The sequence below is a fragment of the Geobacillus sp. GHH01 genome (assembly GCF_000336445.1).
Classification (GTDB): Bacteria; Bacillota; Bacilli; order Bacillales; family Anoxybacillaceae; genus Geobacillus; species Geobacillus zalihae.
Genome location: NC_020210.1, coordinates 906255 through 1021597, shown reverse-complemented (window position 1 = coordinate 1021597; position 115343 = coordinate 906255). Strand labels below are relative to the sequence as shown.

Here is a 115343-nt window from a genome sequence, read left to right as displayed (position 1 = left end):
GTTTTCCGGTCAAAATGGAAACGGTGCAAATATTGCAAAAACCGATCTTCACCAAGCTTTTCTTTCACTAAAATCGAAAAGGCGACGTTTGAAGAGCGCTGCACCCCTTCATTAAACGTGATCGTCCCCCAGCCGACATCGTTATGGTCGCGGATCGTGTTCGGCCCCACTTTGTAGGAACCGGAGCGATACGTTTCGTTGCCGTTATACACTCCTTCGTTGATGGCCGCCGCGAGCGTGAACACTTTCATCGTCGATCCCGGCTCATACGGATAGGAAATGGCGTCATTTAAAAAGTTCGTAATATCACGCTTGTTTGGGTCAAAGCTCGGACGCGTCGCCATCGCCAAAATTTTCCCTGTTTTTGGATCAGCGACGATGGCGATCATTTTTTTCGGCTTGTATTGCTTCTCGACGCTGTTCATCGCATCTTCCAAAAACGATTGAATCTTTCCGTCGATCGTCAAATAGACGTTTGCCCCATTGTCCGGCTTGACAATGCGCTCTTTCCCCCCGGGGAGGCGGAAGCCGTTTATGTCGCCGGCAAACGACACATAGCCGTCTTCTTCACGCAAATACCGGTCAAGCTCTTTTTCCACTCCCATTTTGCCGACCGTTTCGTTGGCTGCATTTTTTTGCGCATAGCCGATGACGTGCGACGCAAACATGCCGTTCGGATAAAACCGGCTCGTGTCGCGGATGAAAGCGATGCCTGGCAAATGGAGCGCTTCGATTTTTCGCTTCAGCTCAAAACTGATGTTGCGGCCGTAGGCCCCAAACTCGACTTGCTTCGCTTTTTTGGTCAAAATGCGTTCCATCGCCTCGACGTCCATGCCAAGCAACGGGGCGAGTTGTTCCGCTGTTTTTTTCGGATCGACCACATGGTGCGGATGATCCGGATCGGTTGTCATCTTCGGATCCAAAATGGCCACAACCGTATACGACGGTACATCTTCAGCCAAAATGGCGCCGTTGCGGTCGAAAATCGTTCCGCGCTTCGCCTTGATCGTCCGCGTTTGTTGATGCTGCCGCTCCGCGATCACAGCCAGCGTTTGGCCGTCCGCTTTGCCGGTCCATTCAAGCTGCACAAAGCGGGCGAACAACAGAGAAAAGAGAAAGCCGAACAGGCAAAACAGGATGAACGCTCCCTGATGGGTGTTGCGATGCTTTCTTGCCTCCATCACCGATCATTCCTGCACAACTTTCACATGGTTTTCGTTGAGCGACAAACCGAGCTCTTTTGCCTTTTGCAAAATGCGTTCGTACGCGCTCAGCCGTTGCACCTCGACATATAGGTCATTGTTCTCCTTTTTCTGCTCGTCAATCGACGCCTCGAGCTTTTGCACCCCTTTGTTCAATTCGTAAATGCGCACTTGGTTCGAGACGATATGAACCGCCGCATAGAAGACAAACAAGAAAAACAACACAAATAGCATCTTTTCAGCCAGCGACAGGCGAAAGCGCTGCTTCCGCCGCGTCTTCGGGCTTGGCGGTGCCGCCGGATGTCGTTGTTCACGCGCGACTTTGACTGCTGCATCGTTCACATTTTTCCCCTCCTGTTTCTCCATGCATTCGTTTTTCGCCGCAATGGGCGGCGCCCGCATTGAAATTGGTTGTGTTTCCCCGCTATTTTCGTCATCTACAGCTTTTCGGCAATGCGGAGTTTGGCCGAACGGGCGCGGTGGTTTCGTTCGAGCTCTTCCTCGGAAGGAACGATCGGTTTTTTTGTAATGATTTTCAGCACGGGGCGGTAGTCGTCGGGGAGAACCGGAAGCCCCGGAGGCAATGGCGGACTTTCGCTCGCCTTTTTAAACGTTTCTTTGCAAATGCGATCTTCAAGCGAATGAAACGTAATGACGCTCACCCGTCCACCGGGTGCAAGCAGTTCGATCGCCTGCTCGAGCGCCTCGCGAAACGCCTCAAGTTCGTCGTTGACCGCGATGCGGAGCGCCTGAAAAATGCGTTTGGCCGGGTGTCCGCCGCTGCGGCGAGCCGGGGCGGGAATCGCCGCCTTGATCACATCAACGAGCTCCCCCGTCGTTTTAATCGGCCTCGTGCGGCGCACTTCCTCGATTTTGCGCGCCACTTGCTTCGAAAACCTCTCTTCGCCGTAACGGAAAAAGATGCGGACGAGCTCCTCGTATGGCCAGCAGTTGACAATCTCCGCCGCCGTCAGCCGCTGCTTGCGGTTCATCCGCATATCAAGCGGCGCATCGTGCTGATAACTGAAGCCGCGCTCGGGTTCGTCAAGCTGCGGTGAAGAAACACCCAAATCAAACAAGACGCCGTCGACGGACTTGACGCCAAGCGCCGAAAGCTCCTCTTGCAAAAACCGGAAGTTCCGGTGCACAAACTGCACTTGCCGGCCGTAGCGGGCGAGCCGTTCGCGCGCATGCATGATGGCGGCTTCGTCTTGGTCAAAGGCAAACAGCTTCCCACGTGCCGACAAACGGGAGAGCAAATATTCGCTATGGCCGCCGCTGCCCAGCGTACAATCGACGTAAATGCCGTCAGGGCGGATGTTCAGCCCATCGACTGCCTCTTTCAGCAACACTGTTGTATGTTGAAACACATGTCCACCACCTTCGTTGCGTAAAGCCACACTCACATCGGCCAGTGGCCGCCTCCTTATTATATCGCAAAGATGGACAAAATTTTAGCTTTTTTTGTAAAAAAACGTCCTTTTTTGTTTCTTTTTGTCGGACGGGCCAATCACAGCCATCCTGGCGGCTTCACCCCTTTACTTTTATTTCCATTTAATGAATGTTGTTTTTTTACAATTCATTTCACAAAAAAGAAAATCCTGCTCAAAGCAGGATGTTTCTTTTCGACTTTTTCTTTGAAAAAGCCTCACATATATACAATTTTATGCATTCCATTGCCAGGACTGCGAATGGCCAAAAGTTTTTCTACAAAATCAAATCCGTAGCGGTTGATGTAATAAAACACGTTCCAAACCCGCTCCTGGAGCGCGCCGTTCGGCCGAAGCGACGTCTCGATGCGCCAAAATTTCCGCCACTCCGTCTCATGTTTGCGCAACAGCGCCCGCTCGAGCGCGTGCTGAAGAAACTCGATTTGCGCCTGAAGGATGGCGGCATTTTTCGCCACCAATCCCTCCAATCCGCGGTCAATCGCCACCCCAAGCTCACGAAGCGGCCGGTGCGCCGCGTCAATGTCCGCCTTCGCTTTGGCAAACGCCGAAGCAAGCGGCGCTTGAGCGGTCGCCTCCCGCCACTCCCGCTTTGCTTCATCGAGCCGCCCAGTCAATACATCAGCCACCTCAAGACCGATATCGGACAGGTCGGTTTGCAGCGAACGGCTGACAATCGTCGCCTGCAGACGCGGCACGACTGGAGGCATTTCTAGGTCGAAAAGCGGGAACGCCTCTTTCAATTCCGCCCAATAAGCGATCTCCCCCGGTCCGGCAACGAAAGCGAGCGTCGGCAGCAAATGCTCTTGCATGAGCGGACGGGTGACGACATTGTTGCTTAAACGGGCCGGATTCGTTTCGGCAAGCTCAAGCAGCTCTTCTCTTGTCCAAACGAGAGTTCCCGCTTTATTGTGAAACAGGCCGCGTTCCTCATCATACTGCAAAAGCGAACGTTCACGGCCGTCGTAATAAAACAAGTTGGCCGCGTCACGACCGATTTCAATCAGCGGCGCATATCCGAGCGTGCGCAACGCCTCTTGCTGAGCGAGCACCGCGGCCGTCACATCGCGATGGCGTTCAATGAGCGCAGCGAAAAAGCGGCGCTCAAGCGGCCGCACCGCCGCATCGCCAGCGTTCAAAACAACTAAACCGTGATCAGCGAACAACCGGAGCACAATGGCGGCAAAAAAGTCGACAAACGTGCGCGCCTCATCAAGACACGATGACAAAAAGAAGAGCAGCTCATTCGTCACGTCCGTTTCCCCATATGTTTTGACGACGCGCTCGATCCACTCTTTCGCAGCCATCCGGTCCAGCAGCACATCGGCGGCCATCCGTTTTTCGTTCGTTTTGTGTGGGTACGCTGCTTTTTTTACTTCTCCTTCCTCAACGACATAGACATGATCGATTTCCGCGATGTCATGATCTTCGCCGGCGATCCAAAACAGCGGCACGACCGGCACGCCCAATTTTCGTTCCTGCTCTTTGGCAAGCTGGATGATGGTGATGATCTTATAAATCGTATACAGCGGCCCAGTCAACAGCCCGGCTTGCTGCCCGCCGACAATGACGACGCTTCGCTCATTGCGCAGTTTCTCAATGTTTGCCATCGTAGCCACACTCGCCGAGAAGCGCCGGTGATAAGCACGCAAATAGTCGGCAAGCCCTTCTCGGTCATAGGTTCTTCCTTGCAAATAGGCCAACCGCCGACAAAACGCTTCATCGTCCGCCTGGGCATAAGCGAAGCCGCTCTCTGCTGGAAACGCGCCGGTTATGTAATCAGCCGCCAATTTCGTCGCTGCTGGCAACGGAATTTCGCGAACTTCCATGGCTAAAAACTCCCTTTCTTATGTATTCTTTCATGAGTATAGCACGTTTATTGCCAAGAGAAAAAAGGCTTGCTCGGCCACACTAAAGGCTCATCGCAACGCGAATGGCCATTCCGTATACAAGCAGCCCGGCATAAAGGGAGGCAAAAATGAGAAAACTCGCCCGCCAAAAGACGCGGAACACCGTCCGCAACCGAAAGTCCGCCTTTTTCCGCCAATAGCCAAGCGCGATCGCCGCGTGCAGACCAAACAAAAAGAGAAGAAGAGGAACGAAGTACGATTTCCCAAACAGCACTGTCAGCAAAAAATAGACAGCGGCGATGAAAAAAACAGTCGCAGCGTTGACCGCGGCGTAAAACGCTGCCCGCCTCCGCCTGCCGACCAAGCGTGCTCCGAAGTAGACGAGCAAAAACAGCAGAAGCGGCGCGGTCACAAACGTCGCCAGCGTTGAAGCGAGCCAATCACCCATCCGTCTCTCTCCCTTCCTTCCCTTTCACCGCGCAAAAGACAAAGCGGACGACCGGCAGCATAGCGCCGCGCGCCTCCCCTTGTTTCAACACATAGCCCAAAATGGCGTCAATCTCCGTCCGGCGCCCGTTCGCCAAGTCCATATACATCGACGAATAGTTGTCCGCTGTTTTTTGGCATATGCGGACGACGCGCTCCCACGCCCGATTGGCGTCTTCAAGCGGCAGCACGTTCCGCACCTCATCAAACAGCTGCCTCATCATATCGCGGTACGGAGCCGTTTCTAGCAGCGCCCCGTTTTTCACTTGCAATAGAGCGGTGAGCGGATTGATGACGGCGTTGACGACAAGCTTGTCCACAAGAATGCGCTCCCAATCATCGGCCCATTCGATCGGAAAGCCGCGCTCCCCTTCCCGAAGCTCCCGGGCGTCGCCAAGTGAACCGTAGCGGGAAGCAAGTGTCAGCTTTCCGGCGCCCGTATGCGCCACCGTCCGGTCATCTAGCTTCATTGCGCCATGCTCCACGACGCCGACGAGGACATTTTTGTCGGCAAACATCGTCAACTGCTCGAGATGTCCCATGCCGTTTTGCAAAAAAACGAGCGTGCGAACGCGGCGAAACGCGTCGATTTGCGCACAGACGGAAGCGAGATCGTACTGTTTGACGGTCACAAACACGAGCGGCTCGTCCAGCTCCGCTCCAGCAAACGGCTGCGCGCGCACCGCCACGACCGATGTCTCGCCATCTTTTTTTAGCGCCACACCATGCTCGGCAAGCTGCCTTGCTTGGGACGGACGCCTCGTATAGACCGTCACCCCATGGCGCCGCCCAAGATAAGCGGCGAGCAGCAATCCGACTGCTCCGCCGCCGACAATCCCAATGTTCAATCCTTCTCCCCCGCTTTCTTGCAACATGGCGTTAGCCTTATTTTAGCAGAGATCTTCTTCTTCCGTTAAGAAAAAAAGCCGGCGAAAAGCCAGCCTTTACCCTTCGTCGACGCCTTCAGCCACTGCATTCGGCGCCGGTTTCCCGCTGTCTGTCACCATTTTGCGCGCCCGCTCCATAATGGAAAGCAGCGTTTTATACTCCTCCTGGATCGCAGCTAGTTGTTTTTGCAGCGATTCTTTTTCCATTTGCAACTTCGTTACCATTTGCTGCAGCTGCTCCATATCGTTTTTGAGCGCCCGGTTTTCATCGGCCGTCCGTCGAGCGTCGCGCGCCTTTTGCTCCTCAGCTTGCAAAAAGGCCAGCACTTCCGCCCATGACAAATGGCTTTTGACTGCCGCTTCCACCTTCTCCTGCCCCTCGCTTTCCTTTGTTGATGGGGTTTCTTTTTTTCGCATCTTCCGTTCTTGCTTGGCTTGCTCGATCTCCTCCTTGTACTGCTTGCGAACGCACGAATTCCAGCGAAATCCGCACGCTGCCGCCGTCCGCGACAAGCGCCGCCCGACTTCGGCAAACGCCTCCAGCTGGGTGCCGCCTTCGCGAATATACTGAAGCACAACATTCGCCAACAACTCATCCTCTTCTTTCGTCCATGCATCTTGACGTACTCCCGTCATCCCCTTCCCCCCTTATCGCCGCTTTGTCATTATATGTATGCGGCTAGTAGAAACGGTAGAAGGAAAAAATTACTTCTTACACAAAAAAGGACGCAATGCCTGTTCATGTTCAGCCGACCCCCACAGCTCGGCGCAACGGGCGATCTCGGCGAAAAACCGCTCTCGAAACCAAGCTGTTCGCCATTTTTCGCCGGCTGCGGCCTTATATGCCTGCAAGACGGAAAGCGACCGCTCCGCATAAGGCGCCAGCCGTTCACGCCATTGTTCGCGCCAATGTTCGGCTGGCAGGATGGCGTCAACCCAACCGCACGCTTCCATCGCCTCCGCCGTCATCGGCTCGGCGCGCAGCAATAAGTCAAGCGCCCGCCCGTACGGAAGTTTGGCAAACAGCATCGACGCTCCTCCCCAGCCGGTTGTAATGCCAAGCCGGCCTTGCACAAATCCGATCCGGCTTCCTTCTTTGGCAAAGCGAAAATCGCAAGCGGTCGCCAGCTCGCAGCCGCCCCCCATCGCTGTTCCGTTGACAAGGGCGGCCGTCGGCTTCGGAAACGTCAGCAGCCTGTACAGCAGCTCTCCCATGCGCATGAGCATCTGTCTTGCCTCCGTGCCGCGCAAATGCCCAAACTCGCTCAAATCGCCGCCGGAGCAAAACGCCTCGCTGCCGGCGCCGGTAATGGCGAACACTTTCACCTGTGGATCAGCCGCCGCCTGTTCCATCGCCTCCTCAAGCGCCCCCATCACGGCAAAATTGATCGCATTCCGTTTCTCTGGACGGCAAATCGTAAACAGTGCAATGCCGTCATGATGCTCCAACATTGCTTCCATCAGCACGTCTCTCCTTTCTTCATCACATCAATGAATTGGGCGCGTTCTCTTCAATTTCCTGCCTCACGACGAAAAAAACTGCCGCCTAGACGAACAGCGTTGATTTTTTGCAGACAATCAAAAAGGCTGTCCTCTTTTCGGACAGCCTGTCGTTCGATGTCGGCCATTATTTGTTGACGACATCTCTTCCTTTGTATGTTCCGCATGCTTTGCAGACGCGGTGCGCCAATTTCCATTCGCCGCAGTTCGGGCATTGCACCATGCCTGGCACTTGCAGTTTAAAGTGCGTGCGGCGCAGCCGTTTTCTCGTTTTCGATGTTCTTCTAAAAGGTACTGCCATCATTCCCACCTCCTTGTCGGGCGCATTTTGGCATATCCATGCCGGCGAATCAGTCAACCTCGAGGCCGCCGTCCGCCGGCACACAAGGCGGCTGCCGGACGGTGCGCAATATTCGGCGCCATCGGCCGGCAACGCCGACTCACGATCATTCCTCTCGTTTTTCCTCGAAAAACTTGGCCAGCCCTGCAAGGCGAGGATCTACTTTCTTTTCCCGCTCTTGCATCGCTTTCTCCCATTCTTCTTCCGACAGAACGTCCCATCCTTCCCCATGTTGCGGCGCTCCGCCGGCAACCGGTCCTTCGGCGATCAGCTGCAACGGGATTTCAAGCAAAATCAACTCGCGGATGATGGGATTCAAATCAATCGTGTCCCCCGCCACCATATGGGTGTCCTCATCGGTCTTCACGATGCCGCTGCCATCCGCAAAAAACGTCTCCGTCGTCTGAATGGAAAACGGATACGTCACATCGACAAGCGTCCGCGAACAAGGCAACACCATCGTTCCGGACAACGTCAAATGAAACGTGAATTTTGTCGACCCGACATCCGCTTTTCCTCGGACGTGCACCGGCGAAATATCGCGGATCAACGTGTCAATTTGTTTTAAATCGGACACATCGACCGTCTCATCAATCGCCATTTCCTTATGTTGAAAACGGCGAAGCTGTTGGACCGTCCATTTCATATCATCACCTCAAGGCAACGAATAAAATTATACGTTTCGTTTCTAGTTTTGTCAATGTTTTTTCTTTACAACCACTCATTCCTTGGGAAAAGAACGGCATACTCCCATCATTTCCAAATGCCATTTTGAACATGCACGGTCGGCGCGCGGACATCGGAAAACGGTCGACCGCTTCGTTTCTTTTGCTGTCCTCACCGCATGTTGCCGTTGATCTTCGCCGCTTTCTATTCCATACTAAGTTCAGATAGAATAGACAGCCATTTCGTTGCGGCCAAGCCGCGCGAATCGCCATGAAAGGAGCGAAAAAAGGTGAAAGCCGTCGGCGTGATCGTGGAATACAACCCGTTTCACAACGGTCATTTCCACCATTTGAACGAAACGAGACAAAAGACAGATGCGGACTGTTTGATCGCCGTCATGAGCGGAAACTTCTTGCAGCGCGGTGAGCCGGCCATCGTCTCCAAATGGGCGCGGGCAAAAATGGCGCTCGCCGCCGGCGTAGATGTGGTCATCGAGCTGCCGTACGCCTTCGCTGTGCAAGCGGCTGAACAGTTCGCACATGGGGCGGTGCAGCTGCTTGCGGCGATCGGCTGCCAAGAGCTTTGCTTTGGCAGCGAATCGGGGGAAATTTCCGCTTTTTTATCCGCGGCCAAAACATGGCTTGAACAGAAGGAAACGTTCGATTCCCTCATCCGCACCGGGCTGGCGCGCGGACAAAGCTTTCCGAAAGCCGCCGCTGAAGCGTGGCAAAAGTTCGGCGCCGCTCCGCTTGATTTGTCCAAGCCAAACAACGTGCTTGGTTTTGCGTATGTGAAAGCCATTTGGCAAAACAAGCTGGCGATGATGCCGCGCACGATTCCGCGGCTGGCCGCCGGCTATCATGACGAATCATTTTCCCACCCGTCGATTGCGAGCGCCACCAGCCTGCGGAAAACATTGCGACAAACCGGTCGTCTCGAGTCGATCGCGGCGTACGTTCCGCCCGCTGCGCTCGAACAACTCCGCCAATATCGGGAGACATACGGGCGCTTTCACGATTGGGAAGTGTATTTTCCGCTCCTAAAATATCGGCTGTTGACCGCCACAGAGGCCGACTTGCGCCGCATCGCCGGCGTGGAGGAAGGGATCGAACACCGGCTGAAGCAACACATCGCCCACGCCGAAACGTTTGCCGCCTTCATTGCCGCCGTCAAAACGAAGCGATACACCTGGACAAGGCTGCAACGCCTATGTGCGCATGTGTTGACGAATTTCACAAAGGAGGAGCAAGCCAAAGCGGCCAACCCGACCTATATCCGGCTGCTCGGCATGAGTGAAGCCGGCCGCCGCTACTTAAAGCAGGTGAAAAAAAGCGCTGCGCTCCCGCTCGTCGCCAGAGCATCCAAACTCAACGGCGACTCTCTTTATGAGCAAGAAAAAAGAGCGGCAGCTGTGTACGCCGCCGCTTTTCCGGAGCCGCTCTACAGCGCCGCGCTGAAAGAAGAATACGCCACGGCGCCGATTTACGTTTCCGGCATCGAACGCAAATAACGAACTGCCTCGTCGAACGTATCGACCGGGACGATTTTCATATGCGTCCCGATTTTTTTCGCCGTCCGCACCGCCTCGCGATAGTTCGACGTCGGCGCACCATGTTCGTTCGGGGCGAAAAACACCTCGGCTCCTTCGCGGTCAGCGGCCACGACTTTTTGCGAAACACCGCCGATCGGCCCGACGTTTCCGTCAAGATCAATCGTTCCGGTGCCAGCGATTTTATGACCTTTTGTAATATCTTCATCGACAAGTTGGTTGTAAATTTCAAGTGAAAACATGAGCCCAGCCGACGGTCCGCCGATTTGTTCCGACTCCACGTCAACCGGCGGGTCGGTGCGGACGTCATAATCGGTCATGAGTGTCACCCCAAGGCCGACTTGGTTCGGGTGCTGTCGAAACGGCTTCAGCTCGAGCTCTGTTTCCTGCCGCTTCCGGCCGCGAATGAATGCGACGCGGACGCGATCACCCGCTTGTTTTCCGAGAATGTAGTTGACCATCTGCTCCGATGTGCCGAGCGGCTTTCCGTCGATCGCGACGATGCGATCGCCGGTCTCTAGACGGCCGGCGGCCGGCATATCAGGGAGGACGCTCATGACATAAACGCCATGAGGTTCATACGACACCGGCTTTCCGGCGTGGCGATAAGCGACGACGATCGCCGCTTCCTTCGACTGTTCCATGAGCTCAAGCTGGCGCATCGTATATTCCTTGTCGCTCTCCCCTTCCTGCTTGATTTCCTCGACCGGATGAAGCTCATAAAAAGGGCGGATATGGGCAAACAAATACGCTATCACATTCGCCCGCCCCATCCGCACCGTCGTAAGCATAAACGTTCCCTTATCGCGGTCGCCGTTTTCCACGTGAACGAGCGGCTTTAAACTTTGCGCGCTTCCCGGCATCGTCACATAATACGGCAGCTTCATAAAAATAAGCAGAAAGGTGAGGGCGGCGCCAAAGAAAAACAGGGCAATATACGTCCGTTTTTTCATTCGTGTGATGGCTCCTTCCACTGTTCGATCGCTTGACGGATCGCTCCCACTTGCTTCCGCGCCTCCTCTTCCCCGCGAGCGATGATTTCCTCAATATCCTTGAACGCCCGCGAGCTATACTGTTCGACTCGCGGCCGGATCATAACGTCTGAGGCGAGCTGACGGTGAGCTACCAGTTCCGCTTGCAAAATATCGAGACTCTGCCAAATGACATCGGCGATCGACGCAATTTCCGCCTTTGTGTTGAGCGGAGAGACATCGACGGCGATGACAATATCCGCTCCCATCGCTCGGACGACCGACACTGGCACCCGGTCAACGACGCCGCCGTCGACAAGCAGTCTGCCATTCACCTCCGCCGGCACAAAAATGCCAGGAATCGAGATGCTCGCCCGCACCGCCTGGGCTGCTTCCCCTTGCCGAAACACGACTTTCTCCCCTGTCTGCAAATCAGCGGCGACAACAGCCACAGGCGGGGACATCTCCTCGATTCGTTTCCCTTTCGTCAACAAGCGAATAAACTGCGTGATGCGCTCGCCAGCGATCAGTCCCATTTTCGGCACCGTCCAGTCAAGAAAATCGTTGCGTCGAAACGATTGAGCCAACCGATAGAGACGATGGAGGCCATGGCCGCTTGCGTAAAGGACGGCGACGAGCGCGCCGATGCTGCTGCCGGCCAAATAGGAAATCGGAATATGCTCCTCCTCGAGCACTTTCAATACCCCAAGATGGGCGAACCCGCGCGCTCCTCCCGACCCGAGCGCCAATCCGACTTTTGGCGGCACGCCTCCTCCCCCCTTTGTCGCAGCGCTATCCGCTTTCATCTTATGGTCTAAAACGCCCCCCTATGCTCGTATATTAGGTTATATGAGGTTGTACTACAAGAAACCGCACGGCAAAAAAAGGGGGGGGAAAAGTGAAACAAAATTGGGGGGCGAAATGGAAAACCGTATTGCTCGCTTCCGCCGCCACCTTGTTTGCGTTTTCGCTCATTTGCTATCCAAAACAGTCGCTTGAAGCGTCCATTCGCGGTTTAAATATGTGGTGGGAGGTCGTCTTTCCATCGCTTTTGCCGTTTTTTATCGTCTCGGAGCTGCTCATCAGCTTCGGCGTCGTCAGCTTCCTTGGCGTCTTGCTCGAGCCGCTCATGCGCCCGTTGTTTCGCGTCCCGGGCGTCGGCGGATTCGCCTGGGCCATGGGAATGGCGTCCGGCTACCCGTCTGGAGCCAAGCTGACCGCCCGCCTGTACCAGGAAAAACAGCTGACGACGATTGAAGCCGAACGGCTCTCGTCGTTCACCAATTCATCCAACCCACTTTTTATTTTTGGAGCTGTATCAGCGGGATTTTTCAACAACCCGCAACTCGGCCTTGTGCTGGCCGTTTCCCACTATTTAGGAAACATTAGCGTTGGGCTGATCATGCGCTTTCACGGCATCCGAAAAGAACGGAGGCAATCGAAGCGGCAGCCACGCTCATTTTCGCTCCCGTATGCGCTGCGCACACTGCACCGCACGCGACTGAAAAACGAACAGCCGCTTGGCAAACTTCTTGGCGACGCCGTGCGCTCTTCTGTCCAAACACTGTTAATGATCGGCGGTTTTATTATTCTCTTTTCGGTTATGAATAAACTTCTGTATATGATGCATTTGACCGAACAGCTTGCCCCATTGCTGCGCCATCTGCTCCGCCTTGCCCAGCTGCCGGAGCAGCTTGACATCCCAGTGTTTTCCGGCTTGTTTGAAATTACACTCGGCAGCCAAATGATCAGTCAGACCGATGAGGCGATGCTGATGGAAAAAGCAGTGGCAACAAGCTTCGTCCTCGCTTTTGGCGGTTTTTCCGTCCAAGCGCAAGTCGCCAGCATTCTCGCCGAAGCGAACATCCGCTTTCAGCCGTTTTTCATCGCGCGCTTGCTGCACGGAGTGTTTGCCGCTTCCTTTACATACTTGCTTTGGAAACCGTTGTACATCAAAACAGCCGGCGGGATGCCGACCCACATCCCAGCGTTTCTTCACGCCGCAAAAGACAGCGCTTGGAATGAAGGCTGGCGGTTGCTGCAGCAATACGGGCCGCTCCTGACACTGTTGTTCCTTTGCCTTTATATATGGCTCGTCATCAAGGCGGTCAGTAAATCGCGCGGGCGCTCATAAGACGCTTGAGCGCCCAGCTTTTTGGCAGCAAAAAGCCATCGGGGCGGTTCGCGTCGTCTCAGCCGTGAGCCGCCCTTGACGGCAAAACCGGGCCGGCGCCGACTGCAATGTTCGCTTAAGCGGCTTTCATAAGGAAGCGTCAATCAGCGGCCGTGGACGCAAATTTCCGCTTCAGCGCCTGCTCAACAACCGGGGGCACGAGCTCGGAAATATCGCCGTTGTATTTCGCCACTTCTTTGACGATGCTCGAGCTTAAAAACGCATACTGGCTGTTCGTCATCATAAAAAACGTTTCAATGTTTTCATCAAGAACGCGGTTCATCGACGTAATTTGCATTTCGTATTCGAAATCGGACACAGCGCGCAAGCCGCGCAAAATGGCATTCGCTTTTTTGCTGCGGGCGTAATCAACAAGCAGGCCGTGAAACGCTTCGACATGGACGTTCGGAAGCGTCCGCGTCACCTCACGAAGCAGCTCGATCCGCTCCTCGACAGTAAACAGCGGCTTTTTCGACGAGTTGTTCAACACCGCCACATACACTTGATCAAACACTTTCGCCCCTCGTTTAATAATATCCAAATGCCCGTACGTCACAGGGTCAAAGCTCCCGGGGCAAACCGCAATGCTCGCCATCGCTTCCATCCCCTTCCCATCTATAAATCGTCACACCGGTGATACCGTATGTTTCCCGCTTCCATCGTGTCAGGCCGCCGACCTCCTCCGGCAGCTCCGCCTCCGCCGAGTGTTCAGCGACGACGACGCCGTGCGGTTCCAGCAACTGACGCCCGGCGATCGACGACAGCAACGTCGGCCACTGTTTCTCTTTGTACGGCGGATCAAGGAAAATAACCGCAAAGCGGAGGCCGCGCTTCGCTACCGCCTTCAGCGCCCGCTCGGCGTCGTTGCAGTAAATTTCCGCCCGCTTCTCAAGCCCGCAGGCCGCCACGTTTTTTCGGACCGTCTGCACCGCTTTCCTGTCTTGATCGACGAAAATGACGCGCTCGATTCCTCGGCTGAGCGCCTCGATGCCCAAGCCGCCGCTGCCAGCAAACAAATCAAGACCGTTGCCGCCTGAGAAATATGGCCCGATCATATTAAAGATCGCTTCTTTGACTTTATCGGTCGTCGGCCGCGTCGACATCCCTGGAACCGCTTGCAGACGCCGTCCTTTGCATGTCCCGGAAATGACTCTCATCGCCTTCACCCAATTCACCGTTTCAAGGTGGCCTTGTCATCCATTTGATTCGTTGTTTTCATGGTAATCTTACCATAAAGTTGATGATCGTCAAACTACGGAATTTTTTCGCCATTCATGTATAGAAATCGGCAAACGGTCCATAATGAGTAATGGCAACACGCTTCGTGCGTTGTTGCCAGTGACGGAGAAGACTTACGTTTCCCCATAAGTTCTTCCTCCGGTTTCTCCTCTCCCTTTTCTTTATTCTTTCCGATCCTTGTTCCGCCCTGCGCGGAGGCAAGGAACTGGAAAGGGCCTTGCGGGTTCATTTCCGCAAGGTTTTTTTTGATTGCAATTCGCGAGGATGGCCGGTAAAGTTAAGGGTGGACGATGCTTGCAAGGGGGAACGATTCATGATCCAACGATTTATCGAACTTGGCGAAGGATATTCCGATATATATGAGCTGATTGCATTGGCGAAGGCCAACCGCCATCGTTTGTCCGGATTCTTTGTCTTTCATACGGTGAAAAAAGGCCAGGCGGTCGTCTCCTTGGCCGTTGTCCTTCATCCGACGGATCCCGGCGATTTCCAACCACTTTACATTTGCCGTGAAGGCATTCCCGATCCGTCCGTCAAGCCAAACAAACGGTACGAACTATTTATGGAAACCGCAAAGGAGCTGGGCATGGACGTCATTCACCTTGATGTTAAGCCATCGACGATGTTCGCTGAACCCGATTTATATTACCAACATTTGATCGGCATTATGCGGATGAATCGCTTCATCCCGCCGCTGCAGTAAACAAAGAAACAGCGGGTCGAAAAGCCGGTGCCGGCTTTTTTTCGACCCGCTGTTTTCCTTCATCCAAGCGGATACGGGGAGTCTTTTTCCTTCTCCCCTTTCGATTCAAATTCCAGTTTTAAAAATGGGCGGTACGACGGCTCGACCCGCTTGACGAACGGAAGCGAGGCGAGCTTTTTCATTACATGGTCGACTTGCTCCATATCACAATACAGAACAGCATACTTCAACCGTTTGGAAATGTAATGAATGTTGCCGAACTTGCGCAACTGTTTCCCATATTTCAGCGAATGAAGCCAAACGATAATCCCTTGCCGTTTTGGAAACATAGTCCCTTCCCCTTTTTTATGTGCGGCAGCCGCAGCTTCCGCCCGCCCCGCAGCCACCGGAACAGCCCGCCGACAAAAAGTACGGATTTCCGGTCGGCACTTTCACATGTTCGGACACCGCTTTGCCGATCAGCACGCTGATCTCATCAAGCAACTCTTGCATCGCCTTCTCCGCCTCCTTAAAGGCGGCGACCGTCTCATGCAAATCGAGCTCCCGCTTCGCTTCGCGCACTTCTTTCATCACGTCGCGGTAATCAGGATGGTATTTTCCGAAGCGCTGCACTTCTTCGTAGCGCTCCTTCAGCTTGACAAAGCGAGCGATCAGCTGCTGGGCGCGGCGGTCTTGCTTCAGCCGCCAAAAGGCGCGGCGGTATTCGTCCGCCACGTCCGACTCGACAATCATTTTGGCCAACGCTTCTGCTTTATCTAAAATCTCGATGCGCTCGAGAGTCGCAATCTTCACCAAATGGCACCTCCATTATCCATCATACCATGAACGAAAAGAAAATGAAAAGGAAAGAGATAGCAAAGAAGCAAACAAAAAAGGCGATCCAGACTGTGCCGAATCGCCTCTGTTCGCCTTTTAAACGATCGTCGTCATCTCTATCGGATGGCGACGTCAAATTCGTGCGTCATGCCGGTTGCTTTCCCATCATTGTAGACGAGCTCAAGACGGATGGTATGTTTCCCGCTCGGCAAACCGCGCACGATAAAGGCGGCCGTGTATACTTCCGTCATTTTTTGCCCGTTGACATAGACATTAATGTGTCCGCCGCCGCTCCCTTTGCGGAACGGAAAGTGGACGGCAACACATTCAATGAATACGTCGCTTCCTTTCACTTCATGCTTCACCTGAAGCGGACCGCCCACTGCTTCGGCGTGAGCGGAGGACGACGGCGCCGGCTCAAAGAAGGCATACGCCGCAAGCAATATGACAGCCGCAAACCATGCAAACCACTTTGGCAAAGACATCACTCCCTTTCGAAACTAGTCTTTGCCATTGGCCGCCCGATTAGTCGCGCATGGCTTTAAACATTTGCCACATAAGCGACGCCATTTGCAACGATTGGGAGATTCTTTCCACTTTGTCAGGGATCGTCAGCTCATAGTGGCGCAAGGCGGCCAATTGGAACGTCGACAGTTCATGCGGACGGCGGGCAAGGAGCCGGTACCAGCGCGGCTGTTCGCGCAAAAACGCGCGCAACATCGGTGTTCCTTGTACATATTGCCATACATCTTTCCTCATCGCCACCACCCTTTAATCTTTGCGGAACGAAAACGGATGCGCTTCTTTGTTTCTTTGTTCTTGACCGGCCCCTTGAAATTCGGAAAGAATGCTTTGGATCGCCGCGATCGCCTGCTGGACGTTCGCCAAATGTTTTTGCACATCGGCTGCATCGATCTGTCCAAGCATAGACGCGAGCTTATCGAGCCATTTGTTCGTTCCTTTTTCCTCCTCTTTTGCCGCACCGTTTGTTTCCCGATACGGCTCCCATATGTCATCGTCTTCCCCGAACAAATACCAATCCTCATACACTTGTTTCCACGTCTTTTTGCCACTGCGCACCTCTTGGATGATTTTTGGATGTTTTTTCACAAACTGTTTAAACTGTTCAACGGAAGGATGCAGAGGCTTGACCATGGCGGTTCTCATCCCTTTCGTCCACTCATGCCTATCTGCCATATCATATCGCATCCAACAAAGAGAGGTGCGCCCAATTTTTAGAGCGGCGTAAAGAAGTTTTGCGTATAGTAATCGGCGTAGACGCCAACGCCCAAGCGGGTGAACTCTTCGTTCAACATAATTTTCCGATGGTTTTGGCTGTTCAGCCATCCGATGGTCGCCTCAACGCCATCGACTTGATGGGCGGCGATATTTTCCCCGGCAAGCTGGAACGGAATGTGAAGCGCGCCAAGCCGCCTCGATAAATCGCCATACTGCGGCGACTCGTGGGAGAAAAACTGGTGATCATGCATATCTCGGCTATGTTTTTCCGCAGCGGCAGCGGCCTTGTCATCCCACATGAGAGAGGAAAGCCCATGGCGACGGCGGATCAAATTCGTCCAGTCAAAAATTTGCTTCGCGTTGGCCGCATCAACAGCCTGTCGCTTTTCTTCCGACAGCGGCGCGGCCGCCGGCAGGCTGCCGCGGTAAACGAGCTCGTACGGCCGCAACTTGACGAACGTTTCTGCATCCATCAGGCGGATCGCCGCCACCTCGCCGGTAAAGCGGTCAACATACAGCTGAGCGTAGACGCTGCCAACTTTGACAACCGGCCTTGATGAGTAATCTTGTTCAGACAGCTCAAACCGGTATGTCCCGTTGCCTAGCTTAATCTCAATGTTCGATAGCACCGGCATCGTTTGAAAAATCGTCTGCAACCGCTGGCCGACCGCAAACGGTTCAACGTTCACCTTCTCTCCGCCGACAAGGGCGGTGACGACGCGACCGCGCAAGATGCCAATCTGCACGTACGACTCGGGTCGACGGCTGTACACCCACCAGTCATATCCGTAAGCTGACGGGTCGATTCGGTCTGGAGCGCCAAGCCGTTTTTTCGCCTCTTGCGCCGATTGCCCGATCAACGCAACGATGCCGGCCGTCGCCTTCGGCTCTTTCAACATGTATCGATTCGTCTCTGGCTGCTCCGGGGGGCTCGGGGGCGGCGGACTCGGCACAAAATAATACAATCCAATCAAGAAAAACAAAAAAAGGAAAAACCATTTCACACGGCAACTCCCGCTTTCTGCGCAATCTCCTTATTGCCATTATAGCCGTTTTTTAGAGGCAAAAAAAAGAGGACACCCAAAAAGGCAAACAATTCGTTGAAAAGCAAACCGTTTTCGTACTATTATAAATGAGGGGATGATTTCCTGTTTGGCGCTTTTACATATTGTGTTGTTAGGAGGAAGAAAGATGAAGTTTGAAAATACTGGACTGGAAAATCAGACGGTCGAACTGTCCCACCTTGATGACATTATGGAGCGCCACGGTTTTGTCCGCGCAGCGCAATGGGATTATGAACGGGTCACATACGACCGGAAATACGTCGTGAAAGAAGGCACCTACTATTTGCGCGTTCAAGGATACGCCATTGAGGGAGATGTCGATTCGCGCTATGCACTCATTAAGCTGCTCACGCCGATTTTAGGGAAACATTACTATCCACACGGCGTCGAATACGGCGATGATGAGCATTTTCCGTCCTCTCTTGTCAGCCAATGCCAAAACGTGTTGGCGCAGGTCAAAAGCGAGCTTGAAAAAATCAAAGAATAATCAAAAAACGCATGAGAGCGCGGTTCTCATGCGTTTTTTTCCGGCATGACAAGCCGTTTGACAACAATGTCGACCGCCTCGGCGACATATGGCGTCATCGCGGCGATCTCCTCGGCAATATGCTGTTGCAGCTGGCGGCAAACTTCCATCACCGGCGCCCCATATCGAATGGACATCTTGACCGTGACGCGGCACCGCTCGCCTTGAGCAACGGTGATGAACACCTCACAATCGTCAAGGGCGACCTCCGTCTGGCCGCGCACACACATCATGACAATGGTCAACAGCGTCGCCTCTACGGCGCTCCGTTTCCGATAGCGAAACGTGTTCACCGCCTTCTCCTCCCGCTGCACAAAATCACGTCTATACAGGCGTGTTGTATTCTATATATATAAGTTGCAATTTTGTTTTACATGGCATTGTTCGCTCTTCTTGTCACCGTGCCAGCTTGTTAGGTGATAAAGTAAAGACGGGACATGGAGGTCGGAAATTCTTTATTACAACCTATATAGATGCAATTTAAAGCTTTAACATTTTTCGTTTTTACCGGTCATTGCATCCGACTGCCGAATGACCGAACAACACCGCTTTCAGACCCATGAATGGGTCTTGGGAAGCGAGTCGTTGTTCGGTCGTCCGTCACGCCAAGGCGTGACGGGGGCAAGCCTGCGGCTTGCCCTCGACAGTCGAAACATCGATAAGTGGCTTTTCTATCCAAGATATGTTAAACGTTTTGGTTGCATCTATATATATGCAGCCATCCCTGCCCTTGCTCCTTGCCCGCCGGTTAAAAACCGAGCACCGCCTTGATGAGCGACGTCGTTTGGCCCCCTGGATAGAGGACATAAAGCAGCCAATAGACGACGACCCCGGTTGAGGCGCTGCCAAACCAAATGATGCTGGTGATCGGCCCAAGCCGACGATGGCGGGCCCTCTTGTCTTTCAATCCCGTCCAAATCGTGACAAGGCCAAATACGGCGCCAACTGTCGCCAGCACAATATGGAAAATAAGAAACAGCGTATAGTACACTTTGACGTTCTCCGGCCCGCCAAAGCTCGTATTGCCGATAAACAACGTCCGCGACATGTAAATGGTGAAAAACAGCAAAGCAAACACCGCTGCCGTCAGCATCACCTTTTTATGCGCTTCGATCCGCCTGCGGCTGATCAAATACCACCCATAAGCAACAAGCAAAGCGCTGATCACGATGCAGCTCGTGCTGATTGTCGGTAAAACGGCCATCGCTTCTCTCCCTTTCTTCTTTGTTCATCGTTGGCGGCCAACCGCGCTTTACAGTTTGGTCGGCCGCGGCTCCATATCCATGCTTGGCTCTTTCTCCCGCTCCTTCCGATACCATTCGGTGAAGATGAAGAACAGCATCGTCCCGTACACGATTTCCTGGATGATTTTCATCAACACTCCGCCGAGCTGCTGATCATGGAGCGGCGACATCGATAAAAACATTTGCGGCCCGGTCAAATCAAGCGAAGCCAGCGTCCCTTGAGGAACGCATAGAGCCAGCGCGGCCATCCATGCTTTCGGGTCAGTATACGTCGCATAAAGCGGCGTATCGGTAAAAATGATGAGCGCGCAAGCCGGGGTCAACAGCATGCCGTCAGCGAAAATGTAACCCATTTTTTTTAAGCCGGACAATGTTTGCCACTCAGGAAGTTTATTAACAAGCGGCCACCACATGCAAAACGCAGCAACGAAAATGACCGAGGTAACAAAGGCATGCAGCCACATATTCATTTTCACAGCGTCAAAAATGAATGGAACGTGATAAAGCGAAAACAAACCGTTAAACAGCAGTAGCGCCACAATCGGCTTTGTCAACAACCGAAACACGCGGCGCACCGCTGCGAAACGGAACGCTCGCTCATAAAGCGGCGCCGGAATGCCTAAAATAAAACATTGCGGCACGATCAAATACAGCACTGCCATTTGCACCATATGGGCGGTGAACGTCAAATGGCCCATCAAATCCAGCGGAGACCCTTTGCATATATAAAGAAGCGCCATCCCGGTCCAAAAATATGCTTTCTGCTTCCCCGAAACGGCATCACCGAGGCCGAAACGCTGCCGCCATGGCCCGGTGATCCCCATGTACAGCAATGCAACCGCCACTAACACAAGCAAAAAAAACGGACTCCAAAGGGCGACGGGGCCAAACATTTGCAGCGATTGAAACATACGAATCCCCTCCTGATTGGTCCTTTCCCATTATACTACAAGACGCCGCGCCACAGCTATTCAAAAAAGGGGAAACCGGCGCAAAACCGATTCCCCCTTTTCTTACCACCAAATGACTGTTGTAAACGCCCAAACGAGCAAAAGCATAACCGCCACACCGCCGTAAATAAACATCGCCGGGAATTCGTGGCCTTTATGGCTCATGTGCATGAAATAATACAGCTGAAATGCGACCTGCACGGCGGCTAAAAGCAAAATAAACGGAACGACAAACCAATGGGAAAACTCTTCGTAACCAACGGCGGCGAAGGCGATGAGCGTCAACAAAATCATCAAAACGAATGCAATCATTTGATGGCGCATATCTTCCGCGTTTTTCCGCCGGCGATACGCCAAATCGACGCGTTCATTTCCTGAATTCGTTTGATTCGCCATACGTTCACCCCACCATTCCCATCAAGTATACAACGGTAAAAATGAACACCCAGACGACGTCGATGAAGTGCCAGTAAAGGCTCGCGACGTAAAATTTCGGGGCGTTGTATAAATTCAACCCACGCTTAGCGTTGCGGATCATGAGCGTCAGAATCCAAAGCAATCCGAACGCGACGTGGCTTCCGTGCGTGCCAACGAGCGTGTAGAATGCTGAAGCGAAAGCGCTGGTCGTAAACTTATGGCCTTCATGCACATATTCATTGAACTCGTAAATTTCCAAGCCCAAAAAGCCGGCGCCAAGCAAAACAGTGATGCCAAACCAGAGCTGCATCTTTTTAAAGTCAAAGTTTTTCATATGATAAATGGCATACACGCTCGTCAAGCTGCTGGTTAGCAGCAGCATCGTTGCCATGAACACAACCGGCATTTGGAACAGTTCTTCCGCCGAAGGACCGCCGTTCGTTTTATCTTTCAGCGCCAAATAGGTGGCGAAGAGAGAGGCGAACAGCACCGTCTCTCCGCCTAAAAAGAGCCAGAAGCCGAGAAACTTATTTTTTCCCTCAAGGGTGGCGCGTTCCGGCGCGGCTGGAAACGTCTCGGCCGTCAATTTTTCCTCTGCATGCATCAGGCGTTCGCCTCCTTCTTCTCAAGTTCAAGCACTTCTTCTTTATGGATGTGGAAGCCGTGATCATCAATCACCGAACGCAAGAACATCGAACCGAGCGTAATGAGCAGGCCGAGAATGCCGACCGGCAAGCCCCATCCGGCGTCATTATGATACGTAAAGCCGAAGGCGGCGACAAACAGACCAAACGCAATGACAAACGGCAGGAACGACGAATTCGGCATATGGATGTCGCCAAGCGGTTCGGCTGGCGTCAATTCTTTTTTGCCTTCCATTTTTTCGAGCCAGAAAGCATCCAAGCCGCGGACAAGCGGTGTTTGCGCAAAGTTGTACACCGGCGGCGGCGAAGCGATCGCCCATTCGAGCGTGCGGCCGTCGCCCCACGCATCGCCCGGCACTTTTTCGCCTTTTGCTGTCGTTACCACAATGTTAATAAGTAAAATAATCGTGGCAGCCGCCATAAAGAACGCACCGACCGTGCTGACGAAGTTCCCTGTCTCCCATCCTTGGTTCGGCAAATACGTAAACACGCGCCGCGGCATCCCTGTCAAACCAAGGAAGTGCTGAATAAAGAACGTTAAATGGAACCCGATAAAGAACAGCCAGAACGTAATTTTGCCAAGCGTTTCGTTCAACATGCGGCCAAACATTTTCGGCCACCAGTAATGCGTGCCCGCGAGCAGAGCGAACACAACCCCGCCGACAATGACGTAATGGAAGTGCGCGACAACGAAATAGCTGTCATGGTATTGGTAGTCTGCGGCCGCCGCCGCCAACATGACCCCGGTCACCCCGCCCATGACGAACGACGGGATGAAGGCGACCGCATAGTACATCGGCGTCGTAAACTTGATGCTTCCGCCCCACATGGTAAACAGCCAGTTAAAAATTTTGACTCCTGTTGGAACGGCGATCGTCATCGTTGCCACCGCAAAGATGGCGTTCGCAATCGGCCCCATCCCGACCGTGAACATATGGTGCGCCCATACCATGAACCCTAAGAACGCGATGAGCACGGTCGCAAACACCATTGACGAATAGCCGAACAGCCGCTTGCGCGAGAACGTCGCAAAAATTTCCGAGAAAATGCCGAACGCCGGCAAAACAAGAATGTAGACTTCCGGATGGCCGAATACCCAGAACAAGTGCTCCCAAATGATCGTATTGCCGCCGGCAGCTGGGTTAAAGAAGTTGCCGCCGAACAAGCGGTCCATCATCATGAAAATCAAGCCGACCGTCAGCGGCGGGAACGCAAACAAGATAAGCGCCGACGCCACAAACGTCGCCCACGTGAACATCGGCATGCGCATAAATGTCATGCCCGGGGCGCGCATGTTGATGATCGTCACAAGAAAGTTAATGGCACCCATGATCGTTCCGAAGCCGGAAATTTGCAGCCCGAGCGTATAAAAGTCGATGCCATGATGCGCTTTTGAGTCAAGCGACAGCGACGCATACGACGTCCAACCGGCGTCCGGCGCGCCGCCTAAAAACCACGAACAGTTTAAAAACAGGCCGCCGAAGAAAAAGAGCCAAAATCCGAGCGCGTTCAAGAACGGGAACGCGACGTCGCGCGCGCCGATCTGCAGCGGCACAACTGCGTTCATAAAGGCGAAAATAAGCGGCATGGCAGCCAAGAAAATCATCGTCGTTCCGTGCATCGTCAACACTTCGTTATACAACCCGCCGACAAGGAAATCGTTGTTCGGCTTCGCGAGCTGAATGCGGATGAACAACGCCTCAAGACCGCCGAGCAGGAAGAAAAACCCGCCGGAAATCAAGTACAGATGGGCGATTTTTTTATGGTCGACCGTTGTCAAGTAATCCCATAAAACGGCGCCGACACCCTTTTTGCGCGCGATCGTACTCACGGTAAAACCCCCTTCGCATGCTTTATTCCACTTTTAAGCTCATCAAATATTTCGCCAATGCGTCAATTTGCTCTTCCGTCAAGTGGCCATATGTACCCGCCATTTTATTTCCAGGCTTCACGCTGTTCGGGTCTCTCAGCCATTTTTTCAGATTTTCTTCGTTATGCTCCAAAATACCGGCGATTCGTTCGCGATCGCCAAAATCCGCCAAGTTCGGCGCTGTGCGTGCCTGTTCCGGACGCTTGTCCACAGGCGTCACCGCATGGCAGCCAATACAGCTTTTATTGAAAATCGCCTCGCCTTGTTTGGCAACCGGATCCGTCACAACCGGTTTTTTCGCGTTTTGCATCTTTTTCACCCACGCGTCAAACTGGTCGCGCGGCAACGGCCGAACTTTAAAATCCATCAGCGCATGGGACGGACCGCAAAGCTCCGCACATTTGCCGTAAAAGACGCCGCCGGCCTTATCGGTCGCTTTTTGATCAAAAACAAGCCAAAATTGGTTTTTGTTGTCCGTGTTCGTATCCATTTTGCCGCCGACCGGCGGAATCCAGAACGAATGTTTGACATCCGACGCAATCAAGTTGAAATACACTTTTTCATTCGTCGGCACAACCAAGTCTTGGCTCGTGATAATGCCGTAATCTGGATATTCAAACTCCCACCAGTATTGGTTGGCGCGAACATTGACGACAACTGTATTCTTATCGCGTTTTTTGTCGTTCATCGCCTTGACATCGGCGAGTTTAAATGTAGTCAATACCGTCGGCACAGCCAAAATGAGCAAGAGGATGATCGGAATGACAGTCCAAATAATTTCCAGCTTATGACTTCCTTCCACTTGCTTCGGGATTTTGTTTTCTTCCCCCTTGCGCCGCCGGAAGCGGATGACAACGTAAACGAAGATGATCGCCACGACGACAATGACGAGCACCATGATCGATGTGCTCAACAACATGAGTGAATACTGCATGTCCGCTACTTCACCGGCGGGCTGGAGCGTCGATAAAAACGGCTTGCCGCAGCCGGCGAGCAACAGCGCCATCATCCCGAACAGGGAAAATAAGCGCCAGTTACAGAGCCCCTTGTTCATAGCCTAATCAAACCCCTCTTTCCTTTGATGGATAAATGTGTATGTCAATTCTTTCACAAAGAAAGAATTTTAACCTGCTCACCAAATCGTAGCGATGACCATTGCCACGAACAAAATGGTCAAATAGTTGAGCGAATAGACGAACATCCACTTCGCCCATTTGATGTCATCTTTCATTTTCAAACCCGCCAATCCCAGCAGCAGCCAGCCGACATTGAGCAGCGTGGCCACGACTAAAAATGGAACACCAAGCGAGAACAAGTAAAACGGCAACGGCAGCAAACACGCCACCCAAACGATGATTTGCCGCTTCGTCATGGCGAATCCATGGACGACCGGCAGCATCGGGATGCCGGCGGTGCGGTATTCTTCACACCGCTTCATCGCCAACGCCAAAAAGTGCGGCGGCTGCCACAAAAACATGATTAAAAACAGGATGAACGGAACAATATGGAAATCCGGATCAACCGCCGTCCAGCCGATCACCGGCGGCACCGCGCCGGAAATGCTGCCGACAACGGTGTTGATCGTGTAATGGCGCTTCGTCCAAAGCGTATATAAAAAGACGTATGTCACCATACCGATCAATCCAACGACAGCAGCCGTAACCGTTGTCATAAGCAGGCTCATCTCGCCGATTGCGACAAGACCAATCCCAAGCCAAAGCACCCGCCGCGGATCCATCGTCCCGGTGACGGTCGGGCGTGCTTTCGTTCGCTCCATATATTGATCAATGTCGCGGTCAATGTAGTTGTTGATCGCACATGAACCCGCGATGACAAGCGCTGCCCCAAACAGCGTGAAAAAAACAAGATGCAGGTTCTCCAAAAAGTGTTCCCCAGTAAAATAAAACGCCAGCCACATCCCGGCGAACGTCGTAATCAAATTCGAATTGACGATTCCGATTTTCACAACAGACGATAACTCTCTCCAAACTGTCTTGACGCTCACATGCGAGCGATGACCGGCATCGGCCGCATCCTGGTGCACCGCTTTCAATTCGGCCATGTCTCCTGTTCCTCCTCGCTGCGCCGCTCCTTGCCCGGCCGGCGCCGTGATGTTGCCTGAAATTCTTTCCAACGCCAAATAGCCAAAACGGGCTGTTTCCTCTTTATATTAAATCACATTTTTTCCTCATCATGTGAACTTTTTTTGAATAATTTGTGTCAAATTTTTGAATGCGCGCACCCAAAACGGCTCATTCGCTTGTCCCATTAATATTTCTAGCAAACTTAATCGACTTATTCAATATGCAAACGTCATTTTGTGTTTCCGGCCGCCATCGTGTAAAATAGATTTGGCTTGGCAGCACGGTTGGCTGCAATAAAATCCATCACTTTACTAATATGGACAAAATCACAGTTTCTCAATACAAGAAGGTGAAGATTTTGCAACGTTCACTGAAATGGTTTGCCTCGGCAACCACGTTGGCAATGTTGTTTGTTTTAATTGGTGGAGCGCTTGTGACCAAAACCGGCTCCGGCATGGGGTGCGGCCGATCATGGCCGCTGTGCAACGGCCAATGGGTGCCGGATCAGATTACGCCTGAGCTCATCATCGAGCTGAGCCATCGACTCGTTTCCGGCTTTGCCGGCATCATGGTGCTCATCCTTTCCATCTGGGCGTGGAGAGCCATTGGCCATGTGCGGGAGACAAAGTTTTTAGCTGTCATATCGTTTGTCTTTCTCGTCTTGCAAGGGCTGATCGGCGCCGCCGCGGTCGTGTGGGGGCAGTCCGATTTCGTCCTCGCCTTGCATTTCGGCATTTCGCTCATTTCGTTTGCCGCTGTGCTGCTGTTGACGCTATTGATTTTTGAAATCGACAAAACGTTTTCCGCCGCTTCCCTTTCGCTTGACGGCAAAATGCGGTTTCATATTTACGGCATCACCATATACTCATACATCGTCGTCTACACCGGGGCGCTCGTGCGCCATACGAACGCCAGCCTCGCCTGTCCGAGCTGGCCGCTTTGCGCGAAAACGCGCCTCCTCCCGGCTCAGTTTCATGAATGGGTGCAGATGGGTCATCGATTGGCCGCTCTTGTCATCATCATTTGGATCGCTGCTGCCGCCATACACGCTGTGCGTCATTATCGCGAACAGCCGGTCATCTACTACGGATGGCTCATCGCTCTTTTGCTCGTGCTCGCGCAAATGACAACCGGAGCGCTTGTCGTTTTTACGCAGCTGAATTTATACATTGCCTTGGCGCATGCCTTTTTCATTTCCTGCCTGTTCGGCGTGCTCAGCTATTTATTGCTCTTGGCGCTCCGCACCCGCCGGGCGCCGGTAAAAGCCGCCGACCACTCAGCCGAGGAAGCGGCGCCGGCCACGTTGAAATGACGGCCATCCATCCGCAAACAAAAAGGGATGCCCGCCAAAACTTGGGCACCCCTTTTTTTGTTCGGTATAGACCGTTTCATTTGGACAGCTCAATCAGCAAATCGCCCGCCTGAATGGCGTCGCCGCTTTTGACGTAAATGTCTTTGACAATGCCGGCAAACGGCGCCTGCACCGTCGTTTCCATCTTCATGGCTTCCGTTACCATCAAATGGTCGCCTTTGTCGACTTTTTCCCCTTTCTCCACGAGCACTTTCACCACCGTGCCCGGCATCGTGGCGGCAATGTGGTTCGGATTCGTCCGATCGGCCTTGATGCGCTCAGCAACGGCCGCTTTGATGCTTTCATCGCGGATGATGACTTCGCGCGGCTGGCCGTTCAGCTCGAAGTAAACGACGCGTGTGCCGTCCGCCTGAGGCTGGCCGATGGAGACGAGTTTGACGATGAGTGTTTTCCCACGCTCAATCTCCACTTCAATTTCCTCGCCGAGGCGCATGCCGTACAGGAACGTCGGTGTATCGAGCACGGAAATATCGCCGTATTTTTCGACCGTTTCGGCATATTCCAAAAACACTTTCGGATAAAGCGCATAGGCAATGGCGTCAAAGTCGGTCACTTCGCGGCCGAGCTTGTCATACAGCTCCCGCTTGATTTGCTCGAAATCAACCGGCTCAAGCAGCTCGCCCGGGCGAACGGTGATCGGTTCGCGCCCTTTCAAAATAATGCGTTGCAACTCTTTCGGAAACCCGCCATGCGGCTGGCCTAAATAGCCTTCGAAAAACTCCACGACCGAGTCTGGGAAATTAAGCGTTTCGCCGCGTTCAAAAATGTCTTGCTCCGTCAAATTGTTTTGCACCATGTAAAGCGCCATGTCGCCGACGACTTTCGATGATGGCGTCACTTTGACGATGTCGCCGAACAAGTCGTTGACGCGGCGGTACATTTCTTTCACTTCATCCCACCGATCGCCGAGGCCGACCGCTTTCGCCTGCTGTTGCAGGTTGCTGTACTGGCCGCCTGGCATCTCATGCATGTATACTTCCGTATGCGGCGCGTTCATGCCGCTTTCAAACTCTTGATAAAATTTGCGCACGTCTTCCCAATAGCGGGCCAACTGCTCAAGGCCGTAAATATCAACCTCCGGCGCCCGCTCCGTTCCTTCAAGGGCATAGTAGAGCGTATTGGCGCTCGGCTGCGACGTCAAGCCGGCCATCGAGCTGACGGCGACATCGACGATATCGACGCCGGCTTCGATCGCTTTGGCGTACGTGTAAATACCGTTGCCGCTCGTATCGTGCGTATGCAAATGGATCGGAATGCTGACCGTCTCCTTAAGCGCGGAAATGAGCACGTACGCCGCCTGCGGCTTCAACAGACCAGCCATATCCTTAATGCCTAAAATGTGCGCTCCGGCTTGCTCGAGCTCTTTCGCCAAGGCTTTGTAATAATCCAAATTGTACTTCGGCCGATTCGGGTCTAAAATATCGCCCGTATAGCAAATAGCCGCCTCGGCGATTTTGCCGCTTTGCCGGACGGCATCGATCGCCACCGTCATCCCTTTCACCCAGTTTAGGCTGTCGAAAATGCGGAACACATCAATGCCGGCTTGCGCTGATTTGTCGACGAACTCGCGGATGACGTTGTCGGGATAGTTTTTATACCCCACGGCGTTGGCCGACCGAAGCAGCATCTGGAACAGCACGTTTGGAATGCGCTCGCGCAGCTTCAGGAGGCGGTCCCACGGATCCTCCTTCAAAAAGCGGTACGCCACATCAAACGTCGCCCCGCCCCACATCTCAAGCGAGAATAAGTTGGGCAGCAAACGCGCCGTCGGCTCAGCGATCCGCAACAAGTCGATCGTGCGGACGCGGGTCGCCAACAACGACTGATGAGCGTCACGGAACGTCGTATCGGTCAAGAGCACGCGCGGCTGCTCTTGGATCCAGCGAACAAGCCCTTCAGGTCCGCGTTCATCCAACATTTGCTTCGTTCCCGCTGGGATCGGTTCCGTTTGGCTCACCTTCGGCACGCGCGGTTTGTCAAACACCGGCTTTTTCTTTTTGCCGATGCCAGGGAAGCCGTTGACCGTCACGGTGCCGATGTACGTCAGCATTTTCGTCCCGCGGTCTTTTCGGCGCGGGAATACAAACAATTCCGGCGTCGTATCGATAAATGACGTATCGTATTCCCCCGACAAAAATTTCGGATGCTGAACGACGTTTTCCAAAAACGGAATGTTCGTTTTAATGCCGCGGATGCGGAATTCGCGCAAGTTGCGCAGCATTTTTCTTGCCGCCTGCTCAAACGTCAACGCCCATGTCGACACTTTCACGAGCAGCGAATCGTAATACGGCGTAATGACCGCCCCTTGGAAGCCATTGCCGGCGTCCAAGCGCACGCCAAAACCGCCGCCGGAACGGTACGCCATAATTTTTCCCGTATCCGGCATAAAGTTGTTGAGCGGGTCTTCCGTCGTCACCCGCGACTGAATGGCGTAGCCGTTGATGCGGATGTCTTCCTGCTTTGGAATGCCGACTTCCGGGCTGTGGAGCGAAAATCCGTCGGCGATTAAAATTTGCGACTGGACGATGTCAATCCCGGTGATCATTTCGGTGATCGTATGCTCAACTTGAATGCGCGGATTGACTTCGATGAAATAAAACTCATCTCCGGAGACGAGAAACTCAACCGTGCCAGCGTTGACGTAGCCGACGCTTCTCATGAGCCGGACCGCCGCCTCGCAAATGCGCTCGCGCAGCTCGTCCGACAACGAGACGCTCGGCGCGACTTCCACGACTTTTTGATGGCGGCGCTGCACCGAGCAGTCGCGTTCATAAAGGTGAACGATGTTTCCTTCGTGGTCGCCCAAAATTTGCACTTCAATATGCTTCGGCTTTTCGATCAGCTTTTCAACATAAACGTCATCGCTGCCAAACGCCGCTTTCGCTTCCGACTTAGCCCGCTCAAACGCTTCCTTCACTTCCGACTTCGAGCGGACGATGCGCATGCCCCGGCCGCCGCCGCCAAGCGCCGCTTTAATGATGATCGGGTATCCGTGCGTCTCAGCAAAACGGACGACGTCTTCAAGGCCGCCGACCGGTCCATCGCTGCCCGGGATGACCGGAATGCCCGCCTTCATGGCCGCATGGCGCGCTTTCACTTTATCGCCGAACATATCCAAATGTTCTTCGTTCGGGCCGATGAAAATAATCCCCTCTTCGCGGCACCGTTTGGCAAATTGAATGTTTTCCGACAAAAACCCATAACCCGGGTGGATGGCATCGACATCGTGGGCTTTGGCGATCTCAATGATGCCTTCGATGTCCAAGTAGGCTTCGATCGGCTTTTTCCCTTCCCCGACTAAATACGCCTCATCCGCTTTGTAGCGGTGGTACGATCCGGCGTCTTCCTTCGAATAAATCGCCACGGTGCGGATATCAAGCTCCGTGCAGGCGCGGAAAACGCGAATGGCGATCTCTCCCCGGTTGGCTGCCAGCACTTTGCGAATTCGTCTTGTCCTCATTCTGTCCCTCCTCCTTTATTTAATAAAAGTATAAAAGTTTTGCCGATTTGTAAATACACTTTCTAAAAAGTCAGACCTCTTTTCTGTTTGCTGACCATCGTTTTTTCCGCTTTTTTATACCGTTGTTCGTACTTTGCAAACATCGAAATGTTCACCAAAAGACCGAGCGAAGCCATGGTCAGGACAAGCGACGTTCCCCCATAGCTGACGAGCGGCAGCGGCACCCCTGTAATCGGAATAAGGCCAACGACCCCACCAACGTTAATGAACGTTTGAAAGCCGATCATGACGGAGATGCCGATCGCAAGCAGGCTCCCAAACGCATCGTGGGAGCGGCGGGCAATCCAAAGCCCGCGCAGCACGATAAACGCCAATAACCCAAGCGTGAACGCTACACCGAATAATCCGAGCTCTTCGGCGATGACCGCCATAATAAAATCGGTGTGCGACTCTGGCAGGTAGCCGTATTTTTGAATGCCTTTGCCAAGCCCCACTCCTTTCAGCCCGCCAAGCCCGATCGCCAAATACGAATTCACGAGCTGGTAGCCATCGCCGTTTGCGTATTGAAAGGGATCCAAAAAGCTGTAAAGACGCGATACCCGTTCAGGAGAAAAAATTTTTTTGCCCGCAACCGGGAGCCAAAACGGTGACAGCACCGTCCCGATCAATGTAAAAAAAAGCAGCTGCTTTAGAAGCAACACGAGGCGCAAACCGGACGAAACAATGATGCACATCGCGATGGCAAACACGATCGCCGCCGTTCCGAAGTCAGGCTGTATGGCAATCAGGAAACAAATCACCAATGTATAATAAATGGGGAACAAATTGCTTTTCGCCGGCTCGGCCAGCCGCTTCCGCTTGTTGGCGAACGCTGCGGCCAAGTATAAAATCAGACCGAGCTTCGCGAGCTCCGCCGGTTGGATCGAAAGCGCCCCGACGCGAAACCAGCTTGTTGCGTTGTTGGCCGTATGGCCGAGAAAAGCGACGGCGATCAGCATCAATGGAGAAGCAAAAAAGACGAGTTTCACCCATCGCTCCGCCCGCCACACTTTATACGGAATCGCCATCATAATGGCGAACGCGATGAATCCGGCAATCAGCCACAGTTTTTGCCGCTCGTAAAAATAGTCGCTTGGCACTTCAAAGCGGATGACAGCGGTGACCATGCTCGAGCTGTACACCATAATCAATCCGAACAACGACAGCATGATGACCGCGGCGATCAGCGGATAATCATAGCACTTCAATACTTTTTTCCATAATTGTCGTTCCATCGTTCCTCTTCCCTGTGAACATGTATGTACTTAAAATCATTCGCAGCGGCGCGCTGTTTTCCTGCCGAAAAACAGAAAAACTCAAACGATGGCGCGCCAATCGTTTGAGTTGCCTTATATTCTTATCTTCTTATCGCACGCGCTTTTTGGCCACGGCCTCGTGCAACGCGGAAAGTTCGCGCTCAAGCCGGTCAAGGAGCGCTTTTCCGTCTTTCGCTTCCACAAGCCCGAGGCGCACTGCAAAATCAATTTCCCGTGACAAACCGAACATTTGCGTGTCAAGCACTTCTTCATACACCGGACATTGCGGCATCGTCAAATGGTCCATTTGCACGCGGATGAGTTGGATGATTTTCTCTGCATCCGCTTGTAAAAGCGCGTACGCCTTCTCCCGATAGCTCATCGATTCGTCCGTCACATCGATCCCTCCGTTCTCTCCCCTATCCTTCTTTACATCTTAACGTGAAACAAGCCATTTTGCAAGTTGAAACCGTTGACAGCAACCGGGCCTAGAACATGACAAGCTCTTTCATTATTATTATACTAAAAACGGTGGGAACATGCAGAGGAGAGGTGTTTCATGAACGATATTATTGTGCTGACAGGAAAGGTGAAGTTTACGATCACGCTTGACCCCGGCGTCTGGATTTTCGACGACCGGAAAGTGGACATGGATGCGTATTTTTCGGAGCCGGCTCCACAGCCGACGGAAGCGGAGCAAGAGGACGAGGAAATCAAAAAGCTGTCGGCATTTTGGGACCGGGAAATTCAAGAGGGCGCGGTTTTTCCGCCGACGTTGAAAACGGAGCGGCGCTTTTTGAAGGAGAAAATCATCACCGGCTCGTTCGGCATGCCGTTCGCCCCATTTTTGCGAAACGCTGAGCCGCATGAAGACGCGTCTGAACTTGTCATTGAGACGGAACATGGAGAAACCGTGATCCCTCTGGAAAAGGCGTACGACCTGATTTTCGCTTTTTCCCAAAACGGAAAACCGCTACGCGACGACGGTCCGGTGCACATTTATTTTGGCGACGGCTCCAACCGTGAGGCGCCGATTACTCATGTGCGTCGGCTCGTCGTCCGATGACCGGCCGCCCCATGAAGGGGCGGCCCGGTGTTTGAGGTTTTGACGCCTTCAACCGCCTCAAGCGCTTGGAACCTAGATGTTTTCCGCAGCGCCCCAGGCGGCGGGCGCCTTTCGAAACGTTCGTGGCGGCGGGCCGCGCGCCTGGCACCCGTTCTTTAACGGCGGATGCTCTGAGGAACGCCTAGCTACAGCAAATCAGCGGCAAGCTGGGCGAGCGCCGAACGCTCCCCTTTGACGAGCCGGATATGACCGGCGATTTTTTGGTCTTTAAACTTTTCGACGACGTACGTCAACCCGTTGTTATATTCATCCAAATACGGATGGTCGATCTGTTCCGGATCGCCCATTAAAATAATTTTGCTTTTCTCCCCGACGCGCGTCAAAATCGTCTTCACTTCATGCTTCGTTAAATTTTGCGCCTCATCAATGATGATAAACTGCTCCGGCAGGCTCCGGCCGCGGATGTACGTGAGCGCCTCCACTTCAATCGAGCTCATGCCGGCTAAAATCGCATCGAGCTCCCCCGGTTTTTTCGTGTTGAACAAGTATTCCAAGTTGTCAAAAATCGGCTGCATCCACGGGCGCAGCTTTTCTTCCTTTTCCCCCGGCAGAAAGCCGAGATCTTTCCCCATCGGCACAATCGGCCGAGCGACGAGCAATTTTTTGTATGTGCGCAAATCTTCCGTTTGCATCAACCCCGCGGCAAGGGCAAGCAGCGTCTTGCCCGTTCCGGCTTTGCCGATTAGCGTCACAAGCGGAATGTCGTCGCGCATGAGAAGCTCAAACGCCATTGTCTGCTGCACGTTGCGCGGGCGAATGCCCCATATATGTTCGTGATGGAAGATGAGCTTTTTCACTTTTTTGCCGTTTTGGTCGACAATGCCAATCGCTGACGCCGAGCTGCCAAACGCGTCTTTCATAATAATGAACTGGTTCGGATAAAACGGGTGGTCGGCGATATCGGCGAGCACGAGCTCCCCTTTGTCGTAAAACCGCTGCAGGTGGTCCTTTCCTATGTACAGCTCCAAAAATCCGCTGTAAATATGGTCGACATCAACGACGCGGTCGCTTAAAAAGTCTTCTGCCTGCAGCCCGATGGCATCCGCTTTGACGCGCACGAGCGCATCTTTGCTCACCAAAATGACGGAGCGTCCATCTTCCTTCGCCTGCTCTTCAAGCGATAAATTTTTCGCCACCGCCAGAATGCGGTTGTCATTTGTTTTTTCGACAAAAATTTCTTGCAGTTGATGAAACGAACGATGGTTCAACTCAATGCGCAGCGCCCCTCCGTTTTCAAGCGGAATTTTTTCATGCAGCTTGCCGTTTTCGCGCAGACGGTCGATGAGCTTTGACACTTGGCGGGCATTTCTACCAATTTCATCCATATACCGCTTTTTCGAATCCACTTCCTCAAGCACGACCGCTGGAATGACGACCTCATTATCCTCAAACGCGAAAATCGAATACGGATCTTGCAACAGCACGTTCGTATCGAGCACGTAAATTTTTTTTCCCAAATTCCGCTTCCCCCCATGTGAGTTTTTCACGTTTTTCCGTTGGATGGGAATGGCTGTAATACAACATATGAAAACATGTATAAAGATAGAAGGACATTTGCAAACTAAAGAAAAAAAGTCGAGGTGGCCCATTATGAAGAGAAACTGCTGGCTCGCCGTTTTCTTCCTTCCCCTTTTGATTTTCAGCGGCTGCACGTTTGGAAACGATCATGAAGCGAACGAGCCCAATCGTTCACTCGTGCGCGTCAAAAATACGGTCGATGAACGCGTCGAGAACAAATCCGGGCAAGAGATCGCCCGCCGGCTTGCAGAAATCGCCGACCGTGTTCCAAACGTTCACAATGCCGCCGCGATCGTCGTCGGCAAATATGCCATCGTCGGCATTGACGTCGGCGCCAATATGGATGCCTCACGCGTCGGCACCATCAAATATTCCGTCGCCGAAGCATTGCAAAAAGATCCGTACGGTGCGAACGCTATTATTGTCGCTGACCCAGATCTTTACACCCGCGTGCGCAACATCGGCCGGCAAATCGATGAGGGGAGGCCGGTGCAAGCGTTCATGAACGAAATCGCCGACATCGTCGGACGAGTGATGCCGGAAGTGCCAAGCGACCTATTTGAAACGACGCCGAAGCCGACCGAAGAAAATGACGGACAGCTGAACGAACGGGAGGAGCGGCAACTGAACGAACAGCAAAACAAGCAATCGAATGAACATTTAAATCGATAAACGGTTTCTGTGTGGGTTATAATGGAACAGAAAGCGCGGCTCATTTCCGAGGAAAGCGGGAGTGAAATGCATTTGAATCAACAAACGATGGCGGGAAATGTGGTATAATGGGAACGAAAGAACACTCTACCATTTCGCGTTTGGATGTATTGAGGTGAACAATGAGAGTCAAATGCGTGCTTTGCGACCAAATCGATACGATCGACGATGAATCGCCGCTCGCCAAGCGGCTGCGCAACCGCCCGATCCACACGTACATGTGCCGCGAATGCCACGACCGCATCACCGAAAAAACGAAACAGCGGCTGGCAACAGGAAAGTTCCGCTTCTATCGCGGCCGCCGCGCAGACGATGATTGGTGATCCCGCAAAAAAAAACGGTGCGGAAGAGCGATCGCTTTTCCGCGCCTTTTTGGTTGTCATCATCCATACTTTTCCGGTTCGGCTTCGATCTGCCGCCACATCGCCTCAGCCAGCTCAAGCGGGAAACACGCCGCCCTTGTTTCCCCGCCGCGCACATATTCGACGATGTATTGCCCATTCGTTTCATCTTTGACGGCGTCTACGGCCGTCACACCAAAGTCGTTTTCCAAGATGGCGCGGAAAAACGAGGCCGTATCGCGCGCCGCCGCATCGTGCGGACGGGCTTTGGCGACGATGTGGATCGTCAGCCAGTTATAAAGGGCATCCTGCACGGATTTCATGACTTTTCTCCCTCTTTCGCCTGCTTCAGGCGCACTTTATAAATGATTAATACGAGGGCGGCGACGGCCAATCCTTCTGCCACCGGCAAAAAGACAGCAAAAAAGGTCAAAACCGTGCAGCCAAGCGCCAGCAAAACGTAAATGATGACGTTTTTCAACAGCGGCAGGCGCCGGGCAAAGCCGAGTCGATACACAAGCGCAGCAAGCAGCAACACTGTCACATACAATAGCCACATACCGCGCTCGGGATGATCGTGCACCTTATAAAGCGAGGCGAAAAACGTGAGCCGTTCGAGCACATTCACACCATTCCCCTCCCGTTCATCCTAATAGCGCCCTTCTCCAAGGCGTTTTCGATTGTTCGCAAACCAAAGACGCGCGCATGGCGCTTCCGGCTATTTCGCCTGCTCAACCGCTTTCTTTTTCTTCTCCGCCTTTTCACGCTCGCTTTTATTCAAGATTTTTTTGCGCAACCGGATCGAGGCTGGCGTCACTTCACAATATTCATCATCATTCAAATACTCGAGCGCTTCTTCAAGCGTCAACAGACGCGGCTTTTTCATCGTCACCGTCTGTTCTTTCGTCGATGAACGCATGTTGGTGACATGTTTTTCGCGGCAAATGTTGACGACCAGGTCGTTTTCGCGGTTATGCTCGCCGACGATCATCCCTTCGTACACCTCAGTGCCCGGCTCAACAAAAATGGTGCCGCGATCCTCAAGTTGCATGATGCTGTAAGCCGTCGCCTTTCCGGTTTCCATCGAGACGAGCACCCCTTGGCGGCGGCCGCCGATTGCGCCAGGCTGCACGGGGGCATAATGGTCAAACGAATGGTTTAAAATTCCATATCCGCGCGTCAACGACATAAATTCACTCCGATAGCCGATCAAGCCACGCGACGGCACAAGGAAGACGAGACGCACTTGCCCGTTGTCGCCGTGCACCATATCGACGAGCTCGCCCTTGCGGCTGCCGAGCGACTCCATGATCGCTCCCGTATATTCCTCCGGGATGTCCATGACGACCCGCTCGATCGGCTCGCACGTGACACCGTCAATCTCTTTTAGAATGACTTCCGGCTTCGATACTTGCAGTTCGTATCCTTCGCGGCGCATGCTTTCAATCAAAATCGCCAAATGAAGCTCCCCGCGGCCGGAGACAATCCACGCATCCGGCGACTCGGTCGGCTCAACGCGCAGACTGACATCCGTCTCCAGCTGGGTGCGAAGCCGCTCCTCCAGCTTTCTCGCCGTCACGTATTTGCCTTCGCGCCCCGCAAACGGGCTGTTGTTGACGAGAAACGTCATTTTGAGCGTCGGCTCATCGATGCGAAGCGGCGGCAGCGGCTCTTGATGATCGGGCGGGCAAACCGTTTCACCGACATTGATGTCCTCCATCCCGGCGACCGCGACGATGTCGCCAGCGTGCGCTTCTTCAATCTCAATCCGCTTCAACCCAATAAAACCAAACAGCTTCGTGACACGAAACATCTTGACGGCACCGTCGCGCTTTAAAAGAGCGACTTGCTGGCCTGTTTTCATCGTGCCGCGGAAAATGCGGCCGATGCCGATGCGTCCGACATATTCATTATAGTCGAGCAACGCCACTTGAAACTGCAACGGTTCGTTGCGGTTGTCCGCCGGCGCCGGAATATGCTCGATGATCGTCTCAAACAAGGCGGTCATGTCACCGTCCTGGCGATCCGGATCGAGGCTTGCCGTCCCGCGCAGCGCCGATGTGTACACGACTGGAAACTCGAGCTGCTCCTCAGAAGCACCAAGTTCGATAAACAGGTCGAGCACCTCATCAACGACTTCCGCCGGCCGAGCAAATTCGCGGTCGATTTTGTTGACGACGACGATCGGCACAAGCTGCTGCTCAAGCGCTTTTTTGAGCACAAACCGCGTCTGCGGCATGCAGCCTTCATACGCATCGACAACAAGCAAGACGCCGTCGACAAGGCGCATGATCCGCTCCACTTCCCCCCCGAAATCAGCGTGTCCCGGCGTATCCAAAATGTTGATGCGCGTTCCTTTATACAAGACAGCCGTGTTTTTGGCCAAAATCGTAATGCCGCGCTCCCGCTCCAGATCGTTGCGGTCAAGCGCCCGCTCCGCGACTTGTTCGTTTTCGCGGAACGTCCCTGACTGCCGAAGCAGCTGATCAACGAGCGTCGTTTTCCCATGGTCGACGTGAGCGATGATCGCGATATTGCGGAGATCGATTCGTTTGTTCGTCAATGTCGGTCACTCCTGTTCGGCAAACTGCTTGTCTATTATATCACAACCGATAGAAAATCGGCATGTTTTCCTGTACACTAGAAAAAGACGCCCACTTTGCCAGAAAGGAGTCAACCCAGTCAACTACCCCCACTTCGCGAACGCTTGAAGTGGGGGCTTGCCACTCCCCAGAAGTGCAAACGGACTTCGTCCTCCTTCCTTGACTTGGGGTTGCATCAGGGGGCAGGTTGACGACTGCCCAACGACGCAGGTCATGCCTGCATCGTTGCCGATTCTCTCGGTGTGTCTGTTGGCAGTACTTGGCTTCCACACACAACAGACGGACCTACGCTCGATGTTTGACGGTTGCAACGTTTCCTGCAACCAACTCCATACATCGAGTAGCAGCTATTGGAGTGCCTTTATTGAACGGTTTTCTCCACGCCTTTATTCTATCATATACAAAAGAAAGGGGGAACGCGCATTCCTCTCCCACTTACTCCCTTTGGTCGTTGAAGTGGGAGTCTCCTGCGCGAAATAGGATGAAACGGATCGAGCCTGTACCGCTGTTGCTCGCCATTCTTGCCGTCGCCGCCATCATGGCGATCGGCGTCTTCATCGCCGAGCAAAGTTTGATCGGCATCGCCGCTTCCACGGTCATCTTGATCGCCGCCATGGGCGCCGGGTTCGCCCATAAAAAACGGACGCGTTGAAAAACGGGACAAGCTGGATGCTTGTCCCGTTTTCGCGATCTCGCGCCTCATCAATCGTGAAGATAGCGCCGCAAAATTTCTTCGTGCACCCCAGGTTTCGCAGCAAGCACCGAATTGCGGCCAAGCAGATCCAGCGGCTTCCCGTCAAGGGTCGTCACCATTCCGCCCGCTTCTTCAATCAAAATCATCCCGCCGGCGAAATCCCACGGCGACAGGCGCGGCGAAATGTAGGCGTCCAAACGGCCGGCGGCAACATACGCGAGCTCAAGCGCCGCTGAACCATACGAGCGCGTGCCGCGCGCCTCTTTCGCCAGCCTCATGAGCGGGCGATGGTCGAGGCGCTTGTTTTCCATGAGCCATGTCCCGTTGATGGCGATGATCGACTCCGCCACTGGCGCGGGCTGCAGGAGGCCGAGCGGCTCCCCGTTCAAAAACACCCCCCGCCCTTTTTGCGCCGCATACAGTTCGTCAAACACGACGTCATACACGTAGCCGAGCTGCCCGATGCCATCTTCAAAAATGCCGATCGATACAGCAAAATGGCGCCGCTGATGAACGAAATTCATCGTGCCGTCGATCGGGTCAATCACCCAAACAACGCCGTCCAAGGCATCGATCCGGTCGCCAAATCCTTCTTCCCCCAACAGGCGGTGGCTAGGGAACTGGCGACGGATGTGCTCGGCGAAAAACTGCTCAATGGCGCGGTCAACATTCGTCACTAAGTCGTTCGGGTTCTCTTTCGCTTCCACCGTCAGCTGTTTGGCAAACGAGGCGCGGATGCGCTTTCCTGCTTCGTCGATCCATTGCCGGGCGTATCGGTCGATTTCTTCCCATTTTTCTGCCATATTGATTCCTCCTGCCTTCGGTTATGTATAGATCGCAACCGGAACGGGGGCGGATGCGGCTCAAGAAAAAAACGAACCGGAAAGATGGTTCGCCTTGAATCAGAATCATACTTGAAGGCGCATCAGTTCTTGGCGCAGCTTTTCAAGCCGCCGTTTGCACTCTTTTTTCTTTTCTTCATCGTTTTCCATCATGGCCTCGTACAGCGTCGCTAATTCGTAATCGAGTTCGAGCCGCAACACCGCCATGCGTTTGTCTCCATCTGGTCGCTTCAGCGAATTGGCGGTTTTTTTCATATTCGTCCGCACCCCTTTCTCGATCATCCGCTAAACTTCCGGCGCCCGTCACGAATGTGCTGCTTCATTTTGTTTTATATTATATTATGTGGAAAAAGGGGTGTATGCAACTAATTTGTGCGTTTACCTACCGCGCTTCCGTTGTGGCTCGAATGATACCACAGCGATAATCCCAGGGGAACTATGACCATCAATGATTTCTTGTGTTGACCAGTCGTAGGAAAATGGATAGGAATAACCCATTGTTCCACCTCCACCGTTAGTTTGCCCAACGGCGCCGAATTTGTTCCGCCTCTTCCATCATGCGGGCAAACAACTCAGCGACGGACGGAACGTCGTGAATGAGCCCGATCGCCTGCCCGGCCCAAGCGAATCCTTCGTCCACCTTTCCTTCGTAAATGAAGCGCCGGTTCGCTTCTCCGCTAATATATTCTTTTAAATCATCATACGTACCGCCTTGGCGCTCGATTTCCAATATTTTTTCCGCCCAGGCGTTGGCCAGCACCCGCCCTGGCGCCCCGAGCGACCGTTTAATGATGACCGTATCGTTTTCGGTGGCGTTGAGAATCATTTCTTTATATGCGGGATGAGCATGAACGCATTCTTTCGTGGCGATAAACCGCGTTCCCATCTCAATCCCTTCCGCTCCAAGCGCCAATGCCGCCATCAACCCGCGTCCATCGGCGATGCCGCCCGAGGCGATGACCGGAATCGATACGGAGTCAACGACTTTCGGAATAAGGACGAACGTGCCAGTATCGTATTTGCCGAGATGCCCGCCCCCTTCCTGACCGACGACCATCACCGCATCAGCACCGAGCTCCTCTGCTTTCACTGCCTGGCGGACGGCGGCAACGAGCACGAGCTTTTTCACGTTCGTTCCTTTCAATTGTTCAAAAAACGGCGCCGGATTGCCGCCGGTGACCGAAACGACCGGCACCCCCTCATCAAGCGCTGCTTCAAGCATATGAGCAAACGGGCGGCCGTGCTGGCCAATGGCGAAATTGACGCCGAACGGCCGATCGGTTTTTTCCTTCACCTTGCGGATTTCCTCGCGCAGTTGCTCCGGTCCATCGAGCGACATCGCCGTAATTTGTCCGAGCCCACCGGCGTTCGAGACCGCTGCGGCCAAATCAGCGTACGCCAAGTAAGCGAGCCCCCCTTGAATGATCGGATATGTAATGCCGAGCAGCTCTGTCACCCTCGTTCTCCATTTCATTTCGATAACGCCCCCTTTTTGCTTTGTCTTTCTTTTATTTCTCTCTTGAACCGCTGTTTTCCTTTTTCAGCGTCCATTCATTTCTTCTTTGCAAACGGAAAAATCCATGCTATAATGCACTTGTTTTATCCTCGAGATAAAGAGGTGTGAAAAACCATTGTCGCAACTCGAGACACCATTGTTTACCGGTTTGTTGGAGCATATGAAAAAAAATCCGGTTCAATTTCACATTCCCGGCCATAAAAAAGGGGCCGGCATGGATCCGGAGTTTCGCGCTTTCATCGGAGACAACGCCTTGGCGATTGATTTAATCAACATCAGCCCGCTCGATGACTTGCACCATCCAAAAGGGATGATCAAACGGGCGCAGGAGCTCGCTGCCGAAGCGTTCGGCGCCGATTATACGTTTTTTTCCGTGCAAGGAACGAGCGGCGCCATCATGACGATGGTCATGTCGGTCGCCGGGCCGGGCGATAAAATCATCGTGCCGCGCAACGTCCATAAATCGGTCATGTCGGCCATTGTCTTTTCTGGAGCGACGCCGATTTTCATTCATCCCGAAATCGACAAGGAGCTTGGCATTTCCCATGGCATTACGCCGCAAGCAGTGGAAAAAGCGCTCCGCCAGCACCCGGACGCCAAAGGGGTGCTCGTCATCAACCCGACGTACTTTGGCATTGCCGGCGATTTGAAAAAAATCGTCGATATCGCCCACTCGTACAACGTTCCGGTGCTTGTCGACGAAGCGCACGGCGTGCACATTCATTTTCATGAGGACTTGCCGCTCTCAGCGATGCAAGCGGGCGCCGATATGGCGGCGACAAGCGTCCATAAGCTCGGCGGATCGCTGACGCAAAGCTCGATTTTGAATGTGCGCGAAGGACTCGTCTCCGCGAAACACGTGCAGGCGATTTTAAGCATGCTGACGACGACTTCAACGTCGTACTTGTTGCTCGCTTCGCTTGATGTCGCCCGCAAACAGTTGGCGACGAAAGGGCGTGAACTCATCGACAAAGCCATTCGACTCGCCGACTGGACGCGCCGGCAAATCAACGAGATTCCATATTTGTACTGCGTCGGCGAAGAGATTTTAGGCACGGAAGCAACGTACGACTACGATCCGACAAAGCTCATCATTTCGGTTAAAGAGCTCGGGCTGACCGGCCATGACGTCGAACGGTGGCTGCGCGAAACGTACAACATTGAAGTCGAGCTTTCCGATTTATACAACATTTTGTGCATCATCACCCCGGGCGATACCGAACGGGAGGCGAGCCTGCTCGTTGAAGCGCTCCGCCGCTTGTCGAAGCAGTTCAGCCATCAGGCAGAGAAAGGGATCAAGCCGAAAGTGCTCCTTCCGGACATCCCGGCCTTAGCCTTGACGCCGCGCGATGCGTTTTACGCCGAAACGGAAGTCGTGCCGTTTCACGAATCGGCCGGCCGAATCATCGCCGAATTTGTGATGGTGTATCCGCCTGGCATTCCAATTTTTATTCCAGGCGAAATCATCACGGAAGAAAACTTGAAGTATATTGAGACGAACTTGGCTGCCGGCCTCCCTGTCCAAGGGCCGGAAGACGACACGCTGCAGACGTTGCGCGTCATTAAGGAATATAAACCGATCCGCTGATCGCACAAGCCGGTTTTGCCTGGCTTGTGCTTTTTTGCCAAAATAAACGGCGCGCATGTGACTTGTCGACATGCGCGCCTCTATCCGTTCCTTTCCCCCATCGGTTTGACCGTTTTATTCTTTTTCTCCGCCCTCATGGTCATGCTCGCAGCCATCACATTTCCCATAAAGCGTTGTCACTTTTTCATCTTCGAAATACGCAATCGTCGCATCACACGTTTGACATACGATCGTGCCCATCCCCAAAACCCCTTTGTGATGATAAATTCGCTTGTTGATTTCATAATAATATATCACATTTCAATTGTCAATCCTAATTTGTATATCACATTTAATAAAAAAGAACTTTTTTGAAACCGCTCTTTTTCCATTTATTGTCCGCCAACATATGGTACAATAAGGATAAAGACGCAATGGAAATGGTGGGAGGGGAAGGAATGATGAACACCGATCTAAAGCTGCCTGCGGGGAAAACGATGACCATCGAGGACGTCAAACAGCTGCTCGAGCGCTACCAGATGGCGCTCAAAAAGACAGGGGAACAGCTTGGTTGGGCGTATGAACAGGCCGCTTTCCCGTATACGGTCCGCATACACGAATCCGTTCTCTACTTGCAAGGCGACGGCCGTTTGTACAAAGGGATGGCGATTTCCGTGCGAACAGCTGGAGAAGAGACATTCATTGACATCGCACTGCCGCCGGGGGCGACGCATGGGGATAAAGGGAAGGCCAATGAATTCAGCAAATGGCTGGCGAAAACGCTCGGCGGTGAACTGCACTTGTTCAGCGGCCGGACGATGGTGTTTGGCAGCGCGTAAACAGCGGGCATTCGACCGCTGTTTTTTATTGAACGGCCTGCCAAATGACATGCTGACCGGCAAAGTACACCGCCGCCGTCCCAATCGTCGTCAGCGCCGCCTTGCGCGTCGCCAAGCCGAGCTGGCGGGCCAGCAAAAACGCGATGTACATAAAGATGCACAGCATCAGCCCGCGGAAAAACAGGCGGTCTCTTCCTGACAGCCACTCGATCAATGAGAAACTGCTCCAAATCATCATCTGCATCAAAAATGCAACGTAAGCTTTCATTTCAACTCCATCTCCCGCTTGTTCTTTACCATAACGATATGAAGCGAGAGCGGAAAATAGTATGGGAAATTGGACAAGAAATGGACCAGGCCGCTCCTTTGGACAAAAGACTGTCGACCGGGCGCAGCAACAGGCGAACATACAGCTGCCGCCGCAGATTCATTTCTTTTCTGCCAATCATCTTGCTTCTGGATGATGTTTCCTGCTTATTGCACCGCAGGAAAAAGGTGCCCCGCTGTGTTTGGGGCACCTTCGTTTTCCGTTACTTCGCAATGATATGAATCGGCGTGCCAAGCGCCACTTCCGCCGCTTCCATGGCGATTTCGCCAAGCGTCGGATGGGCATGAATCGTCAAGGCGATATCTTCCGCCGTCATGCCGGCTTCAATGGCCAGCCCAAGCTCGGCGATCATATCCGAGGCGTTCGGGCCGATGATTTGCGCTCCAATCACAACGCCGTCTTCTTTGCGGACGACAAGCTTCAAGAAGCCGTCCGTATCGTTGAGTGACAGAGCGCGGCCGTTGGCGGCAAACGGGAATTTCGCCGTAATGACGTCGATGCCTTCCTCTTTCGCCTGTTGTTCAAAGTAGCCGACCGAGGCGCATTCTGGATCGGAGAAGACTACAGCCGGAATGGCGATGTAATCCACTACCGACGGATGGCCGGCGATGGCTTCCGCCGCCACTTTCCCTTCATACGACGCTTTATGGGCGAGCGCCGGGCCTGGAACGATGTCGCCGATGGCGAAAATGTTCGGCACGCTTGTCCGGCATTGTTGGTCCACTTCAATCAAGCCGCGGTTCGTCATTTTGATGCCGATTTGTTCAAGACCAAGTTCATCTGTATTCGGTCGGCGGCCGACCGTCACCAACACATAGTCGGCGTCGATCGTTTTCGTTTCGCCGTTCGCCTCATACGTGACCGTCACGCCGTCTGCACGCTCTTCGGCTCCTTTTGCGAGCGCATTCGTCACAACTTCGACCCCTTTGTTCTTCAGACGGCGCTTAATGATGGACACCATTTGCTTTTCAAAGCCGGATAAAATCTCACCGGCCCCTTCCAGAATCGTCACTTTCGCACCAAAATTGGCGTAAGCCGTACCGAGTTCGATGCCGATGTAGCCGCCGCCGATGACAACGAGCGATTTCGGGATTTCCCCGAGGTTGAGCGCACCGGTCGAGTCGAGAATGCGGCCGGAAAACTTGAAGTTCGGCAGCTCGATCGGACGCGAACCGGTGGCCAGAATCGCGTTTTTAAACGTATACGTCTGCGCGCTGTCGCCGTTGACCACGCGCACCGTATTGGCGTCGACGAAGTACGCTTCCCCTTTGACAATGTCGACTTTGTTGCCTTTGAGAAGTCCTTCGACGCCGCCCGTCAATTTTTTGACGATGCTCGCTTTCCATTCTTGCACTTTCGAGAAATCAACCGTGACGTTTTCCGCCTTGATGCCCATCTCGTCGGAATGTTTCGCCTGCTCGTAGCGATGGCTTGCCGAGATGAGCGCCTTGGACGGGATGCAGCCGACGTTTAAGCAGACGCCGCCCAAATTTCCTTTTTCCACAATCGTCACTTTTTGGCCGAGCTGTGCGGCGCGGATGGCGGCGACATAGCCGCCAGGGCCGGCGCCAACGACGAGCGTTTCTGTTTCAATTGCAAAATCGCCAACTACCATCGTTTTACGCCTCCATTAATAATAATTCTGGATCGCTTAACAGCTGCTTGATATGGTTGAGCGCTTTTTGCGCTGTCGCTCCGTCGATCATCCGATGGTCAAAGCTGAGCGAGAGCGCCAAGACCGGAGCAGCGACAATTTCACCGTCGCGGACGATCGGTTTTTCGGCAATGCGGCCGATGCCAAGAATCGCCACTTCCGGATGGTTGATGACCGGCGTAAACCATTGCCCGCCGGCTGAGCCGATGTTCGTGATCGTGCACGATGCGCCTTTCATTTCGTTTGGCATCAGTTTGCCTTCGCGCGCTTTTTCAGCGAGTTCGTTGATTTCCTTCGCCAGCGCGAAAATCGGCTTCCGGTCGGCATGTTTAATGACCGGCACGAGCAACCCTCGATCCGTATCAGCGGCGATGCCGATGTTGTAGTAATGCTTATGAATAATTTCCTCCGTCGCATCGTCGATCGACGTATTCAGCACCGGATATTCACGCAGCGCAGAAACAAGCGCTTTGACGACATACGGCAAGAACGTCAGCTTGATGCCTTTTTCCGCGGCAATGGCCTTGAATTTTTTTCGGTGAGCAACAAGCTTCGTCACATCGGCTTCGTCCATCAGCGTCACGTGCGGGGCCGTATGTTTCGAATGCACCATGGCCTTGGCGATCGCCCGACGGATGCCGCTCATTTTCTCGCGCGTTTCCGGGAATTCGCCTTCCGGCATAACCGGTTTCGCCGCTGGCGCTTGCGGCGCTGCCTTCTCTTCCGCCGCTTGCGGCGTCGGCTCAGCCGCGGCTTTCGCGCCGCCGGCGAGGAAGGCATCAATATCTTCTTTCAAAATGCGGCCGTTTTTCCCCGTGCCTTGGACGAGGCGGATATCGACGCCTTTTTCACGCGCATATTTGCGCACAGACGGCATCGCGATGACGCGGCGGTTCGGGTCGACTTCCGCTTCGGCCGCCGGTGCGCTCGGAGCAGCGGTCTCAACCATTTCCTTTTTCGACACCGTTTCCGCTTTTTCCTCTTTTTTCACTTCTTCGTGTTCTTGTCCTTTAAACGTCATGTTTTCATAGCCCGGCGCATCGAGCGTAATGAGCGTTTGCCCAACCGTCGCCACCGTTCCTTCCGGGACGAGAATCTCAAGCACTTTCCCCTTGACAGGAGATGGGATCTCGACGACCGCTTTGTCGTTTTGCACTTCGCACAACACGTCGTCTTCGTTCACTTCATCGCCCGGCTTGACGAACCATTTGACGATCTCGCCTTCGTGAATGCCTTCGCCAATGTCCGGCAGCTTAAATTCAAATGCCACTGTAGGTCGACCTCCTATCGTTTGCCGAAAATGAGCGGGGGAAGGCGCTTCGCTCCCCCGGACTTGTCCAAATTAGAAGTTGATCACTTTTTTCGCCGTCTCGATCACGTCTTTAAAGTTCGGCAGCCACACCGATTCTGCTTGAGCGAACGGATAGACGGTATCCGGCGCGGCGACGCGCAATACAGGCGCCTCAAGGCTTAAAATCGCGCGCTCGTTAATTTCAGCAACGACGTTGGCGGCGATGCCGGCTTGCCGTTGCGCTTCTTGAACGACGATGGCGCGGCCCGTTTTTTCGACCGAACCAATGATCGTCTCAATATCGAGCGGCTGCACGGTGCGCAAGTCGACGACTTCGGCAGAAATGCCTTCTTTCTCTAATTCTGCCGCCGCCTTTAACGATTCATGCACCATGGCCCCGTACGCGATAATCGTAATGTCTTTCCCTTCACGCTTAATGTCTGCTTTGCCGATCGGAATTGTGTACTCTCCTTCCGGCACCTCTTGTCGGAACGAACGGTACAGTTTCAAATGCTCAAGGAAAATAACCGGGTCGTTGTCGCGGATCGCCGAGATGAGCAATCCTTTCGCATCATACGGCGTCGACGGGATGACGACTTTCAAGCCCGGCTGTTGGGCGACGAGTCCTTCTAAGCTGTCTGAGTGCAATTCTGGCGTATGGACGCCGCCCCCAAACGGCGAACGAATCGTAATCGGAACATGGTAGCGGCCGCCAGTGCGGTAGCGGATGCGCGCCATTTGTCCGCAAATCGCATCCATCGCCTCATAGACGAACCCGAAAAACTGAATTTCCGGCACCGGGCGAAACCCTTGCAAAGCCAAGCCGATCGCCAAACCGCCAATTCCCGATTCGGCCAGCGGCGTATCAAACACACGTTCTTCGCCAAACTCAGCTTGCAGCCCTTCGGTCACCCGGAATACGCCGCCGTTGACCCCAACGTCTTCGCCAAACACCAGCACGTTCGGATCGTTTCTCATCTCGATGCGCAGCGCATCGGTGATCGCTTGAACCATTGTCATTTGCGCCATGGCTTACTTCGACTCCTTCTCTTTATAAATTTCATACTGCTCTTTTAAGTTCGCCGGCAGCTCTTCGAACATGATGCTGATTAAGTCGGTCACTTTTTGTTTCGGCGTTTCGTCCGCTTTTTTGATCGCTTCCTTGATGTCCTCTTTCGCCTGCTCGATGACGCGGTTTTCTTCCTCTTCGCTCCATAAACCTTTCGCTTCTAAAAACTTGCGGAAGCGGACAAGCGGGTCTTTTTTCGCCCATTCGTTTTCGAGTTCTTTCGAACGATAGCGCGTCGGATCGTCGCCGGACATCGTGTGCGGACCGTAGCGGAAGCAAAGCGTTTCGATGAGCGTCGGCCCTTCGCCGTTAATGGCGCGTTCGCGGGCTGCTTTCACCGCGGCGTAGACCGCAAGCGGATCCATGCCGTCGACTTGAATGCCCGGAATGCCGGCAGCGACCGCTTTTTGCGCCAATGTTTTGGCGACCGTTTGCTTCTCCACTGGCGTCGAGATGGCAAAGCGGTTGTTTTGCACAACAAAGATGGCCGGTGCCTTAAACGCCCCCGCGAAGTTGATCCCTTCATAAAAGTCGCCTTGCGATGTGCCCCCATCGCCGGTATATGTAATGGCCACCGCCTTTTTGCCCCGCATTTTCAAACCGAGCGCCACGCCGGCCGCTTGAATGTATTGAGCCCCGATAATAATTTGCGGCGGCAAGACGTTGACGCCTTCAGGAATTTGATTGCCATGAAAGTGGCCGCGCGAGAACAAAAACGCTTGATAAAGCGGAAGCCCGTGCCAAATGATTTGCGGAACGTCGCGATATCCCGGCAAAATGAAATCTTCTTTCTCAAGCGCAAAATGGCTGGCGATTTGGCTCGCTTCTTGCCCGGCGGTCGGCGCGTAAAACCCGAGTCGGCCTTGGCGGTTCAACGAAATGGAGCGCTGGTCGAGGATGCGCGTATACACCATGCGGCGCATCAGCTCTTTCAGCTGCTCATCGCTTAACTCCGGCATCGCCTCTTCGTTGACGATTTCGCCTTCTTCATTCAAAATTTGAAACGTCGGAAACTGCTCGGCTACTTTCTCGAGCTGCTCCGCAAATCGAAACTGGGAGGTTTTCACACCCATGTCATCCACCTCTGCCTTTCATGAGAAATTTTAGAAATGAGAATACATTCACCCATATACTATTAATGTACCCAAAATGAAAGAGAAATAAAAAACGGCCGCCATCCGGCGCCAACGCAAGCAACAAAGGCGCCGAAATCTGTTTCACTATTTTTCAAGATTGAATTAGTACAATACGCATTTGCAAGTTTTAGTTTACACGTTCTTGGATCAACCGTCAACGACTTTGATTTCTCATGTTTTTTCGCTTTATCTTTTGGGTGAAATTGGAATTGGTAATATTCCGCCCACAAACTGTTATATTACATCCCTCACCATCTGTATGAGTCCTGTATTATATTTTCACAAAATACAAAACACACAGTGGCTTGACAAGATAATGAAAACGTTTTCTCGAATTTGTCTTATTGTTTTCCTTATACTCGAATAATATATTCGTGCGGTTGCGTTTTTATTTACGATCGATGCTCATTTTGTTAGACTAAACGATAGACAGCGATGCCAAACGTAGGGAGTGAACGAAGCGAATGATCACGATGAAGGACATCATCAAAGAGGGGCATCCGACATTGCGGAAAATCGCCGAACCCGTTCCGTTGCCGCCTTCAGAGGAAGATAAGCGCATTTTGCAAAGCTTGCTTGACTACGTGAAAATGAGCCAAGACCCGGAGCTGGCAGCGAAATACGGCCTGCGGCCCGGCATTGGCCTTGCCGCCCCGCAAATCAACGTCTCAAAGCGGATGATCGCCGTCCATGTCACCGATGAAAACGGGACGCTGTACAGCTACGCCTTGTTCAATCCGAAAATCGTCAGCCATTCCGTCCAGCAATGTTACTTGACGACCGGGGAAGGCTGCCTGTCGGTCGACCGCGACGTGCCGGGGTATGTGCCGCGCTATGCCCGCATCACGGTCACTGGGACGACGATCGACGGCGAAGAAGTCACACTGCGCTTAAAAGGGTTGCCGGCCATCGTCTTCCAACATGAAATCGATCATTTAAACGGCATTATGTTCTATGACCGCATCAACCCCGATGACCCGTTTCAAGTGCCGGACGGAGCGATTCCAATCGGGCGCTAAAAAGCCCGCTGTCAATGGCGAGCGGCCTCGCCGAAAAGGCCAAGGCCGCTTTTTATCGGATGAGCTGCAGCTGTTTCAATCCGTACCAAATGCCTTCCTTATCGACCGGCTTCGTAACGAAGTCGGCGACCCTTTTCACTTCCTCATGGGCGTTGCCCATCGCCACCCCGGTTCCGACAAACGACAGCATTTCAATATCATTCAATCCATCGCCGAACGCGTACACATCCTTCTTATCGATCCCGAGCTTTTCGATCATCATGCGGATGCCTTCCGCCTTCGAGCCCCCTGCCGGCAGCACATCCGTCGAGACGTCGTGCCAACGGACGAAGCGAAATTCGGGATAGTTGCGCACATACGGTTCTTCTTCCTCGGCGCGGCAAAACAGAAGCGCTTGGTAAATGTCTTTGTTCTCATAATAAAGAGGGTCGACAGGCGGGTGGGCGAATTTTAGGCTCGCCATGCTGACGTGGATGTGCGGATGGTCGCTGATGCTCGCTCTCATTTTCTCCGCATCCATAAAGACGAGCGGATGGCCGTTTTTGTGGGCTTCCTCCGTCAGCGCCCTGATTTTCTCGCGCCGGAGCGGCTGCTTGTATAGCACATTCCCTTCAAAAACGACGTATTGGCCGTTGAAACTGACGAACGAATCGATGCCAAGCTGTTTGCGCACATGCTCAAACATAAACGGAGCGCGTCCGGTGGCGATGGCGACATAAACGCCCGACTGCTTCAGGCGGCGAACCGCTTCGATCGTTGACAACGGCAGCTGCTTTTGCTCATCAAGAAGCGTGCCGTCGATGTCGAAAAAGACGATTTTTCTGCCCACGTTCACTTCCCCTTGTAAAAAAATTGTTCATTGTTTACCGTACTGAAAAACGCCCGGAATGTCAACCAAGAGGCACGATCTGTCCCATTTTTACCCATGAAAAACAAACCTCCGCCTACATATCATATAGAATAGAACATTTACTTTCACCGCAAAATGAGTACAATAAAAGGTAAGGAGTGATGAAACATGTTGAAAAAGCTGAAAAAAAAGCTGCTTCAACAGTGGAAAGACCTGCTCCGGAAAAAATTGATCGCCTGACCGTTACAACAACAGCCCTTCCATTCGAAGGGCTTCTTTCCCACTTTGGCGAATAAAGCGGGCAACATTCATCAAAGATGATGCATATCGTCGGCACATCTCACGCCTGTTTTTTGCTTTTGGCAACAAAATACATGAAAAGAACGTTACATTCTTATATAATAGATAGAGCAACCATTGTACGATAAGGAGAGATTTCACGATGATTTTCAAAGTGTTTTACCAAGAAAACGCAGACGAGGTGCCCGTGAGAGAAAAAACGAAAACACTCTACATCGAAGCAGAATCAGAGCGGGATGTACGCCGAAAACTCGAAGGCCGTCCGATCAATATTGAGTATATTCAGCCGTTAGAGGGAGCGCATCTAGAATACGAAAAGAAAAGCCCGAACTTTCAAGTATTGGAGATTTCATCATGAAGCTGTTGACAGACCAGCAAGTTGGCGTTTTTGCCCTCGGCGGACTGGGTGAAATCGGAAAAAATACATACGGCGTACAATTCCAAGACGAAATCATTGTCATTGACGCAGGCATTAAGTTTCCGGAAGATGAGCTGCTTGGGATCGACTATGTCATTCCAGACTACTCCTATTTAGTGAAGCACGCGGACAAAGTGAAAGGACTGTTCATCACCCACGGGCACGAAGACCATATCGGCGGCATTCCGTATTTGCTCCGGCAGGTGAACATCCCGATTTACGGCGGCAAATTAGCGCTTGGGCTGATTCGCAATAAGCTTGAGGAACATGGATTGTTGCGCCAAGCGAAACTCATTGAGATTCGCGAAGACGATGTCATCCGCTTCCAAAAAACGGCCGTCACCTTTTTCCGGACGACACACAGCATTCCGGACAGCTACGGTATTGTTGTGAAAACGCCAGTCGGGCAAATCGTTCACACTGGGGATTTTAAATTCGACTTTACGCCGGTCGGCGAGCCGGCCAATTTGACAAAAATGGCCGAAATTGGGAAAGAGGGAGTTCTTTGCCTGCTGTCGGACAGCACGAACAGCGAGATCCCGCATTTTACGATGTCGGAGCGGCGCGTCGGTGAAAGCATTCACGACATTTTCCGCAAGGTGGAAGGACGCATCATTTTCGCCACATTTGCATCCAACATCCACCGTCTCCAACAGGTGACGGAAGCAGCCGTCGCCAACAACCGAAAAATCGCTGTCTTCGGTCGAAGCATGGAAGCGGCGATTGAGATCGGACAAGACCTCGGCTATATCAAATGTCCGAAAGGCACGTTCGTCGACGCGAACGAAATCAACCGCCTGCCGGCCAACCGGGTGACGATTTTATGCACCGGCAGCCAAGGGGAGCCGATGGCCGCCTTGTCGCGCATCGCCAACGGCACGCACCGGCAAATTCAAATCATCCCGGGCGACACGGTCGTCTTTTCCTCATCGCCGATTCCGGGCAACACGGTGAGCGTCAACCGGACAATCAACATGCTGTACCGCGCCGGTGCAGAAGTCATCCATGGCCCGCTCAACGACATCCATACGTCCGGCCACGGTGGGCAGGAAGAACAAAAATTGATGATCCGGCTGATGAAGCCGAAATATTTCATGCCGATCCACGGCGAATACCGCATGCAAAAAATGCACGCCAAGCTCGCCATCGACTGCGGCGTGCCGGAGGAAAACTGCTTTATTATGGACAACGGCGAAGTGCTTGGCATCAGCGACAAAGAAGCGCGCATCGTCGGCAAGATCCCGTCCGGCTCCGTCTACATCGACGGCAGCGGTGTCGGCGACATCGGCAACATCGTCTTGCGCGACCGCCGCATTTTGTCTGAGGAAGGGCTCGTGATTGTCGTCGTCAGCATCAACATGAAAGAGTTCAAAATCGCCGCCGGCCCGGACATTATTTCTCGCGGCTTCGTCTATATGCGTGAGTCAGGTGACTTAATCAGCGAAGCGCAAGTGTTGATCTCCAAGCATCTCGAAAAAGTGCTGGAACGGAAAACGAACCAATGGTCGGAGATCAAAAACGAAATTACGGAAACGCTCGCTCCGTTCTTGTACGAGCGGACGAAACGGCGGCCAATGATTTTGCCGATCATCATGGAAATCTAAAGAAAAAAGGGCGTCCTTGCAAAAGGATGCCCTTTTTCCGTCATCATCATGCACAGGCCGCCTGCCAGCCGTCAACCGACCACTTTTTCCTCAAACCGGTCAATGTCGCTGTCAGCGCCGATGACGACCAACACGTCGCCTTTGCGGATGATTTCCGAAGCGAGCGGGGAGACGATGACGCTTGCTCCACGCTTGATGGCGACGATGTTGATGCCATAGCGGGCGCGGATGTCAAGCTCCAAAAGCGAATGGCCGTCAAGCCGCTCGCTTGCCACGATTTCGACAATGCTGTATTTGTCCGACAGCTCCAGATAATCTAGGACGTTGTTGGAAATCAAATTGTGAGCGATCCGCTCGCCCATGTCGCGCTCTGGATGCACGATTTGATCAGCGCCGATTTTTTTCAGCACTTTCTCATGGTAATCGTTCGTTGCCTTGACCGTAATATGGTTGACGCCGAGCTCTTTTAAAATCAGGGTCGTCAAAATGCTCGCCTGGATGTTGTCGCCGATCGCGACAATGACATGGTCGAAGTTGCGGATGCCTAAACTTTTCAGCACGTTTTCATCGGTCGTGTCGCCGACGACGGCGTGCGAAGCGATCGACGCAAATTCGTTTACCCGGTCTTCATCAATATCAATGGCCAATACTTCCATCCCTTGTTCGCTCAGCGTCCGGCAGATGCTGCCGCCAAAGCGCCCGAGGCCGATGACGGCAAACTGTTTCTTTTTCATTGACACTCCTCCATCGTTGATCAAGCATTGTTTCTTCCCCTTATTTTAGCAAAAAAGAAAAAGGAACGAAAACGTTCTTCGTTCCTTTTCCACCATTCCTTTACGCTATGCGATTTCGCCATTTCGCCAAAAACGGGCTGCCAGCGCACACAGTCCGAACGTTCGTCATCAGCGAAGTTTTTCTTCGACTTTTTGGCAAATCTCTTCTGCGGTGAGCCCGCTCGCTTCAATGACCGGACCGGACGTCACGATGTTGTGAATGCCGGCGATATTGGCGTCCAGGCCGGTAATGACGCAGCAGTCGCAGCCTCTTGCGTCTTGCTCCCCTCGGAGCGGCACAACGTCATATCCTCGCTCTTTCAACGCTTCCTGTACATCCGTCAACGATGGCTCAACACCAATTTTCGCCATCACAATCCACCTCCTCACACTCATTAATGTGTGTTGCTAGAGGCGGAACTATACTTCATTCTGCGTTTCCTTTCCATGAAAAATAGTCGATTAAAAACGCGATGGCGCGGTCGATCGCTTCCTCGTTCGGAACCAGTTTTGCATGGTGCAGCCCATATGGCGAATCAACACCGAGCCAAAACATAAATCCAGGAATTTCCGCCAACATATAGCCGAAATCTTCGCCAGTCATCGCTTCTTTGCAACGGATCACATTCACGCCGCCGTGCGCCTTGGCAAACTTCATAAATTCCGCTGTCAGATCCGGATCATTGTACACTTCATGGTACATGGCACCGTAATCGATGGATGTTTCACATTCGTACGCGACTTCAATGCCATGCACGATCGCTTCAATCCGCCGCTTCACCTTCTGCATCGCTGCAGTCGACAGCGTCCGAATCGTTCCTTCGAGCCGGGCGTGCTCCGCAATGACGTTTTGCACCGTCCCGCCGGCAATTTTCCCGATCGTAATGACCGCGCTGTCAAGCGGATCGACGTTGCGGGCGACGATCGACTGCAGCTGCGTCACCAATGCGCAGGCGGCGACGACCATGTCATTCGCTAAATGCGGAAACGCCGCGTGGCCACCTCTTCCCTTCAAATCAATAAACAGCTCCGACGTATTGGCAAACAGCAACCCTTCTTTCGTTGCAATCGTACCGACTGGATATTCCGGCGCAATATGCAAGGCGACGATCATATCCGGCTTCCATTCCCGCATGATGTCGCTTTCTAACATTGGCTTTGCTCCGCCCGGTCCTTCCTCGGCCGGCTGGAACACAAACAGCAAATCATCTTCCAATGGATGATGAGCAAAATGGGTGAGCACGCCAAGAGCGATGCTCATATGCACATCGTGGCCGCACGCGTGCATGTGCCCTTCATGTTTCGACCGATACGGCAAGCCGGTCTCCTCGCGAATCGGCAGCCCGTCCATATCGGCGCGGTAGCCGATCGTTTTGCGCGGCGATGTTCCGTTGACTTTGACGAAAATCCCGGTTTTCCACGTCCGGACTTGAAGCCGCTCTTGCGGCAGGGACTGGATATAGCGAAGCAAATATTGCTGCGTCTTAAACTCCTGAAACCCAAGCTCCGGAATTTGATGCAAGTCGCGGCGAATGGCGACAAATGGGCTGATCGCAGACATCGTCTCTCCTCCATGGGTAAAAAAGCTGTCCTCGTGTGAAGGGACAGCTTTTATGATGATTATAATTGGCGAAGCTCCTGCTTAATCTCCGTTTTCGCCCGCGTTTGCTCGTCGATCTGCTTAATGACGCGCGCCGGCACGCCGGCCACGACCGTATACGGCGGCACGTCTTCGACAACAACGGCGCCGGCAGCCACAACCGCTCCTTTGCCGACCGTGACGCCTTCCAAAATAACGGCATTCGCCCCGACGAGCACATCGTCTTCAATGACGACCGGCTTGGCTGATGGCGGCTCGATCACGCCTGCCAACACCGCGCCGGCGCCGATATGGCAGTTTTTCCCGACCGTCGCCCGGCCGCCGAGCACCGCGTTCATGTCGATCATCGTTCCTTCGCCGACGACGGCGCCGATATTGATGACCGCTCCCATCATAATGACGGCGTTGTCGCCGATTTCGACATGGTCGCGGATGATAGCGCCCGGCTCAATGCGCGCCTTGATGCCTTTCAAATCCAAAAGCGGAATGGCCGAGTTGCGGCGGTCGTTCTCGACGACATAGTCCTCGATTTTGTCTTGATTCGCTTCGATTGCCGCTTGAATGTCTTGCCATTCGCCAAACACGACGCCGACGTTGCCGGTAATAAACGTTTTCGCGCTTGAGCCGAAATCGATGCCTTCGAGATCCCCTTTTATGTATACTTTGACTGGTGTCGATTTTTTGCTGTTTTGAATAAAGGAAATGATTTCATTGGCGTCCATCATCTTCATGGGCGATATCCTCCTTTACACCTGTATTCTTTTTTACTTTAGCAAAACAGAGATCATTGTGACAAGCACAAATTCATCGAGCAAAATGCTGTAAATATCTTCTCGAAGGCTTGTACTTGCGGAAGTTGCCACGCAGCTTCCGAACTGATCAGCCAAAGCCAGCTGCTCTTGTTATTGCACACGATTACCTTTCTGCTCATTGTTCAGCCTCTTTTCGGCCTAGCTTCCGGCCGCCATTAGGCCTGTGCAGCTGTTTATTCAGTTGCTTCAGTACTTCCCGTCGAGTGAAAATGCCTGCAAAATAGCCGTCGTCATTTTCCACACACACGAACGGATGGTTGACAATAAGCCCCACTGCCTTCATCAGGCTGTCGTCAAGCCGCAGGCGCGGAATGTTTCGGTTCATCACTTCTTCGACCTTCATCGTCTCGAGACGTTCAAATTCGATGCGCTCCAATCCTAAAATTGCATCCATCATCATCGTCATGCTGATGAGCCCGTGAAGCTTATAAGATGTGTCCAATACCGGAATCGCCGAATAGCCGGTTTTCGTCAGGACGAGCAGCGCATGATCCAAATAATTTCCCGGCTGCACATGCGCCACTTTATCCGCCGGAATCAGAAATGGCTTGACAGTCATTTGTATGAATTCATTGTGTTCCCATGTCATGCCGATGTTCCGCCTTTCTTCTGCATCTTCTCCTCTCCACACTGTTATCATACCATAAAAAAGACTATCGCTTCCTGCGATAGCGATAGTGCACAACAATTTTTATCCTTCCTCTTCCTCTGTCAACAGGCGGTCGTATAAACGCAACAGCTGCCGGTACCGGTGTTCATCGACCTCCTTGTCTCCGTTTTCGATATCCGCCAGCTCGGAGCGGATGAGCTCGAGTGCATATTGCTGGCTGAACAAAACGTCAAGCAATAACGCCGCTTCCTCGCCCGACAGCCTTGTCGGCAGCCGCTTCGTCATCTCCATTCCCCCTTTGCCTCTTCCGCTTCCATATATATTCGCCGGCAAAGGAAAAAAGTCATGGAAAAAACCGTCATTTCCAAGCGACCAAAAAACGGTTTTCTCTCCTTAAAGCAGACAGATGCGTGATATTTTGTGCATGGCGGCCATCAAAAAAGGTGTCCCGCCTTGTTGGGACACCTTCCGTTCAATAATATCGAAGCGCCAAATAACCGATGGCAAACACAGCAAGCAAGACGGCGAGCACATACGCAAGCAATATCGGGTTGCGCAAATAGGCATGCTCCTCGACCGTTTTCGGGATCGGCCCGTCAAGCTCTCCTTGCCAGCGCTGCTGGCGGCCGAGACGGACCGTATAGATAAATCCAATCACCGCAATCAATACAGAAAGGACAGATAATACGAAAGTCAGCTGTGCCATACGTTTCACCTCATGCTTACTTTGCCGCAATGAGGCGATTTTATGCAGTCAATAATGGGCGTCATGCTCAAACAAATAGCTGTACGACAAGTCAATAAACAAGTAATGGCGCTCATCGATCGGATACGAATACGTCCGGATCGTTTCCCCTGTTTCAATATCCGTGTATAAATCGGACAAAATCCCTCTTCGGCGCGAGCGCATGCGAATAATGTTTTCCAAAAAATATGGGCGCCAGCTCCAGTTTTTCATATAATATTGCGGCTGAAGCTCCCACCGGCCGCCGCGCTTGAACATATTGCCCGACTGCTGGAAGCCGTCCTCATCACAAACATAAATGCGGAAGCAAACATCGTCGAGCTCGCCGGCCAACAGGGAAATGAGCTCGTTAAAATCGGCGGCTTTTTTGTATTTGCCAAGCAGCGCGCTGATCCGCTGCTGAAACTGCTCAGCAATTTGATACAGCGTTTCAAGCTTTTTCTTTTCCTGCTGGATGAAGCGATGGCACTCTTGGCGGAGCAAGTCTTTCAACAAATCGCGCGGCACAACCTCAGGCGCCGGCTTGGCCAAATAATACCCTTGATAATAGCGGCCGCCATGCCGCCAAGCATACTGAAGCTGAAATGACGTTTCGATGTCCTCATACAGGAGCGTCGCTCCGATTTTGCGCGCCAACAGCGAAATCGAGTGAACGATTTCCTGGTATGCTTGATGAACGGACGTTTTCCGCAATTCACGCAAATCGATTTTTAAAATGTCAGGCGACAAGACGCCGATTCGCTCAAGATGAATGCTATGTTCGGCGATGTTGTCGACCGCCACTTTAACGCCGTATGTACGAAGATACGTCAATAAATGGCTGAGCTGATCGACGTCTCCCTTGAAATGCTGCTCGTTGATTTCCAAAACGATGCGGCTTAGCGCCAACCCTTTCGCTTCGTAGGTGAGAAGCAGCTGCAAAAACGACTCGCCGCGGTCAAGCATCAGCAAGTTGGCATCACGGTTTAAAAAAATGAGCAACGTTTGATCATCAAGCGACAGAAAATAGTCGAGCGCCTTTTTCGTAACCACATCATCCACTTCGATGCGAAATTCTTCTGGAATGGTTTCATCGTGAAAAAACGGCCCAAGGCTGACCGGCCCTGTTTCCGTTTGAAACCGACCGAGCACTTCATAGCCGACGACCCCATGCTCATCGGCGCTGAAAATCGGTTGATAGTGCGGAATCACTTGCGGCAAGTTGGCCATCACGTCTAATGCATCCATCGTGCCCACCTCATTCCCATCGACCATCTTTGCCTTTATTATAGCATAATTGCCCAATCGTTCCTGACGTAAAAAAAGCGGCTCCCCTGACAGCAGGGAATCCGCTTGTGACAAAAGCCGTTACGTGCAATGAGCCGGTTGCCCGCGATAAATGAAGAAATACCGCCTGCAATCCCTTTTGGGTGAGGACCATCTTTCTTTACGGCAAATTTGAGTGAACTACCCACCACCTACGCTTCGCTTAGAGATGGGGGCTTCAAGCGACTTGTGTGTGTTCGCCGAACGGTAAGCCACACACAAGAACCCTTTACGCTTCCCTTCGTTCCGAAGGTGTCCGTTCTAGCCATATTCTATCCTATTCGTTGGCTAACGCCAACCGAATTCATCTCCCACTTTCACTTCGTTTCAAAGTGGGAGACTTCTTTCGGAAAGATGTTAAAACGGCCGCCGGTTCAGCCATTGGCCGCCGTCGACTGTGATGCAAGCGCCGTTAATGTAAGCGGCTTCATCCGAAAGCAAAAACGAGGCGACCGCCGCGATTTCTTCCGGCGTCCCGAGCCGCCCGAGCGGCACGCTTTCCAACGTCATCCGCTCCGCTTCCTCTGATTCCCAAAGCCGCTCCGCCCCGCCGGTCCGTTCGATCGGTCCGGGAGCGATCGCATTGACGCGGAAGCCGTACTTTTTCCCCCATTCCACAGCAAGCGTGCGCGTCATTGCCAGCACTCCAGCCTTGGCGCTCGCTGAATGAATGACCCCGGCGCCGGCATGCCAGGCATATGTCGCAACGATGTTGATAATGTTCCCTTTCAAGCCGCGCTGAATCCAGTAGTTGCCGACTTCCCGGCTGCAGTAAAACGTGCCGTTTAACACAATGTTAATGACGCTGTTCCAGCCGTTGATCGACAACTTTTCCGCCGGGCAAATGAAATTGCCCGCCGCATTGTTGATGAGGGCATCGATGCGGCCGAATTCCGCATCAGTCCGCTCCACCATGTGCGCCACTTGTTCCGGGTTGCGCACATCCATCGGGATCGTAAGCACTTTCCCTCCATCCGGCGCGGCGATTTCCCGCTTGGCCTCTTCGAGCGCCTCGGCCCGCCTTCCCGTAATGACGACGTTGGCCCCCTCAGAAACAAACCGCTTCGCCATATATTTCCCCATTCCGCTCGACCCGCCGGTCACAATGATCACTTTTCCGTTCATCCATTTCTCCTCCTATGACTGATTACTCATTCATTTCTATCATATCATAAAATAGCGGAATATTCGAACATTATTGTTCCCCTATTGTCCTTCTCTCCCCCTTTTCGTTATAATAAAGCTACTTGTGAAAGGACGGCGAAACGATGCACCATATCGAAACAACCAAACTAAGCCGGCGCGCCTTTTTGAAAAAGCTGGCGCGCACAAGTTTCAGCGCAGCGCTGGCGATGGCAGCCGCCTCTGGCTACGCCCGCTGGATTGAGCCAGCCGAGCTGACCGTGACGCACCATGCACTGTCGCATCCGCTGATCCCAAAGTCGTTTGCCGGCGTCAAGCTGCTGCAGTTCAGTGATCTCCATCTCGGCCATTATTACGGCTTGGAACGCTTTTACCGCATCATGGGCCGCATCAACGAACTCGGGCCCGATCTCGTCGTATTCACAGGCGATCTGCTCCATGAGGCGAACCGGTATCCGCACGTCGACGCGGTCGCTGAGGCGTTGGCCGGCGTCCGCGCTCCTCTTGGGAAATTTTGTATTTACGGAAACCATGATCACGGCGGCTATGGAACAGATATTTACCGTCGATTGATGGAACGAGCCGGGTTCCGCGTTCTCGTCAATGAGCATGCACTCGTCCGGCGCGGCCACGGGGCGATCGCGATCGCCGGCAGCGACGATATGATGCTCGGACGCCCGGACTGGTCGAAAATGACGAACGGCATTCCGCGGGCGACATATACGATCGCCCTCGTTCATGAGCCGGACGGTGCCATTGAGGCTCGCCGCTTCCCTATTCACGTTCAACTGTCTGGCCATAGCCACGGCGGGCAAATTCAGTTGCCGTTTATCGGGCCGCTTATCACGCCGCCGTTGTCTGAGCGGTATTATGAAGGGTTTTACCACGTCGGCGGACTCTTGTTGTACGTCAACCGCGGCCTTGGCACGACGCGGGTGCCGCTTCGCTTCTTCGCTCCGCCGGAGTTGACCGTTTTTTCGCTTACCCCCGGCTAGAAGTAGGACAAACCGGCCAACAACGCTGCTTCCTATGTTATAATAGAAAGAAAAAAGGAGACATGCCGATGAAACCGTTGCAATTGACGGTCGACAATATTGCCAAAGCGATTTTTACCGTCAACCGCCATGCGAAAACCGCGTTGAATCCTGCATTCCTTTATCTTCTAAAGAAAAAGGCGATTGAAAAGCTGCTCGAGGAGGGGAAGGCGAAAAAAGTGGGCCTCCATTTTTCCCGCAATCCGAAATACAGCCAACAACAATCCGACGTGCTTGTCGCCGTCGGCGACTACTACTTCCACATCCCACCGACAAAACAAGATTTCGCCGCCCTTCCGCACCTTGGCGCTCTCAACGATTCATACCGCAACCCTCCAGCTCGGATGCCGCTGTCAGAGGCAAAAGCCATTCTCATGGCCTACACCGGATTAAAAGAAAAGCCGGAACAAAAGCCGAAACGGCTGACAAAACCCGTATTTAAACGACTCGGCGACCGCTATTAAGCGGACGCCTGTTTTTTCAACAAGGGGGGCATCTTAGCACCGAGCCGGCAGCAGAAACATCGATCTCTCTTTTGTTTCACCCTGTTTTTTCACCAATCCTAAAAATACCCGAACTCTAAAATGTGTAAAGTGGCAGCGCTCAATATAGGGACATGTTCATCCTTCTGCTGATGACGAATTTTTTTGTGGCTCTTCACCAAAAGTTGTACTTGATTTTTTCTGAACATACCCTATTTACGCTTGTGAGGGAAAATCAACAAATCAGTGATTTTTGCACATCTTTGTGCAGGAAACCGTATTGCTTGTCAAGTACATGTTGTGGTGAAGAGCCAATATCCGTAAGGCTTCTCCGTTTGAGGAAAAACAGGATTGAGCCGCCTTCCCTGTTCAATCACCAGTCCTCTAAAGGAGCACAAATGCTGCTTGAGCCTCTCCGCTTCAAGCGGCATGCCGATTTCCGCCATCGCCTTGAGCGCGCGAACGCGAAGCTCCAACTCATCGGATGCCAACAGCTCCAGCAAAAACGACCGCTCCTCGCGCCGGCGGATGCCGATCATATCCACGAACGCGCATTTCCCCGCCCGCGTCAGCTCATCAAATCGCTGTTCCACCTGTCGAAGCAGCCGCTCGCTCATATGGCCAAAAATAACTCGGTACGCAAACTCGGTCAATTCATATTTCGGCTCAAGCACGTAGGCCACCACTGAGCTATAGTCAAATCGGGCGAAAATCGTCAACAGTTTTGCTTCTTCTCCTCTCGTCACCCGGTCGGAGAGGTACAACCGCTCCATCTCCGGCAGCATCGCCTTCATCTGCAAATCCTCGATCAGAAACAGTGCGTTCATCCGCTCGCTCCAATCCCGGCTTGACAACCGGCGGCGCAGCCATCCTTGAAAATGCTTTTCCGCCAATGTTCGGATTCTCTCCTGCACCTTTTCTCCTTTCAAGAGCGAAGCGAAATGGTCAAGAAGCTCCATCATCGCCTCACGCTCAAGCGGCGAAGACGGCAACGGCAGCTCTTCCTCTTCGCCGAGCACATAACGAAACAGCGGAAGATGGAACCGCTTCTTCAAAACCCTGATCTCTGCCTGGCGTCTATTTTCCCTCCATTTTCGCACCACCAAATAGAGAAAGAGGTTTACTAACAGTGCAAGGAAAACAATCGTTGCGGCTAAGGCAGAAAAAAAGCGCCATCACTCCTCCAACTCCTTCAACAGCCGGCGCAGCCGCGCCTCAAGCTCAAGCCATTTAAACGGCTTTGTCACATACTCGTCCGCTCCTCGGTTCAGCGCATGGGCAATATCCCGCTCATCTTGGCACGACGTCAGCATCATCACCTTGTATGGCTTTCGCTCTTGACGGAGGCGGTTCAGCACTTCAAGGCCGTCCATTTTTGGCATCACCCGATCCAAAATGACGACAGATTGCCGCCCGCTTTGATAAAACGGAGATTCGAGAAACGAAAGGCCGTCGCCAAACTCGTAAATGTCTGCTTTCCTCCCCTGTTCATTGACGAGCTTGCGGACAAGATCAGCAATCATCCATCCGCACGAGTTCATCGTCGTCTACGATGGCAATCGCCCATCGCCGCCGATCCGTTGATGCTTGGCTTGGGGCCTCATCCGAAAAACCGCTTTTCTCACGCGCCGCCTCTTCGATCCGATTGCCGCCGCCTCGTTTCGCCGCATACAGCGCCTTGTCGGCCAGACGCAGCCAATAGTCAAGCGGCCGATCCGGTTCATCGCACTCAACCAGGCCGGCGGAAAACGTACATGATAGGAGTGCGCCATCCGCTTCGACTTTTTCGGCGGCGAACTGGCGTTGCAGCCGCTCAAGCACTGCACGAGCCTCGCTTTTGGACGTTTTGGCCAGCCAAACGACAAACTCTTCGCCCCCCAAGCGAACGACCGTATCCACTCCACGTGTATGTTGGCGCAAAAAGGCAGCCAGCTTTTGCAATACCGCATCGCCTGCAAGGTGGCCGAAACGGTCATTGACTTGTTTGAAATGGTCCAAATCAAGCAACGCCAAACAGCTTGGCGCTCCGTAACGCTCGAGGTCGCTCCGAAGGCGGGCGTATACCCGCGGCAAATACTTCCGGTTGTACACACCTGTCAATTCGTCAATGAGCACAAGGTCATCGATTTTTCGTTTTTTTTCAATGAGCCGGCGAACGCGAACGAACAGCTCATCTGCCGCTGGGGTGGTGATGACATCATCCGCGCCAAGCTCATAACCTTTCAACCGCCCCTCTTTGCCCTCGTCTCTCCTTACAATGACAACAGGAAGATAGGGGCGCTGTCCGGCGCGCTCAAGCAAAACCGTCAAGTCCGGATTCTCCCACTCTCCCTCCTTCACGCTGACGATGATGCAATCCGGGCTGAGACGAAACATCGACGCGGCCGCCTGCTCAAGGGAGGGAATCGTCGTGAAACGCCATGGCACGGTTTGCAGGGCGCCGCGGACGTAAGCAAAAAACAGGGGATCATTTCCACAGAGGAGAATCGCTGCTTTCGGCCCTTGGCGGTGCGAAGAGGGAATGGCGGCAGAAGCCGCTTCCCCGGCTTCATAGAAGCAGCGAAGGAGAGAAACCATCTCCATCAGCGCCTCCTCCGCTGTCCATTGCCGTTTTGTTTGGCCGTTCAATCGATGAATGAGCCGCTCTGCTTCAGCAGCGATGTCGCTGCGACCAATCACCGCCGCCGTCCGGCCGACAGCATTGAAAAATCGGGCCAATTCCCCACCGTCAAGCGGCGGCCCCGCCCTCCATCGTTCGTATTGTTCATGGATGCGATCCAACAACGAGGCGACAGATCGATCCATATTCCCTCTCCTTTCGATCATCGTTCCGTTTTTCCCAACCGACTGACATCCTCCTTTTTTCCTATTACTAATATAATCAATCCAAGCAAAAAAATTAAAAGAAAAGACGCGCAACAGCCAACAATTCTTTAGCCGCATAAAAAAGCCGCTGCCTTTTTGCAACGGCTTTGTTCAATACAAAAAGTCCAATAGGCGTCGGTCAGCTAAATTCGTGTCAACCGGGCAGACTTCTGCATCACGTCCGTACTGCCACACCCAGACATTCGCGCTGCAAGGCGGGGCAGCCGGCTGATAGCGCGGCGCTTTCTGCTCTTTCGTCGTTCCCGGCCTTGGTGCGGCGCTCCAAATGACCGCCTGCACCGCCACTTGGTTGTTCCGGCTGACCGCCTCGCAATAGGCAGCGGCGAAATCCCCTTTCGTCGGGTCCGCGTACAGCCCCGGCCGGTATCCGGTCGGATAGAGCGTTTCCACCCAAGCAGCGATCCAAGCGGCATCCACAGCGAAAAAGTCTTCGATGTTGGCAAACAGCAGTTTATTTTTCGGAATGCCGAGCCGCCGCGCATGGAACACCGCGTTGCGCGCCGCCACCTGTCCATTCGCATAGCCGACCGCCTCTCGGAAGGCGTTGTAGATCGGCAGCACCTTCACGCCATAGTTGCGGATGCGGGCGATCTCGTCGCGTGTCAACCCTTCGGACACGTTCGGCACTTCCGACAAATAACGGCCCCAAAATTTCGGATAGCCAAGCTCCGTCCGCACGCATTGAAACAGCTGATCCGTTACGGCTTGCGCCGAGTCGACGCCCCAAATTCCTCTTGCCATCGGTTCCCCTCCTTCGCGCTTACGCTGCCGTCATGATGTAATTATGTATATGAGGGGAACAGCCCGTTTTATACGGCTACTGGCGGCGCTCTCGCTCCTCCTTCGCCCAGTCGCCTTTCAACAACTGAAACCAACCGTTGCGCTTAAACCAGACGAACATCGTCATGCCGATCACCGCCATGGCGGCCAATACAACAAAGTATCCGTACTTCCAGTGCAATTCAGGCATATAATCAAAGTTCATCCCATAAATGCCGGCAATAAAGGAGAGCGGCATGAAAATGGTCGTAATGGCTGTAAATGTCATCATAATATTGTTCATTCGATTCGAGTTGAGCGATAAATAGCTGTCGCGGATATCCGCGGTAATTTCTCGGTTTGTCTCAATCATTTCCGACAGCTTCAGCAAATGATCATAAATGTCATGAAAGTACAGCTGCCGTTCTTTCATGCGCTGCAGCCGGTCGGAGTGGATGATGCGGTACAACAAGTCGCGCATCGGCACGATCGTTCGGCGCAGCTTCGATAAATCGCCGCGGATGTCAAACACTTTTTCAATAATGTCGTGAATCGGTTCATTGTTCGTATTCTCCTCTAAATCGTTCAGCACGTCTTCAATATGGTAAAGCGGTGGAAAATAATCATCCACAAGCTTGTCGATCAGCCGGTACATGACGTGAAACGGCCCCTGCTGAACATCTTCTTCATGCTTCAATCGCTCCCACACCTCGTCGACGGCATGAATCGGCGACTTATGAAACGAAACGATGAAGTTTTGCCCGACAAACAAATCGACTTCCTCAGCCTCCAGCGTCATCCCGGTAATGGCATGAAGCACAACAAACAAGTAGCGGTCATAAAAATCGAGCTTCGGCCGCTGCACATATTCGAGACAGTCTTCAATCGCCAGTGGGTGAAAACGGAAAAAGGAGGCGAGCAGCGCCGATTCCTCATCCGTCGGCTCATGAAAGTCAACCCAATACCATGAGACATCCGGGCTGTTGACAAGCGTTACGTCAACATCATACAAAATCTCAAATTCTTTTGTCACGACACACGTGCGAATCATCGCCATCACCTTTGCCTTGTTCTCCTCTTATCATAACCGAAAAACTGTTAAGCCCCAACAAAAAACGGGTATAAAAATCATGTAGAGAAAAAATTGACAAAAAATATTTATCTAAATTTTCTTTACATTAGCATCAAAAACGACGATAATATAAGAAAGGGAACTGTTTCGTTCCCATATGGGAGGGACTGAATCATGTACGAAAAACAATACCCGAATGAAGGCACCGTTTTGTTCAACCAGCCGGAAGAAAAAAGCAGCTACGGACCGATGGCCGAACAAGTGCTGAAAGAAGCGATCTTCCAGTTTCAAAGAAAAAAACTGATGGAACAAATTGATGAAGCGCTCGCGGCCGGTGACAAGCCGTTGTTTTTCAAGCTTTCCGCCCAATATAACGACCTGTTGAAAAAATACGGCGCGTAAAAGGAGCGAACGAAGTTGGAAAGTGAATCGTCGATGACCGAGTGAGCCCCATTTCCGTTTGTGGGAACCATCCGGACGGAAAGGGGCTCATTTTTGTTTTTTCGTTTTCCTCGCCAATGGTACAATAGAAACAAAAAAGAAAGGTGGACAACCGTGAAACACCTCATTCAACCACGTGTTCAAGCCATTCAGTTATCAGGCATCCGCCAATTTTTCAACCTTGTCGCCGACCGGCCGGGACTTGTTTCCTTGACGATCGGCCAGCCTGATTTCCCAACGCCCGATCATGTCAAAGCAGCCGCTCAGGAGGCGATCGCCGCCGATTTCACGACGTATACAGCGAACGCCGGCCTGCTGGAACTGCGCCAGGCGGCTTGCCAATTCGTCGCTGACAAGTACGGCCTTCGCTACACGCCGGACGAAGTCATCGCCACCGTCGGCGCCAGCCAAGCGCTTGATATCGCATTTCGCACGATTTTGGAGGAAGGGACGGAAGTGCTTCTTCCCGCACCCGTCTATCCTGGCTATGAACCGCTCATCCGCCTGTGCGGAGCGAAACCGGTGTACATCGACACAAGGCCAAACGGTTTCCGTCTCTCGGCTGAGCTCATTGCGCCTTATTTGACGGAAAAGACGCGCTGCCTCGTTCTTCCATACCCATCAAATCCAACCGGGACGGCGCTGTCAGCCGAAGAGCTTGAGAACATCGCTTCCCTTTTGAAAGGACGGCCAATTTGGATCGTTTCCGATGAAATTTACAGCGAGCTCGTTTACCACGGACGCCATCACTCGATCGCCGAGTGGCTGCCGGAGCAGACGATCGTCATCAACGGTTTAAGCAAATCGCACTCCATGACCGGTTGGCGCATCGGGTTTGTCTTCGCTCCAGCGTTCGCCGTTGAACAAATGGTGAAAGTGCACCAATACAGCGTCTCGTGCACGTCATCGATCAGCCAAAAAGCGGCGGTGGAGGCGCTGACCGCCGGCAAAAACGACGCCGAGGTGATGCGCGCCGCCTACGCCGAGCGGCTTGAGTATGCCTACAGTCGTCTCACCGCCATGGGGCTGCCGGTTGAGAAGCCGGATGGAGCCTTTTACTTGTTTCCGTCAATCGCCGCCTTTGGCATGTCTTCGTTTGATTTTGCCCTCGATGTCGTCGAAAACGCCGGCGTCGCCCTCGTTCCCGGCAGCGCCTTTTCTGAATACGGTGAAGGCCATGTCCGCCTGTCGTACGCTTATTCGCTCGATGTGCTCAAAGAAGGGCTTGACCGGCTCGAGCGGTATATCCAAACGAAGCGCCGCAGACCGTAACGGTTTTCAAAAATCGTATCGGTTTAGGCCGCCATGCCCCCATAAGAAAAAGGCTGCTTTTCTTTCGACTTTTGTTCACCATTGGCTTTAGGGGAATATGCAAGAAAAGGGTGTCCCAAAAGGATCGGGACACCCTCTTTCGTTTCTATATATACGCACTGACCGATTCTTCCGCACTATATTTTGTGTTTGCCCTGAAGGCAGACAGCCTTTTGGGTCAGCCCCCCTCTTCTTTACTTATGGCACAAGCAATAGCTTGCCATGCGTTTTCCGCCCCTGCAGCAGCTGATGCACTTCAGAAGCCTGCTCAAGCGGGTAGACGCCGCCGATCATCAGCTTCAGGCTTCCTTCCTGCACCCACGCGAGCAATTCCCGCAAACTTTGTTCGTACAACGCCCGCTTTTTCATGATTTGCGGCAAGAAAAAGCCGATCACCGACCAGTTTTTCGCCATCAGCCGGACTGGATTGAGACGCGTCATTTCCCCGCTCGCCGCCCCATATACGACCAGGCGGCCGAACGGAGCGAGGCAATCGAGCGTCTGATGAAAGACATCGCCGCCCGCCATTTCCAAAGCGACATCGACGCCGCGCCCACCGGTCGCCTCCATCACGGCCGCCGCCCAGCTGTCTTTTGTATAATCAATGGTGACATCAGCGCCAAGCTGTTTGGCGAGCGCTCGTTTTTCCTCCGTGCTTGCCGTGGCGATGACCATTTTGGCGCCGAACCGTTTCGCCAATTGGACGGCAATCGTCCCAACGCCGCCGGCTGCGGCATGAACGAGCACCGTCTCTCCTTCTTCCAAGCGGCCCATCGTTTTGAGAATATGGTAGGCGCTTAGCCCTTGCACCGGCAAGGCCGCCGCCTGCCGGGCATCCATTCCATCCGGAAGCGGCACGACCGCCCGTTCATCGACGGCGACAAACTCAGCGTAGCCGCCGGATTCGATCAACGCGACGACGCGTTGCCCCGGGAGGACCGTTTGCACCTCCGGACCAACTTCACGGACAACGCCCGCCACTTCCGTCCCAGGTATGAACGGAAGCGGCGTCGGCACAACATAGCGGCCTTCCCGTCGGGCTGTATCCGCATAGTTGACGCCGATCGCTTCAGCTTCAATCACGACTTGCCGCCCCGTGGGTTTCGGACGTTCGCCTTCGCAAACACGCAAGACATCCGGTCCACCGTATTCAACGAATTGGACAAATTTCATGGCGATATCCCCTCTTTCGTTACTTTTGTCGACGCCATATCGCGCAGTTCCGGGCCGAACGGCCCCAGCTCAAGTTTTGGAACGGCAGAAAGCGACCCATGCCGGTTGATGTAGTCGATTTCTTTTTCCAAGCCGTACGCCGTCATCCAACGGCCGACGCGCGAGGCAGACAACACTTCTTTCGCCTTTCCTTCATCCGAATATTGCCGGTAAAAGAGCCATGCGGCCGTCGCGCTGTCGGACAGCTCCGCCGCGTTGATCCCTTGCTCGATCAAGCAGTGCACAAAGTAGCCGGCGCCATAAAAGTCTTCTAGGCAAAAACGGCCCGACGAGCCGGAACAAATCACAATGATCGTCTCTTCCTGATGTAAACGGCAAATATGCTCGCCGACCGCCGGGCTGTTCAGTAAGCTCGCCGCGTACACCGCACGGGCTGGCTGAGCTCTGCGAATCGCCACCGTGCCATTGGTCGTCGATAGCACGACTGTTTTCCCTGGACAAACCGTTTGCAAAAATAGCGGCGCCGGCGGATGAAAACCGGCGATCGTCCGCCCTTCGTATTCGCCGACGAGCTCATAGCTGCCCTCTGGCAAGCGAAGCGCGATCTCCTTGGCCTCCTCGGCATCGCGCACCGGGATCACCGAACGAGCGCCGGCAGCGAGAACTGCTGTAATCGACGAGGTGGCAAGCAAAACATCGAACACGACAGCCACCTTTCGATCAGCAAGCGCCATCTCATCAATGTCTTCTTTGCGCAGCACGACATGCACTTTTGTCATCACGCCGCCTCACCGTCCTGTCGCCAGCTGCCATGCATGCTCAATGAGCGCTTCGACAAACTGGCCAAAATGGCGAAACCGCTCATCGTTCGTCTGTCCGCGGCGGTAGCGGTAATAAATTTGCTGGCAAATGACCGCTAATTTAAAGTAGGCAAACGTTAAATAAACGTGTATATCGGACACATCACGGCCGCTTTTTTTGGCATATGCCTCAATAAACTGTTCGCGCGTATAAAAACCGGGACGGACGGTGACCGGCGCGCGGCCAAACCCACTTTTAATGAGTGGAGGATCGTCTTCCTCAATCCAATAACTCATGGCCACCGCCAAATCGGCAAGCGGATCCCCGACCGTCGACATCTCCCAATCAAACAGCCCAACCATTTTGGTGATGTCGTCTTTGGCAAACAAAGCGTTATTCAGCTTAAAATCGTAATGGATTACGGTTGCTTCGCGCTGCGGTGGGATGTGGGAAGCGAGCCACTTCATCAGCGCCTCGGCTTCCGGAATATCATCCGTCTTGGCCCGCTCATAGCGCTGGATCCATCCGTGCACTTGCCGTTCCATAAATCCATCCGGCTTTACCATCTGAACGAGGCGTGTGTTCGTATAATCAATTTGATGGATACGGACAAGCGTCTCGACCATCGTCTCGGAAATGCCGCGGCAAACCTCCTCCGTCGGAGTGATGCCATCGGGAAAATCACTGTCAATCACGACGCCATGCCGCCGCTCCATGACGAAAAACGGACTGCCGATCACCGATTCGTCTTCACAAAAATAGAATGGTTTCGGCGCCAACGGGAACAGCGGATGGATTTCAGAAAGCCACGTGCTCTCCCGCTTCATATCGTGCGCTTTCGGCGGCACCGGGCCAAACGGCGGCCGGCGCAGCACCGCCTCCCACTCCCCACAGCGGAGCAAATACGTCAAATTCGACCGGCCGGCGGAAAATTGCTGGATCTCGAGCTCCCCATCCGGCATGTCCGGCAGCACCGTGCGCAAAAACTTGGCCAGCTTCCCTGCCGGCAGTTCTTCCCCCTTGCGCACTGGAATAATCGCTGTCATCTCCCTCTCCCCCTTGGTCAACAATTCAAGCGCGCCATTGCCGCCGCACGAACAGCATCCATCGACACACCTCGGATCAAACTTGTTTGTCTCTCTTTTCACTCGGCTTTCGAGACAGACGGCGCGCTCATGCCATCAAGCAGGATCTCCACCATCTGCTTCGCCACCTCGGCATCGGTCAGCTCGCCGTCCGGACGAAACCATTGGTAGCTCCAATTGGCCGCCCCAAGAACGGTAAGCGTGGCGATCGATGGTGACAAATCGCAGCGCAGTTCACCGCTTTTCATTCCTTCCTCAATCAACGACTGCAGCCGATAGCGGAACAAATCGCGCTTTTCTTTTACTTTCTGTAAATGCTCTTCATTCAAATGCTTCATTTCACGAAAAAAAATACGCGCTTCCCGTCCCTGCCGTTCGACATTATGGATGAGCATGAAGACGATGTCATACAGTCGTTCCCGCACCGAGCGCTGTGTATCGCTTATAATCCGCTCCTCTTCGTCCAGCAGCCATTCAATGTAGCGAAGGTGAATATCCATCAACAGTTCTTCTTTGCTTGTAAAATAGTAATAAAACGTCCCTTTTGTCACCCCGAGGGCGTCAACGATGTCTTGGATCGATGTTTCGCTGAAGCCGTTTTGTTCAAACAGCTCAATGCTGGCAGCCATAATTTTCTCCTTCACGTTTTTACACCTCTTGCCTAAAATGTAGTCGCTGCCAGCTATTGTACCATAAAACAGCCAAGCCTGCTTCGGACTTGGCCGAAAGCCGCGCCGTTATTGCGAGCGGGATGCTTCTTCACGCAAGGCGCGGCGCAAAATTTTCCCGACGTTCGTCTTCGGCAGTTCGGCACGGAACTCGACAATGCGCGGCACTTTGTACGCCGCTAAGTTTTTTCGGCAATGGGCAAGAATGTCTTCTTCGCTTGCCTGTTGTCCGTCTTTTAACACAATGATCGCCTTCACCGTTTCACCGCGATACGGATCAGGCACGCCAACCGCCGCCGCCTCTTTCACCGCTGGATGTTCGTACAACACTTCTTCGATTTCACGCGGATAAATGTTATAGCCGCCGGCGATGATCAGATCTTTTTTCCGGTCGACAATCGTCACATACCCTTCCTCGTCAATCGAAGCCAAATCGCCAGTGTACAGCCATCCGTCACGCAGCGCCACGGCCGTTTCTTCCGGCATGTTCCAATAGCCTTTCATCACTTGCGGTCCACGGATAATCAGCTCGCCGACTTCTCCTGGCGGCAACTCTTGCGTGCCAGTCGCCACATCGACGACTTTGTACTCAGTCAGCGGCATGCCGATGCCGACCGTGCCCGGCTTGCGAGCCGCAAACGGCGGATTGCAATGCGTCACCGGCGAGGCTTCAGACAAGCCGTATCCTTCAAGGACAACCGCTCCCGTTTTCGCCTCGAAGTCGCGCATCAATTCAAGCGGCATCGGTGCGCTGCCGCTGTTGCACGTTTTGATGCTGCTGATGCCGTACTGCTCGACACCCGGCGTATTGGTAATCGCGACATACATCGTCGGCACGCCTGGAAACACGGTTGGTTGCTTGTCGCGAATTGTCTCCAACACTTCTTTCAGCTCAAAGCGCGGCAGCAAAATGTTTTCCGCTCCTTGGTAAATGGCCAAGTTCATTCCCGACGTCATCGCGAACACGTGGAACAACGGGATGACGGTTAAATATCGCTCTTTCCCGAACTCAAATGTCCCTTTGAAAAATTCGGCGCATTGCAAGACGTTGGCGAAAATGTTGCGGTGGGTGAGCATCGCTCCTTTGGAGCGCCCCGTCGTCCCTCCCGTATATTGCAATACAGCAACGTCGTGCATCGGCTCGATCGGCACCGGGCGCACCACTCCGCTTCCTGCGGCAAGAAATTCGTCAAACGTGACATCTCCTTCAGCCAGCGCAACGGACGACGGCGCCCCAAGGCTGACGGTGACCGCCTGCTTGACGGCTGTCTCCCCTCTGACGGCGGCAAGGCGCGGATAAAGCGGTTCATAAATGACAATCATCTTGGCGCCGGAGTCTTTGAGCAAATAGGCAAGTTCGCGCTCAACAAGCATCGGGTTCACTTGTGTGACGATCGCGCCCGCCTGCAAAATGCCATAGTAAGCGATGACATATTGCGGGCAGTTCGGCAGCATGATTGCGACGCGGTCGCCTTTTTGCACGCCGCGCGCCTGCAGGCTTGAGGTGAAACGGTTGACCGCCGCCTCAAGCTCGGCATAGGTGATCGTCTTGTCGTAAAATGTCAGCGCCGGCTGGGAGCCGAATTCCGCCGCTCGTTCATGCAGTACATCGCATACCGTTTTGTCGGGAATATCCATATAGAACGAAATGTGTTCCGGATAAAGAGACAACGCCCGTTTTTCGCCCATTTGCGTTTCCCCCTTTTTTAATTAAATGCCGGTCGCATGGCTGCCGCCGTCAACGACGAGGAGCGCGCCCGTGACAAAGGCGGACGCCGGGGAAGCGAGAAACAAGACGGCCCCTTTCAAGTCATCTTCGCCGCCAAAGCGGCCGAGCGGCGTATGCTCGAGCACTTTTTTCCCAACGCGTTCAAGAACGACTTTTGACATTTTCGTCGGGAAAAAGCCCGGAGCCACCGCGTTGACGCGAATGCCGTGCTTCCCCCATTTGGCTGCTAGGTCCCTCGTAAACGTAATGACCGCCCCTTTGCTCGTGTTGTAGCCGATCGTATTTAAAATGTCCGGGTGCGTGCCGCCAAGGCCGGCGACGGAAGCGATGTTGATGATGGCGCCGCCCGTTTGCTTCTCAATCATCACCTTGCCGGCCGCCTGGCTCATGAGAAACGTGCCGGTTACATTGACGTTCATCACCTTTTGCCATGCTTCAAGCGGCATCTCTTCGACCGGCGCTCCCCACGTCGCTCCGCTGTTGTTCACCAAAATATCGATGCCGCCAAACTCCTTCACCGTCGTTTCGACGACATGTTGGACATCATCCGGGTTCGTCACATCACACTTTAGCGCCAATGAACGGACGCCCAGCTGTTCCAACTTTTCTTTCACTTGCTCGCACGCCTCCACTTTGCGCGAGCAGACGACAACGTTCGCCCCCGCTTCGGCGAGGCCGACGGCGATTTGCTCGCCGAGCCCGCGCCCGCCGCCGGTGACGATGGCGGTTTTTCCTTCGATTTTAAACAAGTCCAACACATGCATAAACGCCACTTCCTCTCCCTTTATTGTTCATATGGACGCAACTCAAGCTTGGCTACTTGCTCTTTATGCACCTCATCCGGCCCGTCGGCCAACCGAAGCGTGCGCGAGTTCGCCCACATGGCAGCAAGCGGAAAATCGTTGCTCACCCCGGCGGCGCCGAACGCCTGAATGGCGCGGTCGATCACTTTTAAGGCGACATTCGGAGCGACAACTTTAATCATGGCAATTTCTTTGCGCGCCGCTTTGTTGCCGACCGTATCCATCATGTACGCTGCCTTCATTGTCAACAGGCGCGCCTGCTCGATCTCAATGCGCGACTGAGCGATCCAATCGCGAATGACGCCATGGTCCGCAAGCCGCTTGCCGAACGCGACCCGCGACTGCACGCGCCGGCACATAAGCTCAAGCGCCCGCTCCGCCGCTCCAATCAAGCGCATGCAATGATGGATTCGCCCCGGTCCAAGCCGCCCTTGGGCGATGGCAAATCCTTTCCCTTCTCCCCAAATGATGTTCTCTTTCGGCACTCGCACGTTGTCATACGTAATCTCCGCATGCCCGTGCGGCGCATGGTCAAAACCGAACACCGGCAGCATCCGTTCGATTTTCACCCCCGGCGTATCAAGCGGAACGATGATCATCGACTGCTGCTCATGCTTCGGGGCATCCGGATTCGTTTTCCCCATCACAATGGCGACTTTGCAGCGCGGGTCGCCGGCGCCGGACGACCACCATTTCCGCCCGTTGATGACGTATTCGTCCCCGTCGCGGACGATGGAAGCGCGAATGTTCGTCGCATCGCTTGACGCGACGTCCGGTTCGGTCATCGAAAAGCAGGAGCGGATTTCTCCGTTCAAGAGCGGGATGAGCCATTTCCGCTTTTGTTCTTCTGTTCCATAGCGGACGAGTACTTCCATGTTGCCGGTATCCGGCGCATTGCAGTTGAACACTTCCGGAGCGATGAGCGAACGGCCCATAATTTCGCAAAGCGGCGCGTATTCGACGTTCGTTAAGCCGGCTCCGTATTCGCTGTCCGGCAAAAACAAGTTCCAGAGCCCTTCTTTTTTCGCTTTTTCCTTCAGCTCTTCGATGATGGGCGGCACCCCTGACCATCTTGACTCTTGGGCGTTCAGCTGCTCCTCATACACCCTTTCGTTCGGATAAATGTACTCTTCCATGAAAGCGCTTAATTTTTTGATCAACTCTTGGACTTTCGGCGAATAGGAAAAGTCCATGTCATCCCCTCCCTGTATACTAACCGGTTAGTATGTGCCCTTTATTTCTACTATACCTCGACCAAAAGAAATATTCAATATTTTTTGATAAATATATCTCACATTCAAAAAAAGAGAGGACGAATCCGCCCCCCATGTCACTGTCTGATATAGCGTTTGTACAATGCTTGCGTGCCGCTGTTTTCCTCACCGGCTTGCGCCAGCTCCTCATACATTTGTTTGGCGAGCGCCAGCCCTGGCAGCGGCAAGTTCATCCGCTCGGCTTCCTCAAGCGCAATTTTCATATCTTTAATGAAATGCTTGATGTAAAACCCCGGAGCAAAATCGCCTGACAACATGCGCGGCGCCAAGTTGCTCAGCGACCAGCTGCCCGCCGCCCCTTTGGCGATGCTTTCCAACACTTTGAATGGATCAAGACCAGCCCGCTTCGCATACGCCATGGCCTCGCAAACGCCGATCATATTGGTGGCGATGGCAATTTGGTTGCACATTTTCGTATGCTGGCCGGCTCCAGCTCCTCCTTGCCGCACGATGTTCGTGCCAAGCCGCTCGAGAATCGGCTTGCACGCCAAAAAGACGTCCTCATCACCGCCGACCATAATCGTCAACGTTCCTTCGCGCGCACCGATGTCACCGCCGGACACCGGGGCGTCCAACGCGTGAATCCCTTTTTGCTTGGCTGCTTCATAAATGGACTTTGCAAGCGTCGGCGTTGACGTCGTCATATCGATGACATACGTTCCCGGCCGCGCATTCTCCAAAATGCCGCCTTCGCCGAAATACACTTGCTCGACATCGTGAGGATAGCCGACCATCGTGATGACGACATCCGCCTCCCGCGCCAAATCAGCGACCGTTTCCTTCCAAACCGCCCCTTCCTGAAGCAAGTCTTCCGCCTTTTCTTTTGTGCGTGTATAGACGAGAAGCGGATAGCCCGCCTTCAGCAAATGGCGCGCCATGCTTTTTCCCATGACGCCAAGGCCGATAAACCCGATCGTTTTCAACGCTGTCCTCTCCCTTCTTGTCCGTTTGGCCGCAAGCGCCCAGCGATCTGCCCACCACCTGCGCTTCGCTTAGCAGCGGAGGCTTCTTTCGAAAATCGTTAAATCGCTTTGACCATGCCGCCGTCGACGATCAACGCTTGTCCGGTGACGTACGAGTTCGCTTCGGACAATAGAAAGACGACGACGTTCGCAAATTCTTCCGGCGTCCCGTAGCGGCCGAGCGGAATGGCGCTTTTCATGCGCGCTTCCATTTCCTCTTTTGTAATGCCAAGCTTTTCGGCGTTCACCTTATCTAAAAAGGCGACGCGTTCTGTCGCAATCCGCCCGGGAGCGACGGTGTTGATCAAAATGTTGTCCCGCGCGAATTCCGTCGCCAACGTTTTCGTCAGCCCGACAATCCCGGTGCGAAACGTGTTCGACAAAATCAAGCCCGGAATCGGTTCTTTGATCGATGACGAAGCGATGTTGACAATTTTGCCGCCGTTTTTCTTTAAATATGGCAGCGCTTCACGAATCAGCCGAATGTAGCTCAATAAATTGAGCTCAAACGCATATTGCCAGTCTTCGTCGCTCACCGTTTCAAACGTTCCCGCCGGAGGGCCGCCGGCGTTGTTGACGAGCAAATCGATCGTCCCAAACGTTTCGACCGTTTTGGCGACCAGCTGGCGGATGTCTTCCGCCTTCGTCACATCTGCACGCGTGTAGGCGACGCGTCCCTTATGCAGCCCATTCAACTCCTCGGCTGCTTCCTGCAGCTTTTCTTCGTTCCGGCTCGTGATCATCACGTTCGCTCCTTCGAGCACAAGCGCCCGGGCGACCGCTTTGCCGAGCCCTTGGCTTGAGGCGGCGACCAGCGCCGTTTTTCCGGCTAATCCGTACTCCATTGCCATCCCCCCCGAAAAATAGTCATATCAAGTAAACAATATTCGCGTTTGTTCGCCGTTTTCCTTCTTTTTTCGTTCACGAAAAAAGCGATCCGCTGGGCGAATCACTTTTTTCCTTCCATGAGAGAGCGAAACCGCTTCATTCCTTCCTCGACAGCAAGGGAGTCGACGTGAAACGGGTCGGGGTTGGCCGCCCGCATCGGATCGGCGTCAATCCGTACACCGATTGCCTTGGCGCCGTCGGCAGTTGCATCGTTGATGATGCTTTCGCGGGCGCCGTCGCGGTGAAAGGAATGTGGATGGTCGTTTCGTCCGCGTTCCGGCATCAATGGTTCCCTCCTTTTTGCTTGTAGTGTACCACCGCATCGCGCAATCATGCCTTTTCGGTTCCGAATCGCGCTTTCCTTCAAAAACAGGTGACTGCACTTTTCTTTTTGTTCTTTTCCAAAAAAGGGGCTGACCCAAAAGGCTGTCTGTCTTCAGTATAGACACAAAATATAGTGCGGAAGAAGCGGTCGGTGTATATATAGAAACGAAAGAGGGTGTCCCGATCCTTTTGGGACACCCCCCGTTCCTGCCTTGGTTAGCTTTCCAACAATAAGTCTTCCGGATTTTCGATCAAGTCTTTCACCGTTTTCAAGAACCCGACGGCCTCTTTGCCATCGATAATGCGATGGTCGTACGACAAAGCAACGTACATCATCGGCCGGTTTTCGATCCGCTCTTCGTCGATGGCGACCGGGCGCAGTTTGATCGAATGCATCCCTAAAATGCCGACTTGCGGGCCGTTGAGAAGCGGAGTCGACAGAAGCGAGCCGAAGACGCCGCCGTTTGTGATCGTAAACGTGCCGCCTTGCAAATCGGCAAGCGACAACTTATTGCTGCGTGCTTTCGCCGCCAATTCGGCAATGTCGCGCTCAATTTCGGCGAAGTTTTTCCGGTCGCAGTCGCGCACAACCGGAACGACAAGCCCTTCATCCGTCGATACGGCAACGCCGATATCGTAATATTTTTTCAGCAAAATCTCATCGCCTTGGATCTCCGCGTTGACGTACGGATATTTTTTCAGCGCCGCGACAGCCGCTTTGACGAAAAACGACATAAAGCCAAGGCGGACGTCATGCTCTTCGAAAAATTTATCTTTTTTCCGCTTGCGCAAATCGATGACCGCCGACATGTCAATTTCGTTAAATGTCGTCAACATCGCGGTCGTTTGCGTCACTTCCAGCAGCCGTTTGGCGATCGTTTGCCGACGGCGCGACATTTTTTCGCGGATGACCGGCTTGCCGGCCTCAGCGGTTGGAACGGCGGCCGGCGTCGACGTCGGCGCGGCTTGCGGCGCCGGCTGCGGAGCGGCGGCCGGCTGGGCGGCAAACGAGGCGACGTCTTGTTTGCGCACGCGTCCAAGCGGATCAACGGTCGGCACTTGCGTCAAGTCGATCCCTTTTTCACGCGCCATTTTCCGAGCAGCCGGCGAAGCAATCGGTCGTTGGCCTGGCGCTTGGGCAACCGCAACCGGCTGCGGCGCTGGCTGCTCAGCACGGTCGACCGGCACAGCCGGTTTTGGTTCCTCGGCCAGCTGCGGCGCCTTCTCTGGTGCAGGCGGTGCCGACGCCGCTCCTTCTCCGATAATGGCGATCGCTTGACCGACCGCAACCGTATCGCCTTCATTGGCAAGCAGCTGTTGCAAAACACCCGATTCTTCCGCCATAATTTCCACGTTCACTTTATCCGTTTCCAGCTCGCAAATCGATTCTCCTTTTTCCACGTAGTCGCCCGGTTTTTTCAGCCATTGGGCGATCGTTCCCTCCGTGATGGATTCTGCTAACTCTGGGACTTTGATCTCAGCCACGTTGATGCCCTCCTCAAATGTTCCGTAGTCATCATTCATGCTTCGTCAATGCACAGCGGATGATGCGCTCCTGCTCTTTTCGGTGGACGACCGGATCGCCTTCCGCCGGGCTGGCCCGCCGGCGCCGCCCAATGTAACTGACATCGACACCCTCTGGAGCCAACGCCCGCAGGCGCGGTTCCATATACAGCCATGCCCCCATGTTTTTCGGTTCTTCTTGCACCCAGACGAGCTCTTTGACGTTCGGATAGCGGGCGATGATGTCTTTCACCGCTTCTTCCGGGAACGGATACAGCTCTTCAATGCGCACGATATGCAGCCAGTCAAGACCTTCCATTTTGCCGATTTGTTCCGCCAAATCGATCATCAATTTTCCGGTGCCAAACACGATGCGTTCCACTTTGCCAGCGTCAGCGCCCAATCCCGGCTGTTCCAGCACCGGCGAGAACGCACCGTCAACGAACGCTTCCGCATCCGACGCTGCCAGCGGATGGCGGAGCAAGCTTTTTGGCGTCATAATGATGAGCGGGCGAACTTCTTCCCTTGTCAACAGCGCCGCCTGCCGCCGCAAAATATGGAAATATTGCGCGGCCGTCGATAAGTTGGCGACCGTCCAGTTGTTTTCCGCCGCCAGCTGCAAAAAGCGCTCGACGCGGCCGCTTGAATGTTCCGGGCCCTGCCCTTCGTAGCCGTGCGGCAAGAGCATGACAAGCCCAGATTTTTGCCCCCATTTCGCCCGGCCGGATGAAATGAATTGATCAAACATCACTTGCGCCATGTTGGCGAAGTCGCCAAATTGCGCTTCCCAAAGCACGAGCGTCTCCGGCGCGTAAACGTTGTAGCCGTATTCATAGCCGAGCACAGCAGCTTCCGTCAGCGGGCTGTTGTACACGACAAACGACGCTTTGGCGCCGCTGATATGGTGAAGCGGCACATACTCTTCTCCGGTTTTCACGTCATGGAGCACCAAATGGCGCTGCGCAAACGTGCCGCGCTGCGAATCTTGCCCGGTCAAGCGGATCGGCACGCCGTCTTGCAAAATCGTGGCAAACGCTAAAATTTCCGCGTGCGCCCAATCGACTTTGCCGTTTTGCGCAAACACGCCGCTTCGCCGTTTTAAAATGCGCTCAAGCTTGTTAAAGACGTTGAATCCGTCCGGAAACTGCAGCAATTCTTCGTTCACACGATGGAGCACGTCTTTCGCCACGCCCGTTTTCACTTCCGGCAGCCGATCGACGACCGGTTTGGGCGGATCCATGATGAAATCGAGTTCGTCTTCGTTTTTCGGCACCCGCTCGTAGGCGATTTTCAGCCGTTCCGCCACCTCTTGCTCCATTTCGTCGACTTCCCGCTCGGTGATGATCCCTTTTTCCATCAATTTTTGCGCATACAGCTTGCGCACAGTCGGATGTTGGTTGATGATCGCGTACATCGTCGGGTTCGTCGCCATCGGCTCATCCATTTCATTATGACCGAAGCGGCGGTAACCGATTAGGTCAATGACAAAGTCTTTTTTAAACCGCTGGCGGTAGGCAAACGCCAAGCATGCGGCCGCCAAACAAGCCTCCGGGTCGTCGGCATTGACGTGCACAATCGGCACCTCAAACCCTTTCGCCATATCGGAAGCATACGTCGTCGAGCGTGAATCGTAACTCTCCGTCGTAAAGCCGATCATGTTATTGGCGATGATATGGATCGTCCCGCCGGTCGTATAGCCGCGCAGCTGGCTTAAGTTGAGCGTTTCCGCGACGATCCCTTGTCCCGGGAACGCGGCATCGCCGTGAATCAAGATGGCAAACGACGCATCCATATTTTGCACCGGCACTCCTGGTTTTGTCCGATCTTCTTGCGCGGCGCGCGTGTAGCCAAGCACAACCGGATTGACCACTTCGAGATGGCTCGGGTTGTTGGCGAGCGTGATCCGCATCGTATGCGCGCTTTTATTGCGAAGGCGGCGCGCCGCTCCTAAGTGGTATTTGACATCGCCCGTCCACCCGTACGTGATCGCCACTGACCCTTCAGACGGAATGAAATTTTTGCTTTCCGCATGCTGAAACTCGGCAAAAATCATTTCGTACGGCTTGCCGAGCACGTGAGCCAGCACATTCAGCCGGCCGCGGTGCGCCATGCCGATGTTGACGGCATCGATTTCATGTTCGATCGCCTGCCTGACAAGCTCATCCAAAAGCGGCACCATGGCGTCAAGCCCCTCAATCGAAAACCGCTTTTGCCCGACGTACGTCCGATGGATGAATTTTTCAAACCCTTCGACTTCCGTCAAGCGGCGCAACAAGGCGACCCGCTCTTTGTTCGCCAGGCTCGGATAGTACGCTCCGGACTCAATTTGCTGGATGAGCCAGTTCCTTTCTTCTAGATTATGTACTTGCGAGAATTCAAACGCGATTTTATCGGTATAAACTTTGCGCAAGTGCAAGATGGCATCCCAGCCGTTTTGAACATGGGCCGGAGCATGCGGGCAAAGGAACGCAACTGGAATGCGCTTTAAGTCCTCTTCCGTCAAATCGTACTCGTCAAGCTCGAGACGGCGCAGCTTTTTCTCTTCTTTGACGAGCGGATTCGTGTCGGCAGCCAGATGGCCATAATGGCGAATGCTGTCCGCCAGCTTGACAGCGGCGACAAGCTTGCTGAAGGCGTTCGGCGTTTCCGGCAGCCGAAATGTTTGGTGTGTTTGTGCCACACCGCCGTCTGCCGGTGAAACCGGCTCTTCGACAACCGGCGCCCCCCACTGTTCGAATAATCGTTTCAGTTCCGGGTCGACACTGTCCGGGTCATCGAGATACTGTTCATACATGTCGATGACATAACCGAGGTTCGGCCCGTAAAACTGGCTCCACGGTTGAGCGTAGTTCGTCTGTTTTGCCATCGTGAAAAAACCTCCACCTTGTTTTCGCATCGTTTGGGCTGGCAACAGCTATGCATAAAAGTCCTCATTGCGCTGCCAGCATCCCCAAACGTACAGCAAAATAACGGTATAAACGTTTTCACTATTTATTTTAGCACTATCGCTCACTAAAATCGATGAAGAAACTGAAAAAATTTCACTTATTATCACTGTACGAATACACTCGGCTGGAGGCGATAAAAAGAACACCCCGCTGCCATCAGGGCGTCCTCTGTCTTTTATGAAATTTTGAACTTCTCCACCAGTTGTTTCAACTGCCGGCTCATCTCACTTAACGTTTCCGCCGATTCGGTCACCGTTGCCAGCGCCTGCAGCTGGTCATCAGCGGAAGCGGCCACTTCTTCCGCCGCTGCCGCCGACTGTTGAGCGATGGCGGCGATGTTTTGCATGGCGCCGATCACATCATCCTTGCCGCTGTTCATTCGCTTCGCCTCTTCCATGATGTTCGCGAGCGCGTCGGTCAACTGCTCCATCATGCCCGTAATTTTCACGAACGAATCGCCGGTCGTGTGCACCGCTTTCCGTTGCTCGTTGTAAGCGTCTTTCGAGCGGCCGACCGCCTCGATCGCCAGTCCGGCCTGCTGCTGAATCGCAGCGATCGTTGCGCGGATCATTTCCGTCGCTTTCGCCGATTGTTCCGCCAGCTTCCGCACTTCGTCCGCGACAACGGCGAACCCTTTGCCGTGCTCGCCGGCGCGCGCCGCCTCAATGCTGGCGTTTAACGCGAGCAAGTTCGTCTGCCCGGAAATGGCGGTAATCGTTTGAATGACGTCATCGATTTCCCCCATTTTTCTCACAAGGTCGCTAATGACGTTTTCAACGGCGGACAGCTCGTTGTTCGCCTCTTCGGATTTTTGCTGCAGAACATTTAAATGCTCAAGCCCATCGTAGCTCGCCGTTTTCGTTTCATTTGACAACGATTCCATCGAAGTGGTCGCTCCTGTGACCGCTTCGATTTGCTGCGACAGCGTCGTCGTCCGCTCATTGATCGTATCAAGACTTCCTGCTTGATCGGTTGTTCCTTTGGCAATTTCGCCGATCGCTTTCGCCACTTGTTCGCTTGTCGCCATCGTTTCTTCCGAGACAGCGCTCAAATGGTCGGCCGAAACGGCCAATTCATTGACCGAGCGGTTCACCTCGCTGATCAGCATCCGCATATGGTCGATCATGTCATTGAAGTGGCGGGCGAGACGACCGATCTCATCTTTGGCAGTGATGCGTGCGTGCACCGTCAAGTCACCGCCCGCTGCCTTTTCGACTTGCTCTTGCAGCGCCACAATCGGCCTTGTGATCGAGCGCGCCAAGAAATAAACGACGACCAAAGCGATGATGAACGCAATCACCGTAATGACAAGCATCGTCATCCCAAGTGAGCGGCTCATCGCGGATAAATCGCTTTCTCTATAGACAGCGCCGACTTTCCAGCCGAGCTCTGGAATCGTAGTGAAGTAAATCACCCGCCGTTCGCCGTCTTGCTCATATTCGTGCATTCCTTTTTCATGCTCGAGCATATAGCGGACCGTCGCGTTTTTCGCCATGTTTTTCCCCTTGTATTGTGGGTGGACGACCGCCGTCCCCTTCGCGTCAAACAGCACCGGATAGCCGTGATAGCCGACGTCGCTCGCATTGACGATTCTTGTCACCGCATCGAGCGTCATATCGATGCCGATGACCCCAGCAATGCGGCCGTTTTCGCTCACCGCTTTGGCCAACGTCACAACGTGCTTGCCGGTAATCGCATCGACGTACGGTTCGGTCCACACCACTTCATCCGGCCGCTTCATCGCCGCTTTATACCACGGGCGGCTCGTCGGATCGTATCCGTCCGGGAGCTCTGTCATCGGCGATATATACATTTTCTTCTGCTCCGTGCCAATATAGATGAATTGCACATTCTCATGCAGGCGCAAAAACGTGCGGAACTGTTTCTCAAGCTGCAGCCACATTTTTTCATCTTGAACCATTTGCAAAGCCAACGGCGATTCACTGAATTGCACTAAGCTATTCTCCTCACTTTGAAAACTGTCGCGAATATCGCCGAGCAGTCCGTCAAGCGCCGTCTGCGCCCGCTGTTTCACGTCAGCATCCACCATCTTCCGCATTTGCACAACCCCAACGAGTTGTGTTGCTGCCAATGAAATCACTAACAATAAAGCCATCAAGACGATCAATTTGCTGCGCAATGTCCGGAACACTCTCTATTTCTCCCCTCTGTTTCCTCTTTTTGTCGAACCACGTCCATTATAAAAGGACAATCGTCCTGCGTCTATAGGATGAGCTTCTTATTCATACATAGAGAGCCGCGCCTGTGGGACATTAAACGTAGGCAGGTGAACCACAATGGGCGCGATTGAACATGAGGGCTATATATTTGAGATCGAATACAGCGTCTTGCTGCAAAAAGGGGCGCTGCACGTTTATCGCGACGGTGAATTGATTGAGGAAATTGAGTTTGCATTTTGCGGCGAAAAGCCCGATGAACAGCAAATCGAAGCGCTTGTGAGCGAGTATGTCGAGCAAAAAACCTCCGGCCGCTGTTAGTTGTCGGAGGCTTTTCTTGCCATTTTTTCGCGTTTTCCGTTATGATGAAGGTAAAAAAGCAAGGGGGATCGGCATGTACGATAAACGTTTATACGTCTTTGACGGCAACACCCCGCGCGAAGCGGTCATCCGCAACTATACGACAGACGACTTTGCTGATCTCATCCGCGTGCAGCAAGAAAGTTTTCCGCCCCCGTTTCCATCGGAGTTGTGGTGGAACGAGGAACAATTAACCAACCATGTCACCTTGTTTCCCGAAGGAGCGCTTTGCGTCGAAGTCGAAGGGCGCATCGTCGGATCGATGACCGGCTTGATCGTTGACTTTGATCCAGCCCATGCCGATCATACATGGGAAGAGATCACCGACGGCGGCTACATCCGCAACCACCGCCCGGATGGAAACACGCTGTATGTCGTCGACATTTGCGTCTCGCCGCCATACCGGAAGCTCGGCCTCGGCAAATGGCTCATGCAGTCGATGTATGAAGTCGTCGTCCATCTCGGCCTTGACCGGCTGCTCGGCGGCGGGCGGATGCCTGGCTACCATCGACATGCGGCTGAACTATCGCCGGAAGCCTACATCGACAAAGTCGTTGCTGGCGAGCTGAGCGATCCGGTCATTACGTTTTTGCTCCGTTGCGGGCGAACGCCGCTTGCGATTGTCCGTAATTATTTAGAAGACGAAGAATCGCTCAACCATGCCGTGTTAATGGAATGGCGCAATCCATTTAGGCAGATGACCAAAAAAAATTAACAGACACCAAATGACAGGAATTGTCGGCAACGAACGCAAAAAAATAAGGTTCATCACCACAACGTGTACTTGACAAGCGAGGCTTTTTCTCGTGTCACCATGTAGGAAAATCGTTGATTTACTGATTTTCCTTATGCATGTAAGCAAGACATGATCTGAAACAGTCAAGTACAACTTTTGGTGAAGAGCTACAAGATCAAGCTGATGAAACGTCGGGGATACGGATACCGAAATATCCAGCGTTTTGCATTGCGGGTTCGGCTAGAAACAGCTAACATACTTTCATGACAGGTGCAAGTACAACTTTTGGTGATGAACCATATAAATTATCTTACCCTATAAGGCTTGACATGGATCCTCTGCGTGCATGGATTATTTTGCGAAGGCCGCAGCACAAAAGGAATTCGCAGAGGCAACTGTAAATTATCATTTTATTTCAGCACAAAACGCCCATTTTTTTGCACATTCTTTCAGAAAGCCCTCTCCCCTTTTCTGAAGGAATGTGCTAAATTTTTTGTGAATTGTTTCGGACAAAGATTTCCATTCGTTTCAATGAGGGGGAGGAAGTGTGATCCAGTTTCACGACTTTGGCATTGACATTCAAACGTATACGGATCGTGGGAAAGGGAACGATTTTCCCGACGTGAACCAATGCCCCCACTGTCCATCCCGCCGCCCCTTGCATCGTCACGGATACTACCAACGCTATGCGTTGACGGCAGAGGGGGAGTATCACCATACCCATCAAGTTAAGAATTTTGGTCTTTGTGCATCGTCAAAAACATGGTATCCTTTCTAACGAACACTCCACGTTAGAAAGGATTTTTTTCATGGAAAAACAAATGAAAGCATGGATTCAAACCATTCGTCAACTCTTTTCTCCCGAAGAATGAACCCGTCTCGCACGGAAAACAGGCTTTATCCGGCGGCAGCGTTCGTTAACGGCGGAAGCCTTTCTGACTCTCTGTGCATGGGGAGATGGCTCACTGGCCAAACAGTCGCTTCAGCGGTTGTGTGCGGCCTTGACGCTCTGGCATGGCTGTTCCCTTTCAAGCGAAGGCTTGAATCAGCGTTTTACCGATCGGGCCGTGGCATTTTTGCGAGAAGTGTTTTTCCTTCTCCTCCTGCATCAACGTCCATTGCTTTTGTCAGCCATGGAGACCTATCGAACTTGTTTTACCCGCCTGCGGATTTTGGACTCAACCAGCTTTTTGGTTCCCGCTGACTATGGGGAAGACTATCGAGGTTCCGTTTCGTCGGGGGTGAAAATTCAGTTTGAATATGACTTGTTATCCGGCGCCTGCCTTCAGCTATGCGTTCAATCGGCCAATGACTCGGACGCTCGTTTTGCCTATCATGCCCAGCATACGATTTTACCGAATGACCTATGTATTCGGGATTTGGGCTTTTTCTCCGTTGCCGCACTGGCCGAGATCGACGCCCGCGGAGCGTATTATATTACTCGGCTCCGTTCCGATATGAAAGTGTATATCAAGGAGAATGGCCAGTGGAAGGAATGGGATTGGGAATCCCTTGGGAATCAATTAGAGGAAGGGGAATCAGTGGAAATGGAACATGTGTACATCGGACATGAACGCTTGTATGTTCCACGGTTGGTTTTCCGCCGTCTGACGGCGGAAGAATGGCAAAAACGGATGGCGTATGTGCGGAAAAAGGAAAAAAGAAAAGGGAAGGCGCTGGCACGCCAAACCCTCGAACAAAAGAAATACCACATCTTACTGACGAATTTACCACAAGAGTCGTTTGATGGTCAACAGGTTTATGAGCTCTATTCCCTGCGCTGGCAAATTGAATTGTTGTTTAAAGCCTGGAAATCCGTATTTGATTTGGAGAAAGTCAAGGAGATGAAAAAAGAACGTTTCGAATGCCATTTATACGGGACGTTGATTGCCATTTTGGTCACCCAGACGTTTCTGTTTCAAGCTCGGATGTATTGGCATCAAAAGGAAGACATTGAAATCAGTGAACGGAAAGCGCTCGATCTTCTCCAATCGTATTGGCACCAGTTGCTTTTGCGTTCGCATATGGCGGAAATCAACCTTTTCTCTCTCCTTTCCCTGTTACGAAAACATGCCAAGAAAGGTCGAAGGAAAGGGGAAGAAACGGCATCAGATATCTTAACGAAATTAGAGATATGGTAGAATTAGATATGGATATAAATACCAAATACCCCTCTTCTGGAGGGGGATTTGGTATGCCCAATAATGGATGTGATCCCCATCATTCACTGCGGGGATGAACACGAGTATCGTCTTAAAAATTTTATACCGCTAAACTTGACGGGTATGGTGGAGCCTCCTCCATCCCCCGTTTCGGAGTCAGGCCCAACCGTTCTTTCACCACTCTCCATATGGTGGGCAACGTATACTGAAAATAGGGGAGAAGAAATGAAGGCAACACGGCCACCGTCCTCCTGCACTCCGGGCAGCGATACCGAGCGATCCAAATGCGATAAGACTGATGCGACGTCACGGCATTTCGTTCGTAGTACCCATGGCGATAAAGAGGTCGTTTTGCCTGGCAATGAGGGCACCGCTTAAGAAGGGGAAAGTCGTTTTGTTTTCCCCGCTGGGTATATGTCTGGACATCGACCTGAAAGTCATGAAACCGAATCACGTCCTCGTCCCCCCTCTGGAAATCACCCATGTCCCATTCTGAAATAATTCACAAAAAATTTAGCACATTCTTTCGGAAAGGGGGAGAGGGATATTCCGAAGGAATGTGCAAAAAAAAGTCTTTTTTGTGCGGAAATAAAGTGATAATTTACAAGTAGTGCCCGGTCGGCTCCACCGCGACGATCACCTCTGACTTCCCAAACGCTTGCATCGCCTCCTGAATCGCTTTATACAGCTGCTGAAACCCCTCTTTCGACTGGAAGATCGGGAACGACTTGCGAAGCACGCGCCCCCGGTCATCCACGAAGCAGGCGTAGTGGGTTCGTTTCGCGATATCGATGCCCACGACAAGCGTTTGTTCCGTGACTTGATCAATTTTATAGTTTTGTGTACAATTCATCTGAAGTCCTCCTTGGTATGGTGAGTGATGTGGTTGACACCCCTGCATCATACCAAGAGGGCTTTTTTTGATCAAGTCCCCGGAAAAGCTCCTAACGGGAATGCTCCATTATGGAAGGAGAGATGGATTTTCATGCCTGGGTGGGGAGTAAAATTTACTCATGGATGTTTTTTGTCACTAAATCACAAAATTTGGTGATGAACCTAAAATTTATCATTAGAATCATGATTGGAGCTTCAATTCGATGAAGCTGATATCTGTTATGTATCCCTTATTCATCTCATCTTTATCCAACTATAACGAAAAACGAATATAAACAAAATACGGCAAGAGTCCGGTGGAATGCCGAACTCTTGCCGCATAAGGTTCACTCTTTTATACGTATCTATTTGACAGGTATTATTATTTAGCCAACCTGTATCCTTTAAACGAATCAATCAAAGGAGCGGATGAAGGAATGATTATGGAGTTAATTTTAAATCCGCCCAATGTGGGTGTGCCTCAAGTCTACGCTCCATATCGCGGAACGCTTTGAGTGAACGGCTTAGCTTGCTGTAAGCGTCGCCTCCTTCACCCCAACCTTGGTAGCCAATCATCCCATTATAGCCCATCTTTTTAAGCTGTCCAAGCAACGCAAAATTATCTAACTCTCCGACATCCAAAGGCTCGATTGTCGCCACTCCCCCAAAACCGTGAGGATCTCGGCGGCTGCCAGAAATGTTTACTTGTTTTAAGTAAGGGGATACCGCTCTAAGTGTACCTAATAGGTTTGTTCCATCGACTGCGTACCAATGGTAGCCGCAAAATACAATGCCGAGATTAGGATGATTGAGACGCTTGCAAAGTCTTACTGCATCTTCATGGCGTTCAACCCAGAATGATAAGTGTGTGTAAAGTAAGATATTAATGTTTCTTCGTTCCGCAATCTTCAGTGCTTTTTCCAGCCACTTCACAGCGATGTCGTCCCCTTTAGGGTCTGAAGGGCGTATATGATGTCCGACAGATTGAATCGCCAGCTCGACCGTGGAGCATCCTTCCATGATCTCCAGCATTTTTAAAATACCCGTATTTCTTGGATGGTCCTCACCTAATGAAAGGTCTAACACAACGTACACGCCAGCGACATCCAGTCCATATTTCTCCTTAACGTTTTTCAGCTTCTCTACATCTCTCCACCGTTCTCCGTGCCAGACGGATAAATGGGTCGCATCATACCCGATCTCTTTTAGCATTTCACACCGAGCTTCAAAGCTATAAATGCCCATGGAGTTATAAAAAGCAAAATCCATTGCATAAAATTTGTAAGCCATGTTTCTAAATTCTCCCTTCGGATGAATGCTTCATTACAGTGATTTCAATGCTTCCGCAATCTCTGTATCCCCCGACATTAAATCGAATGCTTTTTTATACGTATTTGGTTCATCAAGAGATTGAACGATTGTTCTTGCTACATCTTCACGTGGAATGCTCCCGACATTTAAGTTTTCTGCTACAGCAACCAACCCTGTGCCTTTTTCATTAAGAAGATATCCAGGACGAATAATCGTATAATTTAAACCACTATTCATTAACATACGGTCAGCATAATGTTTAGCGACATAATAAGGTTTGAGGTTTTCTGGCCAGTTCTCACGGTTGTGGGCCTGGAATGAGCTCACCATGACAAATCGTTTAATTCCGACTTTTTCTGCAGCTTCCATCGCTTTTACGGCACCGTCTAAATCGACAAGCAATGTCTTATCCGCTCCTGTGTGTCCACCTGAACCGGCAGAGAATACGATCGCGTCACAGCCTTTGGCTGCTTCGGCAATTTCATCGACAGTACCTTCAAGATCAGCGAGTACCGCTTCAATTCCTTTTTTCTGAAAAGCCTCCAATTGCTCTTGTTTTCGAACCATTGCACGAACGGTGTGCCGCTCATGCGCATGAAGCATGCTCACCACTTGTTTGCCTACTTTTCCGTTGGCGCCAATGACCAAAACTTTCATACGCATCCTCCCTTTCTTATATTTACGTCTTTAAAGGTTATCAACCAAATGGATTGTCCTCATCATGATAAAGCCGGAAAGTGTGGAAGCACAAATTCACCTAATTCTTCGATCACTTCTTCTACTGGGCGTTGGCCATATTTTAAGTTGATGATGACATGGTTCACACCTGCATCTCGTAAAGCTTCAAGAAATTCGATAAGGAAAACGCGGCCCGTACGGAATCCAAGATGAATCGGTATTGGTACATGATATGGGTCTTCCGCCAAATCAACATAAAGCGATTGGGTAAATGGCTTAAATTCCTCTGTTAACGAACGCCAATTCTCGATTAATGCTCTTTGAAATTTGAGTGCACGTGGATAGTAAATCCAACCATCACTATGTTCAGCAATCCATTCAGGAGACTGTCCACTGTGACCTGTCACCATTACTGGTATGTCTGACAATTTCGGTTTTGGCAAAAGATCTCCATTTGTCATATGCACTCGTAAAGAGTCAATGGCAGGAAAATGCTCTTTCCATGCTTTTTTCATGACACCAATTGCTTCTCGGAATAATTCGCTCCGATCTTCTGGATTCACAGAGAATGCTGGAAACTCGATTGGACGGTCACCTGTTGCGACACCGAGAATAAGTCTTTCACCAGATAATCTGTCTACAGAAGCCGCCGCTTTTGCGACATGAAGAGGATGGCGCAATGTTAAAATAATACTTCCCGTTCCCAAGGCAATCTTTTCTGTGTTGGCAGCAACATACCCTAAATACGTAAACGGGTCATATATTTGCCCGACATCCCCGAAATTAGGATCGCGCAACGGTACATCTCTCACAAATAATGAAGCGAAATTGAGTTCTTCTGCTCGTTTGGCTAACTTCATTTGCTTTTCTATATTCATCTCAGGGACATCGCCCATATACGATTCAATCGGAAAGAACAATCCTAAAGTTAGTTTGTTTTCTTGATACATGCGTGAATACCCTTTGTGATTTTTAAATTTTTCCATTTCACATCTACCTTCCAATTATTTTTTAATTTTTTTAATTTCGTTGTATCTAGAAAAGCGTTCCATCAAAACATAAAATATCTTAAAGATGATTCAGTATGATGTTTTGTAGTTACTCTTTGTACGATAGCCGATAAAATTCCCCGAGATTTATTCCTTATCACAGCACTTATTATTCCTGACAAGATAGCGTGCATACAGGGTGTCATTCTATAGTCAAATAGTGTATTGTTTTAAGATGCCGCAGTGGCAGTTGAAGCATCCATTTTTATCACTTCGTCAATAATCGCACTGCCAAGACAAACATCATTGTCATAAAATACCGCTACTTGTCCTGGAGTAACGGCTTTAACTGGTTTTTCGAATTCCACAAAAGCCGTTCCATTCGGACGAATATGAACGGTTACTTTCTGATCTTCTTGACGGTATCTGAATTTAGCTGTACATGCAAATGTACGTGGACGAACATCCCCGTTAATAAAGCTAATGTTCGATGCAATAAGACCGGTAGAAAACAGAGCAGGATGATTTTTACCTTGAGCGACGAGTAAAACGTTGTTTTCTAAATCTTTATCGACGACATACCAAGGTTCCCCTGTTCCTTTTCCACCGATTCCAAGTCCTTTTCGTTGGCCAATCGTATAGTACATCAACCCATCATGAGTACCTAGCACTTCTCCATCTAGAGAACGAATTTCTCCGGGCTGTGCCGGTAAATAATTCTTTAAAAAGTTTTTGAAATTTCTTTCTCCAATAAAACAGATTCCTGTACTATCTTTTTTATTGGCGTTAACAAGGTTCAATTCTTGAGCGATTTTTCGTACTTCATCTTTCGTTAATTCTCCAATAGGAAACAGGACTTTTGACAAATGCTCTGCTGTTAATTGGCTAAGAAAATACGTTTGATCTTTATTGGGATCTTTTCCACGCAATAAGGCGATTTGGCCATTTTCTCTGTTGATTCTTGCGTAATGGCCTGTCGCGATATAATCAGCATCTAGTGAAAGAGCGTAGTCAACAAACGCTTTAAACTTAATTTCTGTATTGCATAAAACATCTGGATTTGGTGTTCGCCCCCGTTTCAACTCATCTATAAAGTACGTAAATACTCGATCCCAATATTCTTTTTCGAAGTTCACACTGTAATAAGGAATCCCGAGTTGATTGGCAACTCTCTTAACATCTTCGTAATCTTCCGTTGCTGTACATACACCATCGTCATTAGTGTCATCCCAATTTTTCATAAATACACCGATTACGTCATACCCCTCTTGTTTTAAAAGGTAGGCTGCCACAGAGGAATCAACCCCACCCGACATTCCAACGACAACCCGTTTTTTCTTCAACCTTATTCACCTTCTTAAACTGAAATATTTTTTGTTACAGTTATGTTTAAAAAAAATTGATGGAGCACAACTAACATAAAAACATTAGTCGTACTTTTGTTTCAGGCATGAAAACCTAACTACTATTGATTTCATCAATGATATCTTTGATCGTTACACCTTTTAAATAATTTAAAAAGTGTTCTTCCGCATTGTGAAAAACGCGAATGAGTATATTTGATAGATTTCTGCCTATTGGACAATTCTCATTGGAATCAGGGCATTTCGGTACAAGCGTTTCCTCACTAGTGATTTTAAATATTTTGTCTAACGTAATATGTTCCGGTGAATCGTTTAAAGAGAATCCGCCTTTTGCCCCTTCTTTAGAAGTAATAATATTTTCTTTCCTTAATATGCTCAAAATTTTCCTTAATCTTGCTGGGTGGACAGAAACACTTTGGGCAATGTCTTCACTGGTCACTCGTTGGCTTTGCTTTTGGGCCAGGTAAGCGACGCAGTGAACAGCAATCGAAAAATCGCTATTCATAATGAACCTTCCTCCTAACTGTAATAATAATGATTACAGTTGATATTGTCAATTGCAAATAATTTCTAAAGTCCTTCAGTTTCGAGTGTTGGTAAATCATTATATATATCTTCAATTTTCATCTTCACACTTCCCCCGAAAGCTTTTTACTTGTAATATTCTGTCTCCTTGTACAATTCCCCCCTTTTTCAACTAAACTATCCCATTAGCCCATCGCTTCGCGGCACCACAGATTAAAGAAGAATTTCCGTTCTCCCATGGAAGATAGCATATATTTATTGCACCAATTTTGATACTTAATCGTAAATATGAAAATAGGGGCTATAATTCTTGTGTCCTTATTCTTTTTTACAGAGTTAACAACTCGAAATATATTTTAAATTTATTACATCGTGTTCTATTTCGAGGAAATTCTTGATTTCTTCCCGCATGATCAGTTCTAATTTTTCCTTTACAAACTGACGAATGACACTTTCCAGTTGATTTGCCCAGTCGACATTCGGTATACTTTCAGACATAGGTAGGGTTCTCCTTTCTCTGGAATGTGTTGTGGTCCAAATCAGAGAATACCCTACCTTTTTTCTTTTGTTCTAGCAAAATGCTTTACACAAACTTTTATACATCATCGATTTATCAGAAAAATTAACGATTAATTAAATTCAATATGTTATAATCTTTATGTATTGTAAATTAAATCAAGAAATGGGGGGAATAGAAAATGGGAATTGGTGATTTCTTTTTTCAGGCTTCTTCAGTTCTTATTATTTTTGTTTCTGTCGCTTTAGTTTTTCTAGTATTTAGATTTTTATTTAGGGGTCTTCACCATTTTCTGTGATTTCTACTCAATCCTAGATACATGTTAGCTGGATGAAATAGGTTCATCAGTCAGGATCCTTCTTCCGCATACAGACCACGAAGTTGGTAGAATGGAAACAGTCAAGTGCTTTCCTTGACGGGTTCCATTCTACCAACTATCATACCGATAGCGGAAGAAGGGAGCGCTTAGGCAGCCTGACTACCTGTAGTGTTCCCTGTACACTCCAGAAATACACGCAAACGAAACCGTTCTAGATTTCGATAGCCATATGCCTGGCGTTTGATGTTTTTGATCTTGTGATTCGTCCCCTCGATTCGGGCATTCGTATATGGGCACAAAAAGTAGGAAAGAATAGGCTCCTTCCACCTTTCAAGCGTGTTGGCTGCTTCCTGAAAAGAAGCAAAAGGGCTCTGTTTGGCTAACTGAATCCATTCTTCCAAGCGTTCCTTTGCTTCGTTATATCCATCGGTTCGGTAAAAATCCCGAAACAACTCTTTCAGATCATAAGCAATGGAAAGTGCTGGATACTCCTCCAAGATATCGTCTAATCGAAGCCGTTGGTCCTTACGAAGCTTTTCACAGCCTTTTAAGAGAAGATATCGAGCCTTTTTCAATGGAGAAAATTCCTTTCTTGCTTGATCCAAGGCTTGTGTCACTTTTTGAACCACATGGTACTTATCGATGACAATCGAAGCAGATGGAAACAGGGCGCGAACCGCCTTATGATAAGGTCCCCACATGTCAAGAATCACCGTTTGGACCATTTCTTTCGACAGGATATTTTGACTCAACAAGTTGATGGCGGAGTCACATTGGCGATCGGCATGCATTCCCATGACCGATCCGGCTCTGGCATCCATCAATACAGTTTCATACTGATGTCCCTTTTTTACAGCGATTTCATCTAAACTAAGCACCATTCCTTCTTGAGAAGATGCTTCTATCGCTGTTTGACGCTCTTTTGCTTTTTTCGATGCGATGGAGTAATAAATGCGTTCCAATGTCGTATATGGGATGCGGTGCTTTCGACTAACCTCTTGAATGGTGGTGCCTTCGCAAAGTTCATACAAATACTCACAAAATCGATTGGTGTAATGTTGATTGGGTGGAATCGATTCCAAAGAGGCGGAAAACACTTGAGAACAATTCCAACACCGATAGCGCTTTACCTTTACGAACAAGTACACCGGTTGATGGAAAATCGCCAAATCCCGTACTTTTCTTGTCCGTCTGTCGTGGACGGAGGAAGTGGCAAACCCACAATGAGGGCAACGTTCCTGTGTCTCTGTTTTCTCTACATGAATCGCATAACCATAGGAAAGAAGTTCGTGTTTAATCACTTTAAATTCTGGCAATCCTAGTGATATAGAAAGCACTTACGAGACCTCCCTAATGTTTATTTCACCGCTAACATTATTGCCAGGATCTCGTCAGTGCTTTCTCTTTTTTGTCACTAAATCACAAAATTTGGTGATGAACCAACAAAATAATCGAAATTCGATAAATTAGAAAATGGTATCGCTGATTAGCGAAAATAACAACATAAAATTAAATGAAATACTATGTACAATCCCGTCAAATTAATGTCAGACGGGATTGTATTTTTATTGATTTATTTGCCAAACAAAAATGGTAAAAATATCTCTACAAAAATTACTATTCACATTAAGAGATACTCTCGCACTGGTCTTCTCGGCTGACCGCCTCCTTGCCTGCGGCAATCCGGCTGGAGCCTATTTAAGGGGATCAAATTTTAGGATCCCCACCTGTTTTTTATCTCACTTCGTCCAGCGTTAAAATAAAAGATCATGTCTGCTTTAAAAATGTAAAACCAACAGACTTTTTTGATATATGAAACTGTCCGCATGGTTACGGTTTATTTTATTTGTAACTGGCGAACCTAATACCGGTGATGTTGTTATGGTTGATTACATTGTATTTTTCGGGCTTCTTGGTTTGAGCATCGTGTTGTTTATCCTTCATCAGATTCGATTAAAGAAAAATCCGTTACCGGCACCACACCTCGATTATGAATATGTGAAATGCGAAAGCCCTATCGAGCGGCGATTGTATGAGGCGTTAAAAATCAGCGGGTATTATGTGAAAACACAATATGTCGTTCCTCCCGCTCGTTATCGAATTGATATTGCCTTACCTCAATATAAAATTGCTATCGAATGCGATGGGAAGGCTTATCATTCTACACTGGAACAAAAAGCAAGGGACAGACAAAAGGATGCTTATTTGAGAAGCAAGGGATGGAAAGTGCTGCGATTCAGCGGCAGCATGATTAATGGGAGTTTAGCTGACGTTATTAAACGAATCGAAGAAGAGATAAACGCTTAATGTTTAGTGCAAAATGAAAGTACAGAGTTCTGCAACAAAAAAGTGCAGAGCTTCATGGCATAAAAAAAAGGCTTGCCAGCTCCTAAAATACCCTCTACTGTTTAAGGTTGTGAAGAACAAAACAGTGGAGGTAATGAAAGGATGCTAGCAATGCCTGAAATTCATCATATCAAACATTTGCGTGAAAAGAAAGGGTTATCGCTTTCCGAAATTGTCCGTAGGACGGGATTTAACTGGAGAACAGTCAAGAAATATGCGGATGGAGACATTTCGGTCAGACAAAAAATAAAGAGAAAACGGGGAATGATGGAGGAAGAAGGATACGGTCAAATCATTGATGACTGGCTGGAGGAGGACGCCAAACTGCCAAGAAAACAACGGCGGACAAGCAAGAAGATGTACGAACAATTAAAGCAGGAACATGACTTTAAAGGGTCTTATCGAACGGTTTGCGCCTACGTTCAAAAACGAAGACCTCAGCTTAAGCTGGAGAAGGAACAGCGTTACGAGAGGCTGGAACACCCTCCGGGGGAAGCGCAGGTGGATTTCGGCACCATGTCCGTTGTGACGAAGGAGGGAAAAGAGGAAGACCGATCAATTCTGATTTTGAGCTTTCCGTACAGCAACGCCGCGTATGCGTATCCATTGCCGGCGGAAAACAGCGAATGTTTTCTTTACGGGCTCACTCAGCTGTTTCGCCAAGCCGGAGGCGTCCCGAGAAAACTGCGCATCGACAATTTGGCGGCGGCGGTGGTTTCGATCCGAAAAGGAGGCGAACGTCAATATACTGAAGCATTTGAGCGATTCCGGCTTCATTACCGGTTTGACGTACAGGCGTGCAATCCGTATAGCGGACACGAAAAAGGGAATGTCGAACGGAAAGTTTACTATACTCGTCAACACTGCTTTGTCCCTGCTCCGTTGATCGAGGGGGATGAAGAACTGGCGGAGTGGCTGCATCGCAAGATGATCGAAGATCGAGCCCGCCCCCACTATGAAAAAGGGAGAACCATTGAGGAATTATGGCAGGAAGAACAAAAGGAGTTGCTTGTCCTGCCGGAGAGAGATCTCCCGATCTTCTCCTTCCACCACGCTAATGTCAATAAATACGGGGAAGTAACGGTGGATGGGGAGGCGTTTGTGGTTCATGGGATCCCGGTTCCCAACCGTGTCCTTGTCAAAAAGGAATGGGATCGTTTCATGGTTTTGTCCCAGGAAGGGGAGGTGTACCTGGAAGCGCCAAGGCCGTACACGAAAAAGCAACGGGAGCTCCCTTGGAAGGACATTTTGGCGGAATGGGCGCAAAAGCCCCGGGTGGTGGAGTATTCGCGGTTTCGAGTTTACTTGCCGGAGGCCATTAGGAAATACTTCATGGAACAACCGAAACAGACGGCATCACGCATTCGAGGGGTGCAGAAGCTGCTGGACCGGTACACCGTCTATGAGATCGCCCAGTGGCTTGACAAGTATCAACGGTGGGATTTGGCGCCCCATGAGATCGGGGTGTTGATGGAGGCGAAGCGTTCGGAGTATCCCGCGAAATGGGAAGAAGCCTATACCCCTTCCGTTTTAGTCGACTATGAAACCGATTTACATGTGTATGATCAACGTCTTTGTCCGTCAAGGGAAGGGGGAAGCCGGGCATGAAGATGGATTTAAAAGAGATTTGTAAAGCCCTGCATTTGGCGTACATCGCGGATCGATTCGAGGAGGTGGCCTACGAGACCAAGGAACAGTTTTTACGTGATGTGTTGGCGTTGGAGCTGTCGTTCCGTCAGAAAGCAAAACAGGCTCGATTGATCAAGAAGGCGAAGTTCCGGGAGTTGAAATGGCTCAAAGATTACGAATGGTCGGATCAGATTCATTGGCCGACCACGACCTCGAAGGAAGAACTTTGCGACCTTTGCTTTTTGGAGCAAAAACAGAACGTCCTGCTTTTAGGTTCGCCGGGAACAGGAAAAACCCATCTCGCCACCGCATTAGGATTAAAAGCGTGTGAACGGGGCCATGAAGTTCGGTTTTTCCGTGTCGCCGATCTTGTCGCCCAGCTCGAAGAGGCGTTAAAAGACGGCATCCTCGGACGGCTCAAACGGCAAATCGACACATGCGAGTTGTTGATTTTGGACGAACTCGGCTATGTACCTTTTCAAAAGCAGGGATCGGAACTGCTGTTTCACATCATTGCCGATTGTTATGAACGAAAAAGTGTCATCGTGACATCGAATTTAGAGTTTGGACAGTGGAATCGAGTGTTTGGGGACAACCGCCTGACGGCAGCGCTGGTGGATCGTTTGGTCCATCACGCCCACATTCTCGCGTTTACGGGAGAGAGCTACCGCTTGCGGCACGCGCTTTCTGCCGTTCAGTCGCTCCCTTCTCACTCGGTTGAAAGGTAAATTCATTGAGCTGGCAAGCCTATGTATTTTTTCTTGCACTTCTCTGCATTTTTTGCTTGCAAAAAACAAACATCAACCCCTTTTTGTTTCAATTGATGATACGATTTGCCAAAAAACGAAGCCTTCGTCACGGGCTGCACACGCCATTCAAGGGTGTGATTGGCACTACTCGCATAAAGATCATCAATCGGTTTGGGGGCATTCGCTCGTTTGGCTGATGGTGCACACCTTCACGCAGGCGTTTCCGTTCGCGTTCCGCTTGTATGACAAGAAGGCCGGAAGAAGCAAAATCGACCTGGCGATGGAGATGCTTTCCTCGATCAAGGTGAAGCTGACTCAGCCGGTGTATGTGCTCATGGATTCGTGGTACCCGTCCAAAACGCTCATCGAAACCTGCTTGAGCAAGGGATTCCATGTCATCGCCATGCTCAAGGCGAACCGGATTCTTTATCCGAAAGGCATCGCCGTCCAAGCCAAGCAGTTCGCCCGCTATATCGAGCCCCAAGACACCCGCCTCGTCACGGTGGGTCAGGAGCGTTACCGCGTGTATCGCTATGAGGGGGCGATCCATGGCCTCGATGACGCGGTGGTGCTGCTGGCTTGGAAGGCGGATCAGCCGATGACACCGGAACATCTCCATTGCGTCTTGAGCACCGACCGGGAGCTCGGGGACGAAGACATCTTGCGTTACTATGCCCAGCGTTGGACAATCGAATGCTTTTTCCGGCAAGCGAAAGATCAACTGAAGCTGGATGGATACCGCGTTCGCCACATTCGGGCGGTGAAACGGTATTGGGCGGTGGTGCTCTTGGCCTGCGTGTACAGCATCGCCGAATCCCAACAAAACCTTTCCGCTGGACTGGAGCTTCTTCGATCACGGAAAGGCCACAGCGTCGTCGAGTTCATTTATAACGCCGCGAAGCAAGAGATTCCCATTGATGTGATCAAAAAACAGCTCCATGTCGCCTAAGGGGGACCCTGTTTGTCTCTTAAAGCATGGAAATTATTGTAATGAAAAATGCTCATCTACAGTTACGATTTTATCATCGAGTTTAACAAAAAGATCGCTTCCTCTTTGTGAACTACCCACCACCTACGCTTCGCTTAGAGGTGGGGGCTTCAAGCGACTTGTGTGTGTTCGCTGAACGGTAAGCCACACACAAGAACCCTTTACGCTTCCCTTCGTTCCGAAGGTGTCCGTTCTAGCCATATTCTATCCTATTCGTTGGCTAACGCCAACCGAAATTCATCTCCCACTTTCACTGGTGCTGGCGCACCTTCACGTTTAGAAGTAGGAGACTTCTTTCGGAGGGAAGTTAAATGATAGGCTTCATCACTAATGTATAAGGTTTTAACTCCTTTTTTAATAAAATCTTATCAATATCTTCGATGTTTGAGGTCGCAAGGAGCACATACGGAGTATTTCCAAGGCTAATTAAAAGTTTTTCATCATTATTGGCTAACATAAGGGCTGCCCCTGCCTCAAAAGTAAAATCTAGCTCATTGGAGTTCGTTTTACAATAGTATGCATCCTCCAAAAAAGTAATAAGCTGAAATCCATTTTGAGATTGCATTTCTTTTATTTGAATAAACTCTAGTTTCTCTTTAGGATTAAACGATTGTAATTTTGGTACTTCTTTTTCCTTTACAATTAAAAGATGGTCAATCTCTGCTTTATAAGCGATTTCCGTTTGTTCCGCCGTCACTACATAAAATTCATGATGATTCACCTGTAATACGACTTGCATGCAGCTAAAAGCTTCCCGATAATCAGGATCCAAATCTGAAGAACTTATGAATACTCTTATATGTTGTGATTGAGAAATACTACGTAAATCATCAAGCTTTGTTTGGATCGGAATAAGGTAATGTGGTACCGATGACAATTGAACCCCTCCCTGTAGAAATGTTGATGTATCAAGGCTTTGCGGCCTCTCAGGGGTGTCCAAAAAATATTTTTCGACAAAATCCCTTACATCCTTTTTCAGTTTTGTGGATATCTTACAGACCTAGGGTGCGCTTCGCGGCCACGGCTGGGTATATTTTCCTGCCGTGGGGGAAGCATATTCGATGCACCCTTTGGATCTCCGCGTCGCTGATGAGGACGAACCCTCCCATGTCTCCGGGCGTCTTGGCGCCAACATTCCCTCGTTCGGTCTCGTCATCAGGCGGAGGCCGGCCAAGCTCCTTTAGGGACTCAAGGTCGAATGGATGAAATCACGCCAGCTTCTCCGGTGTCATCTGGTTGTCCAACGATTCTTCCGTTCGCAGGGGGAGGCCTTAGGCCGCCCGTTGCACCTGGGACAAGACGTCCTGCTTCATTCGCTCCGCGTCAAACGCTTGTTTCTTCGTACAAATCGCAAACAGCACATTCAACAGCTTCCGGCACAAGGCGACGATGGATTGCTTTCCGGTCAGCGGGTTGACGGGGCGGGTCGTGTAATATTCATGCAGCTCGCGAAACGCCTCGTTGTGCCGGATCAGCGGAATCATCGCCCGAAACAGCACCGAGCGCAGCCGTTTCCGTCCCCGTTTGGAGATGTGCTTTTGCCCTTTGCGCTGGCCGGAGGAGTTCTCCTTGAGCGTCAGGCCCGCCAACTTCACCAATTGGCGCGGGTCCCGATAGTGGGCGAAGCTGCCGATCTCCGCCAGCAGATCGATGATCGTGGCGTCTCCCAACCCGTCGACCGTTTTCAACCATTGGTACTCCATCGTCGTTTGAACCAATGCCTTCAACTCGGCGTCCAGCGCGGCGATCTCAGCCTCCCATTGGCGGTATCAGCGGACGAGCGCGGCGATCTCAAACCGGGCCATCGTCGTCCCTTCCGTCACCCCAATCGAGTTCTTCGCGGCGTCGATCAACGCCTGAATTTTGGCCTTCTGCGGGCATTTCACCCCTTCGCTTTGCCGGTACACCTCAAGAAGCTCCTCCACCGTCCGGCCGGCCATATCGGCCGGAAGCGGCGTCCACTCCAGCACCGAAAGCGCCGTTTTCCCCAAGTCGCGAAACACGGCCCAAAACTCTGGAAAATACCGATCCGTCCAACGGATGATCGCGTTTTTCACCGCCGTCTGTTCCTTGCGGAGCTTCTCTTTGAGCGTGCTCCCGACGCGCAAATCGGCTTCGATCTCGTGCAGCAGCCGGGGGACGAGGAATCGACCGTCTTTCGCCAGTCTGGCGATGACCAAGGCGTCTTTGGCGTCGTGTTTCGTCGGCAGGTTGTCATCGAGTTCTTTCGACCGGCACACATGCGCCGGGTTGACCATGACCAACGGAATCCCGTTTTCCTCGAGGAAGTAGGCCAGGTTCAACCAGTAGTGCCCGGTCGGTTCTACGGCGACGATCACCTGTGACTTCCCGAACGCTTGCATCGCCCCCTGAATCGCTTCATACAGCTGTTGAAACCCCTCTTTCGACTGGAAGATCGGGAACGACTTGCGAAGCACACGCCCCCGGTCATCCACGAAGCAGGCGTAGTGGGTTCGTTTCGCGATATCGATGCCCACGACAAGCGTTTGTTCCGTGACTTGATCAATTTTATAGTTTTGTGTACAATTCATCTGAAGTCCTCCTTGGTATGGTGAGTGATGTGGTTGACACCCCTGCATCATACCAAGAGGGCTTTTTTTGATCAAGTCCCCGGAAAAGCTCCTAACAGGAATGCTCCTTTTTAAAAATGTATATCCTCATAAACTCCGCCGCGTTTTAAATCTAGATTAATCTTCCATGTTCCGTCTTTTCGCTTTTTATATCGAATTTGATATTTATTGTCAGGGGTATACCTTCTCACAGAATTTCCATCTCTTTTTTGAATGACTTTTTTCCCTTTCGTTAAGTGCCTAAATATACTTTTAGCTACAGCTTTACCACCAGGTAAATCGGTATTAATCCTAGTCCGATGTTTTTTAGGATTTTTACCAAGAAGCCACACAAATTTAAGGCTTTTCCCTGTATGTCTGACAAGTTTTAATTTTCCTCCACCAACCGCGCCAAGAGCCGTTTTTTTAGCGACATACATCCATCCTCTTCCGGTTTTATACGCCTTATACCCATCGTACGTCGCAAACCCAGCGTTAACTACAAACCAGAAGAAGTGCCCATCCGGATCCACCAACATCACCGGATTGTTGTTCGCATACGCATACCCATTCTGCGTGAGAATGTCATCCGCATCCCCTGGGTCTGGGTCTAAAGATAGGAACACGCCATGCGTTGGGTGGTAATAACGGGCGATCAAGTAGTACAGCCCAGTCTCTTCATCGTATTGGTATCCGGCGTAGCGGTATGGGTTTTCGGCTGCCATCTCGCCCGATTGGGAAAGAATGTTCCCCCACGCATCGTATTGGTAACGGGCCACGATGTTTCCTTGCGCATCCGTTAAGGCGATGACATCGCCATGGGCGTTATAGTGGTAGAAGTACGTGGCACCACCTTTTTTCATCGCCAACAGCTGGCCGTTTTCTCCGTATATATATGATCTTACCACATTTCCATCCGCATCGGTTTCATACAGAACGTTGAGGCTGTCTCCTTGGTAGTGGTAGTTCGTAATGACGCCATTCACATTCTTTTGAATTCGTCAACTGTCTTCACTGTACAATAAAAAGATTATCCCTTAATCACGGGATAACCTTAAAAAGACTAAATGCACCATTTTTGATTTTGTTTCTCGTAGATGCTTTTTATTAAAATCAATACCGTTTTTATATAATAGTTCCAACGTTTGCCCGTCTTCGTCTTTAGGAAATCTCATCAAAAATTCTCCTCCCTTGTTATTCGCCAATGATTGAATTAAAATCTTTTAATTTATGCGAGTAATGTTTCTTTTGTGTAAAATATACGTATTCAATCCCTTGACAGTAACTTAAATCACCATCCACTACGTTACATTCGACAAAAGCTAAATGTTTTAAATGTTTTAAATTTTTAACAAAACTAAGTGAAGGAATATCGCCAACTTTGTCCAGTATCAACTTTTTTAATTGTCTTAACTCTTTTATACACTCGAAGCTTTTAATTTTTTTACAAGACTCTATTTCCAAGTACTCTAACTCGCGAAGAAATTTAATACTATCTATACCCGTGGTGCTAGTTGAGTGTCAGCGCTCAACCAGCCCTAGTGTGACCAAGGAATAAGCCAACAAGATGCCATCGAGTGCCACTTCAAACCCGGCAATGGAATTCGCTCGAATGTCGGTGATCCGGTATTGGTCTACGAGAATCGAAAACACCGTCTCGATGACTTTGCGTTTTTTTTGGATCCATTCTTCCCATGCCTTGGATGGGCCGTGCTTTTGATTGTGTCGAGACGGTGTCCAGAACGCGGCTTGGTGTTCTTCGTACAGCTTTTCTCGAAGAGCGTGGCTGATGTACCCTTTGTCCCCAAAGTTGTAGGGATGAGGGATTTGAGTCATCACCGTTTCAGCGGCTTTGACGTCGTGGCAGGACGCTTCCGTCACGACATAGCCCATGGCCAGCCCTTGATTGGTCACTTGAAGATGCAGCTTGAAACCGTAGTACCATTGCTTTTTGGAAGCACAATACCCCATATCCGCGATCCCTCGAAACCGCTTGACGCGCTGCATTCTTGCGGGATGGCACAACGGAAGAGGCAAGCTGTCGACGACCGCATAAGCATGGTGTTGGCCGCGTTTCGCCAGCTCATGACGGATCCATTTGATGGCGAAACCAAGCGCCCGGCAGCGGCGGTTGTATCGGGAGCGTTCAAGAAACGAGCCGTTTGTGAACAAATTTCCCGTGACAAAACGATGCCAGGCTCGTTCGGAAGAAAAGCCCAGCAGCTTCCCCAAAAGGTGAACCGCCATGACCACTTCGTCTTCTTGCTTGACCAAGTGACGGTTGCGGCGATGAAGATACATTTGAATCAACGACAGTTGGGCAGAAACAAAACAGAAAATAGCGGCATATTGTTTTTGAAGTTTGGCTGGATCTGTAGTAAAATGAAAGTGCTCTTGCATGGGGGATCTCTCCTTTCGAATGTTGGGTGACACTTTCATTCTACTGGAGATCCGCCAGCAAGGGCTATTTTTATGCTTGATCAAGTTTATCTAGCACCACGGGTAATGGCAAATATAAACCTCTTCAACATTCGGGCATTTTTCTAGAAAATCAATATCTTGGTAGTGATAACTACCATCCCTTATATTTATTCTCTTGATATCATAACGATTAATGATGTCAATACATAAATCTAATTTTTCAGATTTTACTGTGATTATATTCCCTGTCGGTTCTTCTTTGATTTTAATTCCGTCTATTTCAATCATCTTATACATAACTCCTCCTAAAACATAGGTATAAGTTAAGACAATGAGCGTCTTCCATCAAGAATTGAATGGGGAGACGCTTTTGTCAAACTATTTTAAACACACTTTTTACTTATTTTTCAATATTATCCATAATAATTATAATACTTCTTTCTTCCAGGACTATGAATTTTATTATATAACTCTCCCCCTTGTTTAAACTTGTATTTCATCATCAGCTTATACTCTCTGATAAACGCTTCATCATCTGATCTAGCAGGTCTCCAAGCTCTGTATATTACTTTATCTCCGTACTTCTTTGCTTTAGATCTTGCAGAATATTTTGCGTGTTTATAACTGCCTTTACCAATATACCTATAGCCATTACGGAATTTAATTACATAAGTACCTGTTCCTTTCTTGATTTTATTGAGCTTGGAAATATTTTTTATTTTTTTGTATTTTTGATAACCCTTATATAACTTATATCCTCTATAACCCCATATAATAAACTGAACATAATGCCCATCCGGATCCACTAACATCAATGAAAAAGCAAGAGAATGGAGCTTCTCTTGCTTTTCAAAAGTTACCTTAATCCTTTAATTTTTGAAATGGTATTATCTACAAGCTACTAATTTTTGTAGTTTTCCAATAACTTCTCACAAAACGATTTAGCGGCTTCCTTGTCATGATAGATTGCATAAATATAATCTAAAGCTTCATTCAACTGAAAAGCGTCCGTTAAGGGGGATTCTTTAAATTTAGACTTAAAATTTTCTTTGCATGCAAATACATAAAGCTCCTGATCTCTTTCTCCCCAACCCCCCCATTGTAGAGATGGTGAGGTAAACACTAATTTACAGCTATAGTCAACCAAACCAATATAAATATTCTCAAAAGGTTCTGCATTTAAGATGTCTAAATAATTTTCATAGGAAAGATCAACCGGGATTTTAGCCCATTCATATCTTTCCATTCTTTCATTATAATAGTTTTCTAGTTCAGCCAATAGAATATATTTATCACCTGACTTTTGAGCCAATATTTGTAATCCCTTCCAGAATTCCTCTTCATACATACCGTGATATTCCCCAAAAAGGAAACCATTATACTCTCTATGAAAAACCTGATTTGGCATTGATTGATTAAGTATAAAAATGTTACTCAATGTTTCTTTCATCTCAATATAATCGTTTTTATTGTTAATAAAGAACTCTTCAAGGTTCATTTAATCATCCCCTAGCCGAATTTTTAGAGTTGCTTTTTTGCGCCCTTTCGGAGTGTATTCAGCAGCCCAACCGTCATATGAATTGGCATATCTTCGAACAACATACCTTGCGCCATTTTTTTCAAAGAGGAGCACATCTTGTGTTTTGGATTTAACACGTCTGTAGCCCCAACCAGATTTTCCCAAATTTCTAACAAAAGATAGTACCTTTACATCAGTTCCTATATTACGAACACTTTTACCTTTTGTTTTGTTAATGTATTTAGATTTTTGGCCTACATAAGCCAAAAGCTTTTGGACTTTTTTCGCTTTATATGCCCTATACGCAATTTTGGCTCCTTTAAACGCAGCACCGCCAACAAGTCCCACACCGACGGCTATCGCCGCGGCCTTCCAACCGCCTTTTTTAAAGGCCTTATACCCTTCATACGCCGCAAATCCCGCATTAATCGCTATCCAGACAAAATGCCCATCCGGATCGACCAGCATCACTGGATTGTTGTTCGCGTACGTATATCCGTTTTGTGTAAGGATATCATCCGCATCCCCTGGGTCTCTATCATCTATGATACAGACGACACTCCTATAATTTAGCATGTGGTACTCTTATACCAACAAAATAAACTGTCCTCTACTTAGATTGTTATACATCCTATAAATTTCCATTTGGTTAAAATCTTTTGCCTTTTACAAAGGACTTCTTAATAAATCGCCATTATTTGACACAAAACAGCGCTCGAATTAATTGTTAATTGTGTTTGACCCTGAAATGCTTATATTTAAAACTCTCGCAAAATCTTTAATTACTGTTTCAATTTCCTTTTTTATTTCTAAAGGCGGTAAATTGATTATATATCCCTTTTTTGATGAAAAAAACGGTTTGTTGACATTCCAAATATGGATATTTTCTATTAAATACCCATCTTCTTCATTACCAATTAATTTTCCACTTGAATCTTTAATAGCTAAACAAACAAAAGAATAGTAATTTGTTTCAAAGCATTGACCTTTTTCCATACCATGCTCCTCAATACCTTTCAAAGCATCAACTTCATTAATTCGTTCTAATTTAATATCTAAAATATAGCCATTTTGGACAAAAAATTGCTGATACTGGTTAAGTATATCCACGATTATTTCTTCAATTTGTTCTTCTAGTTCGAAAACTCTCGTTTTTGATAATTCATCCAGTTTGACGGCCTTAAACTTTTTTTTCTTCATCTCTAATTCCTCCTAATATAAAGGTGGAACTTAACAGAGTTCCACCTTTATTTATAAGTTATCCCTTAATACGTTTACCATACCATGTCCAACGTTTAGTTCCTTTACTACTTCTTCTAAATTTCCCCTGATAATAGCTCCACCTATTTAACTGCCAATGATAACCATGACCGTTATGAGGGGGATGAAATTCGAATGATTTATATGTGTATCCTATACCCTTACGAGTTCTCCATTTAACACCATAATACTCTCCTATTTTTCCAACTTTAATAATTCTTCCACCTCTTGCGGCCCAATAAGCTATTTTTCCAGCTCCACCAATAGCGACACTGGTTATTGCTCCTCTTATGGCACTCTTCCCTAGTCCTTTCCAAAATCTTTTGGATCGGTAATTTTTTCTATTTTCCCATGCATATATGCCTGCATCAATAACTGCACCACTAAGAGCAGCAGCAGCCCACCATGCAAATTTTCCATCAGGATCTACCATCTTGACAGGATTGTTGTTCGCATACGCATACCCATTCTGCGTGAGGATATCGTCCGCATCCCCTGGGTCTGGATCCAAAGAAAGGAACACGCCATGCGTTGGATGATAGTACCGGGCGATCAGATAGTAGAGCCCCGTTTCGTTGTCATATTGATATCCCGCATAGCGGTATGGATTTTCATCCGCCACAGCGCCCGATTTTGACAGAAGGTTGCCCCACGCATCGTATTGGTAACGGGCAACGATGTTTCCTTGTTCATCCGTCAGGGCGATCACGTCGCCATGCGCGTTGTAGTGGTAGAAGTACGTCACGCCGCCTTGCTTCATCGCCAGGCGTTGGCCATCGGCGCTGTACACATACGACCGCACAACGCTGCCGCTTGCATCGGTTTCATATAAGACGTTCAGGCTGTCGCCTTGGTAATGGTAGTTCGTCACCACGCCATTCACGGTCTTCTGGATGCGCCGGCCGTCTTCATCGTATTGATACGTCGCAAACGGCGTGCTTTCGCCTTTTCGGGTGATGGAGACAAGTTGGTCGGCTTCGTTCCATTCATATCGATACTGGCCGTCTTCCAAGCGATTGCCGTTCGCATCGTACATGATCGTTTCATCGCCGAAACGGATCAACTGATTCGCCGCATTATAATCAGCCGTGGTCGTCGTCGACTGCCCGTCTTTCGTTTTCACGATTTGCTTCCGATTGCCGAATCCATCGTACGTATACGCGATCGTCGTTCCATCCGGCCATTGCTCTTCGACTAGTTGATCTAAGGCGTCATAACGATAGAGCGTCTTCGCGCCGGTCGGGGTGGCGATTTCTGTCCGATTGCCGTTTTCATCGTAACGGTACGTTTCCGATAAAATTTCTGTTCCATCCGCCGTACCGACCGAAACGCTTTCCACGAGGCCGCGGTCATCATACGTAAAGGTCGAACCGGCTCCGTTTCCTGTCGTGAAGGTACGAACGTTTCCTCTCTCGTCATAGTCAAAGCGATACGTATACGTTCCGTCTTGGACGACTGTATTTTGATCCAAGGCATTGTATTGGTATGTGACTGTTTGGCTAAACGATCCATGGGAGAACATAAACTGTTGTAATTTATCCGATGTCGTCGGATAGGTCCACTTTTGTAATCCTCCGCGGTCGGATTGTTCAATGACACGATTCGCGGAATCAAATTTTCTTGTCTTGGTCGTACCGTCTTTTACATATTGTACAGAAAGTTCGTTTCCGTTTTTGTCGTAACTAAATTCATAATACGGAACGTTGTTGTAAGAAATCGTTTTGACCCGTTCCGTTCCGTCATACGTCCATTGAATCGTGTTTCCTTTCGGCAAAACCGTTTTGATTTTATTTCCATTGGCATCATATTCATTCGTTGTCACATCATGGAGCGGACCAACGGTTTTCACGAGTTTGCCGGCCGCATCATAAGAATAGGCAAATGTTTGAGACTGGCCGTCGCTGGTTCGAATGACTTTTGAAGTCATATTGCCATTTACGTCATAATCGTAGTTGACGGAAGTACCGTTCGCTAACAACAGCTGTTTTAAGCGATCCGATAAATCATACGTGTACTCTTTTTTGTTTCCTTTCTTATCGTACTCGCTTAATAGATTCCCAACGGCATCATAATTCTTTTTCGCCACATAGCCTTCTTCATCCACTTCTTCCGTGACATAATTTCCGCTTGCATCATACTTGTTTTTCGTCACCACGTTTCCTTCCATTAAACGGATCGCGTCAAACCATACCGTTCCCGTGTAATTGCCACGGAAGACAGCGGATATGTCGATTTTATCCATTGGCTTGGAAGGTTGAATCGAAACGGCGGCACGGTTCCAATCTTGATTGCCAGTAGGGAAATCGGCGGTATACGTTTGGGTCGTTCCATCCACAAAGTATACTTTAGCCGTAATGGAATAATCGCTTGCGCTCACTGTGCCATTGGCTTTTACATTTTCAGCTTTCGAAACCCCAGTAAGCGTAAGGTTAATTGGTGCATCACCAGATGTTTGGCCAACGATGATGGTCTGCTTATACTCACTTGCCGATTGCGTGGTGCTTGTTCTAGATATTTTTAGTGAGTACCCTCCATCAAATGATTGTGTAGAATCTACGCTTCCTCCTGTTCCACTCCAATTCGTGGTGGTTCCTTCAAAACTACTATTTACAACTGGGTTGTAGCTGGAAGAAACCTGCGCTTCTTCCAATTGAACATTATCAAACCAGGCTTCTCCGGAAGCATCTGGAGACTTATGATCGACCTCTAAATAGACGCGAATTTTGGCTGCATTCGAAGGAGTCGTAAACGTCACTTGCCGCTCTGTCCAAGGTCTTGTGCCTGTAAGTTGGCTATAACGATGATCCGCCCAAGAAATCGTTTGATTTTGACTATTCATGAATTGAACATTGAAAAAGGCATTGGCTTTCGTTAAATTCGTTTTGATCTTCCCGCTTAACGTGTACGTGGTATTCGGTTTCACCGCGATTTCTTGGGTAGCTGCCACATAGCCAAGTTCTGTGCCTGGCGAAGTAGAGTCAGCGACGATTTTTAACGTTTTTCTCCCTGTCAATCCATTATAGACATTCGTGTCTTCCTGTAATTGCCCAGAATCATCATGACTGAGCAGATTCCAAGCGGTGATTCCTTGTTCAAAGCCGCTATTAGAGAGCAAATTCGTGGCACTGCCTAATGTATCGCTTTCTTCAATGATATTCCCATAGGCATCGTACTTCGATACAGAAGACGTTTTTCCCGATTGATCCGTTTCGGATACAGGATTTAAGCCATCATAGGCAATCGTGGTTGTATCGCCTTCCGTATCTGTCATGGAGATGACATCATTATTTTTGTTATACTCGTATGTTTCCGTACCATAACGATCTTTCGCCGTTAACACATTCCCCTTGGCGTCATACGTATATGATTCAGTAGGATTCGCTGCATTTTGATCATTCGGATCCCGTGATTCTACTAAATTATTTCCCTCATAAACGTAGCTTGTTGTAATGTTTAAGCCATCTACGTCCTCAATGATTTGAATAGGATTCGCCGCTTCATTAAAGGTATACTGAATTTTACGGCCATTCGGTTGCGTTACGACAAGTTGTCGTTTTGTTTGGTCATCGTTCATCGTATAGATGCGGTTTTCAGGATCAATCGCTTGGCTTAGCCTGTCGCCATGATAAATGAACTGATTAACGACCGGTTTTGCTTCCGTATGCGTCGGTTCCAATACTTTCTCTAATCGACCAAGTTCATTATATTGGTATCTCGTTACTTCCCCGCCCGTCTGAGTCACTTTGGTTAATAAATCATTGTCATATTCATACTGGATCACCCGATTCATTGGGTCGGTAATTTTCTGGATTCTGCCGTCTGTATTATACTCGATACTCAGCTTTCTACCCGATGCATCGGTCACCGACACCAGCTTTCCGTTCGCATAACCGTAGGTAGTGGCATTCCCATGTCCATCGACGATTTTCGTTAACTTGCCATCACTTTTGTGAAAGTGGATTTTCGTTTGATCTTTTGTCGTCAAGATATATTCATCGGCTGTTTCGCTTAACTCCAGGTAAACACCTGTCGGGACTTTATAAGTTCCATCGGATAATTTCGTGAATATATGGAGTGTGCCATCTTCATCCGTAAATCTTGCTTCATTTCCTTGGGCAACGATGTTCATTTCCGCATCGCTATGCCATCCTTTTCCGAACCATCCAACCGATGTGGATAAACTATTGTAGGTTCTTGTGACTACAAGCTCCGGGCCTCTTCCGGAAATCGAAACATCGTCTTCGTCTATAATCAGATTGCCGGTAGCGGCATTCACGCTGCCATACGGAACATCAATGATGGACCAGTACTCTTCCTTTCCTAAATACTCATTCGCCTCCGGAATGTTCACCGTCAATGCATTGCTGGAAAATACCGTTTCCCCATCCGCATTGTATGCGCTGAGTCGGAACCAGTAACTGGTGCTTGTGGCGTATTTTGTCCCCATTTTCGCATACATGGGGGAAGGATCTTTCGGAAGTTCCAATCCTTGTCCATCATGATGCAGCGTTAAGGTGCTGGAATCCCCTTGTTGGATTTCCTCCGGCGTTGGCCAAATTCCTTTGTTTTGCGTCGTCCAATGGTCCACGTCTCCTACATCAAATGCTTCATAGTAAAGTCCATTGAAAATCCACACTTTATACCCTGTCGCTCCAGGAATCTTATCCCAGTCTAACATGACATAACCCGAGTTGCTTCCTAATCGGTTGCTGTAAGCAAATCCGGAAGGCGCTGATGGCACTGGCAAATCTGGAATACGAGGCATATACGCATCCGAAAAGACGGTTTCCCCTTGAGAGTTATAGGCACTTACTCGAATCCAGTAGTTGGCAGCCGTTGCGTATTTTGTTCCTGCATTGGCATAGACCGGGGACGGGTCAACAGCTAATTCTGCGCCAAGACCATCGTTTACATGCAACTTATATCTACCTGCATGAATTTCCGTGGATGTTGGCCAATACTTTTTGTTTTTCGTTGTCCAAGAAGTGACGTTCCCGACATCTAGCGATTCATAGTAGGAGCCATTAAAAATCCAAATTTTATATCCCGTCGCTCCACTCACAGGATTCCATTTGAAATCGATATATCCTGTTCCATTTCCGTTTGTATAACTTACCCCCGTCGGAGCCGCACCGGACATGGCGCTTTCGCCTTGAGGGAAAATGGCGCTGACTCGGAACCAGTAGTTCTTGCTGTTCGGATAGCTTCCGCCTGAATTTCGATAGACCGGGGAAGGATCGACAGCCAGCTCCGTCCCTAACTGATCTTGGTGCAAGTCGTATCTTCCAGCGCTAATTTCAGAAGGGGTCGGCCAGATTTTTTTCCCTTTTGTACTCCAGGAAGTGACATTGCCTACATCAAACGCTTCATATGATTTCCCGTTATAAATCCAAACTTTATAACCCGTAGCACCAGGAACCGGATCCCATGATAAATTGATATATCCTGTGCCATCCCCATTGCTGAAGGCGGTTCCTGTCGGCGTATTTGGAACGGGTATCGTATACGTAACAGACAAATATGGTTTATAACTGCTATTCGTGGTGGAAACAACTTTTTTCCAATACGTTTGTCCATTGCCATTCGTATGAAGTTTAAATCCGTAATTTTGCTTTGTCCCGGATGCCCATTCTTTTACCGTATTCGTTACATCAAATTGCGCCCATTGGTCTCTTGCGACATCCATCTTGCCAATGTTGGTGGAGGAAGGTTGATGATTCCACGTTAACGTGCTCGCGGACCATGGACCGTTGACAACATCTAGCCATAGACCTGTTGGTGTTGTTGCATAATACGAATGAGTGACATAGACATGGAATGTGGCACTCGTCACATTCATATTTTTGATGCTCGATAGATCTTGATTCAAAAAGCCATAGCAAGTACCTGTTGTTCCATCATAATAACCAACTTTCAAAACGTATTGTCCCTGCGCCGAATCCCACTTACTTGATGAGGAACTATAGTTGGTTGTCGGATAAGCACTCATTACAAATGCATCGGTAGACACATTAATGGAAGTACTCGGATCAATATAAACAGGGTATACACGTTTAGGATCCTTCAGCCACTCCGGGTCGGCTTTGACCGTTAAAATATATCCTTGATCATCCTGTTGTAATTCATACGTTACATTCTCTGAGCGCTGCACCTCGCCAGAGCGTTCATCGACATTCGAATCCACCATAAACGGCTTCGGCAGCTCAAAAACCCTTTCATTTTCTTTATTTGTAAATAAAATGGAGCCATCGTCTTGAATGTCTGCATGTAAATTCGTTTTCAGACGGAATTTGAAAATATGATAGCCAGCAAACGAATGAAGAACCAAATCTTCTTTTGTTGACTCGTTAAATGCAATATTTTGCAGGTCTATGCTCGGAAAAATGTTTTTGTGAACAATTTTGTTGTCTTTTTTCTTATAGACGGCGGCAACATCCTTCGCTTTTATCGGTTGTGCGTTATTGCCTGCCGCCTCTAAAATAGAATAGGAAATCGAATATCCATTGTAATGGAACGTGGCGTATTCTCCATCGACCATCTTTTTATAAAAGTTTGTCTCCAAAATGGTATTCTCTGTTTCAACGTAATTCGTATTATTGGTGCTATCCGTTAGGCTAGAAGATACTTCCTCAAATAGTTTTTGTCCCTTTTTTGAATAGGCTCAAAGTAAATCTTCTTGGTAAACGTGCCATCGCCGTTGTAGTAAACCTTTGTATTCTCAGTTCTTTCCTCTATGATTTCCCCTGGCTTGAGATCACGTTTCAGAGCTTCCGGCACCTTTGGCGGCCCCTCTTTTGGCGCCACACGGTCAACCCCTGATCGGATCGTTTCGGCAAGCCCCTTTGTCGGGACGCTTGACATCACTAAAGCCCATACGATCATCCAAACCAACCATCGTCGCAAACGAATGTTTCTCATATGCTCTCCTTCCCGATTTCCATTACTTTTACAATCAAATTGTATCTTTCCTCCTCCCTGCCATCCATCATTTTCGACAGACAAAGTTCGACATGGTTTTTCATTTTCTTCGGAAGCTTTTGCGAGTAAACCAATTTGTATGTGAAATGGAGAAAGAGTCCTAAACGAAGATTGCCAGTGGTTGCTTGCGATGGTGATCTTGATCACTTAGCGAAAGGCTGTAAATGATCGTTTTATTTGAACACCAAGCTACCCGCTTTCCGTGAAAATCCCGTCGGCAAGCGGTGATTTTCATCCCCGGGTCGAGGGCAAACTTGTCCATGGACCTTTCTTGGCGCTTTTTCTAGGTTTCGGTTATGATGAGGGTAAAACGAACGAAA

Annotated in this window: 111 protein-coding genes and 9 pseudogenes (1 of these 120 only partly in view); 27 read left to right on the top strand and 93 right to left on the bottom strand. The window is 50.9% G+C overall.

Features of this window, described 5'->3' with window-relative positions; genetic code table 11:
* The 10 genes from GHH_RS05190 to GHH_RS05145 form a co-directional block, all read right to left on the bottom strand.
* Nucleotides 1-1181 carry the 5' portion of a penicillin-binding protein gene (locus GHH_RS05190; RefSeq protein ID WP_015374354.1) on the bottom strand. It extends 1030 nt beyond the left edge of the window, so only the first 1181 of its 2211 coding nucleotides appear in the window; its start codon is at nucleotides 1179-1181; its stop codon lies off the left edge, out of view.
* Between the two features lie 6 nt (nucleotides 1182-1187).
* Nucleotides 1188-1544 carry a cell division protein FtsL gene (ftsL, locus tag GHH_RS05185; RefSeq protein WP_011230612.1) on the bottom strand — a complete coding sequence of 119 codons (357 nt, stop codon included), beginning with the start codon at nucleotides 1542-1544 and terminating at the stop codon, nucleotides 1188-1190.
* 95 nt (nucleotides 1545-1639) lie between these two features.
* A complete protein-coding gene (gene rsmH / locus GHH_RS05180) occupies nucleotides 1640-2572 on the bottom strand; it encodes a 16S rRNA (cytosine(1402)-N(4))-methyltransferase RsmH (protein WP_015374353.1) in 933 nt (310 codons plus the stop codon).
* Nucleotides 2573-2850: 278 nt separating this feature from the next.
* Nucleotides 2851-4479, bottom strand: a complete 1629-nt coding sequence (bshC, locus tag GHH_RS05175) for a bacillithiol biosynthesis cysteine-adding enzyme BshC (protein WP_011230610.1) — start codon at nucleotides 4477-4479, stop codon at nucleotides 2851-2853.
* Between the two features lie 82 nt (nucleotides 4480-4561).
* Complete coding sequence (locus tag GHH_RS05170; protein ID WP_011230609.1) at nucleotides 4562-4948, bottom strand: DUF3397 domain-containing protein; 387 nt, start codon at nucleotides 4946-4948, stop codon at nucleotides 4562-4564.
* Nucleotides 4941-5861 (bottom strand): 2-dehydropantoate 2-reductase, encoded by a 921-nt coding sequence (locus GHH_RS05165; RefSeq protein WP_014195370.1) that lies wholly within the window; start codon nucleotides 5859-5861, stop codon nucleotides 4941-4943. The genes GHH_RS05170 and GHH_RS05165 overlap by 8 nt, the downstream gene beginning before the upstream one ends.
* A gap of 69 nt (nucleotides 5862-5930) precedes the next feature.
* Entirely contained in the window at nucleotides 5931-6509 is a 579-nt protein-coding gene (locus GHH_RS05160) for an RsfA family transcriptional regulator (protein WP_011230607.1), read from the bottom strand.
* 69 nt (nucleotides 6510-6578) lie between these two features.
* Nucleotides 6579-7334, bottom strand: a complete 756-nt coding sequence (locus GHH_RS05155; RefSeq protein ID WP_011230606.1) for an enoyl-CoA hydratase/isomerase family protein — start codon at nucleotides 7332-7334, stop codon at nucleotides 6579-6581.
* Nucleotides 7335-7500: 166 nt separating this feature from the next.
* Nucleotides 7501-7674 (bottom strand): 50S ribosomal protein L32, encoded by a 174-nt coding sequence (gene rpmF, locus GHH_RS05150; RefSeq protein ID WP_011230605.1) that lies wholly within the window; start codon nucleotides 7672-7674, stop codon nucleotides 7501-7503.
* A 145-nt stretch (nucleotides 7675-7819) separates the two neighbouring features.
* Nucleotides 7820-8359, bottom strand: coding sequence for a DUF177 domain-containing protein (locus GHH_RS05145; protein WP_011230604.1), 540 nt, complete (start codon nucleotides 8357-8359; stop codon nucleotides 7820-7822).
* Nucleotides 8360-8668: 309 nt separating this feature from the next.
* Here GHH_RS05145 and GHH_RS05140 point away from each other — a divergent pair, with 309 nt between their 5' ends.
* A complete protein-coding gene (locus GHH_RS05140) occupies nucleotides 8669-9889 on the top strand; it encodes a nucleotidyltransferase (protein ID WP_014195366.1) in 1221 nt (406 codons plus the stop codon).
* Here GHH_RS05140 and GHH_RS05135 read toward each other — a convergent pair.
* Nucleotides 9862-10881 carry a SepM family pheromone-processing serine protease gene (locus GHH_RS05135; protein WP_015374352.1) on the bottom strand — a complete coding sequence of 340 codons (1020 nt, stop codon included), beginning with the start codon at nucleotides 10879-10881 and terminating at the stop codon, nucleotides 9862-9864. The two genes, GHH_RS05140 and GHH_RS05135, sit on opposite strands and share 28 nt — an antisense overlap.
* Nucleotides 10878-11666, bottom strand: coding sequence for a patatin-like phospholipase family protein (locus GHH_RS05130; protein WP_011230601.1), 789 nt, complete (start codon nucleotides 11664-11666; stop codon nucleotides 10878-10880). The genes GHH_RS05135 and GHH_RS05130 overlap by 4 nt, the downstream gene beginning before the upstream one ends.
* Nucleotides 11667-11797: 131 nt before the next feature.
* Here GHH_RS05130 and ylbJ point away from each other — a divergent pair, with 131 nt between their 5' ends.
* The gene (gene ylbJ / locus GHH_RS05125; protein ID WP_011230600.1) at nucleotides 11798-13033 is read left to right on the top strand and encodes a sporulation integral membrane protein YlbJ; all 1236 of its coding nucleotides are present in this window, start codon (nucleotides 11798-11800) and stop codon (nucleotides 13031-13033) included.
* 139 nt (nucleotides 13034-13172) lie between these two features.
* Here the strand turns inward: ylbJ and coaD are convergent, their stop codons facing one another.
* A complete protein-coding gene (gene coaD, locus GHH_RS05120) occupies nucleotides 13173-13667 on the bottom strand; it encodes a pantetheine-phosphate adenylyltransferase (RefSeq protein WP_011230599.1) in 495 nt (164 codons plus the stop codon).
* Entirely contained in the window at nucleotides 13633-14229 is a 597-nt protein-coding gene (gene rsmD, locus GHH_RS05115) for a 16S rRNA (guanine(966)-N(2))-methyltransferase RsmD (protein ID WP_011230598.1), read from the bottom strand. Before rsmD ends, coaD begins: the two co-directional genes overlap by 35 nt.
* A 395-nt stretch (nucleotides 14230-14624) precedes the next feature.
* Here rsmD and GHH_RS05110 point away from each other — a divergent pair, with 395 nt between their 5' ends.
* Nucleotides 14625-15014: a hypothetical protein gene (locus GHH_RS05110; RefSeq protein WP_011230597.1), complete on the top strand. Its 390-nt coding sequence runs from the start codon at nucleotides 14625-14627 to the stop codon at nucleotides 15012-15014.
* 59 nt (nucleotides 15015-15073) lie between these two features.
* On the opposite strand, the gene GHH_RS05105 is transcribed toward GHH_RS05110, so the two are convergent.
* The 6 genes from GHH_RS05105 to GHH_RS05080 all read right to left on the bottom strand — a co-directional run bounded on the left by GHH_RS05105 (nucleotide 15074) and on the right by GHH_RS05080 (nucleotide 18073).
* A complete protein-coding gene (locus GHH_RS05105) occupies nucleotides 15074-15343 on the bottom strand; it encodes a YlbG family protein (RefSeq protein ID WP_011230596.1) in 270 nt (89 codons plus the stop codon).
* A gap of 16 nt (nucleotides 15344-15359) precedes the next feature.
* Entirely contained in the window at nucleotides 15360-15806 is a 447-nt protein-coding gene (locus GHH_RS05100) for a YlbF family regulator (protein WP_011230595.1), read from the bottom strand.
* A gap of 140 nt (nucleotides 15807-15946) precedes the next feature.
* Entirely contained in the window at nucleotides 15947-16315 is a 369-nt protein-coding gene (locus GHH_RS05095) for a hypothetical protein (RefSeq protein WP_015374350.1), read from the bottom strand.
* Nucleotides 16316-16355: 40 nt separating this feature from the next.
* Nucleotides 16356-16589, bottom strand: a complete 234-nt coding sequence (locus GHH_RS05090; RefSeq protein WP_011230593.1) for a YlbE-like family protein — start codon at nucleotides 16587-16589, stop codon at nucleotides 16356-16358.
* A gap of 12 nt (nucleotides 16590-16601) precedes the next feature.
* Nucleotides 16602-16985: a YlbD family protein gene (locus GHH_RS05085; protein ID WP_014195361.1), complete on the bottom strand. Its 384-nt coding sequence runs from the start codon at nucleotides 16983-16985 to the stop codon at nucleotides 16602-16604.
* 80 nt (nucleotides 16986-17065) lie between these two features.
* Nucleotides 17066-18073 (bottom strand): CAP domain-containing protein, encoded by a 1008-nt coding sequence (locus GHH_RS05080; protein WP_015374348.1) that lies wholly within the window; start codon nucleotides 18071-18073, stop codon nucleotides 17066-17068.
* A 187-nt stretch (nucleotides 18074-18260) separates the two neighbouring features.
* Here GHH_RS05080 and GHH_RS05075 point away from each other — a divergent pair, with 187 nt between their 5' ends.
* The gene (locus tag GHH_RS05075; RefSeq protein WP_015374347.1) at nucleotides 18261-18620 is read left to right on the top strand and encodes a YugN family protein; all 360 of its coding nucleotides are present in this window, start codon (nucleotides 18261-18263) and stop codon (nucleotides 18618-18620) included.
* Nucleotides 18621-18646: 26 nt separating this feature from the next.
* On the opposite strand, the gene GHH_RS05070 is transcribed toward GHH_RS05075, so the two are convergent.
* From GHH_RS05070 to cyoE, 8 genes are all read right to left on the bottom strand, one after another.
* Entirely contained in the window at nucleotides 18647-18952 is a 306-nt protein-coding gene (locus GHH_RS05070) for an Asp23/Gls24 family envelope stress response protein (RefSeq protein WP_015374346.1), read from the bottom strand.
* 455 nt (nucleotides 18953-19407) lie between these two features.
* Nucleotides 19408-19863 (bottom strand): DUF420 domain-containing protein, encoded by a 456-nt coding sequence (locus GHH_RS05065; protein WP_011230587.1) that lies wholly within the window; start codon nucleotides 19861-19863, stop codon nucleotides 19408-19410.
* A gap of 48 nt (nucleotides 19864-19911) precedes the next feature.
* Nucleotides 19912-20814: a cytochrome c oxidase assembly factor CtaG gene (gene ctaG, locus GHH_RS05060; protein ID WP_015374345.1), complete on the bottom strand. Its 903-nt coding sequence runs from the start codon at nucleotides 20812-20814 to the stop codon at nucleotides 19912-19914.
* A gap of 102 nt (nucleotides 20815-20916) precedes the next feature.
* Nucleotides 20917-21249 (bottom strand): cytochrome c oxidase subunit IVB, encoded by a 333-nt coding sequence (gene ctaF / locus GHH_RS05055; protein WP_015374344.1) that lies wholly within the window; start codon nucleotides 21247-21249, stop codon nucleotides 20917-20919.
* A 4-nt stretch (nucleotides 21250-21253) separates the two neighbouring features.
* Nucleotides 21254-21874, bottom strand: coding sequence for a cytochrome c oxidase subunit III (gene ctaE, locus GHH_RS05050; RefSeq protein WP_011230584.1), 621 nt, complete (start codon nucleotides 21872-21874; stop codon nucleotides 21254-21256).
* A complete protein-coding gene (ctaD, locus tag GHH_RS05045; protein ID WP_015374343.1) occupies nucleotides 21874-23745 on the bottom strand; it encodes a cytochrome c oxidase subunit I in 1872 nt (623 codons plus the stop codon). The genes ctaE and ctaD overlap by 1 nt, the downstream gene beginning before the upstream one ends.
* A 22-nt stretch (nucleotides 23746-23767) precedes the next feature.
* Entirely contained in the window at nucleotides 23768-24838 is a 1071-nt protein-coding gene (gene coxB / locus GHH_RS05040; protein ID WP_015374342.1) for a cytochrome c oxidase subunit II, read from the bottom strand.
* Between the two features lie 78 nt (nucleotides 24839-24916).
* Complete coding sequence (gene cyoE / locus GHH_RS05035) at nucleotides 24917-25846, bottom strand: heme o synthase (protein WP_015374341.1); 930 nt, start codon at nucleotides 25844-25846, stop codon at nucleotides 24917-24919.
* A gap of 380 nt (nucleotides 25847-26226) precedes the next feature.
* Here cyoE and GHH_RS05030 point away from each other — a divergent pair, with 380 nt between their 5' ends.
* On the top strand, nucleotides 26227-27180 hold the full coding sequence (locus GHH_RS05030; protein ID WP_015374340.1) for a heme A synthase: 954 nt from the start codon (nucleotides 26227-26229) through the stop codon (nucleotides 27178-27180).
* A 76-nt stretch (nucleotides 27181-27256) separates the two neighbouring features.
* Here GHH_RS05030 and pyc read toward each other — a convergent pair whose 3' ends face one another.
* The 3 genes from pyc to GHH_RS05015 all read right to left on the bottom strand — a co-directional run bounded on the left by pyc (nucleotide 27257) and on the right by GHH_RS05015 (nucleotide 32392).
* Entirely contained in the window at nucleotides 27257-30700 is a 3444-nt protein-coding gene (gene pyc, locus GHH_RS05025; RefSeq protein WP_015374339.1) for a pyruvate carboxylase, read from the bottom strand.
* A 62-nt stretch (nucleotides 30701-30762) separates the two neighbouring features.
* Nucleotides 30763-31974: a putative lipid II flippase FtsW gene (gene ftsW / locus GHH_RS05020; RefSeq protein ID WP_013523316.1), complete on the bottom strand. Its 1212-nt coding sequence runs from the start codon at nucleotides 31972-31974 to the stop codon at nucleotides 30763-30765.
* 130 nt (nucleotides 31975-32104) lie between these two features.
* Nucleotides 32105-32392, bottom strand: coding sequence for a YlaN family protein (locus tag GHH_RS05015; RefSeq protein WP_013145884.1), 288 nt, complete (start codon nucleotides 32390-32392; stop codon nucleotides 32105-32107).
* A gap of 162 nt (nucleotides 32393-32554) precedes the next feature.
* On the opposite strand from GHH_RS05015, the gene GHH_RS05010 reads away from it, so the two are divergent.
* Nucleotides 32555-33061, top strand: a complete 507-nt coding sequence (locus GHH_RS05010; RefSeq protein ID WP_011230576.1) for a hypothetical protein — start codon at nucleotides 32555-32557, stop codon at nucleotides 33059-33061.
* Nucleotides 33062-33246: 185 nt separating this feature from the next.
* Here GHH_RS05010 and GHH_RS05005 read toward each other — a convergent pair whose 3' ends face one another.
* Nucleotides 33247-34578 (bottom strand): PhoH family protein, encoded by a 1332-nt coding sequence (locus tag GHH_RS05005; protein WP_011230575.1) that lies wholly within the window; start codon nucleotides 34576-34578, stop codon nucleotides 33247-33249.
* Between the two features lie 133 nt (nucleotides 34579-34711).
* Between GHH_RS05005 and GHH_RS05000 the strand changes: the two genes are divergently transcribed.
* Both GHH_RS05000 and GHH_RS04995 read left to right on the top strand, forming a co-directional pair.
* The gene (locus GHH_RS05000; protein WP_013145886.1) at nucleotides 34712-35311 is read left to right on the top strand and encodes a YhcN/YlaJ family sporulation lipoprotein; all 600 of its coding nucleotides are present in this window, start codon (nucleotides 34712-34714) and stop codon (nucleotides 35309-35311) included.
* Between the two features lie 161 nt (nucleotides 35312-35472).
* The gene (locus GHH_RS04995) at nucleotides 35473-35673 is read left to right on the top strand and encodes a YlaI family protein (RefSeq protein ID WP_013145887.1); all 201 of its coding nucleotides are present in this window, start codon (nucleotides 35473-35475) and stop codon (nucleotides 35671-35673) included.
* Between the two features lie 59 nt (nucleotides 35674-35732).
* On the opposite strand, the gene GHH_RS04990 is transcribed toward GHH_RS04995, so the two are convergent.
* The 3 genes from GHH_RS04990 to typA all read right to left on the bottom strand — a co-directional run bounded on the left by GHH_RS04990 (nucleotide 35733) and on the right by typA (nucleotide 38254).
* On the bottom strand, nucleotides 35733-36014 hold the full coding sequence (locus GHH_RS04990; RefSeq protein WP_013145888.1) for a hypothetical protein: 282 nt from the start codon (nucleotides 36012-36014) through the stop codon (nucleotides 35733-35735).
* Nucleotides 36011-36319: a YlaH-like family protein gene (locus GHH_RS04985; RefSeq protein ID WP_011230571.1), complete on the bottom strand. Its 309-nt coding sequence runs from the start codon at nucleotides 36317-36319 to the stop codon at nucleotides 36011-36013. Before GHH_RS04985 ends, GHH_RS04990 begins: the two co-directional genes overlap by 4 nt.
* 90 nt (nucleotides 36320-36409) lie before the next feature.
* On the bottom strand, nucleotides 36410-38254 hold the full coding sequence (typA, locus tag GHH_RS04980) for a translational GTPase TypA (RefSeq protein ID WP_013145890.1): 1845 nt from the start codon (nucleotides 38252-38254) through the stop codon (nucleotides 36410-36412).
* A 521-nt stretch (nucleotides 38255-38775) separates the two neighbouring features.
* Between typA and GHH_RS19120 the strand changes: the two genes are divergently transcribed.
* The gene (locus GHH_RS19120) at nucleotides 38776-38946 is read left to right on the top strand and encodes a DUF5325 family protein (protein WP_014195347.1); all 171 of its coding nucleotides are present in this window, start codon (nucleotides 38776-38778) and stop codon (nucleotides 38944-38946) included.
* A 50-nt stretch (nucleotides 38947-38996) separates the two neighbouring features.
* Here GHH_RS19120 and GHH_RS04975 read toward each other — a convergent pair whose 3' ends face one another.
* The 3 genes from GHH_RS04975 to GHH_RS04965 form a co-directional block, all read right to left on the bottom strand.
* Nucleotides 38997-39791, bottom strand: a complete 795-nt coding sequence (locus tag GHH_RS04975; RefSeq protein ID WP_013523314.1) for an inositol monophosphatase family protein — start codon at nucleotides 39789-39791, stop codon at nucleotides 38997-38999.
* A gap of 105 nt (nucleotides 39792-39896) precedes the next feature.
* Nucleotides 39897-40112: a hypothetical protein gene (locus tag GHH_RS04970; RefSeq protein WP_013145893.1), complete on the bottom strand. Its 216-nt coding sequence runs from the start codon at nucleotides 40110-40112 to the stop codon at nucleotides 39897-39899.
* A 232-nt stretch (nucleotides 40113-40344) separates the two neighbouring features.
* Nucleotides 40345-41304: a nitronate monooxygenase family protein gene (locus GHH_RS04965; RefSeq protein ID WP_015374337.1), complete on the bottom strand. Its 960-nt coding sequence runs from the start codon at nucleotides 41302-41304 to the stop codon at nucleotides 40345-40347.
* Between the two features lie 157 nt (nucleotides 41305-41461).
* On the opposite strand from GHH_RS04965, the gene GHH_RS04960 reads away from it, so the two are divergent.
* A complete protein-coding gene (locus tag GHH_RS04960) occupies nucleotides 41462-42934 on the top strand; it encodes an aminotransferase class I/II-fold pyridoxal phosphate-dependent enzyme (protein WP_011230565.1) in 1473 nt (490 codons plus the stop codon).
* A gap of 114 nt (nucleotides 42935-43048) precedes the next feature.
* Here GHH_RS04960 and GHH_RS04955 read toward each other — a convergent pair whose 3' ends face one another.
* Entirely contained in the window at nucleotides 43049-43174 is a 126-nt protein-coding gene (locus GHH_RS04955) for a GapA-binding peptide SR1P (RefSeq protein ID WP_041470435.1), read from the bottom strand.
* Nucleotides 43175-43371: 197 nt separating this feature from the next.
* Here GHH_RS04955 and GHH_RS04950 point away from each other — a divergent pair, with 197 nt between their 5' ends.
* The gene (locus GHH_RS04950; RefSeq protein ID WP_013145895.1) at nucleotides 43372-43752 is read left to right on the top strand and encodes a DUF1885 family protein; all 381 of its coding nucleotides are present in this window, start codon (nucleotides 43372-43374) and stop codon (nucleotides 43750-43752) included.
* 25 nt (nucleotides 43753-43777) lie between these two features.
* Here the strand turns inward: GHH_RS04950 and GHH_RS04945 are convergent, their stop codons facing one another.
* The 5 genes from GHH_RS04945 to pdhA all read right to left on the bottom strand — a co-directional run bounded on the left by GHH_RS04945 (nucleotide 43778) and on the right by pdhA (nucleotide 49167).
* Nucleotides 43778-44020 carry a hypothetical protein gene (locus GHH_RS04945; RefSeq protein WP_011230562.1) on the bottom strand — a complete coding sequence of 81 codons (243 nt, stop codon included), beginning with the start codon at nucleotides 44018-44020 and terminating at the stop codon, nucleotides 43778-43780.
* A 262-nt stretch (nucleotides 44021-44282) separates the two neighbouring features.
* Nucleotides 44283-45695 carry a dihydrolipoyl dehydrogenase gene (gene lpdA / locus GHH_RS04940; RefSeq protein WP_013145896.1) on the bottom strand — a complete coding sequence of 471 codons (1413 nt, stop codon included), beginning with the start codon at nucleotides 45693-45695 and terminating at the stop codon, nucleotides 44283-44285.
* Between the two features lie 4 nt (nucleotides 45696-45699).
* Nucleotides 45700-47004 (bottom strand): dihydrolipoamide acetyltransferase family protein, encoded by a 1305-nt coding sequence (locus GHH_RS04935; protein ID WP_015374336.1) that lies wholly within the window; start codon nucleotides 47002-47004, stop codon nucleotides 45700-45702.
* 72 nt (nucleotides 47005-47076) lie between these two features.
* Complete coding sequence (gene pdhB, locus GHH_RS04930) at nucleotides 47077-48054, bottom strand: pyruvate dehydrogenase complex E1 component subunit beta (RefSeq protein WP_011230559.1); 978 nt, start codon at nucleotides 48052-48054, stop codon at nucleotides 47077-47079.
* A 3-nt stretch (nucleotides 48055-48057) separates the two neighbouring features.
* Nucleotides 48058-49167: a pyruvate dehydrogenase (acetyl-transferring) E1 component subunit alpha gene (gene pdhA, locus GHH_RS04925; protein WP_013523311.1), complete on the bottom strand. Its 1110-nt coding sequence runs from the start codon at nucleotides 49165-49167 to the stop codon at nucleotides 48058-48060.
* 527 nt (nucleotides 49168-49694) lie between these two features.
* Between pdhA and def the strand changes: the two genes are divergently transcribed.
* Nucleotides 49695-50249, top strand: a complete 555-nt coding sequence (gene def, locus GHH_RS04920) for a peptide deformylase (RefSeq protein ID WP_011230557.1) — start codon at nucleotides 49695-49697, stop codon at nucleotides 50247-50249.
* A 52-nt stretch (nucleotides 50250-50301) separates the two neighbouring features.
* On the opposite strand, the gene GHH_RS04915 is transcribed toward def, so the two are convergent.
* Nucleotides 50302-51084 (bottom strand): Cof-type HAD-IIB family hydrolase, encoded by a 783-nt coding sequence (locus GHH_RS04915; protein WP_015374335.1) that lies wholly within the window; start codon nucleotides 51082-51084, stop codon nucleotides 50302-50304.
* Nucleotides 51085-51260: 176 nt separating this feature from the next.
* On the opposite strand from GHH_RS04915, the gene GHH_RS19625 reads away from it, so the two are divergent.
* The 3 genes from GHH_RS19625 (at nucleotide 51261) to rnjA (ending at nucleotide 53421) form a co-directional block, all read left to right on the top strand.
* Complete coding sequence (locus GHH_RS19625) at nucleotides 51261-51395, top strand: hypothetical protein (protein ID WP_014195339.1); 135 nt, start codon at nucleotides 51261-51263, stop codon at nucleotides 51393-51395.
* A gap of 146 nt (nucleotides 51396-51541) precedes the next feature.
* Entirely contained in the window at nucleotides 51542-51757 is a 216-nt protein-coding gene (locus GHH_RS04910) for a DNA-dependent RNA polymerase subunit epsilon (RefSeq protein ID WP_013145900.1), read from the top strand.
* Nucleotides 51754-53421: a ribonuclease J1 gene (rnjA, locus tag GHH_RS04905; protein WP_011230553.1), complete on the top strand. Its 1668-nt coding sequence runs from the start codon at nucleotides 51754-51756 to the stop codon at nucleotides 53419-53421. Before GHH_RS04910 ends, rnjA begins: the two co-directional genes overlap by 4 nt.
* A 71-nt stretch (nucleotides 53422-53492) precedes the next feature.
* On the opposite strand, the gene GHH_RS04900 is transcribed toward rnjA, so the two are convergent.
* From GHH_RS04900 to fadH, 9 genes are all read right to left on the bottom strand, one after another.
* Complete coding sequence (locus GHH_RS04900; RefSeq protein WP_013145901.1) at nucleotides 53493-54155, bottom strand: TrkA family potassium uptake protein; 663 nt, start codon at nucleotides 54153-54155, stop codon at nucleotides 53493-53495.
* 168 nt (nucleotides 54156-54323) lie between these two features.
* A complete protein-coding gene (locus GHH_RS04895) occupies nucleotides 54324-54566 on the bottom strand; it encodes a YkuS family protein (RefSeq protein WP_011230551.1) in 243 nt (80 codons plus the stop codon).
* A gap of 55 nt (nucleotides 54567-54621) precedes the next feature.
* Nucleotides 54622-55755 carry an N-acetyldiaminopimelate deacetylase gene (locus GHH_RS04890; protein ID WP_015374334.1) on the bottom strand — a complete coding sequence of 378 codons (1134 nt, stop codon included), beginning with the start codon at nucleotides 55753-55755 and terminating at the stop codon, nucleotides 54622-54624.
* A gap of 59 nt (nucleotides 55756-55814) precedes the next feature.
* A complete protein-coding gene (gene dapD / locus GHH_RS04885; protein WP_011230549.1) occupies nucleotides 55815-56525 on the bottom strand; it encodes a 2,3,4,5-tetrahydropyridine-2,6-dicarboxylate N-acetyltransferase in 711 nt (236 codons plus the stop codon).
* Nucleotides 56526-56721: 196 nt separating this feature from the next.
* The gene (gene cbpB, locus GHH_RS04880; protein ID WP_015374333.1) at nucleotides 56722-57195 is read right to left on the bottom strand and encodes a cyclic-di-AMP-binding protein CbpB; all 474 of its coding nucleotides are present in this window, start codon (nucleotides 57193-57195) and stop codon (nucleotides 56722-56724) included.
* Nucleotides 57196-57297: 102 nt separating this feature from the next.
* On the bottom strand, nucleotides 57298-57501 hold the full coding sequence (abbA, locus tag GHH_RS04875; RefSeq protein ID WP_013145903.1) for an antirepressor AbbA: 204 nt from the start codon (nucleotides 57499-57501) through the stop codon (nucleotides 57298-57300).
* A 187-nt stretch (nucleotides 57502-57688) separates the two neighbouring features.
* Entirely contained in the window at nucleotides 57689-57922 is a 234-nt protein-coding gene (locus GHH_RS04870; protein ID WP_013145904.1) for a hypothetical protein, read from the bottom strand.
* A 48-nt stretch (nucleotides 57923-57970) separates the two neighbouring features.
* Nucleotides 57971-59188, bottom strand: coding sequence for an EAL-associated domain-containing protein (locus GHH_RS04865; RefSeq protein WP_015374332.1), 1218 nt, complete (start codon nucleotides 59186-59188; stop codon nucleotides 57971-57973).
* Between the two features lie 435 nt (nucleotides 59189-59623).
* Entirely contained in the window at nucleotides 59624-60391 is a 768-nt protein-coding gene (gene fadH / locus GHH_RS04860) for a 2,4-dienoyl-CoA reductase (RefSeq protein ID WP_013523307.1), read from the bottom strand.
* A gap of 143 nt (nucleotides 60392-60534) precedes the next feature.
* On the opposite strand from fadH, the gene GHH_RS04855 reads away from it, so the two are divergent.
* Together GHH_RS04855 and GHH_RS04850 are read left to right on the top strand one after the other, a co-directional pair.
* The gene (locus GHH_RS04855; RefSeq protein WP_015374331.1) at nucleotides 60535-61404 is read left to right on the top strand and encodes a metallophosphoesterase; all 870 of its coding nucleotides are present in this window, start codon (nucleotides 60535-60537) and stop codon (nucleotides 61402-61404) included.
* 68 nt (nucleotides 61405-61472) lie between these two features.
* A complete protein-coding gene (locus GHH_RS04850; RefSeq protein ID WP_015374330.1) occupies nucleotides 61473-61907 on the top strand; it encodes a YkyB family protein in 435 nt (144 codons plus the stop codon).
* 305 nt (nucleotides 61908-62212) lie between these two features.
* On the opposite strand, the gene GHH_RS04845 is transcribed toward GHH_RS04850, so the two are convergent.
* From GHH_RS04845 to corA, 5 genes are all read right to left on the bottom strand, one after another.
* Entirely contained in the window at nucleotides 62213-62980 is a 768-nt protein-coding gene (locus tag GHH_RS04845; RefSeq protein ID WP_015374329.1) for a hypothetical protein, read from the bottom strand.
* Nucleotides 62981-63100: 120 nt separating this feature from the next.
* Nucleotides 63101-63448 carry a response regulator transcription factor gene (locus GHH_RS19415; RefSeq protein ID WP_236612589.1) on the bottom strand — a complete coding sequence of 116 codons (348 nt, stop codon included), beginning with the start codon at nucleotides 63446-63448 and terminating at the stop codon, nucleotides 63101-63103.
* The gene (locus GHH_RS04840) at nucleotides 63438-64730 is read right to left on the bottom strand and encodes a diguanylate cyclase response regulator (protein WP_236612588.1); all 1293 of its coding nucleotides are present in this window, start codon (nucleotides 64728-64730) and stop codon (nucleotides 63438-63440) included. Before GHH_RS04840 ends, GHH_RS19415 begins: the two co-directional genes overlap by 11 nt.
* Before the next feature lie 171 nt (nucleotides 64731-64901).
* A complete protein-coding gene (locus GHH_RS04835; protein ID WP_015374328.1) occupies nucleotides 64902-65552 on the bottom strand; it encodes a glycoside hydrolase domain-containing protein in 651 nt (216 codons plus the stop codon).
* Nucleotides 65553-65628: 76 nt separating this feature from the next.
* Entirely contained in the window at nucleotides 65629-66627 is a 999-nt protein-coding gene (corA, locus tag GHH_RS04830; RefSeq protein ID WP_041470432.1) for a magnesium/cobalt transporter CorA, read from the bottom strand.
* Nucleotides 66628-66816: 189 nt separating this feature from the next.
* On the opposite strand from corA, the gene GHH_RS04825 reads away from it, so the two are divergent.
* Both GHH_RS04825 and GHH_RS04820 read left to right on the top strand, forming a co-directional pair.
* Complete coding sequence (locus GHH_RS04825) at nucleotides 66817-67044, top strand: IDEAL domain-containing protein (RefSeq protein WP_015374326.1); 228 nt, start codon at nucleotides 66817-66819, stop codon at nucleotides 67042-67044.
* Nucleotides 67045-67197: 153 nt separating this feature from the next.
* Nucleotides 67198-68355: an aminotransferase A gene (locus GHH_RS04820; protein ID WP_013145914.1), complete on the top strand. Its 1158-nt coding sequence runs from the start codon at nucleotides 67198-67200 to the stop codon at nucleotides 68353-68355.
* A 237-nt stretch (nucleotides 68356-68592) separates the two neighbouring features.
* Here the strand turns inward: GHH_RS04820 and GHH_RS04815 are convergent, their stop codons facing one another.
* From GHH_RS04815 to GHH_RS04755, 13 genes and pseudogenes are all read right to left on the bottom strand, one after another.
* Nucleotides 68593-69567 carry an NADPH:quinone oxidoreductase family protein gene (locus GHH_RS04815; RefSeq protein ID WP_015374325.1) on the bottom strand — a complete coding sequence of 325 codons (975 nt, stop codon included), beginning with the start codon at nucleotides 69565-69567 and terminating at the stop codon, nucleotides 68593-68595.
* Nucleotides 69564-70346 carry a 2-phosphosulfolactate phosphatase gene (locus GHH_RS04810; RefSeq protein WP_015374324.1) on the bottom strand — a complete coding sequence of 261 codons (783 nt, stop codon included), beginning with the start codon at nucleotides 70344-70346 and terminating at the stop codon, nucleotides 69564-69566. Before GHH_RS04810 ends, GHH_RS04815 begins: the two co-directional genes overlap by 4 nt.
* Nucleotides 70347-70355: 9 nt before the next feature.
* Nucleotides 70356-71414: a phosphotransferase family protein gene (locus GHH_RS04805; protein WP_011230532.1), complete on the bottom strand. Its 1059-nt coding sequence runs from the start codon at nucleotides 71412-71414 to the stop codon at nucleotides 70356-70358.
* 98 nt (nucleotides 71415-71512) lie between these two features.
* Nucleotides 71513-72082 (bottom strand): TetR/AcrR family transcriptional regulator, encoded by a 570-nt coding sequence (locus tag GHH_RS04800; RefSeq protein ID WP_015374323.1) that lies wholly within the window; start codon nucleotides 72080-72082, stop codon nucleotides 71513-71515.
* 108 nt (nucleotides 72083-72190) lie between these two features.
* Nucleotides 72191-73810, bottom strand: a complete 1620-nt coding sequence (locus GHH_RS04795) for a long-chain fatty acid--CoA ligase (RefSeq protein ID WP_015374322.1) — start codon at nucleotides 73808-73810, stop codon at nucleotides 72191-72193.
* 21 nt (nucleotides 73811-73831) lie between these two features.
* A complete protein-coding gene (locus tag GHH_RS04790; RefSeq protein ID WP_015374321.1) occupies nucleotides 73832-74614 on the bottom strand; it encodes an SDR family oxidoreductase in 783 nt (260 codons plus the stop codon).
* Nucleotides 74615-74634: 20 nt separating this feature from the next.
* Nucleotides 74635-75846, bottom strand: coding sequence for an acyl-CoA dehydrogenase (locus GHH_RS04785; RefSeq protein ID WP_015374320.1), 1212 nt, complete (start codon nucleotides 75844-75846; stop codon nucleotides 74635-74637).
* A 137-nt stretch (nucleotides 75847-75983) separates the two neighbouring features.
* Nucleotides 75984-76889: pseudogene (locus tag GHH_RS04780) on the bottom strand (NAD(P)-dependent oxidoreductase); the annotation flags it as partial.
* Between the two features lie 59 nt (nucleotides 76890-76948).
* Complete coding sequence (locus GHH_RS04775) at nucleotides 76949-77734, bottom strand: SDR family oxidoreductase (protein WP_015374318.1); 786 nt, start codon at nucleotides 77732-77734, stop codon at nucleotides 76949-76951.
* A gap of 104 nt (nucleotides 77735-77838) precedes the next feature.
* Nucleotides 77839-78060, bottom strand: a complete 222-nt coding sequence (locus tag GHH_RS04770; RefSeq protein ID WP_015374317.1) for a hypothetical protein — start codon at nucleotides 78058-78060, stop codon at nucleotides 77839-77841.
* Between the two features lie 257 nt (nucleotides 78061-78317).
* Nucleotides 78318-79586, bottom strand: a complete 1269-nt coding sequence (odhB, locus tag GHH_RS04765) for a 2-oxoglutarate dehydrogenase complex dihydrolipoyllysine-residue succinyltransferase (RefSeq protein WP_015374316.1) — start codon at nucleotides 79584-79586, stop codon at nucleotides 78318-78320.
* Nucleotides 79587-79617: 31 nt separating this feature from the next.
* The gene (locus GHH_RS04760; protein WP_015374315.1) at nucleotides 79618-82470 is read right to left on the bottom strand and encodes a 2-oxoglutarate dehydrogenase E1 component; all 2853 of its coding nucleotides are present in this window, start codon (nucleotides 82468-82470) and stop codon (nucleotides 79618-79620) included.
* Nucleotides 82471-82727: 257 nt separating this feature from the next.
* Nucleotides 82728-84704: a methyl-accepting chemotaxis protein gene (locus GHH_RS04755; RefSeq protein WP_015374314.1), complete on the bottom strand. Its 1977-nt coding sequence runs from the start codon at nucleotides 84702-84704 to the stop codon at nucleotides 82728-82730.
* 145 nt (nucleotides 84705-84849) lie between these two features.
* Between GHH_RS04755 and GHH_RS04750 the strand changes: the two genes are divergently transcribed.
* From GHH_RS04750 to GHH_RS04740, 4 genes and pseudogenes are all read left to right on the top strand, one after another.
* Nucleotides 84850-85050 (top strand): YbxH family protein, encoded by a 201-nt coding sequence (locus tag GHH_RS04750; RefSeq protein WP_014195319.1) that lies wholly within the window; start codon nucleotides 84850-84852, stop codon nucleotides 85048-85050.
* Between the two features lie 73 nt (nucleotides 85051-85123).
* On the top strand, nucleotides 85124-85804 hold the full coding sequence (locus GHH_RS04745; protein WP_015374313.1) for a GNAT family N-acetyltransferase: 681 nt from the start codon (nucleotides 85124-85126) through the stop codon (nucleotides 85802-85804).
* 192 nt (nucleotides 85805-85996) lie between these two features.
* Nucleotides 85997-86092, top strand: a pseudogene (locus tag GHH_RS19700) (ISL3 family transposase); the annotation flags it as partial.
* Nucleotides 86093-86724: 632 nt separating this feature from the next.
* Nucleotides 86725-87966, top strand: coding sequence for an IS4 family transposase (locus GHH_RS04740; protein WP_371198499.1), 1242 nt, complete (start codon nucleotides 86725-86727; stop codon nucleotides 87964-87966).
* 136 nt (nucleotides 87967-88102) lie between these two features.
* On the opposite strand, the pseudogene GHH_RS19410 reads toward GHH_RS04740, so the two are convergent.
* The 9 genes and pseudogenes from GHH_RS19410 to GHH_RS04705 all read right to left on the bottom strand — a co-directional run.
* Nucleotides 88103-88441: pseudogene (locus GHH_RS19410) on the bottom strand (DUF6431 domain-containing protein); the annotation flags it as partial.
* 153 nt (nucleotides 88442-88594) lie between these two features.
* Nucleotides 88595-88840 (bottom strand): annotated as a pseudogene (locus tag GHH_RS04735) (transposase); the annotation flags it as partial.
* A 461-nt stretch (nucleotides 88841-89301) separates the two neighbouring features.
* Nucleotides 89302-90150 (bottom strand): sugar phosphate isomerase/epimerase, encoded by an 849-nt coding sequence (locus GHH_RS04730; RefSeq protein WP_015374308.1) that lies wholly within the window; start codon nucleotides 90148-90150, stop codon nucleotides 89302-89304.
* Between the two features lie 33 nt (nucleotides 90151-90183).
* Nucleotides 90184-90828, bottom strand: coding sequence for an SDR family oxidoreductase (locus tag GHH_RS04725; protein WP_015374307.1), 645 nt, complete (start codon nucleotides 90826-90828; stop codon nucleotides 90184-90186).
* Between the two features lie 62 nt (nucleotides 90829-90890).
* Nucleotides 90891-91835 carry an LLM class oxidoreductase gene (locus GHH_RS04720; RefSeq protein WP_015374306.1) on the bottom strand — a complete coding sequence of 315 codons (945 nt, stop codon included), beginning with the start codon at nucleotides 91833-91835 and terminating at the stop codon, nucleotides 90891-90893.
* A 233-nt stretch (nucleotides 91836-92068) separates the two neighbouring features.
* Entirely contained in the window at nucleotides 92069-93181 is a 1113-nt protein-coding gene (gene mnmA / locus GHH_RS04715) for a tRNA 2-thiouridine(34) synthase MnmA (RefSeq protein WP_011230509.1), read from the bottom strand.
* 115 nt (nucleotides 93182-93296) lie between these two features.
* Entirely contained in the window at nucleotides 93297-93707 is a 411-nt protein-coding gene (locus tag GHH_RS04710) for an Rrf2 family transcriptional regulator (RefSeq protein ID WP_015374305.1), read from the bottom strand.
* Nucleotides 93708-94102: 395 nt separating this feature from the next.
* Nucleotides 94103-94225, bottom strand: a pseudogene (locus GHH_RS19695) (IS256 family transposase); the annotation flags it as partial.
* Between the two features lie 484 nt (nucleotides 94226-94709).
* Nucleotides 94710-95900, bottom strand: coding sequence for an ISL3 family transposase (locus tag GHH_RS04705; RefSeq protein WP_015374303.1), 1191 nt, complete (start codon nucleotides 95898-95900; stop codon nucleotides 94710-94712).
* A gap of 544 nt (nucleotides 95901-96444) precedes the next feature.
* Between GHH_RS04705 and GHH_RS04700 the strand changes: the two genes are divergently transcribed.
* The 4 genes and pseudogenes from GHH_RS04700 to GHH_RS04685 all read left to right on the top strand — a co-directional run.
* Nucleotides 96445-96870 carry an endonuclease domain-containing protein gene (locus GHH_RS04700; RefSeq protein ID WP_041470430.1) on the top strand — a complete coding sequence of 142 codons (426 nt, stop codon included), beginning with the start codon at nucleotides 96445-96447 and terminating at the stop codon, nucleotides 96868-96870.
* A 141-nt stretch (nucleotides 96871-97011) separates the two neighbouring features.
* Complete coding sequence (gene istA / locus GHH_RS04695) at nucleotides 97012-98517, top strand: IS21 family transposase (RefSeq protein WP_015374301.1); 1506 nt, start codon at nucleotides 97012-97014, stop codon at nucleotides 98515-98517.
* A complete protein-coding gene (istB, locus tag GHH_RS04690; RefSeq protein ID WP_015374300.1) occupies nucleotides 98514-99266 on the top strand; it encodes an IS21-like element helper ATPase IstB in 753 nt (250 codons plus the stop codon). The genes istA and istB overlap by 4 nt, the downstream gene beginning before the upstream one ends.
* A gap of 55 nt (nucleotides 99267-99321) precedes the next feature.
* Nucleotides 99322-100236, top strand: a pseudogene (locus GHH_RS04685) (IS701 family transposase); the annotation flags it as partial.
* A gap of 346 nt (nucleotides 100237-100582) precedes the next feature.
* Here GHH_RS04685 and GHH_RS04680 read toward each other — a convergent pair.
* The 12 genes and pseudogenes from GHH_RS04680 to GHH_RS04630 all read right to left on the bottom strand — a co-directional run bounded on the left by GHH_RS04680 (nucleotide 100583) and on the right by GHH_RS04630 (nucleotide 114963).
* Nucleotides 100583-101152, bottom strand: coding sequence for a hypothetical protein (locus tag GHH_RS04680; protein ID WP_015374298.1), 570 nt, complete (start codon nucleotides 101150-101152; stop codon nucleotides 100583-100585).
* A gap of 394 nt (nucleotides 101153-101546) precedes the next feature.
* Nucleotides 101547-102827 (bottom strand): annotated as a pseudogene (locus tag GHH_RS04675) (IS110 family transposase).
* Nucleotides 102828-102937: 110 nt separating this feature from the next.
* A pseudogene (locus tag GHH_RS04670) lies at nucleotides 102938-103846 on the bottom strand (RHS repeat-associated core domain-containing protein); the annotation flags it as partial.
* Between the two features lie 93 nt (nucleotides 103847-103939).
* Nucleotides 103940-104020 (bottom strand): annotated as a pseudogene (locus GHH_RS19405) (ribonuclease E inhibitor RraB); the annotation flags it as partial.
* Between the two features lie 346 nt (nucleotides 104021-104366).
* Nucleotides 104367-105245, bottom strand: coding sequence for an IS982-like element ISGsp1 family transposase (locus GHH_RS04665; protein ID WP_012748997.1), 879 nt, complete (start codon nucleotides 105243-105245; stop codon nucleotides 104367-104369).
* Between the two features lie 90 nt (nucleotides 105246-105335).
* Nucleotides 105336-105563 (bottom strand): hypothetical protein, encoded by a 228-nt coding sequence (locus GHH_RS04660; protein ID WP_015374293.1) that lies wholly within the window; start codon nucleotides 105561-105563, stop codon nucleotides 105336-105338.
* A gap of 116 nt (nucleotides 105564-105679) precedes the next feature.
* The gene (locus tag GHH_RS04655; protein ID WP_041470427.1) at nucleotides 105680-106078 is read right to left on the bottom strand and encodes a hypothetical protein; all 399 of its coding nucleotides are present in this window, start codon (nucleotides 106076-106078) and stop codon (nucleotides 105680-105682) included.
* 89 nt (nucleotides 106079-106167) lie between these two features.
* On the bottom strand, nucleotides 106168-106764 hold the full coding sequence (locus tag GHH_RS04650) for a hypothetical protein (protein ID WP_015374292.1): 597 nt from the start codon (nucleotides 106762-106764) through the stop codon (nucleotides 106168-106170).
* Nucleotides 106765-107256 (bottom strand): hypothetical protein, encoded by a 492-nt coding sequence (locus tag GHH_RS19400; protein ID WP_371198471.1) that lies wholly within the window; start codon nucleotides 107254-107256, stop codon nucleotides 106765-106767.
* Between the two features lie 249 nt (nucleotides 107257-107505).
* Entirely contained in the window at nucleotides 107506-107985 is a 480-nt protein-coding gene (locus tag GHH_RS04640; RefSeq protein ID WP_015374290.1) for a hypothetical protein, read from the bottom strand.
* Nucleotides 107986-108043: 58 nt separating this feature from the next.
* Nucleotides 108044-114607 (bottom strand): DNRLRE domain-containing protein, encoded by a 6564-nt coding sequence (locus GHH_RS04635; RefSeq protein WP_015374289.1) that lies wholly within the window; start codon nucleotides 114605-114607, stop codon nucleotides 108044-108046.
* Nucleotides 114608-114654: 47 nt separating this feature from the next.
* The gene (locus GHH_RS04630) at nucleotides 114655-114963 is read right to left on the bottom strand and encodes a hypothetical protein (protein WP_015374288.1); all 309 of its coding nucleotides are present in this window, start codon (nucleotides 114961-114963) and stop codon (nucleotides 114655-114657) included.
* Nucleotides 114964-115343 lie beyond the last annotated feature (380 nt).

Excerpts from the sequence above, each read along its gene's own strand:
- GHH_RS04855 (WP_015374331.1), top strand. The coding sequence starts at position 60,535 with ATGCACCATATCGAAACAACCAAACTAAGCCGGCGCGCCTTTTTGAAA.
- GHH_RS05165 (WP_014195370.1), bottom strand. The coding sequence starts at position 5,861 with ATGTTGCAAGAAAGCGGGGGAGAAGGATTGAACATTGGGATTGTCGGC.
- GHH_RS19415 (WP_236612589.1), bottom strand. The coding sequence starts at position 63,448 with ATGATTGCTGATCTTGTCCGCAAGCTCGTCAATGAACAGGGGAGGAAA.
- def (WP_011230557.1), top strand. The coding sequence starts at position 49,695 with ATGATCACGATGAAGGACATCATCAAAGAGGGGCATCCGACATTGCGG.
- GHH_RS04655 (WP_041470427.1), bottom strand. The coding sequence starts at position 106,078 with ATGTTAGTGGATCCGGATGGGCATTATGTTCAGTTTATTATATGGGGT.
- GHH_RS04950 (WP_013145895.1), top strand. The coding sequence starts at position 43,372 with ATGATGAACACCGATCTAAAGCTGCCTGCGGGGAAAACGATGACCATC.
- GHH_RS05110 (WP_011230597.1), top strand. The coding sequence starts at position 14,625 with ATGATCCAACGATTTATCGAACTTGGCGAAGGATATTCCGATATATAT.
- GHH_RS04850 (WP_015374330.1), top strand. The coding sequence starts at position 61,473 with ATGAAACCGTTGCAATTGACGGTCGACAATATTGCCAAAGCGATTTTT.
- GHH_RS04785 (WP_015374320.1), bottom strand. The coding sequence starts at position 75,846 with ATGGACTTTTCCTATTCGCCGAAAGTCCAAGAGTTGATCAAAAAATTA.
- istA (WP_015374301.1), top strand. The coding sequence starts at position 97,012 with ATGCTAGCAATGCCTGAAATTCATCATATCAAACATTTGCGTGAAAAG.
- GHH_RS04890 (WP_015374334.1), bottom strand. The coding sequence starts at position 55,755 with ATGTCTGCGATCAGCCCATTTGTCGCCATTCGCCGCGACTTGCATCAA.
- rnjA (WP_011230553.1), top strand. The coding sequence starts at position 51,754 with ATGAAGCTGTTGACAGACCAGCAAGTTGGCGTTTTTGCCCTCGGCGGA.
- GHH_RS04770 (WP_015374317.1), bottom strand. The coding sequence starts at position 78,060 with ATGCCGGAACGCGGACGAAACGACCATCCACATTCCTTTCACCGCGAC.
- GHH_RS05170 (WP_011230609.1), bottom strand. The coding sequence starts at position 4,948 with ATGGGTGATTGGCTCGCTTCAACGCTGGCGACGTTTGTGACCGCGCCG.
- GHH_RS04910 (WP_013145900.1), top strand. The coding sequence starts at position 51,542 with ATGATTTTCAAAGTGTTTTACCAAGAAAACGCAGACGAGGTGCCCGTG.
- GHH_RS04955 (WP_041470435.1), bottom strand. The coding sequence starts at position 43,174 with ATGGGCACGATCGTATGTCAAACGTGTGATGCGACGATTGCGTATTTC.
- GHH_RS05090 (WP_011230593.1), bottom strand. The coding sequence starts at position 16,589 with ATGAGGAAAGATGTATGGCAATATGTACAAGGAACACCGATGTTGCGC.
- GHH_RS05000 (WP_013145886.1), top strand. The coding sequence starts at position 34,712 with ATGAAGAGAAACTGCTGGCTCGCCGTTTTCTTCCTTCCCCTTTTGATT.
- GHH_RS04975 (WP_013523314.1), bottom strand. The coding sequence starts at position 39,791 with ATGGCAGAAAAATGGGAAGAAATCGACCGATACGCCCGGCAATGGATC.
- GHH_RS04760 (WP_015374315.1), bottom strand. The coding sequence starts at position 82,470 with ATGGCAAAACAGACGAACTACGCTCAACCGTGGAGCCAGTTTTACGGG.
- GHH_RS04710 (WP_015374305.1), bottom strand. The coding sequence starts at position 93,707 with ATGAATAGCGATTTTTCGATTGCTGTTCACTGCGTCGCTTACCTGGCC.
- GHH_RS04995 (WP_013145887.1), top strand. The coding sequence starts at position 35,473 with ATGAGAGTCAAATGCGTGCTTTGCGACCAAATCGATACGATCGACGAT.
- cbpB (WP_015374333.1), bottom strand. The coding sequence starts at position 57,195 with ATGACATGGGAACACAATGAATTCATACAAATGACTGTCAAGCCATTT.
- GHH_RS04720 (WP_015374306.1), bottom strand. The coding sequence starts at position 91,835 with ATGGAAAAATTTAAAAATCACAAAGGGTATTCACGCATGTATCAAGAA.
- GHH_RS04790 (WP_015374321.1), bottom strand. The coding sequence starts at position 74,614 with ATGCATGTGTTGGACTTGTTTAAAATCGAAGGAAAAACCGCCATCGTC.
- GHH_RS04870 (WP_013145904.1), bottom strand. The coding sequence starts at position 57,922 with ATGGCACAGCTGACTTTCGTATTATCTGTCCTTTCTGTATTGATTGCG.
- ctaG (WP_015374345.1), bottom strand. The coding sequence starts at position 20,814 with ATGTTTCAATCGCTGCAAATGTTTGGCCCCGTCGCCCTTTGGAGTCCG.
- cyoE (WP_015374341.1), bottom strand. The coding sequence starts at position 25,846 with ATGGCCGAATTGAAAGCGGTGCACCAGGATGCGGCCGATGCCGGTCAT.
- coxB (WP_015374342.1), bottom strand. The coding sequence starts at position 24,838 with ATGAACAAGGGGCTCTGTAACTGGCGCTTATTTTCCCTGTTCGGGATG.
- GHH_RS04730 (WP_015374308.1), bottom strand. The coding sequence starts at position 90,150 with ATGGCTTACAAATTTTATGCAATGGATTTTGCTTTTTATAACTCCATG.
- GHH_RS04945 (WP_011230562.1), bottom strand. The coding sequence starts at position 44,020 with ATGAAAGCTTACGTTGCATTTTTGATGCAGATGATGATTTGGAGCAGT.
- GHH_RS05155 (WP_011230606.1), bottom strand. The coding sequence starts at position 7,334 with ATGGAAGCAATGTTGGAGCATCATGACGGCATTGCACTGTTTACGATT.
- GHH_RS04840 (WP_236612588.1), bottom strand. The coding sequence starts at position 64,730 with ATGGATCGATCTGTCGCCTCGTTGTTGGATCGCATCCATGAACAATAC.
- GHH_RS05160 (WP_011230607.1), bottom strand. The coding sequence starts at position 6,509 with ATGACGGGAGTACGTCAAGATGCATGGACGAAAGAAGAGGATGAGTTG.
- GHH_RS04800 (WP_015374323.1), bottom strand. The coding sequence starts at position 72,082 with ATGGCTGCCAGCATTGAGCTGTTTGAACAAAACGGCTTCAGCGAAACA.
- GHH_RS05095 (WP_015374350.1), bottom strand. The coding sequence starts at position 16,315 with ATGTCTTTGCCAAAGTGGTTTGCATGGTTTGCGGCTGTCATATTGCTT.
- GHH_RS05145 (WP_011230604.1), bottom strand. The coding sequence starts at position 8,359 with ATGAAATGGACGGTCCAACAGCTTCGCCGTTTTCAACATAAGGAAATG.
- GHH_RS04835 (WP_015374328.1), bottom strand. The coding sequence starts at position 65,552 with ATGGCAAGAGGAATTTGGGGCGTCGACTCGGCGCAAGCCGTAACGGAT.
- GHH_RS04745 (WP_015374313.1), top strand. The coding sequence starts at position 85,124 with ATGTACGATAAACGTTTATACGTCTTTGACGGCAACACCCCGCGCGAA.
- GHH_RS04970 (WP_013145893.1), bottom strand. The coding sequence starts at position 40,112 with ATGATCGAGAAAGGGGTGCGGACGAATATGAAAAAAACCGCCAATTCG.
- rpmF (WP_011230605.1), bottom strand. The coding sequence starts at position 7,674 with ATGGCAGTACCTTTTAGAAGAACATCGAAAACGAGAAAACGGCTGCGC.
- GHH_RS04965 (WP_015374337.1), bottom strand. The coding sequence starts at position 41,304 with ATGAAATGGAGAACGAGGGTGACAGAGCTGCTCGGCATTACATATCCG.
- GHH_RS04990 (WP_013145888.1), bottom strand. The coding sequence starts at position 36,014 with ATGAAATCCGTGCAGGATGCCCTTTATAACTGGCTGACGATCCACATC.
- GHH_RS19120 (WP_014195347.1), top strand. The coding sequence starts at position 38,776 with ATGAAACGGATCGAGCCTGTACCGCTGTTGCTCGCCATTCTTGCCGTC.
- lpdA (WP_013145896.1), bottom strand. The coding sequence starts at position 45,695 with ATGGTAGTTGGCGATTTTGCAATTGAAACAGAAACGCTCGTCGTTGGC.
- istB (WP_015374300.1), top strand. The coding sequence starts at position 98,514 with ATGAAGATGGATTTAAAAGAGATTTGTAAAGCCCTGCATTTGGCGTAC.
- GHH_RS04805 (WP_011230532.1), bottom strand. The coding sequence starts at position 71,414 with ATGACAGCGATTATTCCAGTGCGCAAGGGGGAAGAACTGCCGGCAGGG.
- ctaF (WP_015374344.1), bottom strand. The coding sequence starts at position 21,249 with ATGGCGAATCAAACGAATTCAGGAAATGAACGCGTCGATTTGGCGTAT.
- corA (WP_041470432.1), bottom strand. The coding sequence starts at position 66,627 with ATGGCGATGATTCGCACGTGTGTCGTGACAAAAGAATTTGAGATTTTG.
- GHH_RS04725 (WP_015374307.1), bottom strand. The coding sequence starts at position 90,828 with ATGAAAGTTTTGGTCATTGGCGCCAACGGAAAAGTAGGCAAACAAGTG.
- GHH_RS04895 (WP_011230551.1), bottom strand. The coding sequence starts at position 54,566 with ATGGCGAAAATTGGTGTTGAGCCATCGTTGACGGATGTACAGGAAGCG.
- GHH_RS04660 (WP_015374293.1), bottom strand. The coding sequence starts at position 105,563 with ATGTATAAGATGATTGAAATAGACGGAATTAAAATCAAAGAAGAACCG.
- GHH_RS05085 (WP_014195361.1), bottom strand. The coding sequence starts at position 16,985 with ATGGTCAAGCCTCTGCATCCTTCCGTTGAACAGTTTAAACAGTTTGTG.
- ftsW (WP_013523316.1), bottom strand. The coding sequence starts at position 31,974 with ATGGAACGACAATTATGGAAAAAAGTATTGAAGTGCTATGATTATCCG.
- fadH (WP_013523307.1), bottom strand. The coding sequence starts at position 60,391 with ATGAACGGAAAAGTGATCATTGTGACCGGCGGGTCGAGCGGAATGGGG.
- GHH_RS04750 (WP_014195319.1), top strand. The coding sequence starts at position 84,850 with ATGGGCGCGATTGAACATGAGGGCTATATATTTGAGATCGAATACAGC.
- GHH_RS04665 (WP_012748997.1), bottom strand. The coding sequence starts at position 105,245 with ATGCAAGAGCACTTTCATTTTACTACAGATCCAGCCAAACTTCAAAAA.
- GHH_RS05010 (WP_011230576.1), top strand. The coding sequence starts at position 32,555 with ATGAACGATATTATTGTGCTGACAGGAAAGGTGAAGTTTACGATCACG.
- GHH_RS05075 (WP_015374347.1), top strand. The coding sequence starts at position 18,261 with ATGAAGTTTGAAAATACTGGACTGGAAAATCAGACGGTCGAACTGTCC.
- GHH_RS19625 (WP_014195339.1), top strand. The coding sequence starts at position 51,261 with ATGAAACATGTTGAAAAAGCTGAAAAAAAAGCTGCTTCAACAGTGGAA.
- GHH_RS05135 (WP_015374352.1), bottom strand. The coding sequence starts at position 10,881 with ATGAAAAAACGGACGTATATTGCCCTGTTTTTCTTTGGCGCCGCCCTC.
- GHH_RS04650 (WP_015374292.1), bottom strand. The coding sequence starts at position 106,764 with ATGAACCTTGAAGAGTTCTTTATTAACAATAAAAACGATTATATTGAG.
- GHH_RS04900 (WP_013145901.1), bottom strand. The coding sequence starts at position 54,155 with ATGAAAAAGAAACAGTTTGCCGTCATCGGCCTCGGGCGCTTTGGCGGC.
- GHH_RS04630 (WP_015374288.1), bottom strand. The coding sequence starts at position 114,963 with ATGAGAAACATTCGTTTGCGACGATGGTTGGTTTGGATGATCGTATGG.
- GHH_RS04825 (WP_015374326.1), top strand. The coding sequence starts at position 66,817 with ATGTACGAAAAACAATACCCGAATGAAGGCACCGTTTTGTTCAACCAG.
- GHH_RS05065 (WP_011230587.1), bottom strand. The coding sequence starts at position 19,863 with ATGGCCGTTTTACCGACAATCAGCACGAGCTGCATCGTGATCAGCGCT.
- pyc (WP_015374339.1), bottom strand. The coding sequence starts at position 30,700 with ATGAGGACAAGACGAATTCGCAAAGTGCTGGCAGCCAACCGGGGAGAG.
- bshC (WP_011230610.1), bottom strand. The coding sequence starts at position 4,479 with ATGGAAGTTCGCGAAATTCCGTTGCCAGCAGCGACGAAATTGGCGGCT.
- GHH_RS04865 (WP_015374332.1), bottom strand. The coding sequence starts at position 59,188 with ATGGATGCATTAGACGTGATGGCCAACTTGCCGCAAGTGATTCCGCAC.
- abbA (WP_013145903.1), bottom strand. The coding sequence starts at position 57,501 with ATGACGAAGCGGCTGCCGACAAGGCTGTCGGGCGAGGAAGCGGCGTTA.
- coaD (WP_011230599.1), bottom strand. The coding sequence starts at position 13,667 with ATGGCGAGCATTGCGGTTTGCCCCGGGAGCTTTGACCCTGTGACGTAC.
- dapD (WP_011230549.1), bottom strand. The coding sequence starts at position 56,525 with ATGAAGATGATGGACGCCAATGAAATCATTTCCTTTATTCAAAACAGC.
- rsmD (WP_011230598.1), bottom strand. The coding sequence starts at position 14,229 with ATGAGAGTCATTTCCGGGACATGCAAAGGACGGCGTCTGCAAGCGGTT.
- GHH_RS04795 (WP_015374322.1), bottom strand. The coding sequence starts at position 73,810 with ATGGGCGAAAAACGGGCGTTGTCTCTTTATCCGGAACACATTTCGTTC.
- pdhB (WP_011230559.1), bottom strand. The coding sequence starts at position 48,054 with ATGGCGCAAATGACAATGGTTCAAGCGATCACCGATGCGCTGCGCATC.
- GHH_RS04700 (WP_041470430.1), top strand. The coding sequence starts at position 96,445 with ATGGTTGATTACATTGTATTTTTCGGGCTTCTTGGTTTGAGCATCGTG.
- GHH_RS04815 (WP_015374325.1), bottom strand. The coding sequence starts at position 69,567 with ATGAAATTTGTCCAATTCGTTGAATACGGTGGACCGGATGTCTTGCGT.
- GHH_RS05105 (WP_011230596.1), bottom strand. The coding sequence starts at position 15,343 with ATGTTTCCAAAACGGCAAGGGATTATCGTTTGGCTTCATTCGCTGAAA.
- ctaE (WP_011230584.1), bottom strand. The coding sequence starts at position 21,874 with ATGCATGCAGAGGAAAAATTGACGGCCGAGACGTTTCCAGCCGCGCCG.
- GHH_RS04640 (WP_015374290.1), bottom strand. The coding sequence starts at position 107,985 with ATGAAGAAAAAAAAGTTTAAGGCCGTCAAACTGGATGAATTATCAAAA.
- pdhA (WP_013523311.1), bottom strand. The coding sequence starts at position 49,167 with ATGGGTGTGAAAACCTCCCAGTTTCGATTTGCGGAGCAGCTCGAGAAA.
- GHH_RS04810 (WP_015374324.1), bottom strand. The coding sequence starts at position 70,346 with ATGACAAAAGTGCATGTCGTGCTGCGCAAAGAAGACATTGATGAGATG.
- GHH_RS04775 (WP_015374318.1), bottom strand. The coding sequence starts at position 77,734 with ATGGAGTACGGATTAGCCGGAAAAACGGCGCTGGTCGCCGCCTCAAGC.